The 115,343-nt window shown below is 45.4% G+C and carries 104 protein-coding genes, 2 pseudogenes and 1 riboswitch (1 of these 107 only partly in view); of the genes and pseudogenes, 28 read left to right on the plus strand and 78 right to left on the minus strand.

Annotation, left to right across the window (positions count from 1 at the left end; translation table 11 throughout):
- Window positions 1-14: 14 nt before the first annotated feature.
- Both ACO03U_RS03265 and ACO03U_RS03270 read right to left on the minus strand, forming a co-directional pair.
- Window positions 15-1,013 (minus strand): FAD:protein FMN transferase, encoded by a 999-nt coding sequence (locus tag ACO03U_RS03265; RefSeq protein WP_204685584.1) that lies wholly within the window; start codon window positions 1,011-1,013, stop codon window positions 15-17.
- Between the two features lie 224 nt (window positions 1,014-1,237).
- The gene (locus tag ACO03U_RS03270; RefSeq protein WP_204685583.1) at window positions 1,238-1,690 is read right to left on the minus strand and encodes a DUF305 domain-containing protein; all 453 of its coding nucleotides are present in this window, start codon (window positions 1,688-1,690) and stop codon (window positions 1,238-1,240) included.
- A 399-nt stretch (window positions 1,691-2,089) separates the two neighbouring features.
- On the opposite strand from ACO03U_RS03270, the gene ACO03U_RS03275 reads away from it, so the two are divergent.
- Both ACO03U_RS03275 and ACO03U_RS03280 read left to right on the plus strand, forming a co-directional pair.
- Window positions 2,090-2,983 carry an SDR family oxidoreductase gene (locus ACO03U_RS03275; protein WP_204685582.1) on the plus strand — a complete coding sequence of 298 codons (894 nt, stop codon included), beginning with the start codon at window positions 2,090-2,092 and terminating at the stop codon, window positions 2,981-2,983.
- A gap of 156 nt (window positions 2,984-3,139) precedes the next feature.
- The gene (locus ACO03U_RS03280) at window positions 3,140-3,385 is read left to right on the plus strand and encodes a GlsB/YeaQ/YmgE family stress response membrane protein (RefSeq protein ID WP_204685581.1); all 246 of its coding nucleotides are present in this window, start codon (window positions 3,140-3,142) and stop codon (window positions 3,383-3,385) included.
- 183 nt (window positions 3,386-3,568) lie between these two features.
- Here ACO03U_RS03280 and dapF read toward each other — a convergent pair whose 3' ends face one another.
- From dapF to ACO03U_RS03295, 3 genes are read right to left on the minus strand one after another with little or no spacing between them, the layout of a single operon-like run.
- Window positions 3,569-4,465, minus strand: coding sequence for a diaminopimelate epimerase (dapF, locus tag ACO03U_RS03285; protein WP_204685579.1), 897 nt, complete (start codon window positions 4,463-4,465; stop codon window positions 3,569-3,571).
- Window positions 4,466-4,468: 3 nt separating this feature from the next.
- A complete protein-coding gene (lysA, locus tag ACO03U_RS03290) occupies window positions 4,469-5,764 on the minus strand; it encodes a diaminopimelate decarboxylase (protein WP_204685577.1) in 1,296 nt (431 codons plus the stop codon).
- Complete coding sequence (locus ACO03U_RS03295; protein WP_204685575.1) at window positions 5,757-6,926, minus strand: M20 metallopeptidase family protein; 1,170 nt, start codon at window positions 6,924-6,926, stop codon at window positions 5,757-5,759. The genes lysA and ACO03U_RS03295 overlap by 8 nt, the downstream gene beginning before the upstream one ends.
- Before the next feature lie 253 nt (window positions 6,927-7,179).
- On the opposite strand from ACO03U_RS03295, the gene dapA reads away from it, so the two are divergent.
- From dapA to dapD, 3 genes are all read left to right on the plus strand, one after another.
- Complete coding sequence (gene dapA, locus ACO03U_RS03300) at window positions 7,180-8,061, plus strand: 4-hydroxy-tetrahydrodipicolinate synthase (RefSeq protein ID WP_204685573.1); 882 nt, start codon at window positions 7,180-7,182, stop codon at window positions 8,059-8,061.
- Between the two features lie 104 nt (window positions 8,062-8,165).
- Window positions 8,166-8,924, plus strand: coding sequence for a 4-hydroxy-tetrahydrodipicolinate reductase (gene dapB / locus ACO03U_RS03305; protein ID WP_204685571.1), 759 nt, complete (start codon window positions 8,166-8,168; stop codon window positions 8,922-8,924).
- A 37-nt stretch (window positions 8,925-8,961) separates the two neighbouring features.
- The gene (gene dapD / locus ACO03U_RS03310) at window positions 8,962-9,669 is read left to right on the plus strand and encodes a 2,3,4,5-tetrahydropyridine-2,6-dicarboxylate N-acetyltransferase (protein ID WP_204685569.1); all 708 of its coding nucleotides are present in this window, start codon (window positions 8,962-8,964) and stop codon (window positions 9,667-9,669) included.
- Between the two features lie 229 nt (window positions 9,670-9,898).
- Here dapD and ACO03U_RS03315 read toward each other — a convergent pair whose 3' ends face one another.
- From ACO03U_RS03315 to ACO03U_RS03335, 5 genes are read right to left on the minus strand one after another with little or no spacing between them, the layout of a single operon-like run.
- Entirely contained in the window at window positions 9,899-10,081 is a 183-nt protein-coding gene (locus tag ACO03U_RS03315; protein WP_204685568.1) for a hypothetical protein, read from the minus strand.
- 18 nt (window positions 10,082-10,099) lie between these two features.
- Complete coding sequence (locus tag ACO03U_RS03320) at window positions 10,100-11,149, minus strand: ABC transporter substrate-binding protein (RefSeq protein ID WP_204685567.1); 1,050 nt, start codon at window positions 11,147-11,149, stop codon at window positions 10,100-10,102.
- Window positions 11,150-11,162: 13 nt separating this feature from the next.
- The gene (locus ACO03U_RS03325) at window positions 11,163-11,999 is read right to left on the minus strand and encodes a carbohydrate ABC transporter permease (protein WP_204685566.1); all 837 of its coding nucleotides are present in this window, start codon (window positions 11,997-11,999) and stop codon (window positions 11,163-11,165) included.
- A 2-nt stretch (window positions 12,000-12,001) separates the two neighbouring features.
- The gene (locus ACO03U_RS03330) at window positions 12,002-12,931 is read right to left on the minus strand and encodes a carbohydrate ABC transporter permease (RefSeq protein ID WP_204685565.1); all 930 of its coding nucleotides are present in this window, start codon (window positions 12,929-12,931) and stop codon (window positions 12,002-12,004) included.
- 11 nt (window positions 12,932-12,942) lie between these two features.
- Complete coding sequence (locus ACO03U_RS03335; RefSeq protein ID WP_423104394.1) at window positions 12,943-14,766, minus strand: beta-L-arabinofuranosidase domain-containing protein; 1,824 nt, start codon at window positions 14,764-14,766, stop codon at window positions 12,943-12,945.
- 119 nt (window positions 14,767-14,885) lie between these two features.
- On the opposite strand from ACO03U_RS03335, the gene ACO03U_RS03340 reads away from it, so the two are divergent.
- Entirely contained in the window at window positions 14,886-15,710 is an 825-nt protein-coding gene (locus tag ACO03U_RS03340; protein WP_204685564.1) for a helix-turn-helix domain-containing protein, read from the plus strand.
- Window positions 15,711-15,869: 159 nt separating this feature from the next.
- On the opposite strand, the gene ACO03U_RS03345 is transcribed toward ACO03U_RS03340, so the two are convergent.
- The 6 genes from ACO03U_RS03345 to ACO03U_RS03370 all read right to left on the minus strand — a co-directional run bounded on the left by ACO03U_RS03345 (window position 15,870) and on the right by ACO03U_RS03370 (window position 22,788).
- Window positions 15,870-16,808, minus strand: coding sequence for a hydroxyacid dehydrogenase (locus tag ACO03U_RS03345; RefSeq protein ID WP_204685563.1), 939 nt, complete (start codon window positions 16,806-16,808; stop codon window positions 15,870-15,872).
- Window positions 16,809-16,930: 122 nt separating this feature from the next.
- Entirely contained in the window at window positions 16,931-18,226 is a 1,296-nt protein-coding gene (locus ACO03U_RS03350; protein WP_204685561.1) for an Nramp family divalent metal transporter, read from the minus strand.
- Between the two features lie 205 nt (window positions 18,227-18,431).
- Window positions 18,432-19,316, minus strand: a complete 885-nt coding sequence (garR, locus tag ACO03U_RS03355) for a 2-hydroxy-3-oxopropionate reductase (RefSeq protein ID WP_204685559.1) — start codon at window positions 19,314-19,316, stop codon at window positions 18,432-18,434.
- Window positions 19,317-19,332: 16 nt separating this feature from the next.
- Entirely contained in the window at window positions 19,333-20,466 is a 1,134-nt protein-coding gene (locus ACO03U_RS03360) for a glycerate kinase (RefSeq protein ID WP_204685552.1), read from the minus strand.
- Between the two features lie 16 nt (window positions 20,467-20,482).
- Entirely contained in the window at window positions 20,483-21,385 is a 903-nt protein-coding gene (locus tag ACO03U_RS03365; protein WP_204685551.1) for a dihydrodipicolinate synthase family protein, read from the minus strand.
- A gap of 77 nt (window positions 21,386-21,462) precedes the next feature.
- A complete protein-coding gene (locus tag ACO03U_RS03370) occupies window positions 21,463-22,788 on the minus strand; it encodes an enolase C-terminal domain-like protein (RefSeq protein WP_161870851.1) in 1,326 nt (441 codons plus the stop codon).
- A gap of 962 nt (window positions 22,789-23,750) precedes the next feature.
- Here ACO03U_RS03370 and ACO03U_RS03375 point away from each other — a divergent pair.
- Window positions 23,751-23,996: an AbrB/MazE/SpoVT family DNA-binding domain-containing protein gene (locus ACO03U_RS03375; RefSeq protein ID WP_270790018.1), complete on the plus strand. Its 246-nt coding sequence runs from the start codon at window positions 23,751-23,753 to the stop codon at window positions 23,994-23,996.
- Window positions 23,993-24,403: a type II toxin-antitoxin system death-on-curing family toxin gene (locus tag ACO03U_RS03380; RefSeq protein WP_161870849.1), complete on the plus strand. Its 411-nt coding sequence runs from the start codon at window positions 23,993-23,995 to the stop codon at window positions 24,401-24,403. Before ACO03U_RS03375 ends, ACO03U_RS03380 begins: the two co-directional genes overlap by 4 nt.
- Before the next feature lie 251 nt (window positions 24,404-24,654).
- On the opposite strand, the gene ACO03U_RS03385 is transcribed toward ACO03U_RS03380, so the two are convergent.
- From ACO03U_RS03385 to ACO03U_RS03395, 3 genes are all read right to left on the minus strand, one after another.
- The gene (locus tag ACO03U_RS03385) at window positions 24,655-25,632 is read right to left on the minus strand and encodes a DHH family phosphoesterase (protein ID WP_204685549.1); all 978 of its coding nucleotides are present in this window, start codon (window positions 25,630-25,632) and stop codon (window positions 24,655-24,657) included.
- Window positions 25,633-25,666: 34 nt separating this feature from the next.
- The gene (locus tag ACO03U_RS03390; RefSeq protein ID WP_161870847.1) at window positions 25,667-26,998 is read right to left on the minus strand and encodes a DRTGG domain-containing protein; all 1,332 of its coding nucleotides are present in this window, start codon (window positions 26,996-26,998) and stop codon (window positions 25,667-25,669) included.
- A gap of 61 nt (window positions 26,999-27,059) precedes the next feature.
- Window positions 27,060-27,743 carry a metal-dependent hydrolase gene (locus ACO03U_RS03395; RefSeq protein ID WP_204685548.1) on the minus strand — a complete coding sequence of 228 codons (684 nt, stop codon included), beginning with the start codon at window positions 27,741-27,743 and terminating at the stop codon, window positions 27,060-27,062.
- A gap of 276 nt (window positions 27,744-28,019) precedes the next feature.
- On the opposite strand from ACO03U_RS03395, the gene ACO03U_RS03400 reads away from it, so the two are divergent.
- Entirely contained in the window at window positions 28,020-29,261 is a 1,242-nt protein-coding gene (locus tag ACO03U_RS03400) for a hypothetical protein (protein ID WP_204685546.1), read from the plus strand.
- Window positions 29,262-30,087: 826 nt separating this feature from the next.
- Here the strand turns inward: ACO03U_RS03400 and ACO03U_RS03405 are convergent.
- From ACO03U_RS03405 to ACO03U_RS03430, 6 genes are all read right to left on the minus strand, one after another.
- Entirely contained in the window at window positions 30,088-30,405 is a 318-nt protein-coding gene (locus ACO03U_RS03405) for a type II toxin-antitoxin system RelE/ParE family toxin (RefSeq protein ID WP_204685544.1), read from the minus strand.
- Between the two features lies 1 nt (window position 30,406).
- Window positions 30,407-30,658 carry an AbrB/MazE/SpoVT family DNA-binding domain-containing protein gene (locus ACO03U_RS03410; protein ID WP_161870843.1) on the minus strand — a complete coding sequence of 84 codons (252 nt, stop codon included), beginning with the start codon at window positions 30,656-30,658 and terminating at the stop codon, window positions 30,407-30,409.
- Window positions 30,659-30,886: 228 nt separating this feature from the next.
- Window positions 30,887-32,086 carry a tryptophan synthase subunit beta gene (trpB, locus tag ACO03U_RS03415; protein WP_423104395.1) on the minus strand — a complete coding sequence of 400 codons (1,200 nt, stop codon included), beginning with the start codon at window positions 32,084-32,086 and terminating at the stop codon, window positions 30,887-30,889.
- Between the two features lie 481 nt (window positions 32,087-32,567).
- The gene (locus ACO03U_RS03420) at window positions 32,568-34,007 is read right to left on the minus strand and encodes an MFS transporter (protein WP_204685542.1); all 1,440 of its coding nucleotides are present in this window, start codon (window positions 34,005-34,007) and stop codon (window positions 32,568-32,570) included.
- 334 nt (window positions 34,008-34,341) lie between these two features.
- Window positions 34,342-34,524, minus strand: coding sequence for a hypothetical protein (locus ACO03U_RS03425; RefSeq protein ID WP_161870842.1), 183 nt, complete (start codon window positions 34,522-34,524; stop codon window positions 34,342-34,344).
- 318 nt (window positions 34,525-34,842) lie between these two features.
- Window positions 34,843-36,525 (minus strand): ribonuclease J, encoded by a 1,683-nt coding sequence (locus tag ACO03U_RS03430; RefSeq protein WP_204685540.1) that lies wholly within the window; start codon window positions 36,523-36,525, stop codon window positions 34,843-34,845.
- A gap of 700 nt (window positions 36,526-37,225) precedes the next feature.
- Between ACO03U_RS03430 and ACO03U_RS03435 the strand changes: the two genes are divergently transcribed.
- Window positions 37,226-37,993 carry an SDR family NAD(P)-dependent oxidoreductase gene (locus tag ACO03U_RS03435; protein ID WP_204685538.1) on the plus strand — a complete coding sequence of 256 codons (768 nt, stop codon included), beginning with the start codon at window positions 37,226-37,228 and terminating at the stop codon, window positions 37,991-37,993.
- A 57-nt stretch (window positions 37,994-38,050) separates the two neighbouring features.
- Here the strand turns inward: ACO03U_RS03435 and ACO03U_RS03440 are convergent, their stop codons facing one another.
- From ACO03U_RS03440 to ACO03U_RS03500, 13 genes are all read right to left on the minus strand, one after another.
- Window positions 38,051-38,353, minus strand: coding sequence for a hypothetical protein (locus tag ACO03U_RS03440; RefSeq protein WP_204685536.1), 303 nt, complete (start codon window positions 38,351-38,353; stop codon window positions 38,051-38,053).
- Between the two features lie 87 nt (window positions 38,354-38,440).
- Window positions 38,441-38,791, minus strand: a complete 351-nt coding sequence (locus ACO03U_RS03445) for a hypothetical protein (protein WP_161870838.1) — start codon at window positions 38,789-38,791, stop codon at window positions 38,441-38,443.
- Window positions 38,784-38,999, minus strand: a complete 216-nt coding sequence (locus ACO03U_RS03450) for a helix-turn-helix transcriptional regulator (RefSeq protein ID WP_479724079.1) — start codon at window positions 38,997-38,999, stop codon at window positions 38,784-38,786. Before ACO03U_RS03450 ends, ACO03U_RS03445 begins: the two co-directional genes overlap by 8 nt.
- A 138-nt stretch (window positions 39,000-39,137) precedes the next feature.
- Complete coding sequence (locus ACO03U_RS03455) at window positions 39,138-39,422, minus strand: type II toxin-antitoxin system RelE/ParE family toxin (protein WP_204685534.1); 285 nt, start codon at window positions 39,420-39,422, stop codon at window positions 39,138-39,140.
- Window positions 39,409-39,705: a type II toxin-antitoxin system RelB/DinJ family antitoxin gene (locus tag ACO03U_RS03460; RefSeq protein ID WP_161870835.1), complete on the minus strand. Its 297-nt coding sequence runs from the start codon at window positions 39,703-39,705 to the stop codon at window positions 39,409-39,411. The genes ACO03U_RS03455 and ACO03U_RS03460 overlap by 14 nt, the downstream gene beginning before the upstream one ends.
- A gap of 234 nt (window positions 39,706-39,939) precedes the next feature.
- The gene (locus ACO03U_RS03465) at window positions 39,940-40,497 is read right to left on the minus strand and encodes a GNAT family N-acetyltransferase (protein ID WP_204685532.1); all 558 of its coding nucleotides are present in this window, start codon (window positions 40,495-40,497) and stop codon (window positions 39,940-39,942) included.
- A gap of 170 nt (window positions 40,498-40,667) precedes the next feature.
- Window positions 40,668-41,666, minus strand: a complete 999-nt coding sequence (locus ACO03U_RS03470; RefSeq protein ID WP_161870875.1) for an aldo/keto reductase — start codon at window positions 41,664-41,666, stop codon at window positions 40,668-40,670.
- A 203-nt stretch (window positions 41,667-41,869) separates the two neighbouring features.
- Window positions 41,870-42,343, minus strand: coding sequence for a GNAT family N-acetyltransferase (locus tag ACO03U_RS03475; RefSeq protein ID WP_204685531.1), 474 nt, complete (start codon window positions 42,341-42,343; stop codon window positions 41,870-41,872).
- Window positions 42,344-42,530: 187 nt separating this feature from the next.
- Window positions 42,531-43,208, minus strand: coding sequence for a tetratricopeptide repeat protein (locus tag ACO03U_RS03480; protein WP_204685529.1), 678 nt, complete (start codon window positions 43,206-43,208; stop codon window positions 42,531-42,533).
- A 28-nt stretch (window positions 43,209-43,236) separates the two neighbouring features.
- Window positions 43,237-43,530 carry a hypothetical protein gene (locus ACO03U_RS03485; protein ID WP_204685527.1) on the minus strand — a complete coding sequence of 98 codons (294 nt, stop codon included), beginning with the start codon at window positions 43,528-43,530 and terminating at the stop codon, window positions 43,237-43,239.
- 180 nt (window positions 43,531-43,710) lie between these two features.
- Window positions 43,711-44,763, minus strand: a complete 1,053-nt coding sequence (locus ACO03U_RS03490; RefSeq protein WP_204685526.1) for an aspartate-semialdehyde dehydrogenase — start codon at window positions 44,761-44,763, stop codon at window positions 43,711-43,713.
- A 317-nt stretch (window positions 44,764-45,080) separates the two neighbouring features.
- Window positions 45,081-45,503 carry a cupin domain-containing protein gene (locus ACO03U_RS03495; RefSeq protein WP_161870832.1) on the minus strand — a complete coding sequence of 141 codons (423 nt, stop codon included), beginning with the start codon at window positions 45,501-45,503 and terminating at the stop codon, window positions 45,081-45,083.
- Between the two features lie 189 nt (window positions 45,504-45,692).
- Window positions 45,693-47,531: a glycoside hydrolase family 2 protein gene (locus ACO03U_RS03500; RefSeq protein ID WP_204685523.1), complete on the minus strand. Its 1,839-nt coding sequence runs from the start codon at window positions 47,529-47,531 to the stop codon at window positions 45,693-45,695.
- A 185-nt stretch (window positions 47,532-47,716) separates the two neighbouring features.
- On the opposite strand from ACO03U_RS03500, the gene ACO03U_RS03505 reads away from it, so the two are divergent.
- Window positions 47,717-48,538: a helix-turn-helix domain-containing protein gene (locus ACO03U_RS03505; protein WP_204685521.1), complete on the plus strand. Its 822-nt coding sequence runs from the start codon at window positions 47,717-47,719 to the stop codon at window positions 48,536-48,538.
- Between the two features lie 144 nt (window positions 48,539-48,682).
- Here the strand turns inward: ACO03U_RS03505 and ACO03U_RS03510 are convergent, their stop codons facing one another.
- From ACO03U_RS03510 to ACO03U_RS03520, 3 genes are all read right to left on the minus strand, one after another.
- Window positions 48,683-49,315 carry a pentapeptide repeat-containing protein gene (locus ACO03U_RS03510; protein WP_204685519.1) on the minus strand — a complete coding sequence of 211 codons (633 nt, stop codon included), beginning with the start codon at window positions 49,313-49,315 and terminating at the stop codon, window positions 48,683-48,685.
- A gap of 315 nt (window positions 49,316-49,630) precedes the next feature.
- A complete protein-coding gene (locus ACO03U_RS03515) occupies window positions 49,631-50,722 on the minus strand; it encodes a permease prefix domain 1-containing protein (protein WP_423104396.1) in 1,092 nt (363 codons plus the stop codon).
- A 26-nt stretch (window positions 50,723-50,748) separates the two neighbouring features.
- The gene (locus tag ACO03U_RS03520) at window positions 50,749-51,129 is read right to left on the minus strand and encodes a PadR family transcriptional regulator (RefSeq protein WP_161870829.1); all 381 of its coding nucleotides are present in this window, start codon (window positions 51,127-51,129) and stop codon (window positions 50,749-50,751) included.
- A gap of 283 nt (window positions 51,130-51,412) precedes the next feature.
- On the opposite strand from ACO03U_RS03520, the gene ACO03U_RS03525 reads away from it, so the two are divergent.
- Both ACO03U_RS03525 and ACO03U_RS03530 read left to right on the plus strand, forming a co-directional pair.
- Entirely contained in the window at window positions 51,413-51,874 is a 462-nt protein-coding gene (locus tag ACO03U_RS03525) for an S-ribosylhomocysteine lyase (RefSeq protein ID WP_204685517.1), read from the plus strand.
- 148 nt (window positions 51,875-52,022) lie between these two features.
- The gene (locus ACO03U_RS03530; RefSeq protein WP_204685515.1) at window positions 52,023-52,862 is read left to right on the plus strand and encodes a KilA-N domain-containing protein; all 840 of its coding nucleotides are present in this window, start codon (window positions 52,023-52,025) and stop codon (window positions 52,860-52,862) included.
- Window positions 52,863-52,945: 83 nt separating this feature from the next.
- Here ACO03U_RS03530 and ACO03U_RS03535 read toward each other — a convergent pair whose 3' ends face one another.
- Together ACO03U_RS03535 and ACO03U_RS03540 are read right to left on the minus strand one after the other, a co-directional pair.
- Entirely contained in the window at window positions 52,946-53,194 is a 249-nt protein-coding gene (locus ACO03U_RS03535) for a hypothetical protein (RefSeq protein WP_161870827.1), read from the minus strand.
- A 223-nt stretch (window positions 53,195-53,417) separates the two neighbouring features.
- A complete protein-coding gene (locus ACO03U_RS03540) occupies window positions 53,418-53,912 on the minus strand; it encodes a flavodoxin family protein (RefSeq protein ID WP_204685513.1) in 495 nt (164 codons plus the stop codon).
- A gap of 535 nt (window positions 53,913-54,447) precedes the next feature.
- Here ACO03U_RS03540 and ACO03U_RS03545 point away from each other — a divergent pair.
- The 5 genes from ACO03U_RS03545 to ACO03U_RS03565 all read left to right on the plus strand — a co-directional run bounded on the left by ACO03U_RS03545 (window position 54,448) and on the right by ACO03U_RS03565 (window position 59,115).
- Window positions 54,448-54,918 (plus strand): DUF2975 domain-containing protein, encoded by a 471-nt coding sequence (locus tag ACO03U_RS03545; protein ID WP_204685509.1) that lies wholly within the window; start codon window positions 54,448-54,450, stop codon window positions 54,916-54,918.
- Between the two features lie 18 nt (window positions 54,919-54,936).
- On the plus strand, window positions 54,937-55,161 hold the full coding sequence (locus tag ACO03U_RS03550; protein WP_161870824.1) for a helix-turn-helix domain-containing protein: 225 nt from the start codon (window positions 54,937-54,939) through the stop codon (window positions 55,159-55,161).
- Window positions 55,162-55,472: 311 nt separating this feature from the next.
- A complete protein-coding gene (gene merR, locus ACO03U_RS03555; RefSeq protein WP_001863748.1) occupies window positions 55,473-55,865 on the plus strand; it encodes an Hg(II)-responsive transcriptional regulator in 393 nt (130 codons plus the stop codon).
- Between the two features lie 28 nt (window positions 55,866-55,893).
- A complete protein-coding gene (merA, locus tag ACO03U_RS03560) occupies window positions 55,894-57,552 on the plus strand; it encodes a mercury(II) reductase (RefSeq protein WP_010825986.1) in 1,659 nt (552 codons plus the stop codon).
- A gap of 240 nt (window positions 57,553-57,792) precedes the next feature.
- Window positions 57,793-59,115, plus strand: a complete 1,323-nt coding sequence (locus ACO03U_RS03565) for an ISL3 family transposase (protein WP_204685507.1) — start codon at window positions 57,793-57,795, stop codon at window positions 59,113-59,115.
- A 40-nt stretch (window positions 59,116-59,155) separates the two neighbouring features.
- Here the strand turns inward: ACO03U_RS03565 and wecB are convergent, their stop codons facing one another.
- The 6 genes from wecB to ACO03U_RS03595 form a co-directional block, all read right to left on the minus strand.
- The gene (wecB, locus tag ACO03U_RS03570; protein WP_204685505.1) at window positions 59,156-60,310 is read right to left on the minus strand and encodes a non-hydrolyzing UDP-N-acetylglucosamine 2-epimerase; all 1,155 of its coding nucleotides are present in this window, start codon (window positions 60,308-60,310) and stop codon (window positions 59,156-59,158) included.
- Window positions 60,311-60,668: 358 nt separating this feature from the next.
- Window positions 60,669-62,000: a glycoside hydrolase family 30 protein gene (locus ACO03U_RS03575; RefSeq protein WP_204685503.1), complete on the minus strand. Its 1,332-nt coding sequence runs from the start codon at window positions 61,998-62,000 to the stop codon at window positions 60,669-60,671.
- Window positions 61,993-62,403 carry a PTS sugar transporter subunit IIA gene (locus ACO03U_RS03580; RefSeq protein ID WP_204685501.1) on the minus strand — a complete coding sequence of 137 codons (411 nt, stop codon included), beginning with the start codon at window positions 62,401-62,403 and terminating at the stop codon, window positions 61,993-61,995. The genes ACO03U_RS03575 and ACO03U_RS03580 overlap by 8 nt, the downstream gene beginning before the upstream one ends.
- A 9-nt stretch (window positions 62,404-62,412) precedes the next feature.
- A complete protein-coding gene (locus ACO03U_RS03585; RefSeq protein ID WP_423104397.1) occupies window positions 62,413-63,210 on the minus strand; it encodes a PTS system mannose/fructose/sorbose family transporter subunit IID in 798 nt (265 codons plus the stop codon).
- Complete coding sequence (locus tag ACO03U_RS03590; protein ID WP_204685497.1) at window positions 63,203-63,994, minus strand: PTS mannose/fructose/sorbose/N-acetylgalactosamine transporter subunit IIC; 792 nt, start codon at window positions 63,992-63,994, stop codon at window positions 63,203-63,205. The genes ACO03U_RS03585 and ACO03U_RS03590 overlap by 8 nt, the downstream gene beginning before the upstream one ends.
- 63 nt (window positions 63,995-64,057) lie before the next feature.
- Entirely contained in the window at window positions 64,058-64,528 is a 471-nt protein-coding gene (locus ACO03U_RS03595) for a PTS sugar transporter subunit IIB (protein WP_204685495.1), read from the minus strand.
- A 129-nt stretch (window positions 64,529-64,657) separates the two neighbouring features.
- Between ACO03U_RS03595 and ACO03U_RS03600 the strand changes: the two genes are divergently transcribed.
- Window positions 64,658-65,533: an AraC family transcriptional regulator gene (locus tag ACO03U_RS03600; RefSeq protein WP_204685493.1), complete on the plus strand. Its 876-nt coding sequence runs from the start codon at window positions 64,658-64,660 to the stop codon at window positions 65,531-65,533.
- Window positions 65,534-65,645: 112 nt separating this feature from the next.
- On the opposite strand, the gene ACO03U_RS03605 is transcribed toward ACO03U_RS03600, so the two are convergent.
- The 5 genes from ACO03U_RS03605 to ACO03U_RS03625 all read right to left on the minus strand — a co-directional run bounded on the left by ACO03U_RS03605 (window position 65,646) and on the right by ACO03U_RS03625 (window position 69,631).
- A complete protein-coding gene (locus ACO03U_RS03605; protein ID WP_204685491.1) occupies window positions 65,646-66,101 on the minus strand; it encodes a hypothetical protein in 456 nt (151 codons plus the stop codon).
- 41 nt (window positions 66,102-66,142) lie between these two features.
- Window positions 66,143-66,361, minus strand: coding sequence for a DUF2922 domain-containing protein (locus tag ACO03U_RS03610; protein WP_204685489.1), 219 nt, complete (start codon window positions 66,359-66,361; stop codon window positions 66,143-66,145).
- A 161-nt stretch (window positions 66,362-66,522) separates the two neighbouring features.
- Window positions 66,523-66,729, minus strand: coding sequence for a hypothetical protein (locus ACO03U_RS03615; protein WP_204685487.1), 207 nt, complete (start codon window positions 66,727-66,729; stop codon window positions 66,523-66,525).
- Window positions 66,730-66,995: 266 nt separating this feature from the next.
- Window positions 66,996-67,505, minus strand: a complete 510-nt coding sequence (locus tag ACO03U_RS03620; protein WP_204685485.1) for an RNA polymerase sigma factor — start codon at window positions 67,503-67,505, stop codon at window positions 66,996-66,998.
- A gap of 167 nt (window positions 67,506-67,672) precedes the next feature.
- Window positions 67,673-69,631: a DUF4373 domain-containing protein gene (locus ACO03U_RS03625; protein ID WP_204685477.1), complete on the minus strand. Its 1,959-nt coding sequence runs from the start codon at window positions 69,629-69,631 to the stop codon at window positions 67,673-67,675.
- Between the two features lie 563 nt (window positions 69,632-70,194).
- Here ACO03U_RS03625 and ACO03U_RS03630 point away from each other — a divergent pair.
- Complete coding sequence (locus ACO03U_RS03630) at window positions 70,195-71,169, plus strand: hypothetical protein (RefSeq protein WP_204685468.1); 975 nt, start codon at window positions 70,195-70,197, stop codon at window positions 71,167-71,169.
- Between the two features lie 79 nt (window positions 71,170-71,248).
- On the opposite strand, the gene ACO03U_RS03635 is transcribed toward ACO03U_RS03630, so the two are convergent.
- A complete protein-coding gene (locus ACO03U_RS03635; RefSeq protein WP_204685466.1) occupies window positions 71,249-71,737 on the minus strand; it encodes a GtrA family protein in 489 nt (162 codons plus the stop codon).
- A 45-nt stretch (window positions 71,738-71,782) separates the two neighbouring features.
- Window positions 71,783-72,847 carry a diacylglycerol kinase gene (locus ACO03U_RS03640; RefSeq protein WP_204685464.1) on the minus strand — a complete coding sequence of 355 codons (1,065 nt, stop codon included), beginning with the start codon at window positions 72,845-72,847 and terminating at the stop codon, window positions 71,783-71,785.
- A 346-nt stretch (window positions 72,848-73,193) separates the two neighbouring features.
- Between ACO03U_RS03640 and ACO03U_RS03645 the strand changes: the two genes are divergently transcribed.
- Window positions 73,194-75,077 (plus strand): sulfatase-like hydrolase/transferase, encoded by a 1,884-nt coding sequence (locus ACO03U_RS03645; RefSeq protein WP_204685462.1) that lies wholly within the window; start codon window positions 73,194-73,196, stop codon window positions 75,075-75,077.
- A 50-nt stretch (window positions 75,078-75,127) separates the two neighbouring features.
- Here ACO03U_RS03645 and ACO03U_RS03650 read toward each other — a convergent pair whose 3' ends face one another.
- From ACO03U_RS03650 to galU, 3 genes are read right to left on the minus strand one after another with little or no spacing between them, the layout of a single operon-like run.
- A complete protein-coding gene (locus ACO03U_RS03650; RefSeq protein WP_204685455.1) occupies window positions 75,128-76,837 on the minus strand; it encodes a glycosyltransferase family protein in 1,710 nt (569 codons plus the stop codon).
- Window position 76,838: 1 nt separating this feature from the next.
- Window positions 76,839-77,792 carry a glycosyltransferase family 2 protein gene (locus tag ACO03U_RS03655; RefSeq protein ID WP_204685453.1) on the minus strand — a complete coding sequence of 318 codons (954 nt, stop codon included), beginning with the start codon at window positions 77,790-77,792 and terminating at the stop codon, window positions 76,839-76,841.
- A gap of 36 nt (window positions 77,793-77,828) precedes the next feature.
- Window positions 77,829-78,704: a UTP--glucose-1-phosphate uridylyltransferase GalU gene (gene galU, locus ACO03U_RS03660; protein WP_204685451.1), complete on the minus strand. Its 876-nt coding sequence runs from the start codon at window positions 78,702-78,704 to the stop codon at window positions 77,829-77,831.
- 433 nt (window positions 78,705-79,137) lie between these two features.
- Between galU and ACO03U_RS03665 the strand changes: the two genes are divergently transcribed.
- A complete protein-coding gene (locus ACO03U_RS03665; RefSeq protein WP_204685449.1) occupies window positions 79,138-81,420 on the plus strand; it encodes a bifunctional glycosyltransferase/CDP-glycerol:glycerophosphate glycerophosphotransferase in 2,283 nt (760 codons plus the stop codon).
- 106 nt (window positions 81,421-81,526) lie between these two features.
- Here the strand turns inward: ACO03U_RS03665 and ACO03U_RS03670 are convergent, their stop codons facing one another.
- From ACO03U_RS03670 to ACO03U_RS03710, 9 genes and pseudogenes are all read right to left on the minus strand, one after another.
- On the minus strand, window positions 81,527-83,821 hold the full coding sequence (locus ACO03U_RS03670) for a CDP-glycerol glycerophosphotransferase family protein (RefSeq protein WP_204685447.1): 2,295 nt from the start codon (window positions 83,819-83,821) through the stop codon (window positions 81,527-81,529).
- 132 nt (window positions 83,822-83,953) lie between these two features.
- Entirely contained in the window at window positions 83,954-87,541 is a 3,588-nt protein-coding gene (locus tag ACO03U_RS03675; protein ID WP_423104398.1) for a CDP-glycerol glycerophosphotransferase family protein, read from the minus strand.
- A gap of 99 nt (window positions 87,542-87,640) precedes the next feature.
- The gene (tagD, locus tag ACO03U_RS03680) at window positions 87,641-88,057 is read right to left on the minus strand and encodes a glycerol-3-phosphate cytidylyltransferase (protein ID WP_204685445.1); all 417 of its coding nucleotides are present in this window, start codon (window positions 88,055-88,057) and stop codon (window positions 87,641-87,643) included.
- Between the two features lie 26 nt (window positions 88,058-88,083).
- A complete protein-coding gene (locus ACO03U_RS03685) occupies window positions 88,084-88,893 on the minus strand; it encodes an ABC transporter permease (RefSeq protein ID WP_204685443.1) in 810 nt (269 codons plus the stop codon).
- Between the two features lie 196 nt (window positions 88,894-89,089).
- A pseudogene (locus tag ACO03U_RS03690) lies at window positions 89,090-90,118 on the minus strand (ABC transporter ATP-binding protein); the annotation flags it as partial.
- 398 nt (window positions 90,119-90,516) lie between these two features.
- The gene (locus ACO03U_RS03695; protein WP_204685439.1) at window positions 90,517-91,338 is read right to left on the minus strand and encodes a WecB/TagA/CpsF family glycosyltransferase; all 822 of its coding nucleotides are present in this window, start codon (window positions 91,336-91,338) and stop codon (window positions 90,517-90,519) included.
- Between the two features lie 54 nt (window positions 91,339-91,392).
- Entirely contained in the window at window positions 91,393-92,652 is a 1,260-nt protein-coding gene (locus tag ACO03U_RS03700; RefSeq protein WP_204685437.1) for a CDP-glycerol glycerophosphotransferase family protein, read from the minus strand.
- Window positions 92,653-92,914: 262 nt separating this feature from the next.
- Window positions 92,915-94,192 (minus strand): 3D domain-containing protein, encoded by a 1,278-nt coding sequence (locus ACO03U_RS03705; RefSeq protein ID WP_423104399.1) that lies wholly within the window; start codon window positions 94,190-94,192, stop codon window positions 92,915-92,917.
- A gap of 241 nt (window positions 94,193-94,433) precedes the next feature.
- Window positions 94,434-95,210: a putative ABC transporter permease gene (locus ACO03U_RS03710; RefSeq protein ID WP_204685435.1), complete on the minus strand. Its 777-nt coding sequence runs from the start codon at window positions 95,208-95,210 to the stop codon at window positions 94,434-94,436.
- 318 nt (window positions 95,211-95,528) lie between these two features.
- Here ACO03U_RS03710 and ACO03U_RS03715 point away from each other — a divergent pair, with 318 nt between their 5' ends.
- From ACO03U_RS03715 to ACO03U_RS03730, 4 genes are all read left to right on the plus strand, one after another.
- Complete coding sequence (locus ACO03U_RS03715; RefSeq protein WP_204685433.1) at window positions 95,529-95,795, plus strand: type II toxin-antitoxin system RelB/DinJ family antitoxin; 267 nt, start codon at window positions 95,529-95,531, stop codon at window positions 95,793-95,795.
- A 54-nt stretch (window positions 95,796-95,849) separates the two neighbouring features.
- The gene (locus tag ACO03U_RS03720) at window positions 95,850-96,062 is read left to right on the plus strand and encodes a type II toxin-antitoxin system YafQ family toxin (RefSeq protein ID WP_204685431.1); all 213 of its coding nucleotides are present in this window, start codon (window positions 95,850-95,852) and stop codon (window positions 96,060-96,062) included.
- 226 nt (window positions 96,063-96,288) lie between these two features.
- Entirely contained in the window at window positions 96,289-98,052 is a 1,764-nt protein-coding gene (locus ACO03U_RS03725; protein WP_204685429.1) for an ABC transporter ATP-binding protein, read from the plus strand.
- Window positions 98,049-99,797: an ABC transporter ATP-binding protein gene (locus tag ACO03U_RS03730; RefSeq protein WP_204685427.1), complete on the plus strand. Its 1,749-nt coding sequence runs from the start codon at window positions 98,049-98,051 to the stop codon at window positions 99,795-99,797. The genes ACO03U_RS03725 and ACO03U_RS03730 overlap by 4 nt, the downstream gene beginning before the upstream one ends.
- A gap of 701 nt (window positions 99,798-100,498) precedes the next feature.
- Here ACO03U_RS03730 and ACO03U_RS03735 read toward each other — a convergent pair.
- From ACO03U_RS03735 to ACO03U_RS03765, 7 genes are all read right to left on the minus strand, one after another.
- On the minus strand, window positions 100,499-101,875 hold the full coding sequence (locus ACO03U_RS03735; protein ID WP_204685425.1) for a zinc-ribbon domain-containing protein: 1,377 nt from the start codon (window positions 101,873-101,875) through the stop codon (window positions 100,499-100,501).
- A gap of 142 nt (window positions 101,876-102,017) precedes the next feature.
- Window positions 102,018-103,265, minus strand: a complete 1,248-nt coding sequence (locus ACO03U_RS03740) for a glycoside hydrolase family 3 N-terminal domain-containing protein (RefSeq protein ID WP_204685423.1) — start codon at window positions 103,263-103,265, stop codon at window positions 102,018-102,020.
- Between the two features lie 527 nt (window positions 103,266-103,792).
- On the minus strand, window positions 103,793-104,320 hold the full coding sequence (locus ACO03U_RS03745; RefSeq protein WP_204685414.1) for a folate family ECF transporter S component: 528 nt from the start codon (window positions 104,318-104,320) through the stop codon (window positions 103,793-103,795).
- Between the two features lie 26 nt (window positions 104,321-104,346).
- Window positions 104,347-104,463: riboswitch (THF riboswitch) on the minus strand.
- A gap of 183 nt (window positions 104,464-104,646) precedes the next feature.
- The gene (locus tag ACO03U_RS03750; RefSeq protein WP_204685412.1) at window positions 104,647-105,255 is read right to left on the minus strand and encodes a hypothetical protein; all 609 of its coding nucleotides are present in this window, start codon (window positions 105,253-105,255) and stop codon (window positions 104,647-104,649) included.
- Between the two features lie 490 nt (window positions 105,256-105,745).
- The gene (rsmA, locus tag ACO03U_RS03755; RefSeq protein WP_204685410.1) at window positions 105,746-106,627 is read right to left on the minus strand and encodes a 16S rRNA (adenine(1518)-N(6)/adenine(1519)-N(6))-dimethyltransferase RsmA; all 882 of its coding nucleotides are present in this window, start codon (window positions 106,625-106,627) and stop codon (window positions 105,746-105,748) included.
- Window positions 106,628-106,694: 67 nt separating this feature from the next.
- A complete protein-coding gene (gene rnmV / locus ACO03U_RS03760) occupies window positions 106,695-107,369 on the minus strand; it encodes a ribonuclease M5 (RefSeq protein ID WP_204685408.1) in 675 nt (224 codons plus the stop codon).
- A gap of 17 nt (window positions 107,370-107,386) precedes the next feature.
- Entirely contained in the window at window positions 107,387-108,157 is a 771-nt protein-coding gene (locus ACO03U_RS03765; RefSeq protein WP_204685406.1) for a TatD family hydrolase, read from the minus strand.
- A gap of 348 nt (window positions 108,158-108,505) precedes the next feature.
- Between ACO03U_RS03765 and ACO03U_RS03770 the strand changes: the two genes are divergently transcribed.
- Window positions 108,506-109,171 carry a hypothetical protein gene (locus tag ACO03U_RS03770; RefSeq protein ID WP_204685405.1) on the plus strand — a complete coding sequence of 222 codons (666 nt, stop codon included), beginning with the start codon at window positions 108,506-108,508 and terminating at the stop codon, window positions 109,169-109,171.
- A gap of 366 nt (window positions 109,172-109,537) precedes the next feature.
- Window positions 109,538-110,386, plus strand: a pseudogene (locus ACO03U_RS03775) (metallophosphoesterase); the annotation flags it as partial.
- 340 nt (window positions 110,387-110,726) lie between these two features.
- Here ACO03U_RS03775 and ppk1 read toward each other — a convergent pair.
- The 3 genes from ppk1 to ACO03U_RS03790 all read right to left on the minus strand — a co-directional run.
- Entirely contained in the window at window positions 110,727-112,832 is a 2,106-nt protein-coding gene (gene ppk1 / locus ACO03U_RS03780) for a polyphosphate kinase 1 (protein WP_204685404.1), read from the minus strand.
- Window positions 112,829-114,367: a Ppx/GppA family phosphatase gene (locus ACO03U_RS03785; protein WP_161870784.1), complete on the minus strand. Its 1,539-nt coding sequence runs from the start codon at window positions 114,365-114,367 to the stop codon at window positions 112,829-112,831. The genes ppk1 and ACO03U_RS03785 overlap by 4 nt, the downstream gene beginning before the upstream one ends.
- Before the next feature lie 329 nt (window positions 114,368-114,696).
- Window positions 114,697-115,343, minus strand: the 3' portion of a protein-coding gene (locus ACO03U_RS03790; RefSeq protein WP_204685393.1) for a polyphosphate kinase 2 family protein. 232 nt of this gene lie beyond the right edge of the window; the window shows 647 of its 879 coding nt (coding positions 233-879); its start codon lies beyond the right edge, outside the window; it ends in the stop codon at window positions 114,697-114,699.

A 115,343-nucleotide genomic window follows, 5' to 3' on the forward strand; every position in this document is an offset into this window, starting at 1 on the left:
TGGTTTTCCTTTCGTTATAACAACAACGCTGCCACGCCACTCGTTTTGCTTATCTGTAATTCTTTATCGATAACCAGTGCTTCCATATCAGGTAAGGCCTCGACACAGGTCAGAATTTCTGACTTATTTTTGCCAAACAAGCGGGTCGTCCAAATCTCTCCCAAGATTGATTCATGAGAAAGGATTGTCAAACTGATGACATCCGTGGCTTGGGGATAGCCAGTTTGCGGATTTAAAATGTGATGGTACTCACGATCACCGACATGTAAGTGCCGTTCGTAAATGCCTGATGTCACCACCGACCACTGCCCTGTAAATGTTTGGCTAGAGTCAGAAGTCAGACGCAAAAGTGCGAGGGTGTGATTGCGTTGTTTGGTAGGATCTTGAATACCAATGTGCCAACTATTATCCACTTGATTGGGATTTTCCCCATAGACCACCAGATTTCCTCCAAGATTTAGCATCGCCCACGGTACTTGAGCTTGACGTAGCTTTGTCATCAAGCAATCGGCAATATACCCTTTTGCTAACGCGCCAAGATCGATTTTCATCCCCGACTCTTCAAGCAAAACAGCTTTTTTATTGAAATCTAGCTGAATTTTTTGCGGATCAGTCTTACCCAAAAGCTGGGTAATTGCTTGGGGACTAGGGACTTTCGCATCATCAAAGCCAATGCGCCAAGTCTGCACTAAAGGACCAATAGCGATGTTTAACTGACTTCCAGAAGCCAGACTGTGTTTTCGCCCAATGGCTATCAGGTCGAACAATTGGGGATGGATAGGTAGCCACTGGCCTGAACCTGCTAGCTGATTGACTTGCGCCAGTTCAGAAGTTGGCGAGTTGGCACTAAACCGTTGTTCTTGCTGTCGTAAATAAGCTTCAGCAGTCTGCAACAAAGGTTCCGCTACACCAACGTTAGCCTTCCCTGTCCCTTTGAGCTCCCAAGTTTCGGGGATTTTCATGGTAATGACAGTCCCCATCATTTGCCATTGGCTTTCCCTCATTTGTCCCATCGATCATTTCGCCTCTATCTTGTGTCCTCTTTCACATTTGCTACGGGCTTATCATATACTTATTGAGAATTATTCTCAATAAGGGAACTCCCTTACTTTTCATTTTTTCGCTACTTGCCAAGTTTTCTGCATAAAAAACACCTCCGCTTCCTTGATAGCTCAAGTCTAAACGGAGGTGGGAACCCATAGTGCTTTGGGATATCTGTTATCCCAGCAGCGGCGCTTTAGGGATTTGCTTCTAAGCGCTTGATCAGCTCTTTCATTTTCTCAATCTCTTCTTCTTGGGTTTCAATGATTTCTTCTGCCAAGGCTTTGACCTCTGGATCAGTCAAATCGGCCCGGCTACTTGTGAGCACAGCGATGGAATGATGGGGAATCATCGCTTTTAACCAGGCGACATCGTCTACGGCCGTCTGGCTGCGCACCATAAACAGCGAGCCACCAAACACCAATAAGCTCGCAACTAAAATGGCTACGTTGGCTTTTTTGTTGGCGTACATTTTCCACATAAACAGCAACATCAAAATCGCCATCGCCGCCCCCATCAACAGAGCCATAAACCCTCTCGTTTGACTGAAATAAAAATGACTCAAGGCATAAAGATTCAAATACATCATGAAAAACATCGCCACCGTCGACACTAAAATCATGACAAAAAACTTGAGGTATTTCTTCATTTTTTGACTCCTCCTTTTTTCTCGCTACCTTTCACCGCTGACGCCACCAACAACTCATTACAACTCTTTCAGGGCCTTTATGGACGATGGTTACCCTACACAAATTCTAGGACAATTGCTTGCCCAGAGACTCATTCAGGCTGCCTTGTGGGATTGCCAGTCCGCTTTTTTTATCGCGAATCACCAGTAAAAAACATCGGCACCCTTAATTAATCCGTGCCTTTTACGAGAACTCTCCCACCAAAAACCAACGACTTCCCTTTACTTCTAACATAAAGGAAACGAAAGAAATCGTCAAATATCCACGATTTTTTTTGATAATAAGCATTTTTCTTTAACTGAACTGCTATTTGGATTACCATTAAATTGGAGAAAAAAAATAAAACAAGGAGTGAGAAAATGAACGATCCAGTTTTAAAAGATCCCCGTAAGTTATATTACGAGGAGCCGTTTCCAAAGCAGGACCAAGAAACTCCAGCCTTGCAAAAAAAGATGAAGCCCGTCCCAGATTGTGGTGAGGAGAGTTATGTTGGTCATGGTCGTTTGGAAAATCGCCAGGTATTGATTACCGGTGGGGATTCGGGGATTGGCCGTGCCGCAGCGATTGCTTATGCCAGAGAAGGAGCCGACGTCGCCATTCAGTTTTATCCCGGTGAAGAGCCGGATGCCCAACAAGTCGCGGAGTATATTGAAGCGGCCGGTCGCAAAGCAGTGCTCTTGCCTTTTGATCTACGAGATGCCACAGCGCCAGCCAAGATGGTGGCCGCAACCGTGGAAGCATTGGGTGGCCTCGATACGTTGGTATTAAATGCTGCCCAACAAATCAGCCAACCTTCCCTAGAAGAGCTGACGATGGAACAAGTCCGAGATACCTTTGACGTCAATATTCTTTCAATGTTTGCGACGGTCAAGGAAGCCTTGCCTCACCTACCAGCAGGTTCGGCTATTGTGACGACAACTTCTGTGCAAGCCTTTAGTCCAAGTGAACATTTACTGGATTACGCAGTGACCAAAGCGGCGATCGCCAATTTCACTGTTGGTTTAGCAAAATCCTTGGCCAAAAAAGGCATCCGGGTCAATGGGGTAGCCCCTGGTCCGATTTGGACTGCGTTGCAATTGGATGAAGGTCAACCAAAAGAGGAGTTGCCTAATTTCGGCCAATCCTCGCTGATGGAACGGGCCGGTCAGCCAGTGGAGCTGGCGCCAGTCTACGTCTTTTTAGCCTCCAATGAAGCGAGCTATGTCACCGCCCAGATTTACGGTGTGACTGGCGGGCAAGCGATTAACTTGTAAGAAAGGACTGACAGCCATGAAAAAGCAAGGAAAAGTCATGATGATTCTCTCATTGGTGGCGACTTTGCTCCCAGTGTTGTTGAAAGTCAAAGAAATTCGGGATAACTATCGCAAACAAGATAGTTAAGGATAACTAATAAAAAGGAGGAAATTATTATGGGTATTATTTGGTCATTGATTGTCGGTGCGATTATTGGTGTGATTGCTGGTGCGATTACCGGAAAAGGCGGGAGCATGGGTTGGATTGCTAACATCATCGCTGGTTTAGTGGGTTCCGCGCTAGGTCAAGCCCTCTTAGGTAGTTGGGGGCCGTCACTCGCAGGTATGGCGTTAGTGCCTTCCATTATCGGAGCGGTTATTTTAGTCGCAGTGGTATCATTTTTCTTAAGTCGTAGCAACTAGCATCTTCCCCATAAACGAATCACCTATTGTCAAAAACGCCCTTAGCCATTGCTCGGCTAGGGGCGTTTTGCGGTCTTCGTTAACCTTTGTCAAAGGAGGTCAGTCGGTGATTTACCGTTTTTTGTCTGGGAGTAGATACGATCTGCCCAACGCAGACAATATCGTCATCTGGAGCTACTCATTTTAGGGCTCGCTTTTTGCAATCACCAAGTCTTCATCGCAAATCTGACCTTGGACTACCAGATTCGTGTCCCCCATCAGATTTAAGGTCGGCCCGGTCACTTCCACCTCCAGCAAGCCTCCCGGTACTGCTAACGCAACCGGCTGGTCAGGCCCACTCGTAGCTAGACCTCGTTGCACCAAGGCGTAAGCCACCGAGCCGGAGCCGGTGCCACAAGCCAAGGTGAAATCCTCCACCCCACGTTCGTAGGTCCGCACCAGTACGGGTTCCTCGCTAGAATCAGGCAGGGCAAAGAAGTTCACGTTGGCGCCTTTTGGTAAACGAGACCAATGGCGCAAGGCCTGGGCTAGTGGTTTCAGCTGGGATAAATCCGCAATCCTAGTCAGTAGCGGCAAATGGACCACTAAATGGGGAATCGCCGGCTCTCCCAGCGCGACGTAATCCACAAAGGCGATGTCTTTCAAAAAGGGCAACTCCCCTGTTTGGGCTAAAGTAGCCACTGGCAAATCGGTCTCATACGCGCTTGGGGGATTGAGTTGCACCTTGTATTTTCGCTGACTCAAGCGCCAGGCTGGCACGAATCCCGCCATGGTTTCGATCACCATGCTTTCGCCGGCAATCTTGTGTTCGTAGGCGTAGCGGGCTAGACAGCGGGCGCCATTGCCACACATTTCCGCCTCGCTGCCATCGGCGTTGAAAAAACGCATCCGCAAATCGGCTTGCCTGGCATCAGTGGGATGATCCACCACCATCAAGGCATCACTGCCCACCGAGATTTTCCGCTGGCAGACCCGGCGCGCGATTTGCTGAAGCTGGCTTTGGCGATAGCCGGTCTGACGATTGTCGATGATGATAAAATCATTACCGGCTCCTTGCATTTTGGAAAATGAAAGCACCATAGGCTACCACCTTTCTGGTAAACATTCGTTTTGCAACATTTGTTCATAGCTTTGGCGTTTGACGATCAACTGGTCCTTCCCGTCTTTGACCAGCACCACGGCAGGGATCGGTAGTTTGTTATAATTTGAGGCCATCGAATACCCGTATGCTCCAGTAGTAAAGGTGGCGAAAAGATCCCCCGCCGCTAGTGGTGCCACCGCCAAATCCTTCACCAAAATATCGGTACTCTCACAGGCTTTTCCGGAAATCGTCACCACCTGAGTCGTGGCACTGTCGGCTTTATTGGCAACCAGACCGGTATAAGCTGCCTGGTAAAGTCCCGGGCGGATGTTGTCGGTCATGCCCCCATCAATGGAGGCATAGGTGCGAATGGTGGGTAACTCTTTGATGCTGCCGATGGTGTGTAAGGTAATCCCCGCTTCCGCCACGATGCTCCGTCCCGGCTCGATGACGATCGTCGGACGGGTCAGTTGGTGTTCGTCACAAAACGCCTCCGTCAACGCCATCAACGGATCCAAGAAATACCTGTAAGGCTGGCGCACATCCCCGTCGACATATTCCACCCCAAAACCGCCGCCATAGTTTAGCTCCCGCAGCTCGTAGGCATAGCGCTTTTTCACCTCTAAGGCCAAATGCAGCGCGACTTTTGCCGCCGCTAAATGGGTGCTATTGTCCGCCAACTGACTACCGATGTGAAAATGAAAGCCCAACAAGTCCACCGCTTCTGAGGCAAGGGCCGCCTCAATCTGTGGGAATAAAATTTCCGGATTAAGGGGAATGCCAAACTTGGAATCCTTTTGGCCGGTGGAGATAAAATCGTGGGTATCGGCCTTGATTTCCGGTGTAATCCGAAAAAGAATCTGAGTCTTCTTCCCTAACTCAGCACAGACTGCTTCAATTAAGGCGAGCTCTTGTAGCCCGTCCACGATGATCCGCCCCACCCCGTAATCAATGGCCATCACCAACTCTTCGCGAGATTTGTTGTTGCCATTAAACTCGATGTGCTCAGGGGGAAAGTCGGCTTGGATGGCGGTGTAGAGCTCGCCGCCGGAAACCACATCCAGCGCCAGCCCTGCTCTTTCCATCAACTTACACATAGCTAGGGTACAAAAGGCTTTACTGGCATAAGCCACCCGCACGTTGTCATATTTATCCAAAAAATCCCGATGCAGCTCTTGGGTCCGGGCTAAAATCCCGTTTTCCGACATGACGTACAAGGGAGTGCCGTATTTTTCTGCCAAGGCTACCGTATCGCAACCATCCCAATAGAGGTGGCCATTTTTAATCGTTTTAACCATTTTTTTCCTCCTCGTTTAAGGCTCCTAGCAAATCGATATAACACTGTAAACCCGCCAAAAGCGCCTTTTCATCAAACTGCATCTGGCCACTGTGTAACGGGGCGGTCCAGCCTTTTTCCTGATTGCGAATCCCGACAAAAAAGAACAGCCCCGGCACCACTTGTTGGTACATAGAGAAGTCTTCTGCCAACAGATAAGGCGGAGTTTCCACATAGCTGTCACCGGCGACTTGCATAAGCTTTGCCACTAGCGGCGGATGATTGTCCACCACCCGGTACATGTGATGAAAGACCACGTTGGCTTGGCAGCCATAGCCGGCAGCCACGCCCTTGGCGATTTCTTCAATCCGCGCCACCATCCTTTCATAGACCTCATCGGAAAAGGCTCGCATCGTGCCTTCGATGGTGACGGCACCGGGGATGATATTCATCGCTTCCCCGCCGTAAATCTTGCCAAAGGTCAGCACGGCATCCTCCAGTGGGGAGAGATTGCGACTGATGATGGTGTGGAGGGCTTGTATCACAGCACTCATGGCCAAAAGCGCATCGAGGCCTTGCTGCGGCTGGGCACCATGGGCACTGCGCCCGGTCACGGTAATCGTGACTTCACCATTGCGGGCCATCATGCCACCGGGTCGACAAGCAATCACCCCTTCTGGAAACTCAGGAAAGACATGAAGCCCGATGATTTCCTCAATAGCCAGCTCAGTAAACAGGCCCGTGTCAATCAGTAACTGGGCCCCACCCGGTCCTTCCTCTGCCGGTTGAAATAGCAAGACGATTCGGCCTTGGCGGGCTTTTCGATGAGTGGCCAAATACTTTGCAAAACCCAAAAGCGTCGCCATATGGCCATCGTGTCCACAAGCATGCATGCGCCCGGCAATCGGTGAGGCAAAGTCCGCCCCAGTTTCTTCAGTCACCGGCAAAGCATCAATATCGCTGCGGTAAGCGAGGGTTTTCCCCGGCTTTTCAGCATCAATCACCACCACTAGCCCTGTTGCTAAGGGTTGGCGAATATCGGTGTAGCCCATGGCTTGCAGTTCTTTTTTCAAATAAGCGGTGGTGGCAAATTCTTCCAAGCCTAATTCTGGCAGTTGATGCAAGTCTCTGCGCCAGCGGATGATTTCTGGTAAATAGGCTAAAATTTCTTGACTGATTTCCATCTTACGCCACCTCTCCCTAACAAAAAATGTGTTTTTTTTCGAAAATTGCTAATATTTCCTCTTATTATATTGTATAATCCTAGTAATATCGAGAATTTTCGGAAAAAAATTCATTTTCAGAATACTTTTCCTGTTTCTATTGAAAAGAAACTCGAAGTTTGCAAAACACAGCAACAATTACGAAAAACCTCTCAGTCAATCGCAGGCTTTGGCCGTGATCGCTGAGCTGATAAAGAAAGGTTGGGGATAGAAGATGGGGATTTTTACAGGAGCAGGCGTGGCCTTGGTCACTCCCATGAACGCCGATGGGACCGTGAATTTTGAACAGTTGCGGGCCTTGGTAGATTGGCATTTGGAGCAAGGAATCGACGCGATCATCGCTTGTGGCACCACCGGCGAGGCTTCCACGTTAAAAGACGAGGAGCACATTGCCGTGATTGAAGCAGTCGTGAAACAAGTTGCCGGACGGATTCCAGTCATTGGTGGCACCGGGTCAAACGATACCCAGCACGGGATTCATCTTTCCATGGAAGCTGAACGTGTAGGCGCCGACGCTCTTTTGGTGGTGACGCCTTATTACAACAAAGCCACCAGCAAAAGTCTGGTGAAACACTACGAAGCCATTTGTGAAAAGGTCTCGATCCCGGTGATTTTGTACTCTGTCGCTAGCCGCACTGGCTTAAACTTGACCCCTGCGATGGTGGCGGAGTTGAAAAAAATACCCAACGTGCAAGGAATCAAAGAAGCTAGTGGCAATATTTCCCAAATCGTGGAAATCTGTCAATTGGCAGATGACAACTTCCAAGTCTACTCCGGTAACGACGATCAAGTCTTGCCCTTGTTATCTGTGGGAGGCAGCGGCGTGATTTCTACCATCGCCAATCTCTTGCCAGCGGAAACTTCCAAGATGGTCCACGATTATTTGGCCGGAGATTTACAAGCGGCCCAAAAGACTCAATTGGCGCAATTGCCACTGATTCACGCCATCTTCACTGAAGTCAATCCGGTGCCAGTCAAAGCCGCTGTGTCCTTGTTAGGCAAGTGTGATTGCCACTATCGCCTGCCCTTGGACGCGCCAGAAGACAGCACCTTAGCGTTATTGAAAAAAGAAATGACAGCTTACGGTCTTTTGTAAGCTACCTTACGCACTTGTGACAGACAGAGCTGAAGGTGATTCCCAGAAGTGGGTTGCCCTTTTTTCCGTCTGTTTACCGAAATCAACTCAGGAGGTCTTCACCCATGAAAAAAATCATCTTAAGCGGGGTGCAGGGGCGGATGGGTCAGGTCTTGCAAGCCCAAATCGCCGCCGATCCGAAGCTAACTGTCGTCGCTGGGATCGATCAACATCCGGAAATTACCGCAGCTTTTCCCGTCTATGCCACCCCTGCTGAGCTGACAGAAGCTGCCGACGTGGTCATCGACTTTTCTCACCACAGTGTCGTCCCCGACTTAGTCAAAGCCTGCGTAGAAAAAAACTTGCCTCTGGTGGTTGCGACAACCGGTCTGGACAACGACACCAAAGCCATGCTGCAAGTCGCCAGTAACGTCATCCCCATCTTTGTTTCCGCCAATATGTCTCTTGGGATCAACGTTTTGATCAAAGCCTTGCAAGCCATCAGCCCCGCCTTGGAAGCTGACTTCAATATGGAAATCGTGGAAAAACACCACAACCAGAAAAAAGACGCCCCCAGCGGTACCGCTTTGCTGCTGGCCGATGCTATCAATGACACCTTGGCTGAACCGAAAACTTATATCTACGGCCGCCACGGCTTGGAGTTGGACAATCCGCTAAGTGAGCTAGGCCTCCACGCGGTGCGGGGAGGCACGATTCCCGGGGAGCACACGGTGATTTACACCGGTCCTGATGAAATCATCGAGTTGAAACACACGGCCTTGTCCCGGGATATCTTTGCCAATGGCGCCTTGAAAGCGGCTGTCTTTTTAGCCGACCAACCCGCCGGCATGTACGATATGCAAGACTTACTCAATCAGGCTTAAGACGCCAATACTATCTAAAAAACTTGGAGGGATGCAGATGCAATTTTCCGATCCTTATGAACTCGCCCGCTATATTAAAAATGCCGAAAAAGCTACTCCCGTCAAAGCGTACCTAAATGGCCAGCTAGCTGAGGCCAAACCGGTACCCGGCGTGAAACTTTTTGGCACTGGCAATTTTTGGTTTGCTATCGGGGATCACTCAGAGCTGACCGAATTTCTCGCTCAAAATGCCCCCCTTATCACCGATTCTTACTTGGAGAATGACCGACGCAACTCCGCCATTCCCCTGCTGGATCTCACTGAAGTGGACGCCCGCATCGAGCCGGGAGCCTTTATTCGCGACCAAGTTTCCATCGGCAAAAACGCCGTCATCATGATGGGGGCCGTCATCAACATTGGTGCAGTCATCGGTGAAGCCTCTATGATTGACATGGGGGCCGTCCTCGGCGCGCGCGCTACCGTCGGCAAAAATGCCCACATCGGTGCCGGTGCAGTCTTGGCTGGCGTTTTGGAGCCCCCTTCAGCAGCTCCTGTCGTGGTGGAAGACGGCGTCCTCATCGGTGCCAATGCCGTCGTCTTGGAAGGCGTCCGGGTCGGGCAAGGTGCGGTGGTCGCAGCCGGCGCAGTCGTCACCCAAGATGTCCCCGCCGGCGCAGTCGTCGCGGGCTCTCCGGCAAAAGTCATCAAGATGAAAGATGAAAAAACCGCTAGTAAGACTGAATTTTTGGATGATTTGCGAGGGTAAAGCTTTCTCAGCAATCGACAGTTACCCCAAATGACAATAGACTTGTTTCAAAATTTACTAGAAAAAAGGTTGAAAAACGCCTTCACCTCTCAAAAATTATGACAAACTAGGTTCCTACCTAAAACCAAAGCGATAAGAAAAATGCACGTCCTCCTTCCAATTGAAAGGTATGACGTGCATTTTTTTATTTACATGATAGGCTAGCAAATGAGCCAGTTTTTAAAGACCCTTATTTCCCAAGATGTTCCGCTTGATACATGTTTTCCGCATCTTTTTGGGCTTGGAGCAATCCTTCTGCGATTGATTTCCGACCATAGAGGATTTCGGAAACTTGGGCATAAAGCATTTGACTGTACAAACCAATGCTATCCACTTGAGGGGTAAAGACCGCTCGTTTAAATTGTTTAGCCATGGCAAGTTGTGGTTTCTCTTAAAATTCGCTACTTTCATAAACGGCTTTCGAGGCCGGTGCTTGACCAGAGTTTGACCAATTCATGGATTTCTGACTGACGTACTCCAAAAACGCCTTTACTCCTGCTTGTTTATCAGAATCGGTGAGTGTTGCTGGGATTGCGAATTGATGTGATTTACAGGTAACAGCTTGTTTTTCATGATAAAACTGTGGAATTTCGGCCATTCCCCAATCTAAATCAGCATTTTCAAATGTTGGGGCGCTCCATGGACCGTTGAAAATCATTGCCACATTCCCTCGCAAAAAATTTCCGACTGTATCGTAATCATCTTTTGGTGTGATTTGATATTTGTGTATCAAATCCATTTCAAATTGCAACACATCTTGCATTTCAGAAGTATTGAAGTTTGGGTAATTTTGATTATCAAAAAAACTCGATCCATGTTGTTCCACCATTGATTCTAACAAAAATTCATTAATAAAATCTGTTGACATCACAAAACCATAGTTATCCCCATGTGTTGTTTTTTGAGCAGCTTCCAAAAAACTTGTCATATCGGTGGGTGGATTTTCTGGATCCAGTCCTGCTTCAGCAAAGAGGGCTTTATTGTAATACATTACTGGTCCGTGAATATCCAATGGTACGGTATAATGGACCCCTTCAAATTCTCCTGCCTTCCAAGCTGTTTCGCTGTATGAGTCCTCCACAAGCAAATATGACTGACCTAAATCAGAAATCGGTGCTAGAATTCCTCGTTTAGCATAGGTTGCTAATTTATCCGAATGCATCACCATCACATCTGGCATCCCAACCATATTATTGGCAACCGTCAGATCCATTTTTTTATAGTAATCACTTGTAATAAATTGTGCATCCAGTTCATATCGATCCTGACTCGTATTAAATCCATGAACAATTTTTTGCATTGCTTCAGAATCAGCGCCCCCCATCGATGCCCAATAAGTAATGGTAATTTTCCCCTCTTTTACTAATGCATCTGATTTCGTACAAGCACTCATGCTCATTATTCCAATCAAAATCAGGATTGCTGAAAACAGTTTTTTCAAATTACTCGCCTCCTTATTTAATCCCCGTGTGGGTGATTGCTTTGACTAATTGCTTCTGCGCAACAATAAAGACAATTAGCATAGGGATCGATGATAACAATGATAGAGCCATTAATCGTCCATAACTGACAGATAATGAACCAGACATCATATTGGCCACACCGACTGTAATTGTTTTTAACTGATTCCGATTGATAGTCACTAAGGGCCACAGAAAATCATTGTAAAGTCCGATAAACGTCGTCACAGCTAACGTCACTACCATCGGCTTGACGTTGGGTAAGACAACATGCCAAAAGATTTGCCATTTATTGGCCCCATCCAAAACAGCCGACTCCTCAATAGCCGCAGGAAAACTCCGAAGAAATTGATAAAGTAAAAAGACACCAGTTGTACTAGCTGTCACCGGTAGGATCATAACAGCGTATGTGTTCAGCAATCCTAAATTGGCAAAATTTAGAAACTGTGGTAGTAACGTAATCACTCCTGGTATCAACATACTCACCATAATCAACAGGATAATCACGCGTTTAAAGGGAACATTTAAGCGAGCCAGTCCATAAGCTGCCATTGAGTCAATCAGAACCACTGCCGTTGTTCCGACGGTTGAAACAATCAGTGTATTTTTAAGCCAGCCAACTACATCAACTTCATAATTATCTGGTGAAAAAAGATAAGCAAAATTCTCAAAAGTAAATTGGTCCGGCCAAAAATTGATGCCTCCACGTAAGGCCTCAGCATCTGTCTTAAAAGCCGTTAAAACAATCCAGATCGTAGGAACTAAGAAGAACAATGCGATCACTCCAGCAAAAATTGTCGCTAAAACCCTTCGTCTTGAAGAATATGTCATGGTTAATGCCCCTTTCTACGCGAAATCATAAACTGAACAAGAATAAAACATCCGATAATTAATCCCAAGACAACTGCCATAGCTGAAGCTGATCCTAATTGGTGACGAATAAAAGCTTCATCCAAAATTGACATCATGGTAACTTTTGTAGACGTCCCTGGTCCTCCAGCAGTTAATAGTAATGGTTGTCCGTACAGATTAAATGCTCCAATCGTAGAAGTAATCACTACATAAAGCATGATTGGTTGAATTGATGGTAAGGTAATGTGTCGAAATTTTTTCCATGTAGACGCACCATCAATCTCTGCTGCTTCGAATAGTTCGCTGGAAATATTATTTAACGCATTAATAAAGAGCAACATATTGAAGCCAATGCCCCACCAAAGAGAGGTAACAATAATCATCGTCCACGCCCCACCTGGTGTTGCATTCCAAGCGACAGGATTTAAACCAATTGCCGCTAGCAGAGCATTTAAGAGACCAGCCCCCGGATTGAATATCAAGGCCCACGCGGCACCAATCACCGATAAAGAAAGGACATATGGGAAAAAGAATATCGTTCGAAAAAGACCAGTTAGCTTCGGAATGACAGCATTGACTAATATTGCTAAACCTAACGAAGTAATCGTAAACAACGGTACTGCAATAACAGCGTAAAGCATGGTATGTCCTAAAGTACTAAAGAAGACTTCATAAGTGTAACTCCCCTTTGTAAACAGTTGAAGATAGTTTTTCAATCCTACAAAAACCGGATTCTCATCTAGTAAGTTCCACTGGAATAAACTGATATAGATACCGTAACCAATTGGAATTAACAAAAATGCAGTGAATGCCAACAAGAAAGGCAAGACAAAAAGGAAAGAACCCCATCTATCAACTACTTTTCGTTTACTTTTTAGCTTATGTTTTTTCATGGTGAGCGTTGTCTCCATTTTCCTACCTCCTAGCTTCGGCTATCTATTGTGGGAAATTCTGCTATACGTAATTTGGCTCCACCGTATGGTACCAAGGTGATTTCTTGGGCCTCACCCACCTCGACTTGATAGGGTGGTGTTCCCGCCGAGTGGTTTTCCACTTGCCAATTCTGTGCTTTCCAGCCCGTGGTTCTCACCTCAATTGGGGAATGTCGGCTATCAAAAACTTGCTGACTGGTTATCCCATTAGTCACCACTTGGTAGGCGGCATTGACCGATAAAGCAATGCGCCAATCTGACTGAGGAGTCACTTGCCAATCAAAGAAGGGGGCGGTGCCTTTCACGACTTGCCACTTTTCTTCAATAGGCAGGGCAAATAACAACGGTCCATAGCTGATGCCAATTGCTTTTTGGGCGCGGCTTTCCTGTTGGACATGACTCGCAAAAGAAAGTTGGTACTGCTCATAGCCGGCTGCCTGTCCGATAATCAAGTAACCATTTTGAATGTTGACTTCAACGGATTGTTCATTCTTAAGTAACGTGACAGTGTCGACCCATGTAGGGATTCGAATTTTCAAGATAGTTGACACCTGACTAGCAACTTTGAGAAGCGCCTGATGTTGAAATGGATAATGGCTAGCTACCGTCACTTTCACCTCACCATTATCGACCACACAGGGGCTAATACTCTGACAGACTAGCCCTTCTTGATCTTGCATCCAAAGGCTACTGACAAACTTTGGCCAACCTTGATGCATATTCGCCGTACAACAACCAAAGTGCGGCTCTAAACCAAATAAGTTGGCATCATCACCATTTTCTGTCCAATTTCTTTTGCTATGGTCACAGCAAATTTGATTCACTTGTTGATCATATTGATGAGCGAGCCAGTCACGACTGATGGCAGCAGGTAAGGCATTAAAGGCTGCTCTTTCCAATCGGTCACCAAAAGTGGTATCCCCAAATATTGCCAACAACGTTTCCATAGAATACATATATTCCACGATTGAACACAGTTCCGTCCCTTGGCTAGGATGGGTGCCTGCGAGCCATTCATCCCCGGAAACCATACCGTGGAGCTGTCCATGATAAACCATCAATTGTTTAAGGGCCTGATCTAACAACTCCCGCTGTTGGGAATCTCCTGACAAACGATAATCCAACCCGTAATACTTCAGAGCCATAGCCACATTGACCACATGACTTTCATGACTAAATTCTGTCACATACCGTCTAAAAGGATAATCCTGGTAGAGCCCCGCCCAGTCGAAGGCTTGCTCCTGCAATAAAGTGATAACCTCAATTAAGAAGGCAGCTCCTGTTTGTTGATACAACCATTGCCACACCAGAATATTTTCGCCGGCACGGTATTTCCCCCACTCAGCTAAAGGGCGTTTGGGTAAATGCTGCAACTGATACTCGGCATAGCGTAATAAAAAGGGTATCACCCGTTCGTCACCGGTGGCTTCTTGGTATTGCATCAAGACCTTCGTGACAATCATCCGACTCCACCAATCCCGATCCTTCGTGGGGCCAAACCAGCCCTCAGCATCTTGACTGCTTAATATCCAGTCAAGCCATTTTTGTGCTTTTTTGATTAGGGTGTGATCATCAAGTAAGTAGGCTAACGGGACGAGACCATCCAAATAATACGGTCCTCGCTCCCAACCTTCCCCCTCACCGCCAAGCCAAGCACTGTCGCTACCGACATCTTCCCAGTGTTCCTCCAATTGACCAGTCATCCCGTTAGCTTGGATCAATAACTGATCTTTCAACCATCCTGCCGGTTTAATTGCTCCTAAGGGTAGTTTTTCAAATTGACCCTTCAAAGTTACTTTGCTGATTGTTTCCACGTTATTCCTCCTCTTAAAACGTATGCGCTTTCTTTACTGCTTTCATTTTAGATTTTTTTCGAGTATAATCAATCCACCAAAGCAACCAAAATTTGTACTTTTTAAGACAGGAGTTTCTGATGAATTACTTCCACTTTAAGCTGCCACCTTTCCCTTACTTTGAAGAATCCAACAAAGATACTTATTTGCCTGGTGATACTCATATTGACCGGCAAAATTTCGAATTTTTTGATTTTATTTTTGTTACGAAAGGTTGTTTGTACCTGACAGAAGAAACGAATAGCTTTGCGGTTAAAGCCAACCAAGGATTAATCCTGCAACCCTACCTCCACCATTACAGCCAGCAACCAGTGGATCAACTTACCGATTTTTATTGGGTTCATTTTCAAACCACTGGTATCTGGGAGACAACCACTACGCAAGAACGTCTTCATCCCAAGGAGCTGATTTTGCCCCAATTTTTTACCCTTACCCATGCAGATGTCTTAGTGCAACATTTTGAAAAATTATATGAACTTTACAAAGTAGTCAGTGATGAACAGCTCTTAGAAAGAGAAGCCCTGTTGCTACAGCTCTTTAAAGTATTGATGACAAATCTTTCTAGTGATTTTTCTCCAGCTATTCGCGACCTTGCCAAAGAGGCCGCCATTTTGATCAATGAAGGCTATACCGAGCCTCTCGAAATCCAAGAAATTGCCGATCGCTTGCGTTTCCATCCCACCTATGTTTCTCGTTGTATGAAGAAAGTTTATGGCGTTTCAGCGAAGCAATACCTACAAGAATTACGGATGAATCATGCCCAATCCCTCTTGAAAAATACCAATCAAGGAATTGAAGAAATCGCCTATGCTTCGGGATTTAATAGCCTAGCCTTCTTCTCAAAAAGTTTTACCAAAAAATATGGTCTCGCCCCTAGCGCTTTTCGGAATCATTACCGAAAATAAATAGATTATCCGAAATCCTGTGTTCAAAACTGGTTTTCGAAAAAAATAGCACGGGCAACAACTTGATTTTTCAATCAACAATTGTTGCCCGTGCTTATTTTTATTTTATGAAATACTTTTCTTCAAAATCAGTCAGCCATGGGAAATCAGGTCAGCTTCTTACACCCGATTAACCGGCCATTCTGGGTTGCCCCCGGAAAGTACGCGATGGATTTCTTGAGCGGCATGAAGCGCCATCCGGTCCATGGTTTCCACGGTGTTAGACGCGATATGAGGCGTCAACAAGACGTTTTCCATGCTGTAAAACGGATGGTCCAACGGCAATGGTTCTTGGGAATAGACGTCCAAGGCCGCACCAGCGATATCGCCGTTTTCTAAAGCAGCGATCAAAGCAGGTTCATCTACCAGACTACCGCGGGCGACATTGATTAGTGAGGCACTGTTTTTCATTTTCTTGAATTCCCCAGCGCCAAATGAGCCTTCTGTTTCAGCTGTAGCAGGCAGGTGCAAGGAAACAAAGTCAGCTTTTGCCAAGAGTTCGTCACGGGAAACCAACTGGCCGTATTCACACGCTTTGATAAAAGGGTCATGGACTAAAACATCGACATCCAACGCTCCCATTTTCCGCGCAAATTCCCGACCGATTTTGCCGTAGCCCACGAGGCCGACTGTTTTGCCAGCGAGGTCCATGCCTTTGTTGTGATTCTTGTAGAAGAAATCCCCTTGGCGCATGTGATCCACGTCAGATTGGATGCGTTTGGCCAAATTTAATAACAAAGTCAAGGTGGTTTCAGCCACGGAGCTTGCGTTAGCCATCGGGGTGATGGTCACCCAAACGCCAGCTTCTGTCGCACTGGCTACATCCACATTGTCAAAGCCAACGCCATGGCGGGAAATGACTTTCAAGTTTGGCAGTTGCTGGATGATTTCTTTTGTAAAGGGCATCAGTCGCAGCAAGACCCCTTCTGCTCCTTGGGCTTCTTCCACGACGGTGCCAGCATCGGTGCTGGTGCCCATCACGATTTCATAGCCGCGGTCTTGCAAGTAAGTTTTGCCGACTTCTGCGATATCTTGGGGAATGTAAACTTTTTTTGCCATCGATAGTTCCTCCAGTTTGCTCTCTCCCGATTTTAACATGGACTGTCGCCACCGGGTATTTTTTCGTCAAAAGGGCCGCCAAGGGAAGTCCCTTTAGCGGCAGATAAGTTTAAAAGATTGGTTTAGAAGAAAGTTTTGAAGACTGAGACAATCGCCAAAATGGTGGTTGCTGCCAAGACAATGTTTTCAAAGAGGTTGTTGCGGTTTTCTCCCATGAATTTCTTACTGTTGGTGACATACAAGACACCACAAGCGATGGCTGGCACGATAACCACATTCAAGGAGTTGACAAACAAGGTCATGTAAACTTGACCTGGCATAGCTGGCAAGGACCAGATGAAGGCCGTTGCCATCAAACCGATGACTACGATTGGATAAATTTTATCATATTGGAATTTTTCGTAGCGCCCTTTCCGGCTAGGCATCAATTCGTTCAAGTTGGCGATGGCTAATTTGCCAAAACCGATAGCAGAACTTGCTGCCGCGGAGAACAAGGCACCGAACACGCCCAAGTAGAAGATTTTCGCACCAACGACGCCTAAGTAAAGTTCCAAAGCAGTACCGATGTCTTGCAAGGAGTTCACTTCGATACCATTGGGACGCAAGATATCCGCCCCGACGATCCAAACACAAAGCACCAAAATAGCCCCAGCTACCACAGAAAACAGCAAGCTCTTGGTTTGCCCTTTCATGTCTTCAGGGTTGCGGACGCCCCCTTCTGACAAGTTGATGCCGTGGAATAAGTTTGCCAAGGAACCAGCAGTGGCTCCGACTAAACCTAAGACTACCAACATGACATCATATGTCCCGCTAGATTCTGGCAATTGGAACAAGAAAGTGCCCCGAACGATTTCGGCTGGATCCGGTTGGCAATAAATGGCCAATGCGATGAAGACTGCCACCAATACTGCCAAGAAAATTTTGAAGATGGATTCTAGTTTGGCAAAGACACTGCGACCTAATAATAACACGATAATAACAGCTAAAATACCTGACCACATCGTCGCTGGGCCAAAACCTAAGAACCATCCTAAAGATTGTCCCGCCCCTTTTAAGATATACCCAATCGTCAAGTTCCCCATCACTAAAGCCGCGATGCCTAAGAAGATTGGATAAATTTTACTGATACTTGCAAAAGCTTCCACCATCGAGCCACCTTTGATATTCATCAATTCAAAGCGCGTCATGGTATTTACAATCACAAAACGGATCAAAAATGAGATGACCAAAATCCACATCAAGGCATAGCCGTATGTCGAGCCTGATACGGCCGAACTGATGATGTCCCCGGCCCCTAGCCAAGAAAAGACGGTAATCACGGCTGGTCCAATGGTTTTCAAGAAATCTTTGACTTTGTGGCCCCCTGCTTTTTGACCGCTAACTGGGCTTTCAGGAGTCGCTTGTACATTTTTTTCCACGGTGTTTCCTCCGTTCAACTAATTTCAAATTTGGTTTTCATTGTGAAATTTTATACAAATGAAACTAAAATTTTAAGCTGGTTCCACCAATCTCACCCTTTAGATAAAAGCGGTTACAAGTTGTTCACTAGTGCTGGCGAAACCCGCAAAGCTTGCGAGGACGGAAGAGTTGTTGGGAGCCCGTCCTCGTTTGCCTGCATATCAATTAGCCTTGCAACTTCATGTTATTCATCAGTTCATAGAAGTTGGCAATCGCTGAATGATCTTTCTTTTCTAAGCCGTGTGCTTTCAAAGATTGCATGATGTCCATCGCCAAAGAGCTAAATGGCGTCGCAACGTTGACCGCTTGCGAAGTTTCCAAGACGTTTTGCATGTCTTTAATGTGCAACTCGATGCGGAAGCCTGGTTCGAAATCACCAGAGAAGATTTTGTTGGATTTTTGATCCATGACAGTACTGCCCGCCAACCCGCTGCGGATTGCTTGGTAGACGGCTTCAGGATCGACATTTGCTTTTTTCGCCAAGGAGTAGGCTTCTGAAATCGCGGCGATGTTGATAGCGACGATCATTTGGTTAGCCAATTTGGTGATGTTACCAGCGCCGACTTCCCCGACACGAGTCACAGTCGAAGCCATGGTGTTCAACAATTCTTCGTAACGATTGAAGACTTCTTGGTTCCCACCTAACATGACAGCAATCGTACCATCGATGGCTTTAGGTTCGCCACCAGAAACCGGTGCATCCAAGAACGTCACCTCTTGTTTGGCCAAACGTTCAGCAAAGGCTTGGCTGGCTTTTGGTGCGATGGAACTCATGTCGATGACTGTCGCCCCGGGACGCAAGCCTTCTGCAATCCCATTTTCGGCAAATAAGGCCGCTTCGACGTTTGGTGAGTTTGGCAACATGGTGATGACCACATCGGCTTCTTGGGCGGCCGCTTTTCCGCTGTCAGCTGCCTTCGCGCCGTGAGCCACCAAATCGTCAATCGCTTCTTGATTAAAGTCAAAAACCGTCACTTCATAGCCTGCTTTGACGACATTTTTTGCCATGGGACGTCCCATAATTCCTAAACCTACAAATCCAACTTTCATTATTCATTCACCTTTCTCATATCATTAATGCACGGGCTGCTGTTTCTCCCGCGTTGATCACGTTGATTTTGACATGGTCCATGGCCTCTGCTAAGGTCATGGGCCGATTGACTGCCCCCAGCACCAAATCAATGCCAGCTTCATAAAGCGGTGCCAACTCATCCGCTGCGCCGCCGACGATGGCAATCACCGGCAAATCATAGCGCTTCGCCATTTTGGCAATGCCAATCGGGGCTTTGCCGTTGATACTCTGAGCATCCATAAAGCCTTCGCCGGTAATGACGGCATCGGCGGTAGCCATCTGCTTCTCGACTTGTAGCAGCTCGAGGATTTTGTCGATACCTTGGTAAAAGTCCGCCTGACAAAAAGCCATCAAAGCCGTCCCTACCCCACCGGCAGCGCCAGCACCGGCTCTGGCACCGATATCTTCCCCGACTAAGTCAGAAATCCGCTGGCGATACTGTTGCATCCAACCATCGACTTCTGCCATCCGGTTTTCCGGTAAGCCTTTTTGCCCACCGTAAATGCGGATTGCGCCATTGTCTCCTGTCAAAGGATTGGCCACGTCTGACAGCATGTGAAAAGCTGTCTGGGACACCCGAGGATCCAGCCGGGAAATATCAATCGTAGCCAACTCTGCCAAGCCGGCTGCCCCCGGAGCGATTTCTTGTCCGTGGGTATCTTTGAAAGAGACTCCCAACGCTTGGGCCATCCCCACGCCACCATCATTGGTAGCACTGCCACCGATGCCGACATAGATTTCCTTGGCCCCTTGATCCAGGGCCGCCACGATCAATTGCCCTAAGCCGTAGCTGGAAGCTTGCAACGCATTGGCTTCCGTTTGCTCAATCAAGGTAATCCCGCTAGCTTTGGCCATTTCAATAAAGGCGATTTGCTGTTCGGTGATCCCAAAGGAGGCCTTGGTGGGTTCACCGAGGGGATTGTTGACTTCGACTGTCAGACACCGCCCGTTTAAAGCCAGCATCAAGGCCGCAATCGTCCCCTCGCCACCATCAGCAATCGGTATTTTCGTCACTTGAATGTCTGGTTGCACCCGGTGAATCCCGCTTTCCAACCACTCTGCCAATTCCAAGCTGGTGGCACTACCTTTGAAGGAATCCATGGCAATCACAATTTTTTTTGGTTCCATGATGTCCCTCCTCTACTTATAAAAAGCCGCCTGCTTTCATCTCGTTTTTCATCTTTTCCAAAATAACTCCGGTGGTGGCTTCCGTCGGTAAAATCGAAGCCCCCATGTCCAAGCCCATCAAGTTGGCCATATCTTTGGTGGCTGCCGGGAAACTGGCGGCATCTTGGGATAACCGAATCGGATTCAATTTGAATTGATTCTCCAAGGCCCCTTTAAGATCCCCCGCGACAAATTTGTCGTAAATGCCTGCCACCAACTCGGTGTACATATTAGCGGTGGAACAAACACTCCCCACTGCTCCCACTGCCAAGGCTGGATAGACAATCGTATCTTTACCGGCCATCACCCGGAAGTCCACGTCTTGGTTTTGGCGGATGACTTCACTTAAGTAAGTCACGTCACCGCTGGAATCCTTCATCCCCACGATATTGGCCACATCATGAGCCAAACGACGAACGACTGGCAAACTCATGGTGTAACCAGCTCGTCCAGGATTGTTATAAAGTAGGACCATGGTTTCTGGTACGGCTTCCGCAATCTTCCGGAAGTGGTGGTACAAGGCTTCGTCAGTGGGTTTGATAAACATCGGTTGCAAAATGGAAATCCCAGCTACTGGCAGTTCCGCCGCTTTTTTCGCTAGCGCCACACTGTGACTGGTGCGAATCTTGCCCATTCCGAAGAAGACCGGCACCCGACCATTGGCTTCCTCGCAAATGATGCGAGTGGCTTGCAACATTTCCTCGTCTTCAAACATGTAAAACTCGCTGTTACTACCAAAAGCTAAAATGCCGTGAACACCGTGATCAATCACGTGGTTGACGATTTTTCGCAAACGGGCTTCATCGATTTTTTCCTCGGCATCCACCGGGGTAATCAAGGGCACGATAATCCCTTTGATCTTCTCTATCTCAAACTTCATTCCGTCATTTCCTCTCTCCATCTAGGACTTCACGAGCTAGCCACACCGTCGCGACCGGCTCCTGACAGCCTAGCTTGTTAACGCACCAAAGATGGCCGTTTTGGATCAAACTCCCAGCCAGGGATCAAGTACTGCATGGCGATAGCATCGTTTCTGGCACCGAGGCCTTTTTCCAAATACAAAGCATGAGCCGCGGCTAATTTTTCCCGATCCAATTCCAAGCCTAGCCCTGGAACATCTTTAGGAACGGCAATCGCTCCGTCATGGATTTCTGGTGAGTGTTTGGTCAAGCCTTGGCCATCTTGCCAAATCCAGTGGGTATCGGCAGCATTGACTTCACCTGGCGCTGCGGCACAAGTGTGGGCCACCATTGCCAAGGAAATATCGAAGTGATTGTTGGAATGGACGCCCCATGTGTAGTCGAAATCGTGACACATTTGCGCCACCCGCACGCTACCTTGCATCGTCCAAAAATGCGGATCCGCCAACGGAATCGTCACACTATCCAAACGAATGGAAGCTTTCATCTCCCGCCAGTCGGTTGCCACCATATTGGTTGCTGTCGGACAACCAGTCAGGCGTCGGAATTCTGCCATCGTTTCCCGACCGGAAAAGACGCCTTCCGCCCCACATGGATCTTCCACGTAAGCTACAATATCTTTTAAGTCTTTGGCATATTCCAATGCGTCTTTCAACAACCAGCCGCCATTGGGATCCAAGGTGATGCGGGCATTTGGAAAGGCTTCTTTCAAGGCCCGTACTGCTTTGACTTCTTCTGGTCCCGGTAACACGCCGCCTTTTAGTTTGAAATCTTCAAAGCCATAACGCTCATGGGCCGCTTTCGCCAAAGCTACAATCGCTTCTGGCGTCATCGCCTCTTCCCGGCGCAAACGTCCCCACGCATCGGAGTCATCATCATGTTCCAAATAAGGCAAGTCGGTTTTGTTTTTATCCGCCACATAGAACAAATAGCCTAAGAACTTCACGGATTCCCGTACTTGACCATCCCCTAAAAGAGCCGCCACAGGGACGTTTAAGTGCTGACCTAACAAGTCCAACAAAGGTGCTTCCACTGCGGTCATCACGTGCACCGTCGTCCGCAAGTCAAAGGTTTGGGCTCCCCGACCGCCTTCATCTAGCTGACTGTATTTGTCTTGAATGTCTTTTACAATGTTTTTATATTCGCCAACCGGTCGGCCCACGACTAACTCTTGAACCGCTTCCAAAGTTGTTCTAATTTTTTCGCCTCCAGGAACTTCCCCTAACCCGGTGCGTCCTTGATCATCAGTTAAAATCACGATATTCCGTGTAAAGTAAGGACCATGGGCACCACTGAGATTCATCAGCATGCTGTCATAGCCGGCTACTGGTACGACTTCCATTTTTACAATTTTGGGAACCATCTTGCTACCTCCACTTTCTTGATGGCTTGATTATATCTTCACAAAGACAGCAGGGCTATATTACCAACACCAAAGATTTTTCGAAAAACCCCCTTTTAAATGTTACAGCGAACAACTATCAAAGGGCAAAGTAAATCAAAGCCTTGATAGAGCAAGGGATTTCTTCCTAATCAGAAAATTTGCAAGGTTTCTGGAACATGAAAGAGATTTTTTGCGTAATAAAAAAACAGAGCAGCCTTGCTTCCGGAGAATCCCTCGGGTGGTAGTGGGACCGGTAAATGCCAACTAAAGAACAGTTGTCATTTACCTTGCCGAAGTCAAACTTGTTGTAAGTCCAACAAAAAACGTTGGACACAACAAGTAATTCCTCGGACATCCTTAGTACTACTACCCGAGGAATTCTCCTCCAGCAAGTCCCCCCTGTTTTATCGATAATCGATTTATTCCCTTTGCTTCGTAAATCCAGCAAATTATTTTCTTGTAGGGTAGTACTGTGAAAAAGGTGAGATTTAGCGGAGTAGAATTGGATTGACAGTAGCTCCAAAGACTGAGATGAAAGTACTTAGAGTTAGTGGCACTTGTGACACTTACTCTAAGTTTGAAGCTCAGAGGAAAATGACAAATTGCTTTGTATTTGGCATTTTCCGGTCTAGCTACCGTCAACCCAATTCCTACGGAGCTAAATTTCACCTTTTTCGGGCATCATAATGACGGCATGATATATCATTTAATTCCTAAAACATCAGCCTTTTTGAAACTTAATTTTTACAAGTTCTTTATCTAAAAAAAGCTTTTCGCCAAAAAGCTTAAGCACTTTTCGGGGAAAAGCTGGATATTTTATGTTCTTCATCAGCATTCGAAGTCTGCTATTTTTGCCAATTTCCTTTACCTGATAGAACCGATTTACTATCACGAATAGATACATTATAATAAAGTATATCCAAAAAGGAGATGTGATGACTGTGAGCCATGTAGATACTGATAAAAAATATAAGGTGCGAAAATCAGGAAATAGTGATGTCACCACCATTCCCCTCGAAGTCAAAGAGAAGCTAAATTTGAAAACTGGCGAATCGATTCGTTATCTTTTTGAAACAGATGGCTCTGTAAAAATTGTCAAAGCGGAAGATGAAGTTGATGTGGATGCCATTGTCGACTCCGTGATGGCGCAATACGAGAAAGCTATCAAGGATTTAGTTGACTTATGAGATATTTGACAGTAAAGGACATCGTAAAAATCAACACCAAACTAATTACAACCGTTTCTTCAGGGGAGCTAATCGGGATCAAGGACGCAGCCGCCTTGGATATGGCGGTAAATCAACCGCAACAAGAGGTTTTTGGTGAAGCCTTATACCCAACAATCCATGATAAAGCTGCGATTTTAGCTATCAATCTAGCGAAAAGGCACCCCTTTCAAAACGGCAATAAGCGCACCGCCCTCGTGGCGATGCTCACCTTATTTATGATGAATGGGTATACCACGAAATTTACACAAGAAGAAGCCGTCCAGTTCATTTTAAACATCACAACTAGCCAGCAAGCATTTGATGAAATGAAGGAAGCCGTGGCAAATGATCTAAAAACATCGGGAAAAGTAGAAAAAATACGTTAGGAAAGCTTTTTAGACGCTTCCTGAAGAGGGGCAAGCCTTAAAGGTCAAGCGGTCCTTGTTACCGTCAACCCAATTCTTGCGGGGCTAAATTTCACCTTTTTCGTAACATCACTATGATAGCGTGAGACATTAGCCTGTATAGCGCATAAATTTTATAAGCCGTCATCTATCCAAAAAACGTCCAAAGACCACTCTGAAATGGTCTTTGGACGTTTCTTTAGCTACTTTCCTATACATACTGGCTAGGCGCCTTAGTTTTCTGGCGCCACTGCCTGTTCTTCTCGAAACTTGCGACACAAGTCTTGGATTTCGCTGTAGATTTCGGCAACTTCGTCAAGATCTCGCGCATTGGCCCCCGAAGCTAATGGGTGGCCGCCGCCGTGGTGTCGTTTGGCGATTTCATTGATCACTGGGCCTTTTGAACGTAGGCGTACGCGGTAGTAGCCTTCTGGTTGCCAGACAAAGAGGGCCCAAGCCAAAATGCTATCCACCGTGCCTGGTAACGGCACTAAAGCGGCTGTTTCCGAATCCACGACGCCATATTTTTCCAGTAATTCCTGTGGCAAAATCACTTGGCCTGCGCCATTGTCATCGGCTTCGATATGCTGGTAGACGTAGCCAGACAGCTGAGCAACTTTCAAGGAAATCTGTTGCAGCTGACGATTGAGCAACGCCGCGTCAAAACCGTATTCCAATAGCCGTCCGGAAACCGCCAACGTATGAGCGGTGGTCGCCGGATACAAGAAGCGACCGGTGTCCCCCACGATGCCGGCATACAGCAGACGGGCGGCCGCTTGATTGACTACCAGTTCTTCTGGAAAAGAAAAGGCAAAATCCGCGATCATCTCACTACAGCTGGAGGCTTTGGTATTGACCCACACCAAATCGCCATAGGGTTCGTCATTGGGATGGTGATCGATTTTCACCAGTCGTTCCCCAAATTCAAAACGCTGATCGCTAATCCGGGGAGAATTGGCGGTATCGGTGACAATCACCAAGGCGCCTTGGTACAGATGATCAGCTACCTCATCCATTTCTGCCAAATAATCCAGCCCTTCCACGGGGCCGCCGACTTGGTAAATCTCTTTTGTGGGAAAACTGGCCCGCAAAACTTCGGCTAATCCCACTTGGGAACCAAGGGCATCGGGATCTGGTCGCATGTGGCGATGGATGATGATGCGATCGTAGTCTTTGATGGCTTGTAAAATTTCTTGTCGAATACTGCTCATTAGATGTTCCTCATTTCAAATTTTCTCGTGCAACTTAGGGGCGTTCCAAAACTTGGCAGACCACGATGGCTTTGGCCACCAACGTATTTTCGATGTAAATCTCGATGTCCAACTTTGCCGAACGCCGGCCTAATTCCAAAATCCGCGGGCGAATCACCAACTGGCTTTCCAGCTGAATCAAGCGGAAATAATGCAAATTGATCTGTTCAATCCAGGTGTTGCGGCGTTGATTGAAATACAACGTGCGTTTGACGGCATTGGCCACCACTTCATTCAGCACCCCCATGGAAATCGTGCCGACTTCATTGACCATCTGAGGCGAGACGGTAAAAAGAAACTCCGGCATCTCTTTTTTCTTGCCGTCGCCATCGTGATCGATCAGCTGAATCTCACCGGTAATCTGGTCGCTGATGGTATCTGACATCTGGGTTTGCCGCTGCACCAGCTGCATCGCCTTCATGACATCTTGCCGAGAAACCAAGCCCACCAAACTCAAATCATCGGAAACCACCGGCATCACTTCCAAGCCATCCCAGATCATCTGGTGACTGACGGAGGCGACACTCATTTCCCGTTTGACAAAATTCGGGTCTTTGGTCATGACTTTTTCGATGGTCAGCTTATCGGATTTTTCCAAGATATCTTTAGCGGTGACGATTCCCACGAGGCGCATGCTGCGATTCACCACCGGAAAGCGGGAATGACTGCTGCGGTCAGCGAGTTTTTTGTAATCTTTCACCGTGTCTTGGCTGTTTAAGTACAAGGTCTTTTCCAACGGCACATAAATATCAGACACCAACATGATGTCTTTTTTAATCAGCTGGTCAGATAACGCCCGGTTGATCATCGTCGCCACGGTAAAGGTATCATAGGTGGTACTCATCACCGGCATCGCTACCTTGTCTGCCAGGCGGGCAATTTCCGCCGATGTCCCGAAACCACCGGTAATCAAGACGGCCGCCCCATGTTCCAAGGCCAAGCGATGGACTTCTTCCCGGTTGCCGACAATCATCAAGGAACCCGGAGTAATATAACGCTCCATGGCCTCTTCTTTCATGGCTCCGATGACAAATTTGTTCAAGACTTTGTTCAGCCCGTCTGCGCCACCTAAGACGTCCCCTTCAATAATTTGGACCACTTCGCCAAAAGTTAGTCGTTCAATATGTTTTTTTAATTTTCGTTCGATACGAATCGTTCCCACCCGCTGAATGGTGGACACCAAGCCGATATTTTCCGCGTCTTTGATGGCCCGGTATGCCGTCCCTTCACTGACGTTTAGCGCTTTGGCGATCCCCCGCACCGAGATCCGGTCGCCGATGGGTAGACTTTCGATATGGTTTAAAATCAGGTCGTGTTTTGTTGCCAACAGAGTCAACTCTTTTCTATAGGTTAATGGCCGTTTGCTTTACTACAGCCGGTTTGAAAGATTATAAAGTCACGGTTTCGCCGGGGTGCATGATTTCTCCCACCGACGCTTCCAACATGCCCACAAACTGTTGCGGATCTTGTTGGATCACTGGGAAGGTATTGTAATGAATCGGCACGACTTTTTTCGCCTGGATACTGGTTGCCGCCACCGCCGCTTCGGCTGGCCCCATGGTAAAATTATCGCCAATCGGCAAGAAGGCCAAATCCACCTCGAAGTACTCGCCGATCAATTCCATATCGCGAAAATAACTCGTATCCCCTGCGTGATAGATGGTTTTGCCTTCGATTTCCAAAATCAAACCAGCTGCTTCCCCCATATAAACCATCTGGCCCGCCACTTCTAGTCCGGTACTATGCAGCGCCGGCACCAGCTTCACTCGTCCAAAAGGAAAGGTAAAGCGACCACCGATATTCATGCCGCGGGTCTTTTTCACCCCTTGAGTTTCTGCATAATGGCAGACTTCCACCATCCCCACCACCGTCGCCTCACAGGCTTTGGCAATCGCCACCATATCCCCGATGTGATCGGAATGGCCGTGGGTAATCAGGATATAATCTGCTTGGACCGCCTCCGCAGGGATATCGGCTAAAGTATTGCCGGTAAAAAACGGATCGATCACAATCCGGCATCCTGTTTCGGTCACAATGGAAACCACCGAGTGACCATGATACGTGATTTTCATTGAAGGAATCCTCCTCTAAGTCTTGGCTTTTTTGACCATCACTTGCCTGAGATAACTAGTCAACGAGACCTTACTGTAACAGTTTCATTATAACAGATAAAACAGGAAAACGGACAGGGAGAATGCTTTGGGGAAGGAAGTCAGTTGTGATAAAAGCGTTGATTCGCTGCCTGCTTTGATCATCAACCTAAAAAATACTCCCAGAAGATGAGAGCCAAGCAGACACATAACAGTGGTAAAATAAGATGAAAGTGTTTAAAAAAAGGGAGTTTTGATATGGTTAAAAAGAAAACAATCACAGCCAGTGTCCTCGTACTACTGGCTATCGCAGCAATCGGTGGCGGCACCTATGCCTACTCGCAGTCCGTCTACCAAGACAAACTAGCCACAGCCACCACGTTAAATAAGGAAAGCCAAAAAAGCTTAGCCAAACTAAGCAAAAAAGCAATCCAACTTTATGCCGATGGGAATCTAAAGCAAGGCTACCTCAGCGCTGGAATCAAAGAAGCAGAGGTGACCAACTTAGAAAAAGCCGTCACAGCCATCAAGGCTAGCAAGTTGAAAACAGCTGACAAGGAGCTACCAGTCAAAAGTAGCACCATCAAGAAAACACAAACTCAGCTGAAAACCGCGCTCCAAAAGATTAAAGCCAAACTAACGACGCAAACCGCCCTCAATCAGTTGTTTGAAAAAACGGTTTTAAAAGGAAAAAAAGTTAACCAAAAAGTAGCCATCAAACAAGAGACCACTGAAAAAGACGTCACAGCGATCCTCGACCAAGTCAAGGAAACCCCGGATGACTGGACCAAAGAAGTCGCAACCCTGGCAAAAGAAGCCCAGCGACAAGTAAAAGCCAGCACCACCGCTTCAGCGAAAGTCACTGCCTTTTATGACAAAAAAGGCAAATTAAAAGACAACGCCACCCGGAAAGCTTATACCGCAGCTGAAAAAGCGGTGAATGCTCTCCTTGAAGGAACTATCAAAAAAGACCTCCTTCAAAAACTTGCCCCAGTCCTAAAACAAATTACCAACACTGAAAAAGCCGAAGCCAAAAAAGCCGAGGTAGCCCAGCAAGCAGCTGAAGCCAAAGCTGAACAAGAGGCCGCCGCTCAAGCCGAAGCGCAGGCTCAACAAGACGCCGCTGCTCAAGCCGAGGCTCAAGCTCAACAAGACGCTGCCGCTCAAGCCGAAGCTCAGGCGCAACAAGACGCTGCTACTCAAGCTGAGGCTCAAGCTCAACAAGACGCTGCCGCTCAGGCCGAAGCTCAAGCCCAACAAGACGCCGCTGCTCAAGCCGAAGCGCAAGCTCAGCGAGACGCCGCCGCTCAAGCTGAGGCCCAGGCCCAACAAGACGCCGCCGACCAAGCGGAAAAACAAGCCCAACAAGATGCAGCTGAAAGCAAACCGGAGGCAAGTAATCCTACTCCAAGTGCACCGTCAGGTAGTGGTGGTAATTACGATCCATTCCCAAATATCGCCGAAGAAGGCGACGGTATCGGCTGGGATCTGGTTCCATAAAATCCTCTCATTTGTTACCCACAGATCGTTAATAAACAGCAGTTCCATTAAATTTTAAAAAAAGAGAGTTTGCAGCTAACAAAAAGCCGCAAACCCTCTTTTTTTCAGTAACTATTCAATAGTTGAAACGCTCTTATCGATTAGGAATAATGATCCCGCTCTCTTTCCCGTTCCCGTTCAATTTGCTTTAAGCGCTGTTCCTGTGAATGGAGGTAGCCATTGGCATTTCGTCCAAACGTGTCGCTGCTGGTATTAACAAAAGGGAGAATTCGAATAAATCCCTTTATTACCCGGATAAGGGAAGTGGGCTTCTTTACTTTCATCATTGCACTTTCTTAATCGACTGGATTTGTTACAGATAGTATACCAAAAAAGCAGTCTGACTGGGGAAGTTTGCTGAATACTTTCGTTGGAGTAAAAAATGATGTTGCTAGAGGATTGGAAAGAAAAAACAGCCTGTCACCTTGTTTTAGCTGCTAAACCCTTGACGACACACTCCCAAATTTACTTATTGATCACACAGCCTCTACTGCTAATTGATACAACTTTCGCTTCCGTTATTTTCTGTCCGGATTGTCAAATAATCCCAAAACTTCTGCTATTCCAACACTCTCGCCCCCTTGGTTTTCCTAAGATTTATACGCCACGTTAGCAATTTGGCTATCGTACCAGTCCTGCTACTGATCGATGGAATAAGTCAATAACAAGTTTGACAGACTGATGCCATGAAAAACCGCTAGTTGTTGTAACCATGCTTTTTCTGCAGCGGTCACTGAAACAGTAATCGTCGCCATCAAAGCTCTTCCCTTTTCTCTTTTAAGCACTGCTAAAACTGCAATTTCAACTGTTTCGTTTGGAAAATCCGCCCCACCACAATCACTTGCCTTGCTTCATCTACCCGATAAAACAGTGCCAACGCCTTGCCAATAACGATCCGATGTGTCGCCTGAGTAAAACCATACACTTCAGAAACTTCAGGGTACATCTGCGGAAAGTGTCTGACCTTCTGTAAACTCTCATAAATCAACGTCACAAAACGGGAAATCTCCGCCTCAGTAAATAACAGCTCCTCTTCCCACCAGCTGACCAACTCCGCTAAACTCTGATAAAACTGCTGAGTATACCCAATCGTAAAAACCGCCATCTCACTTCCCCCAACCATACTTGCCAAAGCGCTCCTTCAGCTGATCCTCAGAGACCATCTTGGCAGCCTCATACTCGGCAAAGCTTTCCTCAATCAATTGGCGGTCATGTTCACGGGCGGTTTCCGTGGTATCCAAGAGATAGCCATTGCCCTTTTTCTCATAAGTTAGGATATCGCCTTCTTTTAGCTCCCAATCTTTAGGAAAAATCGCCCCCAAGGAATTGCCTATCTTGCGGATTTTCAGTTCACCCATCTGGTCCACGTCCTTTCTTCCACTAACATTATAACACGTTATAACTGAATTGAAAAGCCTTTCACCAAACGAAAAAACCCCAGCTGCTAGATGTTTCCATCCATAGCTGGCGGCTTTTTCTGGTTTGTTATGAAAACTCTGGAGGTCCTTGGAAAGCTTCCTCTAGAGGTTGAAGGCTGATGTTATTTGCTTCGATAGCACCACTTTTCAAAGTGACGGCAGAGGAGGCTAGATTTCAATATTCAAGTATTTGGCGATTTGTTCTACATCTTTGTCGCCGCGACCAGAGATGTTGATGATGACCACTTGATCAGGGGCCATGCGGGGCACTCGTTTGCAAGCTTCGGCGACGGCATGGGAGCTTTCGATGGCGGGAATGATGCCTTCTGCTTTGGACAAAGTCAAGAAGGCTTGGACCGCTTCCTCATCGGTAATCGCCACGTACTCGGCGCGACCGCTGTCTTTCAAATAGGCGTGTTCTGGCCCCACCCCAGGATAATCCAAGCCAGCCGAGATGGAATACACCGGCGCCACCTTGCCCGCTTCGTCAAAGATGCCATACGTGTTCATGCCGTCCAAGACCCCGATGGCCCCCAACGTCATAGTAGCTGCGTGTCGCGGCGTATCGACGCCTTCTCCCGCGGCCTCGGCTCCCACTAGCTGCACCTCGGGATCATCGAGATATTCGGCAAATGAGCCAATCGCATTGGAACCGCCCCCGACACAAGCAATCACCATATCTGGTAGCCGTCCTTCTTTTGCCAAAATTTGGCGCTTGGATTCTTGGCTAATCACCCGTTGGAAATCCTTGACCATCAGCGGATAGGGGTGGGGCCCGACTGCCGACCCAATCACGTAAAACGTATCCTCGAGGTTTTCCATCAAGTCTTCAAACGCAGCATCTACCGCGTCTTTCAACGTTTGGGTGCCTCGTGTCACGGAAACCACCGTCGCCCCTAGCATCTCCATCCGAAAGACGTTCAATTTTTGCCGCTCGCAATCCTCGGCTCCCATGTACACCACGCACTCAAAACCAAAGCGAGCCGCCGCTGCCGCTGTGGCCACTCCATGTTGGCCGGCACCGGTTTCTGCGATGATGCGGGTTTTGCCCATCCGTTTGGCTAATAACATCTGGCCGAGCACGTTATTTAACTTATGAGCACCTAAATGGTTTAAATCTTCCCGTTTTAAATAAATTTTCGCTCCGCCTAATTGCTGCGTCAATTTTTCCGCAAAATATAGCGGGGTTTCCCGACCGGAGTAGTCTTTTAGTAAGCTTTGGTATTCCTCCTGAAATGTCGGATCGAGCTTGGCTGCTTCATAGGCTGTGGCGATTTCATCCATCGCCACCTTGATATGGGGCGGCACAAATTGGCCACCAAATTCACCGTAAAATCCTGTCATCTCTTTCAATTCTTTTGTTTCCATGAGTCATTCCTCCAATAGTTTTTTTGATTTTTCGTTGGGTCTGCTTGTCGGGCGAGCTGGCCATTCCTGTCTCTCGCCTTTCGCTTCACTCCAAGTTTTCGAGATGCTTCCCCTCGAAAACAGACAATCCGGACTAACAAGTCACCCGTGCCCCGAAAAAGTCAAAAAAGACGACCGGTTTGCTTTTTCGCTCACCGGTCGTCCATTGAAGGGATTTCCCGGCACAGATGACTTTTCGCCTACGCTAAAGTTGCATCTATGCCTTCGCACACACGCAACGTCAACTATGCCAGTTCCACCAATATGTCAAAGTTGCTCGTGTTGTCATGTGCATTTCCTCTTTTCTGTTTAAGTTGTGTCAAAGTATAGCAAGCTTTTTTCAGAATTGCAAGAATCTTTTTGAAAAACTATAAGAACTTTTATTTCACTAGCTTCAAAAAGGGTTTTCTCACGTCGATTTTTTCCTCAAAGCTTAGACATATCAAGCTTTTACAGTGCGGCTTCGGGCTTTTTTTATGCGCCAGAGGGTCAAGACAAAGGCCACCAAACACAATAAAAAGGAACCAAAGAAGGTGATTTTCATACCAAATAAGAAGACATCCGGACGGTTAGCAATATACGTCGTGACTTTCTTTCCTAATTTGGCGGACATGGCTTGGTACAAAATCGTGGTGGACAGAGCAATCCCGATAACCATCCCGAAATTACGGGCAAAGGAATTCAAAGACCCCGCCACGCCAAAGTTTTCCTTCGTGACCGCGCTCATCACCATGGTGTTGTTGGGGGATTGAAATAAGGCATTGCCGATCCCGCCGGCTGCGGTACCCACCACATAAAACCACAATGGAGAATCAATTGCCAAAAACATGTACAACAACTGAGACAAGGCGAGAATCCCTAGCCCCCACAACACCAAGATTTCCGGTCCCAAACGATCCGTCAGGTAACCACTAATCGGGGCCCCCAACACCATCGTGAAAGGAAAGACCATCATCAACAAGCCGGCATAGCTAGGACTAAGACCACGCGCATTTTGCAAATAGAAAGGAATCACCACGTTAACGAAGAAGTTTGATGAAAAAATCAATAAAGCCGTAAACAAACTCAGACTAAACATCCGATTTTGAAAAATTTGAAAAGAAATCAACGGGTAACGCACCTTGGTTTCCACTCGCAAAAAACGAAGAAACGCTAATAGCGCCACCGCAAATAATACCAGCGGCACCGGATGCAAAAAGCCTTGTTCTTGCCCCAGGAAAATCCCGCCGAAAAAGCTAATCACCGTAGTGGCAAAATAAACGAAGCCTCCTTTGTCGATACTGTGACCACTCATGGTGATGTCCTTTGGCAAAAACTTCTCGGCAATCACCATGGTCAAGATGCCAATCGGAACATTAATCCAAAAAATATATGACCAAGTAAACTGAGCTAAAATCACGCCGCCTAATCCCGGTCCAGCAATCGAACCCAAGGAAACAAAGGCGCCGATCGCTCCCAGTGCCCGTCCCCTTTCGTGAATGGGAAAGACCTCTGTGACAATGCCGGTGTTGGTGGCCATCGTCATGCTAGCCCCAATGCCCTGAATCATGCGGGCAAATAACAAAAAGCCGAGAGACTGATTGAAGCCACACAAGAACGATCCCGTGACAAAAATCAGCGTTCCTACTCGAAAAACTTTAATCTTCCCACGACTGTCCCCCACCTTACCAAACAATAACAAACACGAGCAAACAATCATCAAATAAACCGAAACCACCCATTCCGCTTGATTCATGGGTACCGCTAAGTCCTTTGAAATCGTCGGCAAGGCGATATTGACGATACTCGCATCTAAGGTCGACATGAAGGTAAACATCACCACCGCCACTAAAATCCACCAACGATTTTTTTGAACTTGGGCATCTTCTTGATAGGTTTTCATAACAGCACTTCCTTTCTCCACTACCACTACCACTTTCCGAGGCTATTAGCGCCCCTCTCATCTTTAGTATACTGTTTTTTTGAAAGCTAGCAGAAAAAATGAGTAAAAATGACAAAAAATAACTGGTAATTTGCAGATATTTCGGAAAATAAAAACGCGAAGAGGCGCCTAAATCCAGGCTAACCTCCCCGCGCTATCGCTTCGTCCCACAGCATGGAATTGCCGAGGGATTTTGTGAATCTATCCATCACTAAAACTGGTATACTACCATTTTTCTTGTGAAATGACAAAATCTTTCTGTCTGCAAATCAGCCCTCGGAGACTTGTCTATCATTCACTGTTTAGGTCCAATAAAAAAACGACGAATCCCCGGAACAAACCATAAGAGCACAAAAAAGATAGCAAATGCCAGCAAGACCTGCAGAATCACCGACAGTCCCGGAAATAATAATTCAAGAATCACGTACACCAAGATGCCGGCGACGATCGTCCGTAGCGTGTATTTATTTGTTTTCACGAAAAAACCTCCTAAAAGCCTTAGTAAGCTTATGTCTATCAGTGTACCCAAAGCAGTCTGTAGGGTCAATATTGACAGCCTAATGACGGCGACGGCAGCTTTCATTTTGCTCTGAGCATTAAGGAGAGCTCAGAGCAAAGCACTTATCCGGTAGCAAATCCCCCTCATTTCCTAGGATATTAGGGGCATTTCGCGTCCTTAGCTTCCTTCAAGAGAGCACAATTGTTGTGTTCACTTGTAAGGCCAAGCTTCATTGCGTTTGGCTATAAAAAACACCTTATCTGCCAAAACAGGATAAGGTGTTTAAAGAGTCAGAGCTTAACGTCGTTTATTGTTCCGTTGGGTGGCTTCCATGATGACTGGTAGCACCACTGGGCGGCGTTTGGTTTGTTCAAAGAGGTAACGGCCCACCCGATCGCGGATGTCTTGTTTGAGTTTGGCCCACTCAAAATCGTCGTCTTGTAGGTGTTTTTCCACGATTTCCGTGACTAAGTCGGCACTTTCCCGAATCAAATCCCGGCTGGCTTTGACATAGACGAAGCCGCGAGAGGTGATCTGCGGATGAGAAACGATTTTTTTCTCCCGCCGATTGATGGTGCAGACGGCGATAAAGATGCCATCTTCTGACAAAATCTTGCGGTCCCGCAAGACGATATTGCCGATATCCCCTACACCGATGCCATCGATCAGGACATTTTCTGCTGGCACGGCGCCCCCAGGAGTCAATTTGCCCTGCTTGTATTCTAAAACATCGCCACGAGCGGTGATGAAAATATTGCTGTAGTCCATGCCGACTTTATGCGCCAACTCCGCATGGGCCGCCAACTGACGGTATTCCCCTTGGACTGGGATGAAATACTGCGGACGCATCAAGTTGAGCATCAACTGCAAGTTATCAGGGTTGGCATGACCGGAAACCCGCAGATTATCGGAAATTTGTTTGACAGTCCCCCCTGCTCGGAAGACGATATCTTCGGTTTTGGCGACGCTGGTTTCCATAGCGGTGGTAGGGGTAGTGGCGATATAAGCCAAATCCCCTTCTTGAATTCGCAATGTCCGATGCGTGCCGTTCGCCATTTTTTGTAAGGCTTTGATCGGTTCGCCCATCCGTCCGGTTTCCATGATGATCAACTGTTCTGGTGGGTATTTTTTCATTTCTTTTTGGGTGATGAACATGTCTTCTTCCGGCACTTCAAGCTTACCCAGTTTCATGGCGGTGCGCAAAATCCGACCGAAATCTTGACCGGTTAAAACGACTTTGCGGCCAGCTTTATGGGCAGCGTTTAGGACTTGTTGCACCCGTTGCAAGTTGGAGGCCACCATGGCAACGATGATCCGCCCTTCCCAAAATTGGATGGTGTCGGACACTTCTTCGCCAATCGTCCGCTCTGAAGCCACTGGTGCAGGATTTTCGGCATTAGAAGACGTGGACAATAACGCCAGAACCCCTTCTTTGCCGATTTCTCCCAGACGGGCAAAATCCGTTTGATACAGTGGCACCGCCCCTTGGTCAAACTTGAAATCGCCAGTGTAGACGATGTTGCCTTCTGCGGTTTTCAAACTAATCCCTACCGAATCAGGAATCGAGTGGGTGGTGCGGAAAAAGCTAACCACACCAGTGCCAAAATCGATTTCCGTATGTTCATCGATCACATGGAAATCCTTGAATTTCTTGGTACCTTCATTTTTGTGAACATTGATTTTGGCCAATTCGATGGTCAGTTTCGTCCCGAACACCGGCACTTCCACCCGTTCCAACAAATAAGGCAAGGCCCCGATTGCATCGGCGTGACCGTGAGTCAAGAAGACCCCCACCACTCGCTCAGCATTTTCTTCTAAATACGTAAAGTCAGGAATCACAGTGTCGATCCCCAATAATTCGTTGTCAGGATATTTCAGACCACAGTCAAAAATGAAAATATCCCCGTCTACTTCTGTTAAATACATATTTTTCCCATTTTCCCGGACACCGGACAAGGGAATAATCTTGATGTCGCTCAAAAATCTCACCTATTCTTTCTTTGATTTGTCGCGCCAATAGCCGACAGCAGACCATGCGAAGAGATTTTCTTGAGGGCCGGAAAAGCCAATCCCCCCTACCACTTAGGGTAAAAAAATGGGTTCTGGTTTGTTTTCGCAGGCCGCGGAAAATCCTCAAGGGACAGTCTCAGTCTTGAAAATTGTTGCGAGGGTATTGTTATACTAAGTCATCTGAGGCAGCCGGTCGCTACGAGAGGGAGACACAGCTTGCTTACAGATTGGTCAATCACATGCCTAAGCATCCAGTACATATTATACACGAAAACAGCGGATTTGTTGAGGTTTGTGGCAAGGGTTAAGAAAAATGTTGGAAAGTTTGATGAAAAGTTTCTTTTTTTCGGGTGGCTGGTTGGCGTAATAACCAATTCGCCAAAAGAAACCAAAAACTTTTTTGAATACGTTTACAATTTGTTAGGTTAGGCGTATGATGGCCTTGTAACAAATAACACAAATAAAACTACCAGTTGGACTGGCGGTTTTTGCCTTATGCTCCTTCATTTGAAGCCGTGGTTTCCCTGCTTCATGCAAGCGTCGCGATGCAATGAAGGGTAGGCGCAGTCTTTGGGACTAGCTGTCCAATGGTATACGGCACGAGTATCAATTTGATTTTTCGCACCTTGAAAAATCAGTACAAAAATATACGAGTAAGGAGTGGAGTTCATTGTTTGATATCAAGGGGAAAGTTGCTGTGGTCGTGGGGGCTTCCAGTGGTTTGGGGGCGGATGCGGCCCGAGCTTACGGGAAAAACGGCGCCAAGGTTGCCTTATTGGCGCGGCGAGAAGAAAAGCTAGCAGATGTCGCTAGAAAATTGCAAGAAGCTGGCGTGGATACCTTTATCCACAAATGCGACGTCACCGATGAAGCCAGTGTCAAAACGGCAATCACCGCGGTCCATGATCATTTTGGGCGCATCGACATTTTGCTAAACAACGCAGGGGTCGCCGTCCGTGGTGGCGTGCATCAATTGTCAGAAGCGGACTGGGATAAGTCCATGGATACCAATGTGAAAGGGATTTTCTTGGCTTCAAAATACGCGGTCCCTTACATGATGGCGCAAAATTACGGCAAAATCATCAACATTGCCTCCATCAATGCCGTTATCGCAGACAAACAAGACGTCTTCATCCGCCATTCTTATAACGCTTCAAAAGCTGCCGTTTTAGGCCTAACTAAAGGAATGGCTGCTTCTTATGGTCGTTATAATATCACGGTCAATGCCATCGGTCCTGGGTTATTTGAATCAGAAATGACCGAAAACACTCTCTTTAAATCAGAGGACTTCCTCAACAGCTACAACTACCAAAATCCGCTGGGGCGTCCAGGGAAACGTGGCGAACTCAACGGTACCATTCTTTATTTCTCCAGCGACATGTCCTCTTATGTCTCCGGTCAATTTGTAGTGGTCGACGGCGGGATGAGTATTGTTTAGCAACCACTAAGTAAAAAGCGGTTCTTCCCAGAAAAAGTTTGGGAGAAACCGCCTTTTTTATTTGTTTTTAAAACGTTGAATCGTCACTAAATCACTAATTAAAAAACATAGAAGAGCGGCCAATAACCCTGCCCAGAAAAAGCGACGATCGCTGGGTTGATTTAAGGCAAAATAGCTGATACTTCCCCCGACACCGACCACCAATAACAAAATGCCACACAGCCGGTTTGAAAAGCACCACACTTTTTTACCTAATGCTTTGTAAGCTAAGCCTTTATATCCAAAGCCCACTTCTGGTTTCGTCGCAAAATATAACGCTGCTCCACCTAGTATCATCATACAAATAAACAAGATCATCATGCCATGTTCCTCCAGTATTTCTTGCTTCAAACTTTTTCTATTGTGGCATAGCCAGGAGAGCTTGGCAATCCCCCAGCCACCTTTTGCCTACAAGGTTTTATCAAAGTGCATCAAGGCCCATGTGCGAAAAGCAAAAATGGCAAAAGGCGCTAGATATAGCAGACCAAACAAGATTGGCAATAACTGTTGGGCTTGTGACCATTGATGGATCAGTCCAATCCGCTGAACAAAGCCAAAGCTACCCAGCGTCAACAAAGCCATCACCGCCACCGCGACAATCATAATGGCATGCAAGGTCAGGGCATCGGCTTTAGCAGTTACCGCTTGCCAGCGTTCGTCATTTTGATTGGCTCGGCGCCTACTGTCTTCATATTTCGCCGCAAAAAGCGACACCGCCGCCAAAGCAAACATGGCAAGCATTCTGGTAAATTCATTCATCCTTTTCCGCCTCCTGTACAAATACGTCGGTGATGGCTACTTGAAAGATTTTGGCAATCGTAAAAGCCAACTCCAAAGACGGCGTGTATTTGTATTTTTCAATGGAGATTATCGCTTGCCGAGAAACCCCGACCCGCTGCGCCAGCTCTTCTTGAGTCCAGTCCCGCTCTGCCCGCAAAACTTTGATCCGATTTTTAATCAAAGTCATCACCTCGTTTCTTTATGTAAACAAGTCATTACTTTTAGAGTGTAATGAATCCCTTACAGAATGTCAATAAGCCTTTACATTTTTGGTCAAAAAAAGAGCCTCCTTTTTAAAAGAGGACCTTTTAATCCGTTCACGAAATTATCTAAATAGCTCAGAATGACTGCCAGTTCTTTCAAAAATAATGGTTTGATCATAATAATAAAAAATAACAACCCAATCGCTGTTCCTTCCACCTATGTGGATATCCCAACGTTTGGGAATTTGATTTTTGGGTTCCAAGGGGTGAAGCTGATACTCTCCCCCTAATTCTTCTTCATTAATCAACAACTCCATGGCCTTTTGTAGCTTTCTTAGAGGTTTTCCTTGCTTAATCAACTTTTTGACATCTTTATCAAAGCGTGTCGTCGTTTTATAATTCAACATGGGATTCCTCAGCTGCTTCTTTTTTCATTCTGGCAAAGTAGCTGTCTAAATCTTCGTTATTCGCTAAGTCTTTTTGTTCAATCAATTTAGCCGTTTCTTTAAAAGCTTGCGCCGTTTCAGCAGTAGGTTTAAAAGATAACGTTTCAATATCAAAAGGAAATTTACCGGTTTTTACAAATTTCGTCAAAAAAATTTTTACTGCAACAGATGTGTTCATGCCAACTTCATCAAACATTTTATCTGCCTCATGCTTCAAATCATCGTCAATTCTGATGGTTGCCATTATCATCCCTCCTAATCCCCAATCATTATACCACAAAACCGAACAAACGTATACATTAGTTTACAATCAGCTACATTTATCTCCAATTTTATCTTAATTATTCAAAATCCTCTAGGCATAGGAGGCTCATTCGACTGGCTAAGAACGATTATAAATCTTCAAGTGTTTCCAGCAATAAAATACCAAGAACCATAAGGCAAATATCACAACCATTTTTTGTTATTTCTCCCTGCTTCAACTCGTTTGCCACTGCTGCCATTCCGCCCGCAGAAGGCCGTATTTCACAGAATCGTAGTAGCGCCCTTGCCAATAGCGCACCTGACGAATCACGCCTTCTTTTTGCATCCCCACTTTGTCTCCTAGCCGCATCATCCCCGGGTTACCAGACCAGGTGGTAAAGCCGATGTGGGGTAAATAGTCAAAGCGGTTAAAAAGTTCCGTCAGCCACAACTTCAACGCCCTCTCGCCGATTTTTTGCCCACAACACTGGCGATCGTAAAGCACAATGCCGATCTCCAACCACTGCCGCAAGTCACCATCTGACCAATAAGCAGAAACCTCTCCCACTAACTCACCTTGCCACTGGATTCCGCGACGTAAGGGATTGTCCAAGGCCTTTTGTCCCCAACCTTCTCGATAGGTTTGCCAGTCTTGAAGCGGGTCTTCAAAGTAAGGTCCGTTATATTTCAGCCACTCCAAATCCGCCTTGGGACCATAACTAAGGGCCCATAGTTCAGGCAAATCCGCCACTTGAATCGGTCGGATCATCAAGTTTTCATCAGCATTATCCATGGAAATCACGCCTTCTTTCGCAAATCATCTTTTGTTAATTGTAGCAAGCCGTCCGTCAAAAGACTAGCCAAATCGACAGAAAAAAACCAAGCCAGCAAGGCCCGCCTGCCCACAGCTAGCCTGCTTACTTGGTTATTTTATAAGGACTTCTTCAGCCAACTGCTCGGGTTTTACCGAGCCAAAATGCCTTCGATGGCTGCGATTTCGCCACCATTAAAGGTGAGATTTTCCGCAGCCTTTAAGTTGTCTTCCAAATGCTCGACACTGGTGGTCCCAATGATGACGCTAGTGACCACCGGATCTTTCAACAACCAAGCCAACGCTAGCTGACTGAGGGTTTGACCTCTTTGGCTGGCGACGTTGTTCAAATCATTGAGTTTTTGGACCAAAACTTCCTTGCCTTGATCCAGCAAGTCTTTGTTGGTGCGATGCAACGCTACCGTGTCAGGGATTCCTTGCAAATAACGCTCTGACAACAAGCCTTCCGCCAGTGGGCCATAGGCAATCAGACCGGCACCGGCATCTTGTAAAACTTGTAATAGTCCGGTTTCTTCTGGTTCATTTTTTAGCATATTGGCACTCATCTGATCCAAAACAAAAGGTGTTTTCAGCTCTTTGAATAACGCGATGGCTTCTTGTAGCTGGGGTTTTTCATAGTTGGACACCCCGACGTAGAGGGCCTTGCCTTGACGCACGATATCATCTAGCGCCTTGACGGTTTCGGCAATCGGCGTGCGGTCGTCGTAACGGTGAGCGTAATAAATATCTACGTAATCCAGATTCATCCGCCGCAACGAATCGTCAATGCCTTGCAACAACGACTTGCGGGAGGTGCCGATACCAAAAGGGCCATCGTGAATCTCGTAGCCGGCCTTGGAAGAAATCACCAGCTCGTTGCGATACGGCCCCAAATCTTGCTTGATAATTTCGCCAAACAGGGACTCCGTGGAGCCAAAATCGGCGCCATCATTGCCGTAATTGTTCGCCAAATCAAAGTGAAAGACGCCTTTGTCAAAGGCTTTTAAAATAACTTCTCGTCGCTCACGCAATGGATCGCGACTCCCAAAATGACGCCAGAGCCCCAAGGAAATCGGTGGCAACATCAGCCCCGTATCCCCGGCATGACGCACCTGCACTCCGTCATAACGTTTTTCCGCTGCTTTGTACATCTGCAAACACCCTTTCTGATGATTGGTAGTCGATCTGGAGCAAAGATAACAGCGCTTTCAATCCAAATCAAAAATTTACCGCTACTTTTTTGGTAGCGGCCAACCAATCTTTGCTTCATCATATCAGAAAGCCATCGGATTAGGCAAACATTTAGGTATAATGTACTTAAATAGTGCTTGTCGGCTGATTGTTTTGGTTTTTGTTAATCACAAGTTGATTGTAGAGGGAAAAGATAGCCAGTTTTCCCGTCAATTATCGTAGGAATGAAACCAATCCGGGTGAACAACGCATTAGAACCGCTGTTTTCAGGATAAACTTCTCCCACCGTAAACTGTTTCCAACCAAGTGCTTTCGTTTGTTGCAAAAAATATTTGACGATAGCACTAGCAATCCCCCGTTGTTGATAAGCCGGATCAAGCAAAATCGCAAAATCCGCCGGCGCTAACCAAACATCCCCGATGGTTACCATTGTCTCGTCTGTTTCCCGCCACAGGATATAGTAAAGCTCGCCGTGAGCGGATTGGTAGTTATACATTTTAAGTACTTGTTCCTTTTGGTAAGGTTCGCTAGTTCCGTTCACCAGACGCTGTAAATCAGGATTTTGGTACCATGACAGTGCTTCGCTCCGTAAGCCATCATACGGTTGTAAAAAGATACTTCCTGTTATTTCAATCATGAGGGCCTCCTTTGCTTTTTGGATGATTGTACCAAGAAAAGAAATAGTGAGACAAGGACCAGTTTTCTCCTGAACTTCGAAACTATCATCAAAAAAAATACCACAACTCAAGAAAAATCCTAAAAAACAAGAACAAACAGCCTGCCTTGGGTTAAACCTTCAAGGCAGGCTATCTTTTCCATTCTAGCTATATCATTTTATCTTCAGAGTTTTCTTCTCTTCTTACAGTTTCTGTCAGTGTAGCCTGCTCTAACAACGCTCTCACCCCTGCACTTCCGAGAGAATCCTCTGCCAAAGTGAAACACTGTAACGCTTGTTGAAGAGCCTCCTGAGCATTCCCATTGTTTCCTTGAGCTAGATGATATTGACCAATTCCTCGCCAGCTGCAACCTTGTAGGACTAAATCATCGGTCGTCAATGCTAATTGCAACGATTTCTCAAGAAGAGGCATCGCTTTGATAAAATCTTCTTGTAGTAAAGCGAGGTATCCTTGCTCATAGAGATTAACCGCCAGACGATAATCATCATTAGGAAAATATTGGGTCAATATTTCTGCTTCTTCGGCTATTAAATGCTGTGCCGCATCCAAATGGCCTTGTTCACGCAACACCATCGCTTTTTGATGCAATCCTACATGGTAGTTTTCCCAGTTCTTCTCACGTTTAGCTTTTTCTACGTAAGAATCGTAAAGCACCTCAGCCTTTTTCCAGTCTTCCTGCTCTATTGCTAAATAGCCAGAAAAATTTAGATAGGCTTCATAAGCTTCCTCTGCTTCAGTTGGTTGCCACTGTTTCAAAATCATGGCTAACTGCTTAAAATCCCCTTGAAACAATGCTTCTCTTGCTAACTCTTCCATTGATGCCATCTCCGCTAAACCCCTTCCCCCCCTAATTTTATAACACACCTACTGCTGTCAATACCCCGATCAGCACCCCTAACCCCAGCACGACCCAACCGGATGCGCGCGCCAATTTTTGCTGCTCAGCGGTGTAGTCGCCTTTAGCTTTGACCGGTACAATGCTGGATAAAAAATACATTTTAAAAGCGACAATCAGCAGTCCGCCGAAGACCAGTACTGCTGCCAGCAGATAGTTTGCCATCTCTAAAGTCAAGATATCATTGATTTCTAACGCACCAATTCCTAACACGGCGATGACGGCTAAAGCGATTCCTAAATAACGTTTCATCTGCTCTCACTCCTTAGGTTGACCCATAATGGTGGTGCTCTTTTCTACTTTCAGAATACGCTTTCCTTCAATACCTGTCAAAAGAGTTTCCCCATTCAAAGAGAGATTAAGCTTTTCTTCAGATAACAAAAGCGAACCTCACTATAGCCCTGAGATTCGCTTCTTTTTTATTAATCGGTGTTAAGGCACCCGCACCAAGTCCAGCTCGTGCAAGGTTTCTGCGATTTGGACCGAATTCCAAGCGGCGCCTTTTAGCAAGTTGTCTGAAACAACCCACATGTGCAGGCCTTCTGCTACGTCGAGGTCCCGACGCAAGCGGCCCACGAAGGTTTCTTTTTTACCCACCGAATTTAGCGCTTGGGGGTAGATTTGTTGGCTGGGATCGTCTTCCAAGACGACCCCCGGTGCTTTGGCTAAGAGTTCTTTGACCGCAGAGATCGGGATGACTTTTTCGGTTTCGATATAGACGGACTCGGAATGACCGGCAAAGACTGGGATCCGCACACAGGTTGCAGCCACTTTGATAGTGTCGTCCTCCATGATTTTGCGGGTTTCGTTGATCATCTTCCACTCTTCATAGGTGTAGTCTTCTTCCGCAAACACGTCGATTTGTGGCAGCGCATTGAAAGCAATCGGATAGTGTTTTTTGTCCCCACCACAAGGCAAAATTTCCGGTTGCAAGTCGGCTACTGGAGTGCCTGCTAGATAAGCTTGCGACTCCCGTTTCAGCTCTGCCATCGCTTTTGCACCGGCACCAGAGACGGCTTGATAAGTGGAAACGATGATCCGCTTCAGGCCAGCTGCTTGGCGAATCGGCTCCAAGGCAACCATCATTTGGATAGTGGAACAGTTGGGATTGGCGATGATTCCCTTGTGTGCCTTCAATGCCTCGCTATTGACTTCTGGCACCACCAAAGGCACTTCGGGATCCATCCGGAAAGCGCTGGTGTTATCCACAACCACAGCCCCCCGTTTGACTGCTTCTGGGGCAAATTTTTTAGAAATGCCGCCTCCCGCAGAAAACAAGGCAATGTCTACGCCTTCAAAAGATTCCGGTACCAATTCTTCAATTACTAAGTCTTGTCCTTTAAATTGGCGCGTCTGGCCAGCTGAACGGGCCGATGCCAACAATTTTACTTCTCTCAATGGTAAGGTGGACTGTGCCAGCATTTCAATCATGCGGGTCCCCACCGCGCCAGTCGCTCCCACAACCGCAACATTATAACCAGTCATTCACAACACCCCTATGTCATATTTGTGCCATTCTACCACATTCCCCACGGAAAAACAGCTGATTTTTCTAAAATTGTCAGAAAAATCCGAACGAATTAGCCAAATCGCGACTTACTCCGGTCGTAATCATTTAAGTCGATGGGCGCTTGCTTGTTCCATATCATCCTGCCGGGTGCAATCAAAAAGCTGCTCTCTCAATAAAAAATTGAAAGAGCAGCTGCTTTTACTGATAGCTTGCCAAACTTCACGCTAATTAGTAGCGACGTAGCCCCGGCCTTGCCGTCTTTTGGGCGAGTCTGATACTTTTTTCAGGTGCCTCAGCTTTCGTTAGGATCGTTGCGGGCATCTTCATGCGTCGGATGCACCGTACCTTTGACGTGATCTGGTCCGGCATAGATGGTATAAAGTTTCAAAGGTTCTGTCCCGGTGTTTTCCACATTGTGCCAAGTATCGGCAGGCACAAAGATGGCGTCATCGTCTTTGACTGGTTGTTGGAATGTCAGATTGTCTGCGGCGGGTCCCATTTTGCACAAGCCTGTCCCGGATTCGATGCGCAAAAATTGATCGATGCCATGGTGGATTTCAAGGCCGATGTCATCGCCAGGTTGGATGGCCATCACGGTGACTTGCAACTTATCGCCGGTCCAGATGGTCGTCCGGTAATTGTCGTTTTCAAGGGTCAATGCTTCAATGTCTGCTACAACTGGTTGTTTTCCACGATCTGAATAATCTAAGCTCATTTAAAAAACCTCCTAGTTATTTTTGAGTGACGTATGCTTCAACCACCCTACTTGTATTGTAACAGGAAGCCGTTGAAAGCCTTACCGAAAGCCCTTAACTGACAACGATAATCAGTTATTCTGACCTTTGCCATCAAGGGGCACGGACATCGCGATTCGGGTCTGCTACAACCGAACTCCTCCGTAACTTTACTCTTCAATCGCGGCTTTTCGGGAATTGATTGCCTTGAAAAGAGTCATATCAAACTTCTCGCTGCGGTCGTAGTTGTACAGGCCGTTGCGCTCTTGTTCCACATCATACAGCTGGGTATAACAGAAACCGAAGATCTGCGGATTGTCCAATAAGACATCCGTCAAGCCTTGGTAGCGAGCGATAAACTCGGCTTCCGTCTTCGGTGCATCCCCGTAGCCCCACGCTTTTTCAGGATCGGATGCTGGGTCCCATTTGATGCCCCCGTATTCGCTGACATTGATTGGCTGGCCTTTGGTATAGCTTTGGCGAGCATCGTGTTCATCGCGAAAGACGCCATTGGGCCATTTTTCCCCGTCAAAATGAGTCGCAAACTCAGCCGGGTCTTGGCAGTAGTCGTGGATGTCGTAAATATCTGTGATGACATGGTAGTTGCCGCTAGTGTCGATGACCGGACGGGTCGGATCGATTTGCTTCGTCACTCGGTAAACCAGCTCCAGGGTTTCATTGCGCTGCGGACGATTTTCGTAGTTCCAGGTTTCATTCATCGGACACCAAGTCACGATGGCCGGATGGTTGAAATCCCGGGCCAGCAGTTCTTGCCATTCCGGTAAAAAGGCGTAGACATTGGCCGCCTGGGACAAGTCCAGCCCCCAGTTAGCCATCTCTCCCCAAACCAGGTAGCCAGCTCGGTCAGCGTGGTACAAAAAGCGGGCTTCGAAGGCTTTTTCGTGGAGGCGGGCACCGTTGAAGCCCGCCGCCAGCGCAAGTTGGATATCTTGTTGCAAGGCTTCGTCAGTCGGTGCGGTGTAGATGCCATCTGGGTAAAAGCCTTGATCCAATACCGTCCGTTGGAAAACTGCTTGGCCATTTAACAGGAACTTGTAGCCAGCCATCGCCACTTCTCGCAAGCCAAAATAACTGCTTACCTCATCAGCGCCATAGCGGAAAGTGACATCATACAACCGCCCGGCGCCGACTTCCCAGAGGTGCGCTTCAGCTAAAGGTAGGATCAAGGTGGTGAAATTGCCGGTCACCGCCACCGTCGTTTCAGCCATCGGTCGCCCTTGGTAGCTGACGGCCACCGTCAACTCTTCTGTTGGCGCGCCAGTGGTTTTGACGGCCATGGTGACGCTGGTTTGCGCCACATTTGGAAAATACCGCACTTCCTCCACGTGACTGGCTGCCATGATTTCCAGCCAAACCGTCTGCCAAATCCCGGTAGTCCGGGTGTAATCACAGCCACCGGAATAAAAATTCCCCGACTGTTTGCCTCGAGGCTGGCGCCCGCTGCGAGTGTCATCTTCTGCATAGACGGTGATGGTGTTGACTCCGCTAACCAGCGCATCTTGGATATCAAAGGCAAAAGACGCGTAACCGCCTTTGTGGGTCCCCACCGACTGGCCATTGACATAGACTTCACAGAAATAATCGACAGCCCCAAAATGCAGGCGCATCGTTGGGCGCTGGCCTGCCTCATCTAGCGCCAACTCTTCCGCTGTGATTTCGATTTCCCGTTGGTACCAACAAGCCGGGATAAAGTCCGTGTAGCCAATCCCGCTGAGGCTGGATTCGGGACAGAAAGGCACGATGATTTCATAGTCAAAAGGATCTTGATTGGGCGCGGTCAACTGATTTTCAAAGATATTTTCCGCGGTAGCCAAGGGTTTTGGTGCCGGTCCGGGAGTTGTGGCAGTCACTTCATAAAACTTGCGGTTCTGGCCGCTTTTGACAAAGTCAAAGGCAAAGCGCCAGGGACCATTCAGATTGCGCCAATTGTCCCGCACCATTTGCGGTTGTGGGTGTTCCGGACGAGGGATAGTGTGAGATACGGTCATAATTGAGACCTCCATTAGTTGTTATTGGTTGTCAGTGGGGGCTTGGTAAGGCTTGGTGAGGCGTAATGAACACTACGCAACACAGCACCGGCCATTGACGTTTTTCGAATACAGGTATAGTATACGACCCAAAGCAGCAAAATCCATGCAAGATAACGCCATCAAAGTGAGGAAAACACGCAGATATGAAAGAATACATCTTGAGCTTTTTACCGGAACAATTTGCCGCTCCGGAACAGTTTCGCGTCGAACTAGCCGGCATCACCTTCCCTTTTGCCGACTACCAAGTCGATCGTTGGCAGTCCCTCGTGACCACCATCGAGTTTGTCATCGCTGGCAAAGGTGAGGTGCGCATCGATGACTATCACTTTCAAGTTCAGACGGGAGATTGTTATTTATTACCCGCTGGTCACGACCACTGGTACCGCTCCGACCACCGGCAACCGCTGCACAAAATCTGGATCAATGTCGCCGGCACTGTCGTGGAGCAGTTGTTGCAAGCCTATCACTTACACCAGCACTACCACTTCCCCCAAACCGACCGCTTTGCTCTTTTCAACCAGCTGCTGGCTCTTTGCGAACAAGCACCCATGACCCCCACCCAGCGGAGTCGTCATTGCAGCTTACTGTTTCATGAACTACTGATCAGCCTAGCAGAAACCCTGCCCCAGTCCCATCAGCTGGTGCCAGCAGATTTGTGGCGTGCCAAAGTCTATCTGGACAATCACCTGCAAGCCGGAAACGTCAGCGTGGCGGCTGTCGCCCGCACCGCCAATCTCTCCACCTCCCAGCTGACTCGCCAGTTTAAACGCTGGTTCCATCAGACCCCCTATGAGTATTATTTGACGAAAAAGATTCAGCTGGCCCAGTTATTATTGAAAGAAACCCTCCTCAGCGTCCAAGAAATCGCCGACCGTCTCGGCTTTTCTGACGAACACTATTTTTCCAACCTCTTTCGCCAAAAAACCGGCTACTCTCCTACCGGTTGGCGCAAACGGGTGAAATAGCCGGCGCTGAAGATGCCTATTGGTTGCTGACACTTAAAAAAGCTTATTTTCCAGCCCCTCGACTGAAAAATAAGCTTTTTTCCTGGCATCTTGCCCCCACTTTGATGGCGATGACAGATGAGACTCAAGGTGGCAGCCTTTTTTCTATTTAATCTGGAGGCCCAGAAATTTTCGTGCAAAAAAGGCTGCTTGCTGAAGATTCACCTGACACTTTTTCAACTGCCACTGGTCCAGCTCCAAATCGCTAAACGAACAGGTGCTCAAGTCGAGACTCTTAAGCTCCGCCCCGGTAAAAATGGCTTCGTCTAGCTGACAATGAGCAAAGGCAATTTTGGTCATCTGGCTTTCAAAAAAGTCCGTATTTGCCAAATTGCACTCCCGATAAGCCACCATCTTGAATTTGACATCGGCAAAATCCGCCAAATCGATTTTGCAATTCTCAAATTGGGTATTGCTCAAATAGCCTTTTTTGAAAACCGTCCCGGTGAATTTACAATTGCGAAACACCACCCGATGAAACAAGCCTTGATCCAAATGACACCCAGAAAAATCACAATCGCTAAACAGACAATCCGTCAATTCAATCCGGGAAAAGTAATTCTCATGAAAAACCATATTCAAAAACACTGATTTATCAATCAATGGATGCTGGATGGTCTGCCCTTCCACCAACTCTTTTTGAAACCGCCGCTGCATCAAGGAAAAATCTTCCTCCTCGTAAATCTGAAAAAAAGAGCCCGTCACCAAGGCCTGCTCATCGAATATCGGTTCCTTCATTTCCTTCACCTCCTACTTTCTATCCTAGCAAACTAAGGCAGACCTGACATGATGATAAAATGAGAGAATTTCCGCTAGTTTACGCCCTTAAGCCAAGGAAAAACTGGCAACAGCACCTGACAATGTCGCTGTGGCACACAATCGCGCGTTTTTTATTACCAAATTCTTATTTTTCCAATACTTCCTTCTTGTAAAACCCACTTAAAACAAGCTTCTGACAACCTCCTCGAAGTTCCCCTAGTCGGCAGGGGGTTGTTATACTCAAAAAGACCGTCTCCTAGAAAGGAAACGGTCCACGAATCAATAACAAATTCTCTAACCCCGTTCGTCGCGTGCCTGCACCAAAGTTTGGATCGCTGCGTAAACCGGTCCGGCAATCATAAAGACCGTCCAGCTCCACGCCCAAGCATGCGCGCCAAAGGATAACAAGAAGTAAAAGAGAACTACCGCCGGCCAATAAACGATGGTAAAGGCAGTAAACAATGGATGTTGGCGTTCTGTTGCAGAGGGTTGTGGGTAGTCATCTTTAGCCGCCTCCAGCACCTGCCCATTGGCAAACTTGCGGTAGTAGGCGTAAATGATCGACCCGTAGATAATCATAAAAGCGCCCAAGCCCAAGATAGCAAAAAATAACGCTGCGCCAAATACTGGCTGATAACTATAGGAGAAAAGGAAAATCGGTGCAAAAGACAAAACCAAAGCCGCAATCCCACCAATCAATGAAAAGCTAAAACTCTTGCGATACGCTCCCACATGGTAAGCCGCTGCCAGCTGGACTTCCTCATCATACGGACGCCCCGCAAGTGGTTTGGCCCCCCGGCTAAAGAGCATCCCCCCATGGATCAACGACGCCACCGCCGCCGCGATCCCGATAAAGAAAATCGTCGCCCCGATCCCTTCACTCATGGAGGCCATGAAAAAGATCATCCCGGCAAATCCTAGAGCGCCGAGCAAAATTCCCCCAGCAATGCGCAGCGCAAATTGGCGAATCATCTGCCAAAACTCCTCCACCTCCGCCAAGCTTGCCGCTGACCCATAGCCTCGTCGGCTTCCCGCTTGCCGCCAGTTGAAGTCTTCAGGATCAGGAACCGCCTTCGACCACGCTCCTTCTGTCGCCGCAGCCTCTTTTTCCGCTTGTTGGGACTGGGCAAACGCTCCGGCTGCACCAGACTCTCCGGCATCCTCTGCTTCTTCCTGCCCCAACTCCAGCTCTTCTCGCAATTCATCGATGGAGCCAAACTCGGAAATCACCGCCCCGATGGCTTCGTTTTCACTCTTGCCTTCTTCAATCAATCCATGGTAATGATCTTCCATCGTCGCTAACAAATCCGCTTTCGCCTGTTGGGTCTGGGGCGTTTTTGGCAATGTTAGAAATAACGTTTCTAAATAATTTTTGATGGTATCCATATCCTTCAACCCTTTCCACTATCCATCTACACCCCGGAAGATACCCCCGGCGTCGATGTTTCCACTTGTTGATTTGGTGTTGCCCCGGTGGATAAAAAACGATCCACCACTTGTTTGGTCAGCTGCCATTCACTGACTTTTGCGGCTAAATACTGACGACCGCTGGCAGTGATTCGATAATAGGTACGCTTTTTGCCATGAGTCACCTCGCCCGGATAAGCCTCGATGAACCCCTGCTTCCCCAGCCGGGTAAAAGCCGAATACAAGGTAGTCTCCTTGATGACATAGCCTTCGTCGGTGCGGCCCTTGATCTCCCGCGAAATCTCATAGCCATAAGAATCCCCTTCTGCCAATAAAGTCAAAATAATCGCGTCATTGTACCCACGAATCCCATCACTTGAAATCACACCGCCACCTCCTTTGTGGTTTGTCTCCTGACGGAAAAACAAAAGTACTCCATCTGTCAAAGTAATCATACCATGTTTACTACGACAGGTGAAGTAAAAAAAGACCACTGCCTAAAAATCAGACTTTGGTCCTAGATCAGAGGGATTCGGATGAGGGGTTGAAAGTTTTACAACGTGTCGGCGCAATTTTTGTGGTTTTCGAAAGTTTTGCAACGGATACTCCAAACTTTTTGGGTTTCGTAGTATACTGTCAAAAATGACTTAGAAAAAACGGAGGATTCCCATGGCAAAAGTAGAAAGTTTTGAACTGGATCACAATCACGTATTGGCTCCATATGTCCGTCTGGCCGGCGCCGAGGACCAAGATGGCGCCCATATCGAAAAATACGATTTGCGCTTGTTGCAACCCAATCAAGAGGCCTTGCCCACCAGCGCGCTGCACACTTTGGAACATCTGTTGGCAGTCAACTTGCGGGATTACCTGACGGGCGTCATCGATTTGTCGCCGATGGGTTGCCGCACCGGCTTTTACCTGATTCTTTGGGGCCATCATACCACCGAAGAAGTACGGGACGCCTTGAAGCTTGTTTTAGAAAAACACGTGGTGGCAACGGATTTCGTCCCCGCCGTCTCTGCCAAAGAATGTGGCAACTACCGGGACCATTCCCTCTTTTCCGCCCAAGAATACGCCAAACGAGTCTTGGCCCAAGGGATTTCCAGCGATCCGTTTGAGCGAAAAGTGTAAGGAATCAGAATTAAGATAGTCAGTTTTCAGCAAAAATGTTATAAATTTCGGTGTATAGAATAGCTACAACTAGTTTTCCACAGAGATGTGGATAAGTATTTTAAACCCGTCGAATTCGACGGGTTTAAACTGAAAGAAGGGAAATACTATGCCACCAAGAGAAACAATAAATCCTAAAGGCTTACCAGTAGGAATCTATAATAACGGAGAACCTTTCGATTTTATCAGTTTAACTGATATTGCAAAGTATAAGAATTCTTCAGAAGCAAATGATGTTATTCGAAACTGGCTACGAAATAGAAACACTATTGAATTTCTCGGACTTTGGGAACAAATGAATAACCCAAATTTCAATCTTAATTATTTCGAATCTTTGAAACATGAAGCAGGTTTAAATTCTTTTGTTCTAACACCAAAAAAATGGATTGAGGGAACCAATGCTGTTGGCATAACTTCCCAGGCTGGTAGATACGGTGGTACTTTTGCTCACTCGGACATTGCTTTCGAATTCGCATCTTGGGTATCACCTGAATTCAAACTTTACTTAATTAAAGATTATCAAACGTTAAAAGCAGCCGATAACAATCGCTTAAGTGTCGAATGGAATCTCAACCGAACTTTAGCAAAACTAAACTATAAGGTACACACAGACGCAATCAAAGACCACTTAATTCCCCCAACCCTAACACAAAAACAATCCGGTTTTAAATATGCAACTGAGGCAGATCGAATTAATGTTGCTTTGTTCGGAATCACTGCTAAAGAATGGCGTGATAAAAATCTAAAAAAAACCGGGAATATACGTGATTATGCTTCAACTGAGCAACTTTTAGTACTAACAAATCTTGAAAGTATGAATGCTGAATTGATTCGAGACAAGATACCTGAATCTGAGAGAACAGCGCGTTTAAATAAAATGGCACAAACCCAAATGACTACATTTCTTAAAAATAGGGCTGGTATTAAAAAACTTGAAACTCTTTCATAGTATTTTATTCAATAAATGATTCATCTAAAAAACTGCGAGAAACCCAGCCCCCACCGGTCTTCTCGCAGTTTTTTTATGTATTTTTACGGCAATGACACGCCATAAACCGCCAAGAAAATCGCGGCGAAAAAGGTACCGATCAACATGATGGCCGCCCCTGAAAGGCAAATCGTCCCCACCAAGGCATCTTGCCGGACTTGCTTGATCCCCCGGGCCAATAAATAACTACTCCCCGCAATAACTAAACACATTACAAATAACACAAATTTATGTTCTAGTAACGCTTGTGCATAGGCCGGACTGCCAAAAATTTTCGTCAAAACACTTTCCATATTTTTTCACCCCACACTTTTATCATCATTGGTCTACCACTTTTTAATTATAACATTTCTTTTCTAATATAAAACAATAAAATATTGGAAACAAACGTTTTTTAATAACAAAAAAAGCTATTTTCTAGCCCGGCAGAAGCGACACTTTTAGCTTTGAACTGACCAAGTGGCTCATTCCCGAATTAGAAAATAGCTCTCATTTTATTTGACGATGATTCTCTTGTTATGATTCACCAAATAACGCGACGGCTTTTTCTGCCATGCGCTGTCCATAAGTGGCAAAAAGGGATTGGTATTGCTCCAAATCCTCCGACAACGCCACCGGTCCGAGATGGATGACTGGTTGTCCTAACGAATCACCGCCAGAGTACACCACCATCCCCGCCACCAACAAATGGTGCAAAATCGATTGGATGGCGATATCGCCACCGCCATGGGAAAAGTGAGCAGTGGCAAAGGCTCCTCCCAGTTTTCCGGCTAATGGATACTTGTGGCCAGCGGTTTCCAACCAACATTTCACCACACCAGCCAAGTCTGCCATATATGTCGGTGTTCCCAATAAGACGCAGTCGCTAGCCGTCAACCACTGGACATCTGGCGCTTCCATGGGAAATACCGCCGCTTCCACCCCTGCTACTTGGCGAGCCCCCGCCGCCACGATTTCGGCCATCTCTTTGGTGTGACCGGTTTTCGTATAATACAACACTGTTATTTTCATGATTTACCTCCGTTATCTACAAAGTTTCTCAAGTGATTTGTTTTGGATCCCCTTACATTTTAGCACTTTCCACCGGCAGCAGACGCCTTTTTTTCAAAGTCCGTCTTATTCATCATTTTCTAAGCTTCTCTCATCTTGACGGCAAGAGGCTTTTTTTAATGTCGATAGATAAGGTTGGTTATCTGAAAAGCCAGGAATCCCAAGGGCTGTGCGTTTTCTTTAACATATCGGGCTTTTTACGCTATAATAACGGTGAAGAGAATTTTGGGGAAGATTCTCACAACAACGTGTCAGGGAGTTATTTCCTTCACACATCACTTTAATCCTGCTGGCCTAACCAACCAGCAGGATTTTTTTATTTTTAAAAATCCCCTTCCCACAGTTAAAAAACAAAAACTTCACCACCCACTTGACCTTGATTCCTCTGACCACTCTCGATAAACGTCATACTTTTATCGTTTATCAATATATTTTTATTGATTTACATAAAGCATCGTGGTAATCTCAACTCATCAAACGGATTGAGGTGACCTTTATGAAACTCAAAACACGCTTACTGAAACTAGCTTTGGTTGGTTTAGGGGCTTTTCTCTTGGTCTTGGCTACGATTTTCACCATGAGCTTAATCACAGAAGGCACCACCGGCATGTCGGCTATCGCTTGGCTCTTCTTTGCCGCTGTGGGCTTGACGGCCTTTTTTGGTCTATGGACGTTAGTTTACCTGTACCAAATCGTGGACTTGATTGCTAAAAATAACTCTTTTTCTGAGAGAACACTGGTCTTAGTCGCCAAAGTCAAACACCGGATTTTAGCAGCGGCCATCAGCTTTTGTGGTATCCTGCCCTTTGTGGCCCAGGCGGCAGACCTTGATGACGCCCCCGGACTGATCTTAGTGGGAATGGGACTGATTTTGCTCCCTTTTGCGGCCTACCTTTTCTCCTTGATCGTCGAGGAGTTATTTAAAAACGCTATTTCCCTAAAAAATGAACAAGACCTCACCATCTGAGGCAGAAAGGAGTCCCCGATGAAAATCGTTGTCAACCTTGATGTGATGCTAGCTAAGCGCAAGATGAGCCTGACAGAACTGGCGGATAAAGTCGGCGTCACCATGAGCAACCTCTCCATCTTAAAAAACGGGAAAGCCAAAGCCGTGCGCTTTTCGACGCTAGCCAGCCTCTGCGAAGTCTTGGATTGCCAGCCTGGTGACCTCCTAGCTGCCGAACCCGCTGAAACCCAGGAGCCAAAATAACAAACCGACCTAGCTAATTAAGCAATTGCTAGGCAAAATACAAAAAAGGAAGACTTCCCAGCTTATTAATAAGCTTCGGAAGTCTTCCTTTTTTTGGGTCTTCGGAATATATAGTGGAATTACTTTCTTAATAGTTTAAAAACAACTGGTGTTTAAATCGGATTTTCTGGTGGGATGTTAGGATAATCAATAGTATTATATAAAAGTATCAATCACATACGAGTGATACTTTGGAAAAAAAATAAAATAGTCCAATTTACTTGAACGTGTACTATGGTACACGGTTTATAATATTCATGGGGTGAAATAAGATGATTTATCGCATTAGTGAGTTTGCAGATAAATGTGGAGTTAATAAAGAAACGATCAGATATTACGAGCGAAAAAATTTATTACAAGAACCTCACCGAACGGAAGCTGGTTATCGGATATATTCATATGATGACGTTAAGCGTGTTGGGTTTATTAAACGAATACAGGAACTTGGTTTTTCTTTAAGCGAGATTTATAAATTACTTGGTGTTGTAGATAAAGATGAAGTTCGTTGTCAAGATATGTTCGAATTTGTTTCTAAAAAACAAAAGGAAGTGCAAAAACAAATAGAGGATTTAAAACGAATTGAAACTATGTTAGACGACTTAAAACAACGATGTCCAGATGAAAAGCAATTACATTCGTGTCCAATAATAGAAACATTAACATGAGAGATTAATTAACGAAAGGAGCTTTTTTATGAATAAATTTAAGGTAAACATTTCAGGAATGACTTGTACGGGTTGTGAAAAACACGTAGAATCAGCACTTGAAAAGATAGGTGCTAAAAATATTGAGTCTAGTTATCGTCGTGGTGAAGCAGTATTTGAACTGCCCGATGATATTGAGGTTGAAAGTGCAATAAAGGCGATTGCTGACGCAAACTATCACCCGGGCGAAGCAGAAGAAATACAAGTGCAATCGGAAAAAAGGACAGATGTAAGTTTAAATGATGAAGGTAACTATGATTATGATTACATCATCATCGGTTCTGGTGGAGCTGCCTTTTCATCTGCCATTGAAGCCGTTACTTTGAACGCAAAAGTGGCTATGATTGAGCGTGGAACGGTGGGTGGAACTTGCGTTAATGTCGGATGCGTTCCTTCTAAGACCTTATTAAGAGCAGGGGAAATCAATCATCTAGCAAAAAATAATCCATTTGTGGGATTACACACTTCGGCTTCAAATGTTGATTTAGCGCCATTAGTAAAACAAAAGAATGATTTAGTAACCGAGATGCGAAATGAAAAATATGTGAATTTAATTGATGATTATGGTTTTGAATTAATAAAAGGTGAAGCAAAATTCGTAAATGAAAATACAGTTGAAGTAAATGGCAATCAAATCACAGCCAAAAGATTTTTAATAGCTACAGGTGCTTCTTCAACTGCACCTAATATTCCCGGATTAGATGAAGTAGATTATTTAACAAGCACTAGCTTATTGGAATTAAAGAAGGTTCCAAATCGTCTTACCGTAATTGGTTCAGGATATATCGGCATGGAATTAGGACAACTATTTCATAACCTCGGGTCAGAAGTCACTTTGATTCAAAGAAGCGAGCGTCTATTAAAAGAATACGATCCTGAAATTTCAGAAGCCATTACTAAGGCCTTAACAGAACAGGGAATTAATTTAGTAACAGGTGCAACCTATGAACGAGTTGAGCAAGATGGAGACATTAAAAAAGTTCATGTTGAGATAAATGGTAAAAAGCGAATTATTGAAGCAGAACAATTGCTAATTGCCACTGGAAGAAAACCAAATACAGAATCATTAAACTTACATGCAGCAGGCGTTGAAGTTGGTTCCCGTGGTGAAATTGTCATTGATGATTATCTTAAAACGACCAATTCCCGAATTTATTCAGCTGGAGATGTCACTCTCGGTCCCCAATTTGTTTATGTAGCTGCTTATGAAGGTGGACTTGCTGCTCGTAATGCAATCGGAGGACTAAATCAAAAGGTCAATTTAGAAGTGGTTCCAGGCGTTACGTTTACTTCTCCATCGATTGCAACGGTTGGTTTAACGGAGCAACAGGCAAAAGAAAAAGGATATGAAGTGAAAACATCGGTATTGCCGTTGGATGCTGTTCCAAGAGCGCTCGTTAATCGGGAAACAACAGGTGTTTTCAAATTAGTGGCAGACGCGAAAACATTGAAAGTGTTAGGGGCGCATGTAGTGGCAGAAAACGCAGGAGACGTAATTTATGCAGCAACATTAGCTGTGAAATTCGGTTTAACTGTTGGAGATCTGAGAGAAACGATGGCTCCATATCTAACAATGGCTGAAGGGCTAAAATTAGCTGCACTTACGTTCGATAAAGATGTTTCGAAATTATCTTGTTGTGCAGGCTAAGGGAACTTTTTTACAACTCCCTATTCAAGTGAACCAGCTAATACTGTACTAAAGGTGTGCAGTAGTTTAGCAAAGTCTACAAAAGATTTCATACACTATTTTGCGATCACCCATTATATAAATGCTTTAAGGGATTTTCTAAGTGCATTTGTGGTCACAAAAATAATTTAACACTGATGATTTCGACATCAAATCTATAATTGATACCTTAACACAGCAGAGTAATAAAGGATGAACAATATGTCAGACTTATTATCCCTACCAGACATTAAAACAATAGAACCACCACAAGAAAATGAAACCGATATGATGTTTAAAGTTGAAGCAGTCGGACCACCTGAACGTTGTCCTGAATGTGGTTTTGACAAGTTGTACAAACACAGTTCAAGAAATCAACTAATTATGGATTTGCCCATTCGTTTAAAGCGAGTGGGCTTACAATTGAACCGTAGACGATACAAGTGTCGTGAATGCGGATCTACCTTCTGGGAACGCCTAATATCTGTAGATGAAAAGCGTAGTATGACCAAAAGGCTTTTAAAGTCCATTCAAGAGCAATCCATGTCTAAGACCTTTGTAGAAGTCGCAGAAAGCGTTGGTGTTGACGAGAAAACTATTAGGAACGTTTTTAAGGACTATGTGGCACTCAAAGAACGTGAATACCAGTTTGAAACTCCTAAGTGGCTTGGGATAGACGAGATACATATTATCCGTAGACCTCGGCTTGTATTGACTAATATTGAACGCAGGACTATTTATGACATCAAGCCTAACCGTAACAAGGAAACAGTCATCCAACGTCTTTCAGAAATCAGTGACAGGACTTATATTGAGTACGTCACAATGGATATGTGGAAGCCCTACAAAGACGCAGTGAACACTATCCTTCCACACGCTAAAGTGGTCGTAGATAAGTTTCATGTAGTTAGAATGGCTAATCAAGCCTTAGATAACGTCAGAAAGTCTTTGAAAGCTCATATGAGCCAAAAAGAAAGACGTACCCTTATGCGTGAAAGGTTTATCCTTCTAAAGCGTAAACACGATCTAAATGAACGTAAATCATTCCTCTTAGAGACTTGGTTAGGTAATCTTCCTGCCTTAAAAGAAGCCTATGAACTCAAAGAAGAGTTTTACTGGATATGGGATACTCCTGATTCAGATGAAGGTCGTCTTCGTTATAGTCAGTGGAGACACCGTTGTATGTCCAGTAACTCTAAAGATGCATATAAAGACCTCGTGAGAGCCGTAGACAACTGGCATATCGAAATATTCAACTACTTTGATAAAAGGCTCACTAACGCTTATACGGAGTCAATTAACAGCATTATTAGGCAGGTAGAGCGAACGGGTAGAGGTTACTCGTTTGATGCCTTACGAGCCAAAATCCTTTTCAATGAGAAGCTCCATAAAAAGCGTAAGCCACGATTTAATTCAAGTGCTTTCAATAAAGCTATGTTATACGATACTTTCAATTGGTATGAAGTGAATGATCACGACATTACAGACAACTTTGGTGTCGATTTTTCCACACTTATTAAGAATTTGGAGAAGGGTGATTTATAAGCCCTTTTCCACCATAAAATCCGAATACCCCTTTTTTTATTTAAAATGTAAAATCCGCCGGCCGAGTTGACACCAAGCCGAAATGATAGGCAATCGCCGCCACGATCCGCTGGCTGGCAGTCCCGTCACCATATGGATTGGCAGCATGGGCCATCTTGTGGTAAGCCGCCTCATCGGTGAGCATCGCCGTCACCGCTTGGTAGACCGCCGTTTCCTCGGTACCCACTAGCCGTACCGTGCCGGCTTGTACCCCTTCCGGCCGCTCGGTGGTTTCCCGCAGCACCAACACCGGCACCCCTAGCCCAGGGGCCTCTTCTTGGAGACCACCGGAGTCCGTCAATACCAACTGGCACTCCGCCATCAAGTTTTGGAAAGCCACCACATCCAAAGGTTCGATCAGCTCCACCTGGTCCAAGTCCCCTAGAATCTCTTGGGCGAGTTTTCGCACGGCTGGATTTTTGTGCATTGGAAAGACGACCCGTGCCTCGGGCTGTTCGGCTAACACTTGGCGCAAAGCCCGGAAGACCTGCGCCATCGGTTCTCCAAGGTTTTCCCGGCGATGCATCGTCACCAAAATCTTCGGCGCTCCTGCCACTTTGCGTCCAGGAGCCCAAGCCGCCGCCGTCAACTGGGGCCGAGCAGCCACCGTGTAGCCCATGGCATCGATGGCGGTATTGCCCGTCACAAAAATCCCCGCTGCCTTTTTGCCTTCTTTCAACAAATTATCCCGACTCTGCTGGGTAGGGGCAAAATACAGCTGGGCAAAGACATCGATCAGCTGGCGATTGGCCTCCTCGGGAAAAGGCTGTGCCAAATCCCACGTCCGCAAGCCGGCCTCCACATGCCCCACCGGAATCTGCCGGTAAAACGCCGACAAGCCCGCCGCAAACGCCGTCGTGGTATCGCCATGTACCAAGACCAAATCCGGCTGCGCCTCTTCCAAAACCGCTCCAAACTTGCTCAAGATGCGGGTGGTAATCTCCTCGATCGTCTGTCCCGCCTTCATAATCGCCAAATCATAAGCCGGCTTAATCGCAAATACCTCCAGCACCTGATCCAGCATTTCCCGATGCTGCCCGGTCACCGCCACTTGGGTCTCACACCACTCAGTCGCTTCCAAAGCCTTCACCAAGGGCGCCATCTTGATGGCTTCCGGTCGCGTTCCGAAAACCGTCATCACTTTGATTTTTTTCATCTGCCAATCCTCGCTTCTATCCTTTACGCCAAAAACTCCCGAAACTCCTCAGAAATCAGGCGTTCATTGAATGATTCCTTGTCTCAAGGATACGGGAAAGCCGGCGAAATGGCAACTGGGAAAGGGGAACTTGCAAGAGCGATGGAACGAAAAGCTTCCAACTAATGATTGATAACAAGAACAATCTAACGAACTCCTTAAAGCGCTTTCATTATTAGGTGGTTTTTGGTGGGGAGTGGGATAGTGTGTAAATCTGGCAAGAAGTTTTGGCATTCACAACAAAAAGCCAACACCAGCTAACTACCCATTTTACTAGGTAACTTATCTGGCATTGGCCATTTTTTCTTTTATTTAATTATTAGCTGATTTTGAAGACTTCAATCGTGTGAGGATCTAAGATGATTTCAAACAATTGACCGTCCACGTTGAGCCCTCGTTCTTCATTTTCATCACTGAAGTTCGCAACGATCACAATCACATTGCCTTCCTCATCCACAAATGAGATACCTTTGTTCTTCAGACTATGATAAGAAACCCGTTGATAGCCTGTTTTCACAAATTTAGCAAAGAGGTCCATGATGTAAAAATCAGGATTCAAAGTTAACTTGTCAGTATCTTTGTCATAAGTAATCATGGAGTTTTGTTTCCAACCCCATGTACTTGTCCCCTCTTGATCCAGCACCATGTTCCAGTAGCTATAGTTATCCATCCCACCATTGAACATATCAATGATGTTCTCGTAAAGATAACGCGCTTCCTCCCAGCTATTGTCGCCATTGAAGCAGTTACTTTCAGTATGCATCAATTTTAGCTCATCACCATAACGATAGCGAATGTCCACTAAAGGCTGAGAAGCGGTATACTGCATGGCAATCCCATCGATACTATCAACTAGCTGCTCATTTTCTGTCAGAAAATTAATCGCCACATTTGAGCGAATGCAACGGAAAGAACCGGCAAACAATTCTGGTTTCAAAGAACTGTTTGCGAACTCTGGTGCCAAAAAGTCTGTAATAAAACGAGCCATCGCTTTTGGTAAAAAGTGACAACTTGGATAGATTGTATTGACATCAGGTTCATTTTGAACAATCAACCGTTCCACCGAGATATTTTGTTCGCGATAGCTTTCCACAAACAGGCGCAAGTATTTTGCATAAGCTGCAAAAATATCATCCTGATCAAGAATAGCGCCACTAGCATAAGCTTGATTGTCCTTCATCCAAGATGGCGGTGACCACGGAGAGGCATGAACAGCCAAATCACCAGCCACTTGTTGCGCATCATGAATGACAGGAATAATATACTGCAAGTCCCGTTCAATCGAAAAATTGGCCATTACAAAATCATCTTTTGTTTCGTTATAACTGTACCACTCCAAAGCAAAATCATCAGCACCAATCGGAGTACGACAAAAGTTAAAGCGGTTATCAAATAGTAGCTGCATCAATTGTTTTTTATTATCATCACTCATCACTTGATAACAATCAGCCATCTGCTCGCTAAAAGTTCCACCAATGCCGCGGACTTTTTGAAAACCAAACCGACTATTGACATCGATGGTATAGCTTCTTTTTTTCATCCCCGGCTGACTACTAATATCCGCTCCGAAAAGATCCGTTTCTGCGCTGTTTTCAACAGGTAGAACAACTTTTTCTAAGGATTGGATTTGGACTTTATTTGGCTTATTCATCCTCCTCATCCTCCTCCACGGTTAACTCATTCATATAAATCATTTCCTGTTGCGCCTCAGCAATTGCGGTTTTAATCATATCTGAGGTCAGGGATTGTTCTTGCGGATACAAGGCCAAAGCCAAGACTAAAGGTAAGTTAAATCCGGTAATCAAATGGTGCTTTTCAGTCATATAAGGCATCAATTTTTGATTGACACTACCATTTTTCATATCCGAAAAAATCAGGATTTCGTTTTCTCCATGGGTGGCAAAATAACTAGCAACAACTTCTTCTAAATTTTCCGTCGTTTCAGTATAGGCGGCAATATAATCCACCGCTAACGAATCGGCAGTAATAAAATTCAAGGTATCCATGGCACCTTTTGCCAAATTACTATGGGAAACTATCAATACTCTTCTCATCTTTTTCTCCTATGCAGCTTTTAGCAAGCCAAAGAATGCGGTAACCATTGCAATTGCAATAAACAGCAAGATTAATTTGGTCATGCTAAAGTTTTTCTTGGTTAATAAACGGTAACTCATAAATGTTAACAGGACAGGGATCATACTAGGTAATACGCCATCTAGCAACGGTTGAATTTTTTGAACCACCTCGCCAGTTTTAAAAGAAAGAGGGGTTTCGACTTTTACCACGCTAGAAATCAAGGCACCTACTACCACCAGCCCCAAAACCGAAGCAGATTCGGTCACCGCAGACAGTTGACTGCCCAATTTACCGATGATTTCCGTGCCTTTTTGGTAGCCAAAATCGACAATCTTCAAGCGTAAGAAGAACCAAATAATATAGACTGCTAGCCACAAAAAGGACATGGAGGGATTGCCGTCTTTTGCTGTATATCCAGCAATTGATCCAAAAATAGTCGGTAACAAGACCCAAGCAATCGTATCCCCAACACCAGACAATGGTCCCATCAAACTGGTTTTCATATCTTTGACCGTTTCCCGGGCTTGATTTCCTTGATTTTCTTCCAGTGCCAAAGTGGCTCCGATAATCAAGTTCCCCGCCCAGGGATTACAGTTGTAATACAAGTAATGACTAGCTAAAGCTGCTTCGTATTGGTCATCATCCTCGTAGATTTTCCGTAAAGCCGGTGCCACACTAAAGGCGAAGGATCCAGCTTGCAGATTTTCAAAGTTCAAAGTATTACAGTTCATCAACTGCCATCTCAAGGCTACTTGACGAATATCTTTTTTGGTTAATTTACTCATCTTCGTCATCTCCAATCACACCGGTCGCATCAGTTGCTGCAACTGCTCGAACCTCATGCTTTTGTGAATTTTTATAGAACATAAAGGCCATGCCAAAGCCGACAATCGCAATCCCCATAATCGGAATCTTCAAGTAAGCCGCCATCACGAAGCCAAACAACACATAGTTGATATGTTTACCCACTGGCATAAATTTCAATAACATTGAAAACCCAACAACTGGCAACAAAGCACCGGATAGAGTCAAGCCATTTGTCACCCAAGCAGGAGTAGCATCCAAAATTTGATTGATGAAAGTCGATCCCAAAGTAACGGCAATCAAGACCGTTCCAGCCGCTTCAATCCCATACAACACTGGACCGAGCAACAAAAGCTTGTTGGCTTTTTTGAAATCATGCTCCTCAACCGCTTTCAAGGAACGTCGAACAACAACCCCATTTGCCAAGCGGAAAAGAATATCCAATTGTACAGCTAACATCCCGACAGGTACCGCAATCGCTAAGCCTGCTTCCAAACCACGACCCGTTCCCACCATGACACCAGTTCCGATGATGGTCGCCCAACCATATTTAGGGATTGAGGAACCACCGACAGCTGCTACCCCGAGAGACATCAGTTGCAACGTCCCGCCGACAACACACCCCGTTGTAATATCCCCTAGCAGTAAACCAGTGATGGGACCAATAATTGCGGGATAATTCAGCCCAATTTGCGGACCAAATTCATCAAAAATGGTAAAAAAAGCAATGACGCAAACGATAATAATTTGATATGGTTCTAACATATTTTTCCTCCTCCAATAAGCGTATTGTGTTGAAATCTTTTGCTATTCTTTGAAACAAAGGTGTTACTTCGTTAAAAGCTGTTCATTATCAGATGGTGTGTATTGTGCTGATACGACTGTCCCAGCTTCTTGGAATTCGTGATAGATTGCCAAATCAGCTTCACTCACGAAGACCCGTTTGGTAATCTCAATCGTTTCGTCAGGCAAGAAAGCTGAACCACCAAGGTTGATTTTTTCGATTGAAATACCATTGTCTTTCAACACTTTCAACACTGCTGGTTTCTTGACAATTAGCAAAATATTTTTGCCTTCATAACGGCCACTTTTGAAGTTTGTCACCGCTGTTTCGGTTGAAATAATCGACAAGGCCTTGCCAGCAGGTTTCGAGATGCGCATTGCATCTTTTTTGGCAGGATCGTTGGCCACCACATCGTCAATCACCATCACTCGGTCACATTGGGAAACTGGCGCCCATTGAGAAGCCACGACTCCATGCAACAACCGATTATCAATTCTAGCTAATTTAATATCCATGTTTGATTCCTCCAATTTATTTGTAGGTGTAGAATATCAGTTGAAACCGTTTTTCACAGCATTTATTTTGTTCTAATTTATGCTATAATTTGTCAAATAGATAAAATATCGTTAAAACGAGGTGCAAAAATGGATTATAAATACATGCCGGTGGACTTCGCTTCGAATCAGTTGTTTTCAACTAAAACCTTAGCTAACACCGACTCAGAGACTGTCTTTATCCAATCCCACTGGCACAATTCCATCGAGCTAATCTATTGCCAACATGGATCTCTCGAAATAAAAATAAACTCAAAAAAACATCTCTTAAAAACAGGGATGCTATTATTCATTAATTCTGCCCAGTTTCATTCCATAAAAATCGAACAAAATGCCTTCGCAATCGCGGTAAACCTCCATCTTGATGCCTTTGGTGACTATCGCCATGTCATCAAAACCTTCATTTTTGATACCGATTTATCAAAGGATAACCAGTTAGAAATGCTGGAAATCATCAAAAACATTGAACTATTGCACAACATTTCTCATCAAAATCTTTCCACTCCGTTAGTTTTTAAGGCAAATTCTTGCATGAATGAAATCATCTTTTTACTACTCGCAAAATTTCGCCTCAAAGGAATCAAATATCAAAGTACGGTTACTTCGCAAAAATATATCATCGTCCTTTCAGAAATCACCAGCTACATCGAACAAAACTACGCTCATAACTTAACTTTGGAAAACATCGCAGAAAAGTTCTCCTATTCCCCAACCTATTTTTCCAAGTTTTTCAAGAAACATACCAAGCAATCCTTCTCTAACTACTTAGCCAACGTTCGGCTGACCCATGCCTATTACGATATTATGCAAACCGACCTGCCCTTAAAGCAAATTGCCCTAAACAATGGTTTTCCAAATGTTCGTTCCTTCAGTACCTTATTTAAAAGTATTTATGGCAGCCAACCAAACATATTTCGTAAAGTGATGGCGGATAAATCCATTGAGTTTGACAATGCTGATGAATAATTCACGCAAAACACCCCTGAGCCACTTCATCTGACTCAGGGGTGTTGCGCTATTCTTACGGATTTTCTTTTGTTGTTACACGATTTTCATCAGCGTTTTTATAACTTTACAGCTAGCAGATGACCAGCCACAGATACCCCAGCCAGGCAAACCAGCTGATCCACATCGCCAACAGGAGGGCCACAAACAGCCAGTCAATTGTAGACCAGCGGCGGGGCCACCAACCAAACAAATGTAGGTAAGGCCCACCAATCATTTTAGCCACCGGCCGCCAAACCCGAAACCCAGCCTCTCGCCAGGGATTCCCGAAACTCCGGAAATAGTCCCACAGGTTTGCCCACCAGAGATTGAAACGAACTTCTTGCATCGTGAGAAACCACAACCAACGTCGGTACCAGCGATAGTTTCCCAAGCATTGGTGCCTTTTTGGATTGGCATGCCTAGCTTTTTGAAGAGTAATGGCTTCATCTAATGCATCCCGCATGGCTGCCATTTTTTGTGCTCCTCGTGCCTTACTTTCGGCGAGTTTCTCAATTTGCCCTTGTGGCTGTTGTCTCTTTGCAGTCATCTGCCCACTCCCTTTTCCATCATGGCTTCCGTCGGTGATTATTAATCCTCAAACAACGGTGTTTCGATGGTTTCGATATATTTGGCTCCTTGAACTTCCACGTAGAGTTTTACGTCGTCTTTTTCAAAGAGTTCCAGATCCCGCAACCCTTCCATCGCTGTCCGCACGGTGGTTTCGTCCAAATTGGTAGCAGCGATTCGCGGTTCGAGGTTGTGTTTCTTGCCTTCGCTGTTTAGAAAAGTCATTCGTAGTTTTTTCATCTTGTTTTCCTCCATTTTCGTTTTAATAAAGTGCTTTTCCCTGAAAATAACAGGTGCTAGATAACTTCTAAAATGGTTGAACCACGGTTTATGAAGTTTTTACTAGCAGCCTGTCAGTTTTGCTTGGTTTCCCATGACAGCTAGCTAAAAATTGCCAGTTGTTATTTGACGTATTCCGTTTTGGTAGTTTCCACTACACTCATGACATCGCTGTCTTCAGGCATCAAAGGCGCCCAGATATCAATCAGGCTGACGACCTTGGCTTCAGCAGGGTCTTTGATACAGTAGTTCAATAATTGTTTCGTCAGATTTTTTTGATCCGGTTCTTGAATCATAATTCCTAAGCCAGTTTCCAAATGTGTTTTCATAACGTTTCCCTCCATAAATGTTTGATTGAGAAAGTCCCCGACTCTCCCGTGTTTGGTGCTTGCGTTAGTTTTGACAGCCGTGTCCCACATAGTAACACCGCGATGATCATCCCCCTACCTGATGTTTCAGGTGTGCTGACTGCCGGCGGTTCCCACAAGCTAGAACCGATGAACTTCATTTTTTAGCCGCCGGTGCACCGTTGGCAAAAGCTTGAAGTTCGTTTTTTTAGGCCTCTATATATACAACGAAAATAACAGTCGCCATATCAAAAGTTTTCGCAAAACTTTTTGAAAATCTGTCGTAAGCGAATTCGGTAATAACTAAGTAAGGCTGGGCTCACCGACTGTTTTTGGCATTTTTCCTGCCACAATGCTTCCAATTGTCGCTGCTGTTTAGGTTTCAAAGAGTCCCAAAAACCCAGCAAAAGCGCATCTCGCTCCAGCGCCTCGGCGGCACCAAGCTTTGCCACCGGTGTCGTTTGCAATAACTCTTCTACCGGCACATCTAATAGCTCCTCTTTGACGTGGCGTTTCTGGTAGCGCCGAACATCGGCTAAGCGCCACAACAAATGGCTAAACAACCAACTTTCATTGTAATCTGCCAAAAAGCTAATCCGATCCGGCGCCTTTTTCATCAACTGAAACAAGGCCAGCGACAGCTCTTGCCAATAATCTTCAAAATAACTATGGGTTGGAAAAATCCCGCCCCGACGCAACACTCGGTACAATAGCTCGTGATACTCTTTAAATAACTCTTCCATTTCATCGTTTTTCATTTATCGTCCCCATTTCTGTTATCAATAGAGGCACAGCGTAGCAAACAAATTGGTTACGCTTACAAAACGTACCAGTTTGGGCGTTGTTGATTTTCCGTGGGTGGGGGTTGAGTAATAGTTATTACGCAACCCCAAAAACGCCAAACACACCCCAATCCCCCTCACCTTTACTCCCATACCCCTGCCGCCTGGCGGTACACCGCCGCCTCTTCTCCTTGCGTCTCATCATGAATCCATGCCAACTCCGCCTCCGTCAGTTGGTAATAATCCGAGGGTTGCGGCACTACCGGCGTCAGTTGCTGCATCTTTTTCAGCATTTTCAGCCAATACTGGCGATCCACCCGGCCATCGGGGTACGCACTCCAGTCTTCCACCGGCTGCCGCCGATAAGGCCGCCCATCTCGACCATAGTTTGCAGCAGCTTTTCCGCCAGCAGAAGTTCGGCGAGAAGCGGACCCATTGCCACGTTTTTCCTTTATGGCAGTAGCATTTTTCTTCCCGCTATCACGACGCTTTTTCACCACCTCGGCTGCTTGCTGTTGGGCTTGAGCTAGCTGTTGTCGTTTTTCCTCATTTTTTTGCAAACACTGCCGCTCATAGGCCCGGGCTGCCGCTACATCAGTCACCCCCGCCTGCTGCCAACGCTTCAAATACCCCTTCACAAAGGGCAGACTGCAGGCGCTGGTGATCTGTTGGGCACTGGCAATTTTCAGCACCGCCGCCAACAACGGATCGCCGTAGCTGCGCAACAGTCGGGTCAGCTCCGCTTGGGTCGCCACATTTGGCCCCGCCCACAGCTGTTGCCACAATCGAAAACTAGCAGTTTTTTGCAACACCAACGGCTCTGCTTCAACTGGCTCACGTGTGATTTTAGCAGCATCAACAGACACCCGCCGGTCAACACCACGATTGGTTTCCCCGATATCTGAATTGATTGACTGCGTTTGGCTTTGCCTACGTCCTTTACTCTCGTCAGTCAGACCAACAGTTGGTTGGATGTTTATGTCATTGGCGCCTTTTGTTGTCTCTGAATCCTGTCGTCCCTCCGCTTTCGCCAAAACAACAGCTTTCCTACCAGTTTCCCTAGCCATTTCCGATTTTCGTTTGCCTTTTGTCTCCGTCTTTTTTTCAGATGCAGAGGCCACCACCCCTTCAGCCTCGGCTAATAAATCCTTGTTTGCCACCGTCGTTTCACTTTCAGCTACCGGTTCACTTGCGGAGGAGTTTTCGTTTTTGACTTGCGATTTTCCCGTCTCCAGCTCAGCGACTAACGCTGTTTGACTTTCCGCCATCAGAGTATCGCTGACCGCGGTCTCATTTCCGAGCCCCAGATTAGCGCCTACCACTGTCTCACTTTCCGCCATCAAATCATCGCTGACCTCTGTTTCATTTCCCACTCCCAGCACACCGCCGCCTATCGCTGTCTCACTTTCCCCACCCAGCACATCGACCACCGCTGCTCCACTTTCCGACATCAGAGCATCGCTTACCACTGTCTCATTTCCCCCTCCTAACTCACCGACCACTGCGATCCCATCACCTTCAGCCAAACCGCCCTCGCTAGCCTCCACCTCGGCTTGCACCAGCTCACCGATTGCGGCTTCATAGTCCTTGATGGCGTCGGCGGTCTGTTGCACCATTTGCGAAAAATCCTCCGCCACCGCATTTTCCGCCATCTCTGCCGCTTCAGATGCCACCGCCACAACGTCCTCCCCGATGACCAAGTTTTCCCGCTCGGATTCGGAGATGAGCAGGTAGTTTTTGTTGAGAAAGACCGTTTTGCGCCGCCGAGTAGCCGTGATGAATTTCTTTTGGATATCCACCGCCGTCAAGATCCGGTGCCGCCGAAAGCTTTCCAAGTCAAAAAAGCCCACCGCTAGCGCTTTTTCCACCACATTGAGTACCTGCTCGTGGGGGACTTGCCCGTGATAAGCCACTAGATCTAACACCTCGGTATTCCAAGGCATGAAGTAACCCTCCTCCCCATAGATGCGGGACAAGAGGGTCATCAGCGTATCCATCGTCCCCAGCCCACACTTTTGCTTGATCAGCCACACCTTGCTCTCCGTCAAAAACGCCACATCCGTCGGGAAATAATCCAGCCCCTGCTTGATTGGTCGCACCATCCGCATGTCCTCCTCTTGCCAAAACGCTGCCGCCGCATTTTTGGCCCTTTACAAGTACAACGAAAATCACGGGAGTTATTTCAAAAAAAGTAAAAAATTTTTTTAAAATTATTTTTTAACGGTTCCTGCCCCCTCCTCAGAGACTGCTGGCAGCTTTTATCAGCTAGCGTAATCTCCAGCAAGTAGGACCTTTTCTTTAGTTTGATTTGATGTGCTTTTCTGTACTTTTCTTTAGGGGTTATTGTCGTCAAAAACGCTTTTGCCTTGATCTGACAAGCTTTTTGACCACAAAAAAAGCCGGCCACCGCTGCCGACTACGCCCTCTCATCTTTAAATTGCCGCGACTACCAGACTCCTTCAAAATGGCTTTCGTTAAAAATCAAAAAGTGACGCTTTTTGCTGGTTCGCAGATTTTTTTCGAAATTTATTTGCGTATCTACTTTTGCGAGGGTCATGGAAAAGCACAGTCAACCACGGTTTATCACGGAGCAGATTTTCCGCGAGTATGCTTGGTGGTTCACACCGGCTTTTCCTGCCTATCAACACTATAAAGGAGATTTTTTATGAAACATCATACTCACGCAACACCCATCAATAGTCCCGCCCCCCAAATGCGGCAACACACCTATGACTTGACCAAGTTACTACCCTTGATCGATTCTTTATTCGATTGGGGCGCCGCTGTCACACCCGACTCCGACGACGAGCCGGTCATCGATAGCCTGATCCTCTCCCAGATGACCAATCAACTGCCTGTGGAGCACGAGTTTGACCATAGCAAGCTCCTCTTGGCGGTCTTGCCAGTCGCCCCGCGTTTTCTAGGCGAGCCCCCTTTGCAGCTGGTGATCACCACCGATTCGCTGCATCTGCTGGATCGGACCCAATCTCAGATCATCAACGATTCCTTCAAGCACCACGAGCATATCGCCTTTGACAATGCCTTTCGCTCCGCTGCGGCCACCTTGCTAAAAGGCATGCACTGCGTCCACGCCAGTCACAACATCCCGATGGCCAACTGGCGCTTTACCCTGATACCCTTGAAACCCTCAGAGCACTGGGAAAATCAACGACTGTGGATCAACCCCGCCACCATCGAAAACTACTCCCAAGACTTGACGAAAGGGCACCACGACTGCACCCAGGCCAATAAGCTGCTGATCACCACCTATGGCTTGATGCTCAAAGGCCCCGTGCGTCCCGACACCCTGAAAAGCCAAATCATCCGGGGCATCCTGATCCACTCCGCTCGCAAACGCATGCACGAAGCCGTCTCTCCCGGCAGTGACACGCCGCTAATGAGCTATCTAGAGTATCCTAGCACCCCGCTACTCAACCGGATCTTTGGTGGCCTCACCACCTACCATATCCCCGGCACCCGCAGCCAGCTGATGGACACTTATCGCATCCACACCAGCCTCGCCGACAATCGCAGCTGGGTCCGCAAAGAAGAACACGCCCAAGAAAAACATCGTAAGTGGCACCAAGAGATGGAACTGGCGGATAAGAAACATCTTTGCCAGATTTGTGGGAGGGAGTGAGGAAATCAGAATAATATAAAAGTAAAAAAAGAGTCTTCGGGGTTAGCCGAGGACTCTTGCTTTTGTATACCATTTAAGCCTACATATTTTTCTTATTCGCTTCCTTTGTGGCGTCGTACTCTTCCACGATGGGAGCATTTTGATTGCCTTTGAAGATGAAGAGCTTGCTGAAGAGGTAATTGGCGATGACAACTAATATCTGTGTGATTAGTTTTGCCCAAAAATCTCCCACATGGAGGACATTGATCAACAACAACATCGCTCCCATATCTAATACATAGGACAAGATACGGTAAAAAATAAACTTGCCAAACTCGACAGCCAACTCGCCAGGGGTTTCTGTCTTAGAGTGGAAAACCCAGAGTTTATTGGTGACAAAGGCAAAGAGTACTGCCGCTAGCCAAGAGATGGTGTTTGACGCAACCAGTCCCAAACCAGCTACATCTTGAGCAATGAAAAAACTAGCAAAGTTGACAATAGTTGCCAAACCGCCAAAGAAGAGATAGATGAAAACCTCCCATAATTTACGTTTTTCAAGTTCGGTGCGGAAGCGGGTATAGAGTTTCATGAATACGTTCCTTTCAAAGATATTAGTTATCAAAGCCAGCCCATTTTAACAATGTTTGTTATCTTTGTCATCCCCGCCCCCGATTTTCCCATCTCCATCAATATCCTCTTGGGAAAGCTTTTCGACTTCTTTGATAAAGCCCTTGGTCACCGCGTCATAGTGAGATTCTTTCTCGTCTTCATAACCAATCACAGCTTCATTCGGGATGGCATCGAGGTTGGCAAACATCTCGATGTGTTGATGCAAATTGGTAAAGGTCATCGGCGCATCTCCACCGTACTCGCCATCGAGATTGATCATAAGCGCTTTATCAGATTTTGGAATAACTTCCAATTTTGAAGTCTTCGTATAAATGATGCGCTTGTCATTTACATGCTTGCCACCATTGAGCATCAAGGCTGCCAAGTGGACGATTTCAAAAATATTAGCCGTTTTAATGATCAACAGTGAAAATTTGCCATCATCAAGCTTTGCATCTGGTGCAATATGCTCAAAGCCACCAACTGAATTTGTCAGACCCAAGAAAAACATCGAGGCATTGCCATCGTACTCCCCATCATCGTACACCAGTTTCATCGGAATCGGCTTCACCCGTGGCAACATTTCAGCACCTTTGGCCAAGTATGCCAAATAGCCGAACATGCTCTTCAACTCAGAAGGCACATCATAAGTCAACTCCGTCAAGTTGCCACCAGCGGCGATATTGATAAAATAATCCTTATCGGTTTTCCCAATATCCATCTTGACTGTCTGTTGTTTCAAAATCACCTCAGCGGCCGCTTTGACATTATTACGAGGCACCTGCAACGCCCGAGCATAGTCATTTGTCGTCCCCGCTGGAATAATCGCCATCATCGGTCGCTTTTCGAGAGGCGCAATCCCATTGACTACTTCATTGATTGTCCCATCCCCACCAGCGGCCACAATCAAATCAAAGCCGGCCAAACCGGCACGATGGGCTTCCATCTGAGCTGATCTTGGTTCGGGGGTGGTACGGAAGGCACTGGCTTCGTAGCCGGCTTTTTCCAACACTTCGAGAATTTCTGCCAAATGCTGTTTTAGAAGTTCTTTTCCTGAAGTGGGATTGTAGATGACACGTGCTTTTTTCATGGTGACGTCCTTTCAATCGTATCGGTGTTCAAATATGTACTTTAACATAGAACAAAGGCTGCCATGTAAAAACATAAAGAGTATAACAACAGCCAATTACAATATGTTGAGTTTAACATATATTTGGTTATAGCAACAATCCCATTTCTATTTTGACTGGTTACTTTTTGATGCTCAACATATTTCAATAGTATAAAACATAAAAAAAGCCAAAAGATTTATAAAAAAGATAAACTTTGCCAATGAAATAGCTTATTATGTATATTGAACGTCTTTTGCCTCGTTTATCTTACTCTATTAGGCAATCGTTTACATTTTTGACCAATTTCCAAATGGAGGGAATCCTGTGATTTACTTATTAATCTTGGCTAGTTGCCTATATCTAGTCGTTCAATACCTCATTGAAAAAAAGCTACCGTCTACCCAAAAAACCAGTTGGGGCTATACCATTTTTTTCACAGTTTTTTTACTCGTGTCTGGCACCTATTTTTTAATCCAGTATGACATGTTACCAAACTTTGACCTATTCTTTTCACTACCCAGACTTTCCCATGCAGTCAAAGGCAGCTTGATCCTAGCACCAATTACTATTATTTTCCTAGTTATCAATGCGTACCTGTCACAAAATCAAGCTCAGGAAACAACGGATTCCGAGGCTGATTTGAAACCACAAAAAGGTAAAATAATTGATCGAATTGCGATTTTTTTAGCTACTATTTTTTGTACGTTATCCTATCTCTTCTACTTCTCGTGTAAATGGGTCATGGCTCGCTTTGGCAATATTAAAATTGACCAAATCATCTATACTATCACCCAACCACTAGAAGGAACGGACGAGAGCCAGATCGTAAGCTACGTTTTCGGTCCCCTCGTGAGTGCTCTCTTCTTTGGATTATTAACAATCATGACGTATTTGCTTGCACTCAATCTTTTGGCGAAAATCACTAAAAACGTCAACTTCCAGGTGCATCCAGCTATCCGCGGTATTGCTGTGATAGCAGCTGCTCTCGGTATCTTCGCCGCTGGAGTGTTTGGCGGTGTCTCAAAAATCGGCTATGCTGATGTCAAAGCGTATTTTATCGACAAGAGTACAATCTATGAAGATGACTATGTTGATCCAAAATCAGTAGACTTAACCTTCCCAGAAAAGAAACGCAACCTCATCTACATCTTCGCTGAATCCCTGGAAACTAGCTACATGTCCAAGGATAAAGGCGGCAGCCAAAATGAAAATCTATTGCCAAAACTAACTGAAATGTTAGATCAAGGGGCCATCAACTTCTCAAATACAGAGCAATACGGCGGTGCTTTAGCAACGCCAGCTACCGGGTTTACGGTCGGTGGCTTAGTAGCGCAGACAGCTGGGGTACCGGTGAAAGTTTCCTTTGAAGCAAAAGCTGCGAATAAAGAAGGAAACGAAGCAAACGATTTTGGAGAGTCTGTCGAATCATTTCTTCCTGGTGCATACTCTTTAGGTGAGATACTAGAAAAGAACGGCTACAATCAAATCTTTATGTTAGGATCTGATATTGCTTTTTCAGGTCGAGATAAGTATTTTCAACAACATGGAAATTATGATATTGCCGACTACAATTTTGCCAAAGAACAAAAATGGATTCCTCAAGATTACAAAGTCTGGTGGGGCTATGAAGATGAAAAACTATTTGAGCACGCTAAAGATGTCGTCAGTGACCTTGCAAAACAAGAAAAACCTTTTAATTTTACAATGCTAACTGCTGATACTCATTTCGAAGATGGCCTTATGACCGATAACACACCTAAACTTTTTGATGATCAATACAGCAACGTCATTCATTTCTCTGATCAAATGATTACTGATTTTATTAATTGGGCCAAACAGCAACCTTTTTACGAAAATACAACAATTATTGTTGCCGGTGACCATCTAACTATGGATAAAAACTTTTTTAATTCCCTGTCTGATGACTATCAACGCACCGTTTTTAATTTGATAGATAACTCGGCAATTCAGTCAGATAAGATGAAAAACCGTCAATTTAACACGATGGATATGTTCCCCACAACACTTGCTAGTCTCGGAATAACAATCAAAGGTGATAGGCTAGGTCTCGGTACTAATTTATTCTCTGATACTCCAACATTAATGGAAAAATTAGGCCCTGATACTTTCAATCTTGAAGTAAGTAAGCGGTCATCTTACTATGATAATAAAATTAGGGTAGAAAAAATTGTCAAAGACAGCAAGTAAAAAGAACAGCCAATTCGTTTTAAAATCGAATTGGCTGTTCTTTTTTATTGCTATTTTTTAGCTTTAAACCAGCGAAATTTATAGTAGATACAATAAATAATCGCCAAGGGAAGTCCAACCATTTTTAGAAGCGTTCCAATTTTAAAAAGTAGCGAAGGCTCATACCCTACGATTAGCTCGTTTGCTCCTGCCTTTCCTTGAACAATAAGTGCACCAATGTTGGTTTTTTCTGAGGTTGCAGTAGCTATTTTCTGTCCATTCAAATTAATAGTACTGTTATTATAGATAAAGACAGGAACTTGTACTTTTTCAGAACTATCACTTTGCTCCCATTGAATCACTAGTTCATCCTTTGTATTAACTTCTTTTTTAAACTCAATAGGATTTTCATAAATTTGTTTACGATATGCTGGATAGGGAGACTTCACTTCTTCATACTCCGGTAAATAGTCAGGAACGCTTTTTCTAAGTGTTTCAAAAGCTTCCGACAAATCAGAACTCCAAAATTTTTGACGAACAACTTTTGGGCTATCGATTAATCGATCACCATCCATAGTTAATTGGTCAGTCCGCCATTGTTGTGCTTTTTCATTGATTGAATTAAAGCCCCAGGTGCAACCTAACAAAGCGAAAGTAAGCAACACATTGGTAAAAAGTTTTCGCCAATCTTCCTTAAACGTTTCTGCTATTTTCATCATAAAAAAGCCATTACTCAAAATAAGCAAGACATTAGCAATTGCTGCAAATCTTTGAGGAAATTGAAGCCCCATCAAAGCAGGTATATGATTTGCAAGGCTGTTCCAAGGAAGATATTTCGATGATACAAATAAGAAGATAACTCCAGTAATGAAAATTGTCTTTTCTACTAATGAAATTTTGTTGAAATAAGTAATTCCAAGAATAATCGTAAAAATGGCAAGAAAAGAGAAAATTAAACCCAAATTATAACGACTCATGGCTCCTGTCGAAAACTGAATACTTTTCGAGATTAAATCTTCTACAGGATAAGGCATTATCATTTTATTTCCTTTTAACTCAAACATAGCAAAAAATGTATTGGCCCCTAAAACCAGTGCAACAGCAACCGAAAGTATGCTGTCACGAAACATAGCCAACCGTTCTCTAGAATGAAACATCCCCACTATCCAAAATGGAATAATCGCAGCAACATACATTAAAGCAGTAAATGTATGAATTGAAATTAAGATTGCTACTGCCCCTCCAAAAAATACAGGGTTAATTTGCTTCACATTTTGTTTGACCATCCGAATGGCAGGTATGAAACATAAGGGTAAAAATGCAGAGGCCCAACCTGGAAAACTCTGATCTTGAATATACAATACAATAGTTGCTGTTCCCATTAAAAAGATTCCAGTTATTAGTGAAATTGCCTTTGATAAACCACAATAACGAGATAATTTAAACATCGTAATACCCGCAGTCAAGGAACATAAAAAGCCAGATACTACTTCTGCTCGTAGCCAACTACCCGTTATCAATAATAATAATCCATGAAGATAGGCAAAATCTCCACCATACATGGCATTGATAACACGTCCAGTTTGACTAAAGGCATATAGAGATTGGAAGTAATTGATATGTCCATTTTTTATTTGCATTGCTGCTTCGTAAAAACGACTCCAATGAAACCACCAATCAAAACCTACAATCATCGAGTGATAGTACAATTGAGGAGAAATAAATAAAAATGCGACAAATGCCAGAATTAAGTATTCTTTATTTTTCTTAATTAACGCCATCTCACTTTTTCTCCTTAATTTTGTCTGGAATATCACACTCGGTTTCCTTCACAATATATACCGGTCGTTTCTTCGTTTCCAAAAAAATCTTACCAATATACTTACCGATTATCCCCAAACACAACAACTGGAGACCACCAACAAATAGCATAATACAAACCATTGAAGGCCATCCCGTCGTTGGATCACCAAATACCAAAGCACGAATGATAATAAAAATCATGGCAATTATCGACCCAACGCAAGAAAGCGCACCAACAAACGAGGCAATATTCAGTGGTGCTTCAGAAAAATTGACAATACCATCAATGGAGTATTTAAACAAACTCCAAAATGACCAAGAAGTCTCTCCCGCTACCCGTTCCCGGTTTTCATAGGCTAAATATTTTGTTTTGAAACCTACCCAACTAAAAATCCCTTTTGAGAAGCGATTATATTCAGTCAACTCAAGAATCGCATCTACCATTTGGCGGGTCATCAGCCGAAAGTCTCGTGCCCCATCTACCATCTCAGTATCCGCAATTTTATTAATCAACTTATAAAATGTTTTCGCAAAGAAACTCCGGATTTTAGGCTCACCAGATCGATCACTCCGGCGCGTCCCGATACAGTCATAGTCTTCTGTCTCAATCAAGCGAATCATCTCTGGCAACAACTCTGGCGGATCTTGCAAGTCCGCGTCCATCACTGTGACCAAATCACCTGTAGCAGCTTGTAATCCTGCATATAAAGCAGCTTCTTTCCCGAAATTTCGAGAAAAAGAAAGATAGCGGACACTCTCTGGATATTGCTTGTGCGCTTGTCTTAGAACAGCTAGCGTGTTGTCACGGGAACCGTCATTAACAAAGATATACTCAATTTTATGACTAATTTCTTGACGGATTTTTTCTACTTCTGCTAAAAACAACGGAACGGACTCTTCTTCGTTGTAGCACGGGACGATGATTGACAGCATTCTGACTTCTCCTCTATAAAATTAATATCATATCTATTACAGTTTACTAATTAATTCTTGCAAGTATTCCTTCAACCCTACTTTAATCTCTGAATGTTGCAACCCATACTCGATATTGGCTTCCAACATTCCCAACTTGTCACCAACATCATAACGCTTGCCGGTAAATTCATGAGCAAAAACTCGTTGATAGTTGTTCAAGGTGTCAATGGCATCCGTCAATTGAATTTCGCCACCAGCCCCAGGTTTTTGATTTTCCAAGATTTCAAAAATTTCTGGACGCAACAAGTACCGACCAATGATTGCTAAATCACTTGGGGCATCATCTGGATTTGGTTTTTCAACAAAGTTCTTCACATCATATAAACCAGGAGAGACTTGTGAAATCGGATTGATAATCCCATATTTTGAAGTCTCTTCATGAGGAACTTTCATGACTGCCAAGGTTGAAGCATTGGTTTTTTCATAGTCGTTAATCAATTGTTTGGTCAATGGTACCTTGTCTTGCATGATGTCATCTCCAAGCATGACGACAAAAGGTTCATCCCCTACGAAAGCTTTCGCACACAACACCGCGTGACCTAGGCCTAGTGGGTGTTTTTGGCGAATAAAATGCAAGTTGATGCCAGTAGTTTCTTCCACCAAAGCGAGCAACTCTGTTTTGCCTTTAGATGACAAGTTTTGTTCTAGTTCTACGTTAGAGTCAAAGTGATCTTCAATCGGACGTTTGCCTTTCCCAGTCACAATCAGAATGTCTTCAATGCCTGATTTCAAGGCTTCTTCTACAATAAATTGAATCGTTGGTTTGTCTACGATGGGCAACATTTCCTTAGCAATTGCCTTGGTTGCTGGTAAAAAACGTGTGCCCAAGCCCGCTGCCGGAATGACAGCTTTACGTACTTTTTTCGTCATTTTTTTCTTCCTCCACAATTATATAATAATTTTACACACTAAAAGAACCATACTTAAGTATTTTATATCCTCCAAATAAAATTTTCAAAACTAATCAGTAATCTCATCATATTTATCAAAAAAAGTTCTCTCATACATAATTCTTACATGAAACAGCAGTTTTATTTAAATTTTCAAACTTGAAGCAATAATAAAAGTAAAAAGAGTACTAATTACAACTTTAACTTCCCAGTTTACTTTTAAAGACCATTATCATATTATACGACAGATTTCGCTTATTAACAGTTAAAAATTTTTACAATGATTTTTGTATAATAGTTTGTACAGTATTGAATTCAAAGTATCTTCAAATAAAAATCAATTTCTCTTGAAAAAAATGTTTTTTCAGTTATAGTAAAACTTGGTATTTTATTTCAAAAATGAAGGTGAAAAAGTGGTTAAAAAAATGGATATTAGTCTTATTATACCAGCATATAACTCCGAAAAAACTATTGATGAACTATTCGCATCAATTCTCCGGCAATCTTTTACAGGTAGCGTTGAGTGTATACTTTTGGATGATAACTCTAGTGATCAAACAATTACAAAAGCTGAAAAATACAGATCAAGCTTTATCGAAAAAGGTTGGGCCTTACATATACTTAACGATGGGCAAAACAAAAAACAAGGCGCTCGAAGAAACCAAGGTATTAGGCTTGCTACGGGAACCTACACAATGTTTATTGATGCAGATGACTTTATTCATTCAAAAACTTTAGAATTAGCGTTTACTGCAGCACAAACTGAAGAAAATATCGATATGGTATATTTTAATTTTGCTTTATATTCTCGTGATAAAGAAAAAAAGTTTCGTATTACACCGAGAGTTTATAATTCTCTCTATTCAAACGGTGATGTTCTTTATGGTGCAGATTGTGAAAAACTACTTAATATGGATCCATATTTTTCTGTGAATAAACTTTATAGAACAAGCTTTCTTAATGAAAATAATATACTTTTTGGTGAAGGGTATTTCTATGAAGACTTTGAATTCTATGTACATGCTGCTCTATACGCTGAAAAAATTAAATTATTACCAAATGTTTTATACTATGTGCGTGTCCATAATGAGTCAACAACCCAATCATACAGTGATTCAACAATTCATTTAGATTCCTATTTAAAAGCAGTTCAAGCATCCTATATTGATTTTCACCCAAGAGGCTATTACTCTAGTTATCACGTTCTCAAATACTTTGTTCACCGTTTGTTATTGTATCTTGAAAAGAGACTAAATGTTGATAAAAAAACAAAACTTAATTATCGAAACAAAGGATTTGAGCTTTTAAAAAAATACAATAAACGTATCAGATATCCAGAAAAATACTATAGCAATTTATACTATATGATTTTTGGAATGAAATTATTTCAAAGTAACAGGTTTGATATGATTGAAAAAATTTTTAAAGTTCACCTTTATAATCCCGAATTGCTTCGAAAAGTCAAAGTAACTCGTCGTACTAATCCTGCCTTCATTGGCAACCGAGTAAACAGATTTTTTTATAAACCAATGCTCGCAATAAACGCTGAAAACTTTCAATATAAATTTACACACCCTGAACGTCAAATCAAAACAATCTCAGTACAGAATGAAGAACATCTTTCCGAAAATTTAAAAGACACTATTTTAATGCTTGGATTTGATTATCGTTATGTTGGTAACTCAAGGTATCTATTTGATTATCTTTCAACCATCTACGATTCCTCACATTTAAAATTTGTCACGAAAGATTTAGATGTTCCTGAAAGCTATCGAATTGAACCAAGAAGTGATGAGTTTTATTCGTTTCTAGATGAAGCTAAAGTTATCATTGGTGAATCTTGGATACCGTTAGATTTTAAATTTTATGATAATCAACATATCATTCAACTTTGGCATGGTACTCCTTTGAAAAAAGTATTATATGATTCACCCGAAAAAGAAGTTGTCCGATCAAATAAAACTCATAAAACAAGAAAAATGTTTGATATCAACCGTTGGGATGTCCTAATCTCAGACAGTAAAATTGCTTCCGATAAATTTTTAAGTGCCTATTCAATTGAAATGGATAAAATAAAAGAATTCGGATACCCTCGCAATAACTGGCTTATTCAACATAAAGATGATGAAAATCTAAAAAAATCATTGAGAGCTGAATTAGGAATACCAGCCGATAAAGTCGTTGTGACATATCTTCCTACATGGCGTGACTATAACTTTAGGTCTACAACCCAGAATAATGGTTATATGCTCGATAAAAAAAGATTTATAGAAAACTTAGATCCTTCATTTGATTATATTTTTTTAGAAAAAAATCATGATTTATCTAAAAATATCAATGATGATTCATCTAATACAATCTACATCTCAAGTGAAATAGATATACAACCTTATTTACTAATTAGCGACGTTGTAATTAGTGACTATAGTTCTGTTATTTTTGACTGTCTGTATATTAATCTACCTTTCTTTTTGCTATATAAAGATTATGATTATTATAAAGATGTACGTGGAACATACGAAGATATGAATAAAGATTTGGCTCCTTGTATCGTATATTCAGAAAAAGAGCTAGCTGAGAAAATCACCACATATCCATCCATTTTGAGCCAAATGGATTTAGAAAAGTATACGTGCAACTCTATTCAAGATTCATTTAAGAATATTACAAAACTAATAGAAAATTTTTTGCAGTGATTATAAACTAAATAAATAGCTCTAAGAAAATCTGGTGTTTTCTTGGAGCTATTTTAAATGGTTCTATGATATTTCATAAAGTATGAATTCTCTTCACCCTACTATTTTAGGAAATAACACGTTCCCAAATAGCAAGGGATTTTTCTGTTTTTCCCACAAAATCATACCCCGCTTTTGGAACTTCTCCCTTAAGGAACGCTTGCATCCCCTCTAAAATCCCCTCTGTGCTGTTTTCCACAATCAAGGTACAAGGTTGTCCATCGAGAGCTTCGACTGTCTCAGGGACAGCTGTCATCACCACAGGCGTGCCTAGAGCGAGGGACTCGAAGACCACCATGCCAAACCCTTCGTAACGACTGCTAAAGACGAAACAATCCGCCGCCGCCACCAAATTGTAAGGCGCAGCAAGTTGTGAAAAAAGATAGATATCGTCTTTGCGCTTGCTGTTAGCGATTTGGTCCTTGATAGCTGCCTCTTCCGGTCCATAACTACCGATAATCACCAAACGCGTAGTGGTATCTGCTAACTGCTCAAAGGCGGTGACTAAACGGTCTAGTCCCTTTTGTTTCGAGAAGCGTCCGATATTGATAAATACTCGGACACGATCATTGCCAAAGTCATTTAACAAGCGTTGCGGGATTTCCTCTGGGAGTGGCTCTTGAGCTAAAAGGTGCACTCTTTCAGGGTTCAATAAGACATTCATCACCGTCACGGAAGCTTCTGGTACTAGTTTCTTGATCTTCTCACCGATGGTCTGGGATACACAGACTACATGATTAGCTTGGCGATATGCGTCAAAGATGACCTTTTGTTTCAAGCTACGGTTCACCTGAAATTCTTGCTCCATATCTGTATGCACCACGATCATCGTCTGGATTCCTAGAGGCTGTAGCGCCCAAGTCCATACCGCATAGGAACGATCATAGCCAGGGTAATGAACAAAATCCATCACCTTGAGATTCGGATAAATCCGCTGAAAATCCCGCTGATACATCGCGGCCATCTTTTCTTTGCCAGACGGGAGCTCTGCCATGTAAGCAAATGTTTGTAGCATCTCCCCCACAGTCGCCTGCGTCTTGCCTGCTTCGATAAAAGTATGCACCCCGGCTGGTAGCTGACGGATAACTGCTTCACGACTAGCTTCGATCAGACCATCTGGCCAGGTCAAGATATAGTTGCGCTTACTCAGATCCACAGCACTTAACAAGTTTAACAAAGAGTTCGTAATGCCATTATTGTCAAATTTATACGCATAAATCAAAACATTGTCTTTGCCATTCCATTGGGGATATTCATGAATAAGATTTTCAGACTTTTCCCCCTGCAAAAGGTACTGCAAAATAACTTGCGTCCCATTGGCAAAGTCGTAGGGATTAAAACGCTGGTTCAACTCACTCCAGTCGGCTGCCCCCGGTTGGTGAAGTTGATGGACTAACGCTGAAACGGTGGCAACTTGTGGGAAAGGAACTTCTGCTAATGGAAAATACAGTCCTCGGGTGGCTTCATAGTCTGTTTGATCATACGTAAATAAGACAATCTCGCGACCCGTTACCGCAAAATCAAACATGATCGAGGAATAATCCGTGATTAACTTTTCCGTCGTCGTCAGAAATTGATAGACTTCTTGCTCTGCCGGAAAAGCTTTGACCTTTTGTAAACCAAGACTTGCGATATCAAGTTGAGCCGCTTCGTAAGGATGGAGCTTCACGTAAAGCTCTTCCCCATCAGTCAACTCCCGATCCAGCTCTGACAAATGATTGCGGATTTCCGTCACATCTTGCCGGTCATCCCGCCAAGTAGGCATATACACATAACGCCCCGGCACGACTTTCGATTGATCGAACAAGACGGCATTTCTAGGTGAAGGCGCTACCACAAAGGCATTGTCCACAATCTCAGCGATGCCAAAGTCCACGGCTAGTTTGTCTTTTGTGAACTCGTTATTGACCAAGACCAGATCCGCAGCTGCGAGGTTCCGCTGGACATTGCCATACCCCTGGACTTGGGTAGCTTTCCCCAGACATTTCAGTGGCGTGCCATGCCAAAAAAGGTAGTACTTCTGTTCTGGACGTTTATGAAAAAAGGCCCAAAAAGAAGTATCATTGATCAAAATTTCCGAAGTCGCCAAACACTTAAGGTACTCGCTACTCAGATGTTCCACGCAGTAATCCTGTAGCTCAGTCGGTACTTGAGCCGTCTTTTGCACGGCAATCCGCACCTGATACTCAGGATAACGTGCCACCAATTCAGTAGCTAAAGCATAGATATGTCCTTCGATCCCCCGACCATGGGCACCTTCCAAAAGGATTGCTTTGTTTTGGATAGGTTGCTTACGAAAATGGAGATAGCGGAGTTCGTGGGGCGTCATTAGATTTTTTTTTATTTTTGATAGAAGCGACATCCGTCTTTCCGTCCTATTCTAAAATATTTTTTAATAGATATAGTCTACCATTCTTTGGGTAAGTTTCAATTCATTCCACTAAAAAGCCCTGTCGAAATCTGAGTTCCGACAGAGCGAATTTTAGACAAACAGTTATTCGATAAAGCGATAGAAACTAGCCACCGCCTGACGATTGTATTCATAAGCATCAAATGTATCAAAGTGACGATTTCGATAATTCCCTGCAAGAAGCGTATCAGCTATCGCCTCACTCGTCGTCCCCTCAATCAAAATCCCTCGCGTACCATCTTTCAAAACATCCCGATTAGCTGGAATATCGGAGGCAATAATCGTCATTCCTAGAGTCATGGCCTCAAGTAAAACCATTGGCTGCCCTTCATATAAGGAAGGTAAGATAAAGTAATCACACTGAACCAAGATTTCAAATGGATTTGGTTTTTGGCCCAACAAGAAAACTTTCTCCTTTAAGCCAGAGGTCATTATCAAATCTAGTAATTCATCTTTAAGAACACCATCACCCATAATATACAATCTAGCATCAGGTTGTTCTTGCACAAATGTTTTAAAGGCTAAAATCAGATTTGCTTGGTTTTTCTCCGGTGATAACCGGCCAATATTGACAAAATTTTGATAAGCTGGATTGATTGGTAGAATGGTATCTCCGTTGATATCTGTTAGCATATTGTTTTTGATAATTGTTACTGCACTCTCAGGGGCATATGCATATCGATCCAATCCAAGTTTTACTCGATAGACTAGACTACCAACTGTCTCATATTTACTGTCAACAGAGACAACACCACAGTAGTTGTCTATCTCTGAAATGGGGATACTCAATGCAACATTTTGATAGAGTATTGCACCCGATTTAAGTGATACCTCTTGATCAATCTCTGTAGTTGACAAAACTACTCCTTCAGCAAAATCAATTTTGGTAACTTTATCTTCTGCTACCCATCCAACCTTACGACCGTCTTTCTCGATTTGATAACTAGTACCCTCAGCAGTAATAGCCTTGGTAATAATATGCATCACACTGTCATTGAGTTGTTGATAATCCACAACTTGCGGTCTATTTTGGAAAAGGCCGATTGGGCGAGCCCAAACAGTATCATTTTCAGTTAAGTTTACCTTGCCATACACATCTTCATTAAACCGCATCAATGTATTTTCTTTGATTTTAAAAGAAAGTGAATGATTTACTTTATAGGACATTGCTTTGTAATATGATCGTACTGGCGCTGATTGATGCAAGTACATATCCTTAGCTGCGGCAGCATTTACCCACCCAACTAATCGATCTCCAATCCAGATATCAACAAAGTTAGAACGGATCGTTTTTACCATCCATTTAGAATGAAAATAGATACCTCGCATTGACTTCGCATCAGTTATTTCTATATTATTCTCAACAGTATCCTTTGGTTCCTTCCATATCGCATGATTTCCAGGATAAATCATGCGATACAAACTATTGTGAGGATTCTTCTCCAAAATGGGATCCAGAGCTGGTACCACAAATTGTTCCTCAATCCAACCAATCAAAATATGATCCTTCAGAATTTTAACAAACACTCTACCATCAACTTCAGCCAAAGCAGCAATCTCTACCAATTCCCCTGGAGAAAAGAAACAAACTTTCGATTGTTGTTTTATTACATAAGATAAATCTTGATAGACAGATATTTTGGATTCGCTGACATTACCTACCCCAGTTTTTTTATGCAATACAAAACTAGCCTCATTGTCTTCTCTTGCTTCTATAGTATTATCTGCTTCAATTCTCCCTGCCGAAGTCAAAATTCGAGTTGGATCAATAGTGTTAATACAGTATTGAAATTTATCAGGATTGTTAACAAATTGAGCCAATGATTCTCGATTCACTAACATTGTAGCCTTTGAAACACTTAAGATGTAATCAAACTGATTATATAATCTAAATAACGCATTTAAGTTCAAATAATGAACTTTTCGTCCCTCAATTACTTTATTTGAATCGGAAAACAAATCATTATGCTGGTAAACAATCTTCGTTTTAGCATCGGCAAAGGCTGTATAAATTCCCCAATAAAAACTATAGCCACTAAAGTCTATCGCCGCTTTGAAACTTGTATTTCCTAAAGCACGTCTACTTTCTCGACGATATCCCCGTTCCGGCAATTCTTTTAAACGTTGCGGATTTTGTGGATCCGAGCGGAACTTATCATCTGCCAAGTCTTCAGAAAATCGCAAAACAGGTGTCCCGACACGAAATAGTAAGCGTACTTCTTTTGGTAACCGTTCTAAGTTATTCAAAATCTTTTTCTCATAATTTCTCGGAGTACGTAATAATAGCGAAACATCATACTTCTCATAATCCAAATTGTGCATCAGATTAATAAAACTTGAGGTAATCCCATTATTTTCCATACTTCCAGGGTAAAAAACTAGACGCTCCTTACCATTTTCTGTTGGAACAACCTTTAATTCTTCATCTACTCCTAAGAAGATCTGATTAATCAGGCGTTTAGCAACTTGCCCATCATCATACTGGCAGAAAGTCTGTCGATAAGAAGAAACAACAGCTTCATACCCATTTTCCTGTTTTTTAGTATAATTCTTCAGTTGTTCACACAAAACCATAATCGTTGTGGAAAGTGGTCCTGGTAGGCTATCCAAAGGTAAATAGACTCCGCGATCACCAATGTATTGTTCGTAATCTGGACAATAGAAGAAGATTGGCTTTTCTTCTACCAAAAAATCAAAGAAAATTGATGAATAATCTGTAACTAAAATATCCACAACAGACAACAATTCATTAACATCAAAGAAGTCGGAGATCAGCACACCTGCTAGTTCCTCAAGATCTTTCACAAATGGGTAGAGGTATGGGTGAACTTTCACAAAAAGTTGATAGTCCTTCCCTAGTTCCTGTTGAAGATAGTCAAATTCAGCAATCAATTGTTTAATATTATTTGCCGGTGAGGTAATTGAACTGCCACTCCATGTTGGGCAATATAAGATTGTCGGCCGACCGTCCAAAGTAATACCGAAATATGATAATTTCTCGTCCATATTAGTTAGTGGCTGATACGTATTATCAATTCGTGGATAACCACTTTCCATTAGTTGGCCTTGATAAATCCCCTCTAGTTTGTAGCCGTTCGTAAAAATTTTTGAAGTATGAGCATTAGGACTCAACAAGTAATCCGTCATCAAATAGTTACGGAGTACATTTTGAGATTGTGATGGATTTCCGGGAATATCAAAGCCCATATATTTAAGAGGTGTACCATGCCAAGTATTGATATATATTTGTTCATCTTTTTTGATGAAGAAATTTTGAAAAGTTGAGTTATTAATTAAATACTTATAAGATGCCAGACATTCCAAATAGTCATCGCTATTGCGGATAACGTAACTAATTTGATTCGTCACCTTATTTGGTATCAACTCGACTATTTTTTCAATAATAGCTTTGGCAGCTATATTGTTTTCATTAATTACAATCGTGTGCCTAAAATCTTTAAAATCAGTATTGGTCACCAGTTCTTGAAAAATGCGATATGGAGAGTCGACAAAGCTGTTACCATCACGACTCTCATACAATACTGTTTTTTCTTGAATGGGTGCCTCATCATATAGTTCCGCATATTTATAGCGGATATTGTGAGTCCGACTAGTATATTTATGGAAGTACTTTCGCATTACACTTTTTATTTCCATCGTCTGATATGCCAAAAAACGGCATACCCTCCTCTCTTTTTTATCATGAGCATATTATACGTTATAGCACAGAAAAGCCGAAGGAAAATCCTTCAGCCTCTGTACTCAGAACTTTTATTCACCCTGTTTTTTCTTTTTTTCTTCCAAATCCTTCTTGATCTGAGAAGTCGAAATCTCTGGTGTCCGTGGTAGATAAACCACAGCTGCATCCGTTTCATCCTCGATAAAGTCGAATTTACCAACCCAATCGTCACCCATCACGAAAGTATCCACATGGTATTCCTTGATGTCCGAAACTTTTTGTTCCCAAGAATTTTCTGGGATGACCAGATCCACATAGCGGATGGCTTCCAAGAGTTGTTTGCGTTTTTCATAGGAGAAATAGCATTTTTTTTGCTTTTCATTCCAGTTAAACTCATCAGAAGACAAGACCACGATTAAGTAGTCCCCTAGTGATTTCGCCCGACGCAATAAATTGATATGCCCATAGTGCAATAAATCAAACGTACCATATGTGATAACACGTTTCATGTAATTTCCTCCTCGGATAACGGTGATTAAACCAAATCAACAAATTTACTTCTGAATTTCAAATGTAAGTGACAACCCACTAGCAAAATAATCAAAGTCATGCCCCAGAAAATCAAACCGTAAGTGCCTTTTTCCCAGAACCAGCCTTTCGATAGGTAGGCATCCCGGAAACCGTCAGTAATGTAGTAGAAAGGATTGAGTTTCAAGACTTTCACCATCCAAACTGGCAAGTTGCGATTTTCGATGTTCCAGATTGTCCCAGACACGTAAAAAAGCAATCGTAACACGGATTGAAGCATAATATGATAATCCCGTACCAAAACGGTAATCGTAGAGTTCAATACACCAAAAGCAAACAACAAGACAATCATGCAGAAGAAGTAATAAATCAGCTGGGTCCAATAAATCGTCGGATACTTCCCAAAAATAGCCAAGACAATAATAGTGATCGCAGTCATCGGCCAAAAAGTTGAGAGATTGCTGACCATATTCGTAGTAGGCAATATACTCAATGGAAACTTCATCTTGGAAACAACATTGACTTGGCGATAGATACTATTGGATCCGCCAAGCATGGAGGAATTGATGAAAAACCAAGCAGTCATCCCAATTAACATCCATCCGAAAAATGGTACCCCATCAACAAGATTCTTTCCATTGACACCCACACCAAACACTAGGTAATAAATGCCAATCTGAATCGCTGGGTTCAAAATTTGCCACAATAGGCCCAAATAATGACTTTGATACGTGGCTTTTTCTTCATAACTCGACAACCGGAAGATTGTCCGGATATTAGTAATTTGTTCTTTTATAATTAACCAAACTTCAGACAACTGTACGTCCTCCTTGCCATTGTTTCTCGTCTTGGAATTGATAATGAGCGACCAGAACAGGATTCGTATCTTCCTTTTCACTCATCGTTAATAATGGTAGCGAATCGTCGCTTTCATCCGGCAATGCGATAACAGTTGCTTTCTGATCCAAATCACTATTGAATTTTCGATTGAAACTATCCCCAAACTTCTCCAACTGCTTCTGAATAAACTCAATCGGTGACTCCATAATTCCTGACAAAGCCGCCCCATTGAAGCTGACGATGGAGGCAAACAAAGTAATGACAATCGTCAACCCTAAGATGACTCTCGTGCTGACTGCCATCTTCTCACCGATTTTACTCCGTTGTGTCAAAGTTTCGATGGCTTGCAGTTCAGCAGCATCTCCTTTGGCTTTTTCCCGTTCAGCCAAGGTCTCAAGGTTAAAGGTTTTTTGAGCATTCTTTTGTTCGTTTTGGTACTTGATTTTTTCGTTTTTGCTCAAGCCTTTGAACCAGTTGGTAAATTCTTTGTATTCCTCGACAACTTCTGGCGTCGGACCAAATGCCCGCATCTCCCCATAGTGCATCCAGATGGTACGGTCACAAAGTTTTTGGACTTGACCGAGGGAGTGACTGACAAAGACGATGGTTTTGCCTTGGGCTTTGAACTCCAAAATCTTGTCGACACATTTTTGATAGAAGGTTTCGTCCCCTACGGACAAGGCTTCGTCGATAATCAGGATATCCGGATTTTGATGCACGGCAATGGCAAAGCCCAACCGTGATTTCATCCCGCTGGAATAACTCTTGACTGGCTGATTGATAAAATCTCCTAAGTCGGCAAAAGCGATGATGTCGTCCATCTGTTCATCGATTTCCTTATGGGACAAGCCGCTCATCAAAGATTTCAACCGAATGTTTTCAATCCCGGTGAGTTGGGCTTTCAACCCGGCACCGATGGCGATAATCGAGGTGTCGCCGTTGATTTCTAGCTCACCAGATGTCGGGGGAATGATCCCTGAGATGACGTTTGATAGGGTGGATTTCCCGGAGCCATTGACGCCAATCAGCCCCACACTTTCCCCGTCATAAATCGTGAAGTCCACCCCTTTGATGGCCCAAAACGTCTCCACGTCTTGTTTGCCGATGTGAAAGAGGCGCTTGATCTTATCGGATTTTTTCTTCAGTAGATCAAATTCTTTCGTCAGAAGCCGGGCTCTGATCTTGACTTTCTTACTTTCCAAATGAAATTCTCCTTATTAAAAAATCTGACTGGCTGAGGCACTGTCCAGACTGCGTAGGAAGCGATAACCACAAAAAAAGCCGGCCTCCCTTGCTCCTAGCAACGGCGACCGGCGATAAAAGTCTGTTCCTTCATCAGCTCAAGTGCTCCAGTTGCTATCACCACTAGCTCACCTAGCATCCTCTAGGTAAGGTGGTCTCTGATCAGCCGTTTGAAACTAGGCTGGGGACATCCCTTGAGTTGATTTGTGCATCACTGCTTCTTCCATGTAAACTCACTGCTTGGCGCTGGGCCTAGCAACTGCTTTGTTTATGGTAAGTGAGCAATCTTAGCCAAGTAAGCTGGCTCGGATGTCTGGCCTATTACGAACAAAGACCATTTTACCATAAAATGTCAATCTTAGCCGTTGTTTTTTGGTTCGGCTTTGGATTCTTGCGATTTATTGGCTTTTTCTTGGCTGACCGCTTCAGCCCGGCGTTGGCTCTCTGCCGCCATCGCCCGCGAATGTCCTCGCATACGCCAGCTTTTCACCATGTATTGGACGATCTGCACTAGGCGTTCGGGACGGCGATATTTTAAGGAACGGTAAAGCCATTCGATGTTTAGTTTGATGAAAATCTGTGGCGCCCGTTTGACGGTCCCGGATAAGACATCAAAGGTCCCTCCCACATCGAGATAGACGCTAGCATTGAGGCGGTCGATTTGATCTTCCAAAAACAGCTCTTGCTTGGGCGAACCCAAGGCGACGAAGAGAAAGTCCGGCTTGGTGGCATTGATTTTATCAGCAATTTCCGCAGCTTTGAGCTTGGTATAGCCATCGATGAAGCCAGCTACGGTCAGCTGGGGATAATCTTTTTTAATGTTTTCGGCAGCCAGTTTCACCACTTCTTTTTTGGCACCGTAGAGGAAAATCCGGCAGCCATGGGCATTGGCATAGTGAAGGCAATCGTCCATCACGTCGATGCCGGTGACCCGCTCGCGGATATTGCCCCCGAGGTATTTGGACATCTTCACCACGCCCACCCCATCAGGTAAGCGGTGGGTGGCCCGCAAGATGTAGTCTCGGACTTTGGGAAACTGGTCCACTTGCATGGCGATTTGGGGATTGACACTGGTGACGATCATCTTCTGATCCGAGGCGAGGTAACGGGGTAGGTCCGCTACGATGTCTTGCCGCGTCAGATTGTCCACCGGCAAGCCACTGATATATTCCGTTTCCATCCTTCTAGTCACCTCCGACTGTTTACTCTATGTAACGACTGCTAGGGGCTCCTATCAGTCGGTCAAGCTCTTGATTAATTTTACCACACGAGAGACGGCCTGTCCGTCATTATACCGATGCCAGCTGTCCCGGATCGTCGCTGGCGAAAAAGCCTCCTCTTGACCCTGCCCAGTGGTCCCATGAGACGGGGCTACCACTAGCGTCTCGACTAGCTGTTGCAAAGCCTCTGACGTCTCTGCAATCCGAGGGGTCATCTGCTTTTGAAAACTAGCTTGTAAGCCAGTGGTCCTTTGGTAATGAGCCAAATCCGGGCAGAAAAACAGATACGGTGCATCCGGCTGCATCAACATAAAATCAAAGACGCAGGAGGAATAATCGGTGATCAAGGCATCGCATCGGGCCATCAACTCAGTCAATGTCCCCTTGGCTGGCTGCAGATTACCCCCGTCAGGAATCGGGATGGCCGCTTCAGCATGGGGGTGTAATTTCACCACAAACGTCACGTCCGGCGCCAGCTGAGCAAAGGCCTTAAAGGCAGCATCAGTCACAGCGCGCATTTCTTCTATAGTATCACGATAGGTGGGGACATACAATATCCTTTTTCCCTTGGTAGCGCTTCGATGGTCGCTGGTTGCCCCTTCTAGTTTAGAGCGAGTCTGAGAAAATGGCTGCGGGGCTGGTTGAGTAGTCAACTGATCATCTACCTGCTGCAACGACTGGCTCATCGCCGGCTGAAAATAGTCCGTCCGGGGTGCCCCCAGACGACACAACACCTCGTCGTGTAAGTGGTAGCAGTCCTTAAACACCTGCGCCATCATTTCAGAGCCCACCACCACATGGGTAAAGCTATCGTACACCCGCTGGAAACGCCGCTGATCTCCCCGACTACGGTTCGCTGTCTTGAGATCGCCCCAGCCAAACTCCTTGATGGCTCCTGTCGCATGCCAAATCTGGATAATCTTGCGGTTGGGGGCGGCCAACTCCGCTAGCTCAGGGAAATAATTATCCACCACCACCACTTGGGCTTGCTTTAGCTTGCGAAACGTGTCCCCTAGCAAGAGTTCTTTCGGGGTGTACAGGGCTGTCGCTAGCTGGCCAGCCGGTAGCTTTCGGGCCAGATTTGCTGCGGCTTCCGTCATGTTGGGCGTATGGCACAGCAAAAAACTGTCGCCATAAGTTTGCGCCAGTTCTTGAATCAACCCGGCATCATTGTCGGCAAAGCTCATCAGATAAGCCACCTGCACGTCACCGTTGGAGGTGTTGCGGCGGGGTCGGATAAAATGGCGTAACAACCATAAATACAAATTTTTCATAATGGGTCCTTTCCAATTGGCGGCGAGTTGGCGGCAAGTTGATGGCGAGTCACTGTCCTACATTGGCCCCCTCCGCCTTCCAAGAAACGTTACTAAAATGATGGGTTCACAGCCAAATTTTGACACATCCCCTGCCATCTGTCAAAAAGCAGCTGGTTAAAGCTTCGACAAGCAATCTGATAGGCGGTGAGTCGAGGGGTTGGTCCTAACTTTTGCAGACATAAAGAAACCGCAGCGAGTCATTTCTCGCTGCGGTTTGATCTTAATTAAAAATCTTCACTTGGACTTGGCGGCGGCCCCAATCGGAACATGCGCCTAAATCAGTGATATGGACGTCGATGATATTGCCTTTGATGGCGCCACCGGTATCCAAGGCAACGGCGATTCCGTACCCTTCCACTTCCACGACAGTCCCCAGCGGAATCACGCTTGGGTCGACAGCCACGGCTTGTGGGTTGGTCCGTAAATCGGTACCTGAAGCGGTATAAGGTGATGCTCCAGCTTCCATCCAAGAATAGGCCGTGCTTTCAAAGGTAGCTACTCGGTAGTCGCCAGAGGTTTGAGTATCCTCGCTTTCCTCTGCCTCCGTGCTGTCTTCGGTTTCTGGTGCACTAGCTTCTGGTTGTTCTTCGCTTTCAGCTGGCGCTTCGACAGTTGGTTCGCTGGAGGTACTGCTTTCCTCGCTACTTTCTTTAGCACTGCTGCTTGCTTCAGCCGCTTTCGCATCGGCTTCGGCTTTGGCAGCGGCTTCTTGATTGGCTTCGGCTTTGGCTGCTTTTTCGGCTTCGGCTTTTTCGGCAGCGGCAGCTTTTTCAGCGGCGGCCTTTTCGGCTTTAGCTTTGGCGGCAGCCGCTTTTTCCTTCGCGGCTTTTTCTTTGGCAGCTTTTTCAGCAGCTAGACGATCTTTTTCGACTTCTTTGGATTTCGCGATGTCGGCTAAGGTTGCCTGGTTATTTTTTAGCTGTTGTTGCAAGTCAGCGATGCGCTCTTCCAACTCAGCCGCTTGGGTTTCCAAGTTGGCTTCGTTTTCTTTGAGGTCCGCTTGCTTGGCTTCCACTTCTTTTTGGAGAGCCACCAGCTTTTCATTTTCAGCGTGGAGGCTATCGATTTTCTCTTTTTCCGAGGATTGTAGCTGGTTGATAGCGACAGCTCGGTTGATAAAATCGGTGATGCTTTCCGCGTCCAATAGCGCGGTCCAGTTATACTCCATCCCGCCGTTAACTTGGATGGATTTCAGCCGATCCGCGACGACGGTCCGGCGTTTGGCAATTGTTTCTTGTGTGGTCACGATTTCCGCTTTGGCTTTTTCGATGGCGGCTTGATTTTCCGCTACGGCCTCGCGAGCTTCGGTGACTTTGTCGTAGGTCTCATTGGCGGCGGTCAATGCCGTCTGAACCTCACCAGAAATTTCTTCACTTTGTTGCATTACGGCGTTTTCTTTACGATTCAGCTCATCGAGAGTTTCTCCGCTGGCTACAACCGGTGCGACCAAGTTTAAACATAAGAGTCCAACAAGGGCCACAGTCAATCTCTGCTTCAAAAATCCAACACCCCTTCAACGATTTTCAAAAACACATCTCCTCATAGGTGACAGGCACCCATGACTTCCAATCTGATTCATTATACAAAGAGAAATCGGCGGAATTGTTTCATTCTCTTAACAATTTGTTACAAGTCTGCCCCAAAAGTGGTGGTGCGCCTCTGATTTTTTTGAAAAAAATAGAAAAAGTGGGGAGCTTGACCTCTTCTCCCCACTTTTCCTTTGTAACAAAAACGTAATATTATTTTCTTTTCTTGCGAAGATTTTCCGACAATCGTTTCAATTCTTCTAGGTTTTTGACATTTTCTAAGCGCAAACCAGGGAAACTTTTCAGCAATCGTCGTTGGTTGAAGTTCAACCGTGGCAGATTGGCCATCTCCTCAGGGTGTTCCCGCAAATAGCTAGCCCATTCCAAACGCCGGGACACTTCTTTTTTGGAGGTTTCTAAGCCCGTCTTCAGTTCTTCGGTGCGTTTTTCTACCGTTTGGTTCAAGCGTTGCACCGCACTTTGGAAAGCTGCCAAGTTGGCCAAAGTATAGCCCAAATCCATGGAGATGATGCACAGGAGCACCACCGGCAAATAAAAGCCGAACTGTTCCGACAGCCGTTGCACCAGTTGTTCCACTACTGGCTGTACGACACGAACGATGAAGACACAGCCGACACCCCAAAATAACGATACCGGAATCGCCACTCGCCCATTGATGTTCAAGGGCACGTCTTTGTAATCCCACCAAGAAGCATGAAATAGTTTCTCCAACGCAAAACTCGTGACATACTCCAACAGCGTCACCAAGACCGCCGCACTGATATACAATAACAATAAATTGTCATGAAGGGGCTGTAAAAAGTACAGTACCGCCAAGACCCCAAAGCCATAAATCGGCGTAATCGGTCCCACCAAAAATCCCCGGTAAACAAAATGATGGGCCTTCAAAGAGCAATACACCGTCTCCCATAGCCACCCAATCAAGGAATAAATAAAAAAGAGCAATACAATCTGAATAAAATCTTCCATCGGCCTTCCTTTCTATCGGCTTATTTTCGGCAAATACGCCTAGCCAAGTATAGTGTACGTGATAATGCGGCAAACAGCACGTACTTTGGTCATATTTCTGGGAAGCTGCTCATGTGGAAGACTATTTCAGAGCCGCAGGTAGTCGATTGGCAGCGCCTTAGTCTAAATTGCGTAGCTTCTTATAGATACGTCGCGATTCGTTGCAATAAGCTAATATAGATTTTAGTGACAGGATTTCTATCCCATAGTGCTTTTTATGCTGCTATAATGTTGTCAATAACAACACACCGACGTATACTAAGTAAAAGAGGTGATTTTATGAAAACCATCGAGAAGAAACCCATCCATATTAAAGTAGATGGGGACATCAAAGACGAGGCGGAGAAGCTTTTCGACGAGTTAGGGCTTTCTATGACCACTGCCATTACTCTTTTTCTAAAACAAAGTGTCCGTGACCAAGAGCTACCTTTTCAGCCAAGTCTCGAGAGCAAAGAGAGCATCCAGGCAAGAAAAGACGTCGAGAACAATAACCTTGATTCCTTCGATACCGTCGACCAGTGGTGGGCAAATGTCAATGAAGATTAAGCAGACGCCAGCCTTCAAAGAGATTTCAAACGACTGAAACGTAAGAACTATGATATGACATTGGTGAAAACAGCCGTCACTACCCTTTTGTCACAAGACCAGTTAAGCCTTCAGACGAAGTATCGGGATCATTTTCTAAAAGGGGATTGGCAAGGCTACCGCGAGCTCCATATCAAAGGCGACTGGCTACTCATCTATCGAATTGAAGCAGACAACTTGATTTTAATCCTGACTCGTATGGGTAGCCACGACGAACTATTCCGTTGATGCCTAGCCATTTGTGTTTGGTAAATGCGAGATTCTCTATTTCATTGGAGGGTCTCTTTTCTGTGCCCCCGAGTCCTTTTTCTCTTAGCAAGCCATCCCCTGATCCCCCTTTTTTCCAGCAATAAAACTGACCTCTTTTGCTTCCCGGCATTTTCCGCTAAAATAGGAAGATAAGTGACTGCTGGCTAATCTTTTTCTGGCTAGTCGGTGAAAAAGGAGTGTTCCTGTGATTAAGCTATTACCCTATGCCAAGGACTATCGTAAACAGATTATTCTTGGTCCATTTTTCAAATTTTTAGAAGCTGTTTTTGAACTGTTTTTACCTTTATTAATGGCGCGGCTCGTGGATCAAGGGATTCGGGCCAATGATTCCGGCGAGGTCTGGCGCATGATGATAGCCATGGTGGTGCTGTCGGTGGTGGGCTTGGTCTGTGCGGTGATTTGCCAGTATTTTTCCTCCATCGCTTCTCAAGGCTTCGGCACGGAACTACGCAATCAATTGATGAAGAAAATCAACCAACTGGATCACCAAGCCCTCAATCGCTTCGGTACCGACACCTTAATCACCCGCATGACCAACGATGTCAATCAGCTGCAACTGGCTTTGGCGATGTTGATCCGGCTAGTGGTGCGGGCGCCCTTTCTCAGTGTCGGGGCCGTGATCATGGCCTTTGTGATCGATTGGCAAGCCGGCCTGGTGTTTTTGATCACCTTGCCTTTCTTCTGTCTCGTATTATTTTTCATCATTCGGGGCACTGTCCCTTTGTACAAACAAGTCCAACAAAAGCTGGATCACCTCAACCAGCTGGTGACCCAAAATCTCAGCGGTGTGCGGGTGATTCGGGCCTTTGCGCGCCGGGAGCGGGAAGTCCAACATTTTGCTAGTAGCACCGACGATTTGGCTCGAGTCAATATTCGCGTCGCCAACTTGTCAGCATTGTTGACACCCGCCACAACGTTGATTATGAATCTCGGTATTTTAGTCTTGTTTTATCTCGGTGGTTTCAAAGTCGACAGCGGCCACCTCGCCCAAGGACAGATTCTCGCCTTGGTAAACTACATGAATCAGATGCTATTGGCCTTGATCGTCGTCAGCAATCTGGTGATCATCTTTACCCGGGCGGCGGCTTCCGCCCAACGTGTCAATGACGTGCTAGCCACCACCCCGCTGATTCGGGAAACGGCGGCTGGCGCGACACCGGTAGCGGCGACTTCACCGGACTTTGCTTCCACGACAGCTGCTGAAAAAGCTGGGGCCACCATCGCCTTTGACCAGGTAGACTTTCGCTTTGCCAAGGATTACGGTCTGGTATTGCAAGACCTCACTTTTAGCGTTTCTGCGGGCAGCACGGTGGGTATCATCGGCCCCACCGGTAGTGGCAAATCCGCGTTAACTCAGCTGATTCCCCGTTTTTATGATGTAGCCAATGGTTCTGTCGCAGTCGATGGCTTGGACGTCCGCAAATGGTCCCTGGCCCACTTGCGGCAACAAATCGCCATGGTTCCCCAAACCGCTGTGCTTTTCAGCGGAACCATTCGGGAAAACCTCCAATGGGGCAAAGCCGACGCCAGCGACGAAGACTGTTGGCAAGCGCTGCAATTAGCCCAAGCCGCTGATTTTGTAAAAGCTTTACCGCAAGGCTTGGACACGCCGATTTTTGAAGGTGGCAAAAACTTCTCCGGCGGGCAAAAACAACGCTTGACCATCGCTCGCGCAGTGATTGCCGAACCGGCTCTCTTGATTTTGGACGATTCCCTAAGCGCCTTGGACTATCAGACGGATTTAAATTTGCGTCGGGCCTTGGCAACAGATTTGCAAGGGACCGTCATGATCGTCTCGCAGCGGGTCCGTTCCATCGCTGAAGCCGATCAGATCCTCGTACTGGAGGAAGGTCGGCTGGTGGGTGTCGGGACCCATCAAGAATTGGTACAGTCAAACGCCGCCTATCAAGCCATCGTAGCCTCTCAGGAAGAAGGTGCTGTGTCATGAAAACCACCAAACAAAACGCTTTAAAACGCTTCATGCCTTATCTCATGGCCTACCCCAGTTACTTTATAACAGCTATGGTATTGGGGGTCGTCGCTGGCGGCACCTCCGTCTTTATGACTTGGCAAATCGGTCGCGGGATTGATCGTCTGATTGGTGCCGGCCAAGTGGATTTTGCCGGCTTACGCTTGGTCCTGTTCCAATTTGCTAGCGTCGTCCTTTTGACAGTCATCAGCCAATTGTTGATTCAACGACTAGGCAATCGCGTCGCTTATTTGTCGGCAGCCGCCCTCCGCAAAGAAGCCTTTCAGAAGCTAAACAAGCTGCCCTTACGCTATTACGATCAGACGGCTCATGGGGATATCGTCAGCCGCTTTACCAATGACATGGACAACATCTCTGTAGCGGTCTCTGCGGTGTTCAACCAAGTCTTTTCCGGTCTGGCAATCGTAGGCATCGCTTTGGTGGTAATGTTACACATGAGCCTCGTCCTCACCGCCGTCGTCCTCTTTTCTACGCCGGTGATCTTCTTGGTAAGCTGGTGGGTCGCCAAAAGTTCCCAGCAAGATTTCGTCTCACAGCAAGCCATCGTGGGGGATATCTCCGGCTTCGTCACTGAGATGGTGGGCAATCAAAAAATCGTCAAGGCTTTTCACCACGAAGCTGCCAACCAAACAGCTTTCGAAGCCCTCAACCAAGAGCTTTATGTACGCGGACAACGGGCCCAATTCTCCTCTTCATTGACCAATCCCATGTCTCGTTTTGTGGATCATTTGGCCTATGTGGCGGTAGGTTTCGTGGGGGCACTGTTGGTCCTTCAAGGCAGCCAACTGGTAACCGTCGGGATGATTTCCAGTTTCACCATCTATGCTAGCCAATTTACCAAGCCTTTTATCGAACTCTCCGGTATCACCACCCAGATTCAAACCGCTCTGGCTGGCTTGAGTCGGACTTTTGAAATCATCGACCAGCCGGAAGAACGTCCGGATAGCCCAGATGCCATGACCTTGACGGCTGTCCGGGGAGCTGTGACTTTTGCCAACGTCGCCTTTAGTTACGACCCGCAACAGCCGCTGATTCGCGATTTCAGCTTTAGCGCCAAGCCCGGCGAAACGGTCGCAATCGTAGGGAAAACCGGGGCCGGCAAGTCCACCTTGGTCAATTTGCTGATGCGCTTTTACGAAGTGGATGCTGGGGTCATCACCATCGACGGCCACGACATCAACTACCTGACCCGAGACAGTCTGCGGCAAAGCTTCGGCATGGTGCTTCAGGACACCTGGCTTTTTGATAGCACCCTGCGCGACAACTTGACTTACGGCAAGCCCGACGCTACTGAAGACGAGATTTGGGACGCCCTCAAGAAAACCTATATGTCCGAATACGTGCTGCGGCTGCCAGCCGGTCTGGACACCATCATCGGTGAACAAGGCCTCAAAATCAGTGACGGCCAACGCCAGCTTTTGACCATCGCCCGCACTATGATTGCCCGGCCGGCGATGTTAATCCTCGATGAGGCCACCAGTTCTGTGGACACCCTCACCGAACGCAATATCCAGGCCGCCTTTTTGGAAATGATGGCCGGCCGTACCAGCTTTGTCATCGCCCACCGCCTCGCCACCATCCAGGCCGCCGATCATATCCTCGTGATGGAAGCCGGGGCCATCGTCGAACAAGGCACCCATCAAGAACTCCTCGCCTTAGATGGGTATTACAAGCGCCTTTATCAAGCACAATTTGAGCAATAAGAAAGCAGGGCTGACTCGCTTCCGGAGAATCTCTCGGGTGGTAGTGGGACCGGTAAATGCCAACTAAAGAACCGTTGTCATTTACCTTGCCGATGTCAAACTTGTTGTAAGTCCAACAGAATCATTGGACAACAACAAGTAATTCCTCGGACATCCTTAATACTACTACCCGAGAGATTCTCCTCCAGCAAGTCAGCCCTGTTTTATCGATAAGCGATTTAATCCCTCTACTTCGTAAATCCAGCAAATTGTTTTCTTGTAGGGAAGCACATGTACCGTGAAAAAGGTGAGATTTAGCAGAGTAGAATTGGATTGACAGTAACTCTAAAGATGCGTAATGAATTACTTAGAGTTGTGGTGCTTGCACCACTTACTCTAAGTTTGAATGCGCAAGGCAAAGCTAAAGGTGCGTTTGCGCATACAGTTCATCTAAACAGACACCGTTAAGATGAACTAGCAAAGACAAACAGATTTTTCGTTTGGCTTTTGCCGGTCTAGCTACCGTCAACCCAATTCCTACGGAGCTAAATTTCACCTTTTTCGGGCATCAAAATGACGGTATACTACACCACTTAATTCCTGATACATCAAGCTTTTTGGAGCTTAATTTTTCATAAGTTCTTTATCAATAAGAAAGCACCCTTCCTACTGATGCTATGTCATCAGCGGGAAGGGTGCTTTTTACCTATAAGTCGGACTGATTAAAAAAAGGAATCATTTTGATTGAAAAAATTCTCAAAGCCCTCAGGAAGTTGTTGTTGAATCGGTAAATTCTCCACCATTTGCCCCAACAACAAGCGGTTGATAACCACGGTGACCAAGACCACGATCAATAACGCAATCACCGTCGTATAAAAACGATTAACTTTCAAGCTAGTCGCCGGTGTTCGCCAAATATTACCTAAAAACGACGCCACCACGAGGAACAAGGATACCGTGATCAGAGCCAAGCCCATCTCTGGCAAGTATGGCAAAACAAATGTTACCACCAGAGCTAAAAGGCTGAGGTATACGGAAAAGGCGGCTGGGGTGATGATTTCCGTCAAAGCCTCTCCAACAGAAATCTTTCGGGAATTGACCTTGGCTGCCACATAATAATAGACCAACACCATCACTGCCACACTCAGGGTCAAATCCAACAAAATTTCAAAAAAGAACAACAACTGGGGACCATTATAACGATAACTCAAGCCTATCAACTGGACTTGGGTCAGTATTCGCTGAACCGTCGTACTCAACAGCCGACTGATGGCCACCCCATTGGCCAGTAAAATTATCACCAAACTGATGAGGCTGTAGGACAACGGACCTTGGTGTTGATTCAATCTCGGGGCTTTAAGATTCCCATGAAGCCACTGAAAATAGCCAGATGCGTAGGCTTTGGTCTTCGTCGCCGCCGTCAACAACTCCTCTTCTGGACTACTAGTTTCAGAAAAAGTGTGTCCAGACGAATTTTTCTTCTGAGCAGTGGTAGCGGGCGGGGCTGGCTCTGGGATTGGAGCTGGCTCTGGCTTTTGGGCCGGAGCTACTGTCGGAATTGCGTCCGGAGTTGCATCCGAAGTTAAATCCGCAGTTGCGTCCAAATCTGAGTCTAAATCTGAATTTGAATCCGAATCTGGCTGGGAGCCATCCACTTCCCCAGCCTCCAGATGAGACGCCGGCGCATTCCCCATTGCTTGCTCATCTTCTTCAGTCTGCTGGTGGAAATCTGTTTCCACTTTTGCGGCAACTGGTGCCAGCTCCTCGTCAGCAGCTTGACTTGCAGCAGGAATGTGCTCGGCTGGATGATCTGTATTCGGACTATCTCCAGCTAAATTATTTTCAGTTGGAGTGCTATCCGCTGGAATCCCCTCAACTAGTTGATCAGCAGCTGGATGGCTTTCAGTTGGGTTGCTTTCCCTTCTACTTCCCGTTGGATTGCCGTCAACAGCGCCTTGGCTTGCTGCATCGGTAAGCACCTCTGTTTGCTCCTCAGCTAACGCCCCACGGTTTTCTGCAGCAGGCAGCTCGTGGCCACATGCCGGACAAAACTGGGCCTCTTCGGGAACTTGGGCCCCACAATTTGGACAGTTATTCATAACTCGCTCCTTTATACGGCGGCTTCTTTGCCACCGACTATTCTAACCTATGATACCACAGAAAAACCCCCGCTCCTTAGCAAAAGTTCCCTGGGCTTGTGGCACAGCCTCCGAACTTTTTTAGGAGAAGGGGTGATTGCAATTATTCAGTGGCTAATAGACCCAGCTCGGCTTTCCACGTCAAAACCCGCCGAACTGAAGCATCCAAGTCCTCCTGGCTGTATTCGCCATTTTCCACCGCTTCAATAATCCGTGGAATCTGCACAGCATAAGTCGAGGACAAAATCAGGTCGTTGCCAGCTTGCAAGGCCGCTAGCCCCGCCTCTTCTTGGCTGATAAAGTTTGCCAAACCGGCCATGTCCATGTCGTCGGTCATGATCACGCCTTTAAAGCCTAAATCCTTCCGCAACACCTCATGAATCGCTGGTGAAATCGAAGCTGGCCTTTGATCATCGATGGCTGTGACGATATTGTGGGAAACCAAAATACTATCGACACCGGCTTTAATTCCCGCGCTAAAGGGCTTGAAATCATTACTTTCCAACTCCGACAAAGGACGGCTATCCGTCACAATCGACGTGTGGCTGTCCGCATTGTTGCCATAACCGGGAAAATGCTTCAAGGTGGAACCAGATCCGGTGCCCGCCAAGGCCTCCACCACCGTCGTCACGTACTTTTCCGTCCCGGCTGCATCCATGCCGATGGTACGATCATAGATGAAAGCGTTGGGATCTGTCGCCACATCGGCTATCGGGAAAAGCCCCGTATCGATGCCAAAGTCCTTCAACTGTTGCGCTTTGCTAACCGTGTCGTCGGTGATGGCCTGCCAGCCCCCTGCTTGATACAGGCTTTGAGGGGATTGAAACGGCGGATCCACCAATAATGAGTTGCGGCTCAAGCGGCTAACGGTCCCGCCTTCCTCGTCGGCACCAATCAACAAAGGATACTTAGAGGCCTCGCGAAAGCTAGCAATCTTATCTTTTAACTCGGTTGCCGTCACGCCTTCCACATCCCGTCCAAATAACAGGTAACCACCTAAATCATAGGTTTGCAACGACTCGATTTGACCAGTTTCCGGTACCCGAGCCAAAAACAGTTGCCCTACTTTTTCCGAAAGACTCATCTGATCCAATAACGCTGTCACCGGATCATTATCTGCTTCACTAGTAGCCGTCGTTTCCTTGGTTTCAGACACAGAAGTCGCCGTCTCACTGTCTTTTTGACTAGAATTTGCCGGTTGGCTTGTACTAGATTTAGCGCTGCTAGCCGTCGTACTATCAGCCGTGCCCCCATCAAAATACCCGGTGAAAAACAACACCGCCAACGACACCGGAATCACGATCAGCGCCGCCACCCCCAGCACCACTAGAATTTGTTTAAATGCTCGCATCTTTTCTCCTCCAAAATCTGCTTTCACGACTTGCGGCCACTAACCGGATGTCAAAAGCGTCACACATTTCTCACTGTGCCTATGATAGCATAATTGCCACAAGTTTCGAGAAAAATACCCCCTATGAAAATGCTGGACGAAAAAATCATGGGCTTTCTTAAAAATTCAGCCTCCCCATCACTCTCACAATGGAGCCTCTAGTAAAACAAAAATACTAGCATAGACAAGGCAACCTTGTCAGCCAGGCTATTTCAGACTTTTGAAGCATATTAGAAAGGCTGAAGGAACTCGTTCAGCTCTCGAGAATTAAGGAGGAACCGACACATGATGTTCTTTATCATGAGTCGGTTCCTCCTTAATTTTAGAAGATGCTAGTTGGACTTAGCGTTCTTTGCTTAGTCCAACTGTATGCGCAAGCTGAGCTAGTTCGTGAAGCCAGACATCGTTAGACTTGGTATTATAGTCCAAAAAAAACCGTGACCAGATTCGATCACGGTTGGTAGCGTTTGGGATGATAACGCCGAAGCTTAGGCAAAACGTTTGGCCAATCGTTTGTAAGGAACTGCCCGTCCGACATAATACAGTAGCGCCGTTTGCACTGGTAACATGATCACTGCTTTTAACAAGCGAGTGCTCCAAAAAGCCCAGTTTAATGGCACTTGATACATCATATTCAACCACAGTGGCGTCAGCAATAACGTAATCAGCAACGTATTAATCAACGTCACCAGAAAAGCACTCTGCCATTTGACTTCTTTACGGTAGAAAAACCAACCATAAAGGGCGCCACCAATCACCGCATTGAGGGTGAAGCCAGGAAAATAAGGTGCTTTCGCAAAAAAGCCCATGCCGATGACATCCGCTAAACCAGCGCCGATGCCTGACCAAAACGGTCCAAAAAGCATCCCCATCACCATCTCTGGCACAAATTGAAAACTAATTTTCAGAAAAGTTGTTTCAAAACCTAAAATCCGCGACAACACAATCGTCATCGCAATCAACAGACCCATCAAGGCAATCTTGTGGGCATCCATCTTTTGTTTCATTGTCAGCATCTCCTTTAAGAGCTGCTACAGCAAACTGCAGCGAATGCGGAAACAAAACCGCGAAAGACTCAGCCGGCCAAAGCCTATCTCTCTTCGTCAAAGAGGCAACATCCCATCCTCTAAGCACTTAACGCTTCATTTCCTACTCTGAATTTGGACCAGCGCATCGCTCATCCACTGCCAATATAGCACGCTTTTTTCCCTGCTACAATCCTTTTGCTTGGGTTTGTTAAGATTTTTCTGTTAATTTTCGGAAAAACCGATGCAACAGCTCTTCTACAAAAAAAATCCCGCCAGCACAACGATTGCCGACAGGATTTTTTGGTTGTTGATCCTTACGCTGCTGTTTTTTTCCGGAAAAGATTCTTCGCCGCGGTAAAGACTGGAATCGTAAATTGCTTGCTGACTGCTGCGGTGACAAAGTAAGCGATGTTGTAATCCACCAATGAGTGAATCAAGCCTCCCACACCCATCAAAACAAAGAAGAAATAGAACGCGCCACCTTGATAACTGCCAGCATTTCCTAAATCCACCAAGTTAAAGGCCAAGACCACCAAGACTTCCACTGCGCTATGAATCAAACCAACGATTAGATTAAATAACTGAAACTTGATATTTACCAACTGGAACTTGCCATTGGTCAACACGGTTTCCGGATGTTTTTGCAAATACCATGCCCCCAACACCGCAAAAACGATATGACTGGCCGCGCGCAAAGTGACTACAATCGGCAAACTACTCATGAAAAAGCCCACCGTTGTTCCAATCGCTACCATCACCGCCAACAACGGCGAGAAAAACATCGAGATAAATAACGGCACATGACTCCCCAACGTAAAGGAAGCAGGACCGATGACGACTTTCGGCATCACATTGGGAATCAAGATTGCCAAAGCAATTAACAGCGCCCCCACGGTAATTTCACGAACTGACATTTTTTTCATTGCATTTCCTCCAATTTTGTCTGTGACAGCAAACGCAGCCATTACCACCAAATTCCCCAAACCAATCGGCCTTCTACCACTGTCATGACACTTTGATTGTTTACAGTTTACTGGTAGCCAAGGCAACTGTCAAGACACTATCGAAAAAGAAATGAAACTTTTTTGCAAGTTTCCAGTTATTGGTGTTATCAACCTGAACACAAGGGGCAATTGCTGCTACTTAATCGCTCTTAAAGCGTGGTATGCCTATCAAAAGAAAGGCGGAACGAACTCCTTCAACTCTTGAGAATCAAAGCGAAATCGCCAGATGATGCTCTTTATCATGTGTCGGTTTTAACTTGACTTGAGAAGATGCTAATTGGACTTAGCGACTTTTGCTTCGTCCAACTGTCTGCGGTAGCTGAGCTAGTTCGTGAAGCCAAACATGGTTAGACCTGGTATTATAAAAAAGCTGCCCGCTCTTTTTTGAGCAAGACAGCTTTCTTTTCGATTATTTCAAGGCTTCCATGGCGTTACTCAACCGACCAAATTCCTCCAAGGACAAGGTTTCTCCCCGCCGTTTTGGATCGATTGCCGCCTGTTCAAGACTGTTAGTCAGCCAAGTTTTTGTGGCCTCATCTTTGCCGTAGCTGTGAATCAGATTATTCCACAGAGTCTTGCGGCGCAATTGGAAGGCCGCTTTGGTGAGCTTGAAGAACGCTTTTTCGTTCGTCACGGTTACCGCTGGTTGCGGCCGTCGCGTCAATTTCAAAATAGCCGAATCCACGTTAGGTTGTGGCACAAAGACGGTTTTAGGCACGATAAAAGCTAGTTTTGCTTCCATATAATATTGGACGGCAATGGTCAAAGAACCATAAGCTTTGGTACCCGGGGCCGCTGAAATCCGGTCAGCGACTTCCTTTTGCATCATAACTACCATTTCCGCCACCGCTAGCTCCGATTCCAAAAAGTGCATCATGATCGGCGTGGTGATGTAATAAGGCAAGTTCGCCACCACTTTGATGGGTAAGTCTTTTGTGAATACCTCTTGTGTTACTTGCGGCAAGTTGGCTTGTAGCACGTCTTGATGCCGCACTGTGACGTTGGGGTAGTCACTTAACGTATCCGCCAAGACAGGAATCAAGCGGTCATCGATTTCAAAGGCCAATACTTGGTGGGCTTTACGGGCCAAATGTTCTGTCAACGCGCCGATTCCCGGGCCGACTTCGATGACGTTGGTCTGTTCATCAATGCCGCCTGTTGCCACGATTTTTCGCAAAATATTCGGTTCCGTCAAAAAGTTTTGTCCTAAGCTTTTCTTAAAAGTAAACCCATGCTTTTGCAGGATTTCTTTGGTTTTGGAAGGTGTCGCGATGTCACGGTTATCTTTCATAATTATCCTCGTTTTCTAATCCCTCTAGTAATACCTAGCTTTTACTTAAAAATACCGGCGATAGCGCCTATTCTCCATTGTCCAAGTCTGCCAACACCTGACCCATGGCATCCGCCAGTTCGGCTTCTGTTATCCGAAACATAGCCAGACGTTTTTCTAACTGTTTGCTATTGGTATAGCCAATCCGCAAATAATCCCCTAGCTTTTCTCGTCGTAGCTTCGACCCAGCTCCGGCTATTAAACCATACTGCATCAAGGTTTGTCTAGCGATTTTCGGTTCATCCGCAGCGGCCACTTCCGCTGCTGTCAAGGGGGTGACGACTTTTTTCAAAGCTTCCAAAATCGCTTCATCGCTGGCATGTTCCACCCCGAGACTGCCTCGATGATTGCCAGGGGCCGCCTGTTTCCGGGATAAAAAGGCATGTTTGGCATCAGGAACTACTTCCATGATGGTTTTGCGAATCTTTTCCCCCGAAAAATCCGGGTCGGTAAAGACGATGACGCCTCGAGTTTCCTGGGCGTGTTGGATTTGTTCCAAAATCTCATCATTAATCGCCGAGCCAATGGTTTCGATGGTATCCACCGGCAACACTTCTTGAAGGCGCCGAGTGTCATCTTTGCCCTCCACTACGATGATTTCTTCAATTTGAAAGCCTTCAGTCGGTTGGCTCAGCACTCCGGCTAACTGCTGGGTGGCTCGTTTTTGTTGCCGTTTTTGGCGGCGTTGGTTGTCGTCGGTCATCACAAATCCCTTTCCTATCAATCCGCCAAGCGAAACAGGCGTTGAGCATTTTCGTAAGTCTGTTTTGCCACTGCTTCTGGTGCCATTTCCCGTAATTGGGCGATTTTTTCCACTACATAAAAAGTGTACCCTGGCTCATTGCGCTTGCCCCGATAAGGAACAGGGGCCAAATAAGGGGCGTCAGTTTCCACCAATAACCGCTCCAAAGGTACACCGGTCGCGGCTTCTTGGACATCCAGAGCTTTTTTGAAAGTCACCACGCCAGAAAAAGAAATATGCATTCCTAAATCCAAAAAGCGCTTGGCCCACTCCAAATCCCCACTGTAACTATGCATAATCCCACCAATGTCCCGCACGTCTTCTTCTTTCAAAATGCGGTAGGTATCCTCAGTCGCTTCTCGCATATGGATGCTGATGGGCAACCCATGTTCTTTAGCAATGGCAATCTGGCGCCGAAACACCTGCTCTTGGACATCTTGCGGGTCTTCCATCCAGTGATAATCCAGGCCAATCTCTCCGTAAGCCACCACTTTGGGTAAAGTCAATTGTTGCTCCAGCTGTTTTTCGACCGCTTTGGTGTAACTTCCCGCCTCGGTGGGATGCCAACCAATAATGCTATAAACCCCCGGAAACTGCTGATTCAATTCCAACGTTTTGGCAATCGTGGCTGCATCAAAGCCCACCACCGCCATTTTGGTCACGCCTAATTCTTGGGCACGTTTCACAACCGCGGCTTCTTCTCCTTTAAACTGTTCCGCATTCAGATGGGTATGGGAATCAAAAATCATCACTATCCACTCCTGTTCCTGACGTCGGCTGTTTTCCCGTGGCACAAACGACTGATGCCCACAACTTTTTGCTTCCGTCAACTCATGTCTTACTTTAGCACAAATCCGCTAAAAGCAAAATGAACAGCTGTTAGAATTAAGAAAGGCTGAACCCACACATTTAGTTCTAAACTTTGGCGGAATCCGCAGCTAAAGCTTTTCCTGATGCGTCGGTTCCAGCTGGAATTTGAGGGAACTAGGCTATAAAGCTAAGGTGATGAAAAAAATCAGTCTGAAGATGGAGGCTGTCTTCATTTTTTTCTACTATAATATGTCACAGCTAAAGTACAAAAAAGGAGGCCTGCATCCATGACTGATTTTGAAAAAGATTACCCGCGGTTGGCGTCGTGGTTAAGAGGCAAAGGCCAGCGTCAGCCTGATCCCCGCCAACAAGGGATTGCCCATTGGGGGATCGTGATGGCGCTGGCGAGCTTGGCGGCAGCTGATTTTCGCTGGCAAGTGGTGATGATTGCTTGTTTGATAGGCATTACGGCACTCTTTAAAGGTCCAGGCATGCTTTTTGCCGGTGTGCTTTACGCAGCCTTAGTCAGCCTCTTGCCACCCCTTGGCGTGTTGGTGACTGCCTTCTTTTTCTTCCTTTCCTTGTGGCAATTGCAAAAGACCTGGCGTTTTTATCTCTTCGCTAGTGCCTACTTTGCCTACCCTCTGCTGCTTTCATTAGTGGAAGCTCTCGGATGGGTGCCTCCTGAGTGGGGACGCTATGGTGGTGTGTTGGTTGGGATGATTTGGGTGCATTTTGCCCTCGTTCGCCTCTATCAGAGAGGCAGCGATAGTCGTAGCCTTGCCCTGGCCTTATTTACCGCACCTTTTGACGGCCTACTGCTCCTCTTACCAAAGCGGTTCAAAAAGCGCTTCCCAGACTATCAGACAGCCCAAGCCTTAGCACTGGCAAACCGTGGCAAAAAGCCGGTCAAAATCCACCGAAAATCGTTTTTTATCAATAAAATAAAATAACTATTTTTCTTTATTTTACAAGTGCTACAGTGGCTGCAAAGGAATAGTTTACCCGATTTTTTCTTAACCATTCGGATTATTACAAAATACCTTAACTGCTCTTTCCCTTGATAGGCGTGTTCTTTTTGAAAAAAGGACTCGCCTTTTTTTCACTTTTGCGCTATAATGAAATCACGATAAGAACACCTGTTCGCATCCGTTAAAAAGAACGATTTTCAGTTGACATCAGCTGTCAATCTTTGAAATATATCCGCAACATAAAAAGCGCAAATTTAATTTTTATTTGGTCCATGTTCCATTGCTTTTTGACATGGTTTCTTATATGCTATTCCATAGTTGACTGAAAGGAGGATGTTTTTTTTGGCTATCAAAATTCTGGTTGTATTTGCTGTGCTCCTTTCTGCATTGGCTTTTTATGCCTTTGTTATCGAGCCCCGCCGCCTGATTGAAAAACATTTCCTCATCCGTAAAGATAAGTCCCGCGTGCTGGATATCTCGGAGGCCTATGATATGTTCCAACAAGAAAGCGATGTGGTGATTGCTCATCTCAGCGATCTACACTTCTCTCGTTGGTTCAAGCCTCGTCGCATCAACAAATTGATTCGTTCCATCATGGCAGATCAGCCAGATTTGATTATTTTCACCGGCGACTTACTTGATGATTATAAAAAATGGCCCGTCAAACAGACCCCGGCCTTGATTGCGAAACTCAAAAAGCTCCACGCACCCATGGGTAAACTAGCCGTATTAGGCAACCATGACTACAAGAGTGATGGTGGCTATTTCGTCAAAGATATCCTTGAATCCGCTGGGTTTACCGTCTTAATCAATGAAGACGTCTTTGGATCTGACGAGCGGCTTTCTCTAAATATTGCCGGCATTGCCGATCCTACGACTGAAAAATCCCAGTTTTACTTTGAAGATACCCTAGCAGAATGGCAGATTTTGCTTTTGCATCAGCCAGACTATGTCAATCGCGTGAAAAACCTTGCCATCTATGATTTAGTGCTTTCTGGTCATAGCCATGGCGGTCAAATTCGCCTCCCAGGTTACTTCCCGAAAACGGCTGGCGCACGTAACTACACGGATAGCTTATACCTCCCCGCCAAAAATACCTTGCTTTCGGTAAATACCGGGATTGGGACGACTGCCTTGCCGCTACGTTTCCGAGTACCACCAGAAATCGTCTACTACCACCTCTCTAAAAAAGAAGAAGCTTTTGGTACCAGTGGGGAGCCATTCGATTTCAAGAAACTGATTCATGAGGAAACCGCTGAAGCAAAAGAAATCACCAGTCCTAAGCAAAGTGAAACCAGTGACATCGCTTCAAATTCGCCTGTCTCAGATTCCCTTACGACACCTGTTGACAAAGCCCCTGTCACCTCTCAGTTGGGCTCGAAAATCGTCGAATTCGCTGCATTTCCCCGTCGCTATCATTTAAGAAAAACTGCAGAAACCCCTAAAGCCAAATGTAGTCTATAAAAAAACGAACCGTCTCTTAAGTCAGCCACAACCTGTGCCAGCTAAGAGTTGGTTCGTTTTGCTTTTCCATCGTTTACTTAGGTAGGCGCCGCAGTTGATCCACCAACAGTTGCTGGCGGGCAACAATATTCGTCGTCTTGCGCAGTGCCTCGGTTAAGAAGATGGCTTGAGCCGAAATCCCGTTATTCGGAGTCAGCCGGCGATATTCCCCATCTTCATGTAAAAAATAGGCCTTGCGTTGATCACTTTCATAGACTTGGATCAGATGAGTCAATAAGTTTTCACAACTGGTTTGGTTGATGGGGGTCGCAATTTCCACACGCCCCACCATATTTCGCGTCATCCAATCTGCCGAGGAAATCCAATTTTCAGTGCCTGCTGATGTCGTAAAGGCATAAATCCGCGCATGTTCCAAAAAGCGCCCAACAATGCTGCTAACTTGGATTGTTTCACTAAGACCTGGCACCTGTGGCACAAGACAACAAGCCCCCCGTACTTGCAAATGAATCGGCACCCCCACTTGACTCGCTTCGTAAAGCTTCTCAATCAGCAGCGGATCAGTCAAAGCGTTCATTTTGGCAAAGATTTTACCGACGCCTGTCGACTGATAGTCGGCCATCACTTGTTGGATTTTAGCCACCACCAGTTGTCGGATGTCCTCTGGCGAAGTGACGATTTTTTGATACTGAGGATGGTTGCGATAGCCGGTGAGATAGTTGAAAAAGTCCGTCAAATCGCTGACATACTCGTCTCGGGCGGTAAAAAAGCTGATATCCGTGTATTGTTGACTGTTGCTTTCGTTGTAATTTCCCGTCCCAAACTGGGCGTAGCGCTTGATGTCGCCGCCTTTATTTTGCACAATCAACAACGCCTTGCTATGGGTTTTCATATTGGGAAACCCGTAGCTTACAAAACAACCAGCTGCTTCCAATTCTTCCACCCAATGCAAATTACTCGCTTCGTCAAACCGTGCTTTGATTTCGACTAAAACCGTGACCTGAATGCCTTTTTTCGCTGCTTTTTTCAATAATTTGATAACTTGTGAATCTTTGGCCATCCGATACAAGGTCTGTTTGATAGCGATGGTATCGGGATCTTTTACCGCTGCCTCCAATAAAGACAAGACACCTCTAAAGGAATCATAAGGATGCTGCAAGAGCAAATCTTCGTGATCCAAGGTCTTCAAAATACGTGCTGGTTGCCAGCGGGGATCGTATAAGGGCTTTGCTGGTGGATACAGCCAAGCGGGATTTTTCTCACCGATGGTCGCCACCAAATCAAACAAAAAGGTCAAATCAATAGGGGCCGCTTTTTGGTACAAATCCCGCTGACACAGGCCCAATTCTCTTAGTAGATGCGTTGGATCGCCAGCATCAATCGTTGGCAAGCTCCCCACTTCCAGCCGAGCCGGCAAACCTTTTTTTCGTTCTTCCAGATACTCTGACATCTGTTGGGAAAGGTCTTCTTGGTCATCTTCTTCAAAAGCGAGATCATGGTCATAGGTGATACGAAAAACAAACGCACTGGTCACCTGATTGCCCACAAAAATTTGTGGCAAAAAGTGGGCAATCACCTCTTCTATCAAGATAAAGCGGCGGGGGGAAAGTTGGATCACCCGAGGCAAGCGATTAGAAATCGGCAAAATCGCCTCCCTCGTTTCACCAGTTTCCAACTCCTTTAAGCCCACCCATAGATGCAAAGCTTTTTCCAATAACCGAGGGAAGGCATGATAAGCATCTACCCCCATCGGCGCCAAAGTCGGAAAGATGGTCTCCTTGAACAGACGTCCCATCTGAGCCGCTTCTCGTACGGTTAGCTGGGCAAAGCTTTTCAAATAATAGTGTTTTTTCGCCAGTCGCTTTTCTAACTCAGCCAAGCGTTGATACTGCAACTCTAAGTTTTCTCGGTTTTTAACTGTCAGCTCCTCCAACAAGGCCTCTTGGGTCCAGCCAGTGAGTTTGTCTATTTGTTTTTCTGGTAGCCGAGCCAAAGACTGCATCCGTGGCACCCGCACCATGAAAAACTCGTCCAAATTATTAGCCGCAATCCCCAAAAAGCGCAGCTGTTCCAACAAGGGATTGCTATCATCATAGGCCTCCAAAATCACGCGACGATTAAACAAGATCCAGCTGATATCTCGGTGAACAAAACGAGGAGGTTGTTGTTTTTGCACCATCATTGCCCCTCCTCTTGTCGAAAGGCTAGGCGGATTTTTTTACCTAGCACATATTCCAAATTCTTCTTTTGACGGGTTGCCCGATAGTATTCCGCCAAAGGATTGTACGTCCATGATATCGCCAGCGTATAGCCTTTTTCATTTTTGAGTATTTGCAGCTGTTGCACTTCATTGACCCGGGTAATCGCCAACGCATCGCAAAACTTGATAATGCTCCCCACTTCGCGAATGACTTGCAGCTCTTCATCCTCCAGCCAACCTCGATACTGATCCAAAAATTGGTTAAACAAGGATTTATTCTTGTAACTTGCCATCAAAGCCAGCGAAAGTCGTTCTTTATGGGAGATGCCGCTAAGATTGGAGTTGATGATTAGATAAAAAGAGTGCATCGAGCTTTCTTCTTGTTCCACATAAGCCCCTAGATGGTACAAATAAGTCCCTGACTCAAGGTAAGCCATCAGTTTCCGCGTGGGATACAGCAAACCCGTCCGCTCAAGTTCTGCCACCAATTTTTGGGCTATCGTCAAGCGTTGGGAGGCCCCGATGGTATCAGCCAGATACAAATCCGCCAACCGAATAATCGTATTTTTTTGAACATTGTTCGGGGTATAGGCATGGGGCGCTTCTTGATTGATTCGCGCCATCAGCAGGCCTTCCCGCAGTCCCCGATAGCAGAAAACAAATTTTTCAGCTTTTGTGATTTCATACAAGCACAGATACGTCAAATTCGCTGGTGCAATAATATCCGCCCGATCGCGGCTAAGACCATCCAGCTCTTGTTTTTCAGCGACTGTCAATTTGCAAAACAAGTCATAAGTTGCCTGTAAATCTTGGCGCTTCATTTCATATTCATGGATGCCTGACATGGGATAATCGGTCATTCGTTGGTGGACACTAGCGATATTCCGTGAACTTCCCCCGATGGCAATAATTGGCAGTTTCCGAGGTTTAAGCCATTTCATTTTTTCAAACTGCGCCATGATATAAGCCCGCGCCTTGGCTTCCGCCTTCTTGGCATCCCCTTGATAAAACAGCTCCGTCAAAGTCACTACTCCAAAAGGAAAACTGTGGGAGTTTTTGATGACACCATTTTTGAAATAAGTAATCTCCGTACTACCACCACCCATATCTACCGTGTAGCCTTCATTAAACTGAGTCGAACGTGCAATTGCATACTGCCCGTAGCTTGCTTCTTCTTCATCTGACAACAAGCGCAAGGCCAGCCCCGTCGCCTCCTGCACTTGCTGCAAGACCGCTTCTTGATTTTGCGCTTGCCGAATAACCGCTGTGGCCGTGGCGATAATATCATCCAATTGGTAATGAGCCATCACTTTTTGAAACAGCCGAATCACTTCAATCAGCTTGTCAATCCCGGTGGCGCTAAGGTTTTTATCTTCATCCAAATATTGATAGAGTCGTACAGGTAGTTTGACATTTTGCAATTCATGAAAATCATAGCGGGCCGTCAGTTGGTAGATTACCAGACGAACGGTGTTGGAACCGATATCGACTACCGCGACTTGATTGAGTTTGGTCATTTGGATTCCTCCTATTCAAAACAGCCTAGCCCCCTCTTGTTTCGCTAGGCCACTTTAGCTGCAACTGCAAACTTGCTTGTATCTTTATTATACGATAGCCATTTTCAAAAGAAAAAGATTACCTCTATGGGAGTTGGCAACTTCCGAAGCCTCAAAAAGATTTTTATGTATTTTCGATGGCATTCTCACTATCGGCACACTGGTAATGACTTAGTAAGCTTCGACAAACTCGGCTAACTCTACATCGCCAAACGTAACTTGAAACTTCCTTTTATCAAAAAAACACCTCTACCTACAAAAATCGTAAGTAAAGGTGATTCACCGGCGATTTAGTCATTTTTTTCTAGTACTTTCAAAATACTCTGCAACTCCACTCGTCGTTCATCTGTGACTTCAGGGTAGGACAAGTTCAATTCTTCAATGCGTTCATTGATGATTTCTGACACCAGATGACGAGAATACCACTTGTCATCGGCGGGAATCACATACCACGGATTGATTTTGGTACTGGTGGCGTTGATGGCTTGTTCATAGGCTGCTTGGTATTGGTCCCAATACTGCCGTTCTTTGACATCGGCTTCGGAAAATTTCCAGTTTTTCTCAGGGATTTCGATACGGCGGATGAAGCGCTTTTTCTGTTCCTCTTTTGACAAGTGGAGGAAAAATTTCAAAATTACCACACCTTGATCTGCCAAATAATCTTCATAATGCTTGATTTGTTTGTAGCGCTTTTGATAAAAAGCTTCGTCGATGTCTTTCACATCCCAGATATCCGGCAGGTGATTGCCCACCAATATCTCAGGATGGACGCGAGTAATCAGCACATCTTCATAGTGGGAACGATTGAAAATCTTGATATCCCCGCGGCTAGGGACTTCCCGATGAATCCGCCACAAATAATCATGATCTAGTTCGCGGCTAGTCGGACTCTTAAAACTGGTGACACTACAGCCTTGGGGATTGACTCCACTCATGA

Origin of the sequence: Enterococcus diestrammenae, from assembly GCF_049384045.1 — a bacterium.
Classification (GTDB): Bacteria; Bacillota; Bacilli; order Lactobacillales; family Enterococcaceae; genus Enterococcus_C; species Enterococcus_C diestrammenae.

Excerpts from the sequence above, each read along its gene's own strand:
- ACO03U_RS03265 (WP_204685584.1), bottom strand. The coding sequence starts at position 1,013 with ATGGGACAAATGAGGGAAAGCCAATGGCAAATGATGGGGACTGTCATT.
- ACO03U_RS03270 (WP_204685583.1), bottom strand. The coding sequence starts at position 1,690 with ATGAAGAAATACCTCAAGTTTTTTGTCATGATTTTAGTGTCGACGGTG.
- ACO03U_RS03275 (WP_204685582.1), top strand. The coding sequence starts at position 2,090 with ATGAACGATCCAGTTTTAAAAGATCCCCGTAAGTTATATTACGAGGAG.
- ACO03U_RS03280 (WP_204685581.1), top strand. The coding sequence starts at position 3,140 with ATGGGTATTATTTGGTCATTGATTGTCGGTGCGATTATTGGTGTGATT.
- dapF (WP_204685579.1), bottom strand. The coding sequence starts at position 4,465 with ATGGTGCTTTCATTTTCCAAAATGCAAGGAGCCGGTAATGATTTTATC.
- lysA (WP_204685577.1), bottom strand. The coding sequence starts at position 5,764 with ATGGTTAAAACGATTAAAAATGGCCACCTCTATTGGGATGGTTGCGAT.
- ACO03U_RS03295 (WP_204685575.1), bottom strand. The coding sequence starts at position 6,926 with ATGGAAATCAGTCAAGAAATTTTAGCCTATTTACCAGAAATCATCCGC.
- dapA (WP_204685573.1), top strand. The coding sequence starts at position 7,180 with ATGGGGATTTTTACAGGAGCAGGCGTGGCCTTGGTCACTCCCATGAAC.
- dapB (WP_204685571.1), top strand. The coding sequence starts at position 8,166 with ATGAAAAAAATCATCTTAAGCGGGGTGCAGGGGCGGATGGGTCAGGTC.
- dapD (WP_204685569.1), top strand. The coding sequence starts at position 8,962 with ATGCAATTTTCCGATCCTTATGAACTCGCCCGCTATATTAAAAATGCC.
- ACO03U_RS03315 (WP_204685568.1), bottom strand. The coding sequence starts at position 10,081 with ATGGCTAAACAATTTAAACGAGCGGTCTTTACCCCTCAAGTGGATAGC.
- ACO03U_RS03325 (WP_204685566.1), bottom strand. The coding sequence starts at position 11,999 with ATGACATATTCTTCAAGACGAAGGGTTTTAGCGACAATTTTTGCTGGA.
- ACO03U_RS03330 (WP_204685565.1), bottom strand. The coding sequence starts at position 12,931 with ATGGAGACAACGCTCACCATGAAAAAACATAAGCTAAAAAGTAAACGA.
- ACO03U_RS03340 (WP_204685564.1), top strand. The coding sequence starts at position 14,886 with ATGAATTACTTCCACTTTAAGCTGCCACCTTTCCCTTACTTTGAAGAA.
- ACO03U_RS03345 (WP_204685563.1), bottom strand. The coding sequence starts at position 16,808 with ATGGCAAAAAAAGTTTACATTCCCCAAGATATCGCAGAAGTCGGCAAA.
- garR (WP_204685559.1), bottom strand. The coding sequence starts at position 19,316 with ATGAAAGTTGGATTTGTAGGTTTAGGAATTATGGGACGTCCCATGGCA.
- ACO03U_RS03360 (WP_204685552.1), bottom strand. The coding sequence starts at position 20,466 with ATGGAACCAAAAAAAATTGTGATTGCCATGGATTCCTTCAAAGGTAGT.
- ACO03U_RS03365 (WP_204685551.1), bottom strand. The coding sequence starts at position 21,385 with ATGAAGTTTGAGATAGAGAAGATCAAAGGGATTATCGTGCCCTTGATT.
- ACO03U_RS03370 (WP_161870851.1), bottom strand. The coding sequence starts at position 22,788 with ATGGTTCCCAAAATTGTAAAAATGGAAGTCGTACCAGTAGCCGGCTAT.
- ACO03U_RS03380 (WP_161870849.1), top strand. The coding sequence starts at position 23,993 with ATGAGATATTTGACAGTAAAGGACATCGTAAAAATCAACACCAAACTA.
- ACO03U_RS03385 (WP_204685549.1), bottom strand. The coding sequence starts at position 25,632 with ATGAGCAGTATTCGACAAGAAATTTTACAAGCCATCAAAGACTACGAT.
- ACO03U_RS03395 (WP_204685548.1), bottom strand. The coding sequence starts at position 27,743 with ATGAAAATCACGTATCATGGTCACTCGGTGGTTTCCATTGTGACCGAA.
- ACO03U_RS03400 (WP_204685546.1), top strand. The coding sequence starts at position 28,020 with ATGGTTAAAAAGAAAACAATCACAGCCAGTGTCCTCGTACTACTGGCT.
- ACO03U_RS03405 (WP_204685544.1), bottom strand. The coding sequence starts at position 30,405 with ATGGCGGTTTTTACGATTGGGTATACTCAGCAGTTTTATCAGAGTTTA.
- ACO03U_RS03410 (WP_161870843.1), bottom strand. The coding sequence starts at position 30,658 with ATGGGTGAACTGAAAATCCGCAAGATAGGCAATTCCTTGGGGGCGATT.
- trpB (WP_423104395.1), bottom strand. The coding sequence starts at position 32,086 with ATGGAAACAAAAGAATTGAAAGAGATGACAGGATTTTACGGTGAATTT.
- ACO03U_RS03420 (WP_204685542.1), bottom strand. The coding sequence starts at position 34,007 with ATGAAAACCTATCAAGAAGATGCCCAAGTTCAAAAAAATCGTTGGTGG.
- ACO03U_RS03440 (WP_204685536.1), bottom strand. The coding sequence starts at position 38,353 with ATGATGATCTTGTTTATTTGTATGATGATACTAGGTGGAGCAGCGTTA.
- ACO03U_RS03445 (WP_161870838.1), bottom strand. The coding sequence starts at position 38,791 with ATGAATGAATTTACCAGAATGCTTGCCATGTTTGCTTTGGCGGCGGTG.
- ACO03U_RS03450 (WP_479724079.1), bottom strand. The coding sequence starts at position 38,999 with ATGACTTTGATTAAAAATCGGATCAAAGTTTTGCGGGCAGAGCGGGAC.
- ACO03U_RS03455 (WP_204685534.1), bottom strand. The coding sequence starts at position 39,422 with ATGTTGAATTATAAAACGACGACACGCTTTGATAAAGATGTCAAAAAG.
- ACO03U_RS03460 (WP_161870835.1), bottom strand. The coding sequence starts at position 39,705 with ATGGCAACCATCAGAATTGACGATGATTTGAAGCATGAGGCAGATAAA.
- ACO03U_RS03465 (WP_204685532.1), bottom strand. The coding sequence starts at position 40,497 with ATGGATAATGCTGATGAAAACTTGATGATCCGACCGATTCAAGTGGCG.
- ACO03U_RS03470 (WP_161870875.1), bottom strand. The coding sequence starts at position 41,666 with ATGTACAAAGCAGCGGAAAAACGTTATGACGGAGTGCAGGTGCGTCAT.
- ACO03U_RS03475 (WP_204685531.1), bottom strand. The coding sequence starts at position 42,343 with ATGATTGAAATAACAGGAAGTATCTTTTTACAACCGTATGATGGCTTA.
- ACO03U_RS03480 (WP_204685529.1), bottom strand. The coding sequence starts at position 43,208 with ATGGCATCAATGGAAGAGTTAGCAAGAGAAGCATTGTTTCAAGGGGAT.
- ACO03U_RS03485 (WP_204685527.1), bottom strand. The coding sequence starts at position 43,530 with ATGAAACGTTATTTAGGAATCGCTTTAGCCGTCATCGCCGTGTTAGGA.
- ACO03U_RS03490 (WP_204685526.1), bottom strand. The coding sequence starts at position 44,763 with ATGACTGGTTATAATGTTGCGGTTGTGGGAGCGACTGGCGCGGTGGGG.
- ACO03U_RS03495 (WP_161870832.1), bottom strand. The coding sequence starts at position 45,503 with ATGAGCTTAGATTATTCAGATCGTGGAAAACAACCAGTTGTAGCAGAC.
- ACO03U_RS03500 (WP_204685523.1), bottom strand. The coding sequence starts at position 47,531 with ATGACCGTATCTCACACTATCCCTCGTCCGGAACACCCACAACCGCAA.
- ACO03U_RS03505 (WP_204685521.1), top strand. The coding sequence starts at position 47,717 with ATGAAAGAATACATCTTGAGCTTTTTACCGGAACAATTTGCCGCTCCG.
- ACO03U_RS03510 (WP_204685519.1), bottom strand. The coding sequence starts at position 49,315 with ATGAAGGAACCGATATTCGATGAGCAGGCCTTGGTGACGGGCTCTTTT.
- ACO03U_RS03515 (WP_423104396.1), bottom strand. The coding sequence starts at position 50,722 with ATGGATACCATCAAAAATTATTTAGAAACGTTATTTCTAACATTGCCA.
- ACO03U_RS03525 (WP_204685517.1), top strand. The coding sequence starts at position 51,413 with ATGGCAAAAGTAGAAAGTTTTGAACTGGATCACAATCACGTATTGGCT.
- ACO03U_RS03530 (WP_204685515.1), top strand. The coding sequence starts at position 52,023 with ATGCCACCAAGAGAAACAATAAATCCTAAAGGCTTACCAGTAGGAATC.
- ACO03U_RS03535 (WP_161870827.1), bottom strand. The coding sequence starts at position 53,194 with ATGGAAAGTGTTTTGACGAAAATTTTTGGCAGTCCGGCCTATGCACAA.
- ACO03U_RS03540 (WP_204685513.1), bottom strand. The coding sequence starts at position 53,912 with ATGAAAATAACAGTGTTGTATTATACGAAAACCGGTCACACCAAAGAG.
- ACO03U_RS03545 (WP_204685509.1), top strand. The coding sequence starts at position 54,448 with ATGAAACTCAAAACACGCTTACTGAAACTAGCTTTGGTTGGTTTAGGG.
- ACO03U_RS03550 (WP_161870824.1), top strand. The coding sequence starts at position 54,937 with ATGAAAATCGTTGTCAACCTTGATGTGATGCTAGCTAAGCGCAAGATG.
- merR (WP_001863748.1), top strand. The coding sequence starts at position 55,473 with ATGATTTATCGCATTAGTGAGTTTGCAGATAAATGTGGAGTTAATAAA.
- merA (WP_010825986.1), top strand. The coding sequence starts at position 55,894 with ATGAATAAATTTAAGGTAAACATTTCAGGAATGACTTGTACGGGTTGT.
- ACO03U_RS03565 (WP_204685507.1), top strand. The coding sequence starts at position 57,793 with ATGTCAGACTTATTATCCCTACCAGACATTAAAACAATAGAACCACCA.
- wecB (WP_204685505.1), bottom strand. The coding sequence starts at position 60,310 with ATGAAAAAAATCAAAGTGATGACGGTTTTCGGAACGCGACCGGAAGCC.
- ACO03U_RS03575 (WP_204685503.1), bottom strand. The coding sequence starts at position 62,000 with ATGAATAAGCCAAATAAAGTCCAAATCCAATCCTTAGAAAAAGTTGTT.
- ACO03U_RS03580 (WP_204685501.1), bottom strand. The coding sequence starts at position 62,403 with ATGAGAAGAGTATTGATAGTTTCCCATAGTAATTTGGCAAAAGGTGCC.
- ACO03U_RS03585 (WP_423104397.1), bottom strand. The coding sequence starts at position 63,210 with ATGAGTAAATTAACCAAAAAAGATATTCGTCAAGTAGCCTTGAGATGG.
- ACO03U_RS03590 (WP_204685497.1), bottom strand. The coding sequence starts at position 63,994 with ATGTTAGAACCATATCAAATTATTATCGTTTGCGTCATTGCTTTTTTT.
- ACO03U_RS03595 (WP_204685495.1), bottom strand. The coding sequence starts at position 64,528 with ATGGATATTAAATTAGCTAGAATTGATAATCGGTTGTTGCATGGAGTC.
- ACO03U_RS03600 (WP_204685493.1), top strand. The coding sequence starts at position 64,658 with ATGGATTATAAATACATGCCGGTGGACTTCGCTTCGAATCAGTTGTTT.
- ACO03U_RS03605 (WP_204685491.1), bottom strand. The coding sequence starts at position 66,101 with ATGACTGCAAAGAGACAACAGCCACAAGGGCAAATTGAGAAACTCGCC.
- ACO03U_RS03610 (WP_204685489.1), bottom strand. The coding sequence starts at position 66,361 with ATGAAAAAACTACGAATGACTTTTCTAAACAGCGAAGGCAAGAAACAC.
- ACO03U_RS03615 (WP_204685487.1), bottom strand. The coding sequence starts at position 66,729 with ATGAAAACACATTTGGAAACTGGCTTAGGAATTATGATTCAAGAACCG.
- ACO03U_RS03620 (WP_204685485.1), bottom strand. The coding sequence starts at position 67,505 with ATGAAAAACGATGAAATGGAAGAGTTATTTAAAGAGTATCACGAGCTA.
- ACO03U_RS03625 (WP_204685477.1), bottom strand. The coding sequence starts at position 69,631 with ATGGTGCGACCAATCAAGCAGGGGCTGGATTATTTCCCGACGGATGTG.
- ACO03U_RS03630 (WP_204685468.1), top strand. The coding sequence starts at position 70,195 with ATGAAACATCATACTCACGCAACACCCATCAATAGTCCCGCCCCCCAA.
- ACO03U_RS03635 (WP_204685466.1), bottom strand. The coding sequence starts at position 71,737 with ATGAAACTCTATACCCGCTTCCGCACCGAACTTGAAAAACGTAAATTA.
- ACO03U_RS03640 (WP_204685464.1), bottom strand. The coding sequence starts at position 72,847 with ATGAAAAAAGCACGTGTCATCTACAATCCCACTTCAGGAAAAGAACTT.
- ACO03U_RS03650 (WP_204685455.1), bottom strand. The coding sequence starts at position 76,837 with ATGGCGTTAATTAAGAAAAATAAAGAATACTTAATTCTGGCATTTGTC.
- ACO03U_RS03655 (WP_204685453.1), bottom strand. The coding sequence starts at position 77,792 with ATGCTGTCAATCATCGTCCCGTGCTACAACGAAGAAGAGTCCGTTCCG.
- galU (WP_204685451.1), bottom strand. The coding sequence starts at position 78,704 with ATGACGAAAAAAGTACGTAAAGCTGTCATTCCGGCAGCGGGCTTGGGC.
- ACO03U_RS03670 (WP_204685447.1), bottom strand. The coding sequence starts at position 83,821 with ATGTCGCTTCTATCAAAAATAAAAAAAAATCTAATGACGCCCCACGAA.
- tagD (WP_204685445.1), bottom strand. The coding sequence starts at position 88,057 with ATGAAACGTGTTATCACATATGGTACGTTTGATTTATTGCACTATGGG.
- ACO03U_RS03695 (WP_204685439.1), bottom strand. The coding sequence starts at position 91,338 with ATGGAAACGGAATATATCAGTGGCTTGCCGGTGGACAATCTGACGCGG.
- ACO03U_RS03700 (WP_204685437.1), bottom strand. The coding sequence starts at position 92,652 with ATGAAAAATTTGTATTTATGGTTGTTACGCCATTTTATCCGACCCCGC.
- ACO03U_RS03710 (WP_204685435.1), bottom strand. The coding sequence starts at position 95,210 with ATGGAAGATTTTATTCAGATTGTATTGCTCTTTTTTATTTATTCCTTG.
- ACO03U_RS03715 (WP_204685433.1), top strand. The coding sequence starts at position 95,529 with ATGAAAACCATCGAGAAGAAACCCATCCATATTAAAGTAGATGGGGAC.
- ACO03U_RS03720 (WP_204685431.1), top strand. The coding sequence starts at position 95,850 with ATGACATTGGTGAAAACAGCCGTCACTACCCTTTTGTCACAAGACCAG.
- ACO03U_RS03730 (WP_204685427.1), top strand. The coding sequence starts at position 98,049 with ATGAAAACCACCAAACAAAACGCTTTAAAACGCTTCATGCCTTATCTC.
- ACO03U_RS03735 (WP_204685425.1), bottom strand. The coding sequence starts at position 101,875 with ATGAATAACTGTCCAAATTGTGGGGCCCAAGTTCCCGAAGAGGCCCAG.
- ACO03U_RS03740 (WP_204685423.1), bottom strand. The coding sequence starts at position 103,265 with ATGCGAGCATTTAAACAAATTCTAGTGGTGCTGGGGGTGGCGGCGCTG.
- ACO03U_RS03745 (WP_204685414.1), bottom strand. The coding sequence starts at position 104,320 with ATGCTGACAATGAAACAAAAGATGGATGCCCACAAGATTGCCTTGATG.
- ACO03U_RS03750 (WP_204685412.1), bottom strand. The coding sequence starts at position 105,255 with ATGAAAAAAATGTCAGTTCGTGAAATTACCGTGGGGGCGCTGTTAATT.
- rsmA (WP_204685410.1), bottom strand. The coding sequence starts at position 106,627 with ATGAAAGATAACCGTGACATCGCGACACCTTCCAAAACCAAAGAAATC.
- rnmV (WP_204685408.1), bottom strand. The coding sequence starts at position 107,369 with ATGACCGACGACAACCAACGCCGCCAAAAACGGCAACAAAAACGAGCC.
- ACO03U_RS03765 (WP_204685406.1), bottom strand. The coding sequence starts at position 108,157 with ATGATTTTTGATTCCCATACCCATCTGAATGCGGAACAGTTTAAAGGA.
- ACO03U_RS03770 (WP_204685405.1), top strand. The coding sequence starts at position 108,506 with ATGACTGATTTTGAAAAAGATTACCCGCGGTTGGCGTCGTGGTTAAGA.
- ppk1 (WP_204685404.1), bottom strand. The coding sequence starts at position 112,832 with ATGATGGTGCAAAAACAACAACCTCCTCGTTTTGTTCACCGAGATATC.
- ACO03U_RS03785 (WP_161870784.1), bottom strand. The coding sequence starts at position 114,367 with ATGACCAAACTCAATCAAGTCGCGGTAGTCGATATCGGTTCCAACACC.